Annotated in this window: 71 protein-coding genes and 1 pseudogene (1 of these 72 only partly in view); 26 read left to right on the top strand and 46 right to left on the bottom strand. The window is 72.1% G+C overall.

Features of this window, described 5'->3' with window-relative positions:
• Nucleotides 1–381: 381 nt before the first annotated feature.
• Together JW592_RS20710 and ptsP are read left to right on the top strand one after the other, a co-directional pair.
• Nucleotides 382–831, top strand: a complete 450-nt coding sequence (locus tag JW592_RS20710) for a PTS sugar transporter subunit IIA (RefSeq protein ID WP_099878389.1) — start codon at nucleotides 382–384, stop codon at nucleotides 829–831.
• A 127-nt stretch (nucleotides 832–958) separates the two neighbouring features.
• Nucleotides 959–2,629 (top strand): phosphoenolpyruvate--protein phosphotransferase, encoded by a 1,671-nt coding sequence (ptsP, locus tag JW592_RS20705; protein WP_209266668.1) that lies wholly within the window; start codon nucleotides 959–961, stop codon nucleotides 2,627–2,629.
• A gap of 96 nt (nucleotides 2,630–2,725) precedes the next feature.
• Here ptsP and JW592_RS20700 read toward each other — a convergent pair whose 3' ends face one another.
• Nucleotides 2,726–4,756, bottom strand: coding sequence for an acetoacetate--CoA ligase (locus JW592_RS20700; RefSeq protein WP_209266667.1), 2,031 nt, complete (start codon nucleotides 4,754–4,756; stop codon nucleotides 2,726–2,728).
• A gap of 201 nt (nucleotides 4,757–4,957) precedes the next feature.
• Here JW592_RS20700 and JW592_RS20695 point away from each other — a divergent pair, with 201 nt between their 5' ends.
• A complete protein-coding gene (locus JW592_RS20695; RefSeq protein WP_209266666.1) occupies nucleotides 4,958–7,312 on the top strand; it encodes a glycoside hydrolase family 31 protein in 2,355 nt (784 codons plus the stop codon).
• Between the two features lie 58 nt (nucleotides 7,313–7,370).
• Here the strand turns inward: JW592_RS20695 and JW592_RS20690 are convergent, their stop codons facing one another.
• A complete protein-coding gene (locus JW592_RS20690) occupies nucleotides 7,371–8,186 on the bottom strand; it encodes an SAM-dependent methyltransferase (protein ID WP_209266665.1) in 816 nt (271 codons plus the stop codon).
• Between the two features lie 151 nt (nucleotides 8,187–8,337).
• Complete coding sequence (locus tag JW592_RS20685) at nucleotides 8,338–9,177, bottom strand: M15 family metallopeptidase (RefSeq protein ID WP_209266664.1); 840 nt, start codon at nucleotides 9,175–9,177, stop codon at nucleotides 8,338–8,340.
• A gap of 472 nt (nucleotides 9,178–9,649) precedes the next feature.
• On the opposite strand from JW592_RS20685, the gene glpK reads away from it, so the two are divergent.
• Nucleotides 9,650–11,155: a glycerol kinase GlpK gene (gene glpK, locus JW592_RS20680; RefSeq protein WP_209266663.1), complete on the top strand. Its 1,506-nt coding sequence runs from the start codon at nucleotides 9,650–9,652 to the stop codon at nucleotides 11,153–11,155.
• A 27-nt stretch (nucleotides 11,156–11,182) separates the two neighbouring features.
• Here the strand turns inward: glpK and JW592_RS20675 are convergent, their stop codons facing one another.
• The 10 genes from JW592_RS20675 to JW592_RS20630 form a co-directional block, all read right to left on the bottom strand.
• A complete protein-coding gene (locus JW592_RS20675) occupies nucleotides 11,183–11,788 on the bottom strand; it encodes a GTP-binding protein (protein WP_209266662.1) in 606 nt (201 codons plus the stop codon).
• Nucleotides 11,769–12,200 (bottom strand): DUF742 domain-containing protein, encoded by a 432-nt coding sequence (locus tag JW592_RS20670; RefSeq protein ID WP_209266661.1) that lies wholly within the window; start codon nucleotides 12,198–12,200, stop codon nucleotides 11,769–11,771. Before JW592_RS20670 ends, JW592_RS20675 begins: the two co-directional genes overlap by 20 nt.
• A gap of 59 nt (nucleotides 12,201–12,259) precedes the next feature.
• Complete coding sequence (locus tag JW592_RS20665) at nucleotides 12,260–12,694, bottom strand: roadblock/LC7 domain-containing protein (RefSeq protein WP_209266660.1); 435 nt, start codon at nucleotides 12,692–12,694, stop codon at nucleotides 12,260–12,262.
• Nucleotides 12,691–15,432, bottom strand: coding sequence for a nitrate- and nitrite sensing domain-containing protein (locus JW592_RS20660; RefSeq protein ID WP_209266659.1), 2,742 nt, complete (start codon nucleotides 15,430–15,432; stop codon nucleotides 12,691–12,693). The genes JW592_RS20665 and JW592_RS20660 overlap by 4 nt, the downstream gene beginning before the upstream one ends.
• A gap of 577 nt (nucleotides 15,433–16,009) precedes the next feature.
• Entirely contained in the window at nucleotides 16,010–21,100 is a 5,091-nt protein-coding gene (locus JW592_RS20655) for a coiled-coil domain-containing protein (RefSeq protein ID WP_209266658.1), read from the bottom strand.
• An 82-nt stretch (nucleotides 21,101–21,182) separates the two neighbouring features.
• Nucleotides 21,183–22,067, bottom strand: a complete 885-nt coding sequence (locus tag JW592_RS20650) for a hypothetical protein (protein WP_209266657.1) — start codon at nucleotides 22,065–22,067, stop codon at nucleotides 21,183–21,185.
• 52 nt (nucleotides 22,068–22,119) lie between these two features.
• Nucleotides 22,120–23,607: a hypothetical protein gene (locus JW592_RS20645; RefSeq protein ID WP_209266656.1), complete on the bottom strand. Its 1,488-nt coding sequence runs from the start codon at nucleotides 23,605–23,607 to the stop codon at nucleotides 22,120–22,122.
• 173 nt (nucleotides 23,608–23,780) lie between these two features.
• Nucleotides 23,781–24,479 carry a GntR family transcriptional regulator gene (locus JW592_RS20640; RefSeq protein ID WP_209266655.1) on the bottom strand — a complete coding sequence of 233 codons (699 nt, stop codon included), beginning with the start codon at nucleotides 24,477–24,479 and terminating at the stop codon, nucleotides 23,781–23,783.
• A 23-nt stretch (nucleotides 24,480–24,502) separates the two neighbouring features.
• Entirely contained in the window at nucleotides 24,503–28,162 is a 3,660-nt protein-coding gene (locus tag JW592_RS20635; RefSeq protein WP_209266654.1) for a hydantoinase B/oxoprolinase family protein, read from the bottom strand.
• A gap of 122 nt (nucleotides 28,163–28,284) precedes the next feature.
• Nucleotides 28,285–29,763 carry a HEAT repeat domain-containing protein gene (locus JW592_RS20630; RefSeq protein ID WP_209266677.1) on the bottom strand — a complete coding sequence of 493 codons (1,479 nt, stop codon included), beginning with the start codon at nucleotides 29,761–29,763 and terminating at the stop codon, nucleotides 28,285–28,287.
• A 303-nt stretch (nucleotides 29,764–30,066) separates the two neighbouring features.
• Between JW592_RS20630 and JW592_RS20625 the strand changes: the two genes are divergently transcribed.
• Nucleotides 30,067–31,644, top strand: a complete 1,578-nt coding sequence (locus JW592_RS20625) for a PP2C family protein-serine/threonine phosphatase (RefSeq protein ID WP_209266653.1) — start codon at nucleotides 30,067–30,069, stop codon at nucleotides 31,642–31,644.
• A gap of 113 nt (nucleotides 31,645–31,757) precedes the next feature.
• Here the strand turns inward: JW592_RS20625 and JW592_RS20620 are convergent, their stop codons facing one another.
• Nucleotides 31,758–33,323 carry a DNA-binding protein NsdB gene (locus JW592_RS20620; RefSeq protein ID WP_209266652.1) on the bottom strand — a complete coding sequence of 522 codons (1,566 nt, stop codon included), beginning with the start codon at nucleotides 33,321–33,323 and terminating at the stop codon, nucleotides 31,758–31,760.
• Between the two features lie 249 nt (nucleotides 33,324–33,572).
• On the opposite strand from JW592_RS20620, the gene JW592_RS20615 reads away from it, so the two are divergent.
• Nucleotides 33,573–34,775 carry an aminoglycoside phosphotransferase family protein gene (locus JW592_RS20615; RefSeq protein ID WP_209266651.1) on the top strand — a complete coding sequence of 401 codons (1,203 nt, stop codon included), beginning with the start codon at nucleotides 33,573–33,575 and terminating at the stop codon, nucleotides 34,773–34,775.
• A gap of 231 nt (nucleotides 34,776–35,006) precedes the next feature.
• Nucleotides 35,007–37,073 carry an N-acetylmuramoyl-L-alanine amidase gene (locus tag JW592_RS20610; protein WP_209266650.1) on the top strand — a complete coding sequence of 689 codons (2,067 nt, stop codon included), beginning with the start codon at nucleotides 35,007–35,009 and terminating at the stop codon, nucleotides 37,071–37,073.
• 113 nt (nucleotides 37,074–37,186) lie between these two features.
• Here the strand turns inward: JW592_RS20610 and JW592_RS20605 are convergent, their stop codons facing one another.
• The 7 genes from JW592_RS20605 to JW592_RS20575 all read right to left on the bottom strand — a co-directional run bounded on the left by JW592_RS20605 (nucleotide 37,187) and on the right by JW592_RS20575 (nucleotide 44,602).
• Nucleotides 37,187–37,684 (bottom strand): hypothetical protein, encoded by a 498-nt coding sequence (locus JW592_RS20605; RefSeq protein ID WP_209266649.1) that lies wholly within the window; start codon nucleotides 37,682–37,684, stop codon nucleotides 37,187–37,189.
• Nucleotides 37,685–37,732: 48 nt separating this feature from the next.
• Nucleotides 37,733–39,793, bottom strand: coding sequence for an ATP-binding protein (locus JW592_RS20600; RefSeq protein ID WP_209266648.1), 2,061 nt, complete (start codon nucleotides 39,791–39,793; stop codon nucleotides 37,733–37,735).
• Nucleotides 39,794–39,963: 170 nt separating this feature from the next.
• Entirely contained in the window at nucleotides 39,964–40,212 is a 249-nt protein-coding gene (locus JW592_RS20595; protein ID WP_209266647.1) for a DUF397 domain-containing protein, read from the bottom strand.
• A gap of 145 nt (nucleotides 40,213–40,357) precedes the next feature.
• On the bottom strand, nucleotides 40,358–41,548 hold the full coding sequence (locus tag JW592_RS20590) for a thiolase family protein (protein ID WP_209266646.1): 1,191 nt from the start codon (nucleotides 41,546–41,548) through the stop codon (nucleotides 40,358–40,360).
• Nucleotides 41,545–42,759 (bottom strand): thiolase family protein, encoded by a 1,215-nt coding sequence (locus JW592_RS20585; protein WP_307805484.1) that lies wholly within the window; start codon nucleotides 42,757–42,759, stop codon nucleotides 41,545–41,547. The genes JW592_RS20590 and JW592_RS20585 overlap by 4 nt, the downstream gene beginning before the upstream one ends.
• Nucleotides 42,756–43,742, bottom strand: coding sequence for a Zn-ribbon domain-containing OB-fold protein (locus JW592_RS20580; RefSeq protein ID WP_209266644.1), 987 nt, complete (start codon nucleotides 43,740–43,742; stop codon nucleotides 42,756–42,758). The genes JW592_RS20585 and JW592_RS20580 overlap by 4 nt, the downstream gene beginning before the upstream one ends.
• A 59-nt stretch (nucleotides 43,743–43,801) precedes the next feature.
• Nucleotides 43,802–44,602, bottom strand: coding sequence for a crotonase/enoyl-CoA hydratase family protein (locus JW592_RS20575; RefSeq protein WP_209266643.1), 801 nt, complete (start codon nucleotides 44,600–44,602; stop codon nucleotides 43,802–43,804).
• A gap of 220 nt (nucleotides 44,603–44,822) precedes the next feature.
• Here JW592_RS20575 and JW592_RS20570 point away from each other — a divergent pair, with 220 nt between their 5' ends.
• A complete protein-coding gene (locus JW592_RS20570) occupies nucleotides 44,823–46,475 on the top strand; it encodes an acyl-CoA synthetase (RefSeq protein WP_209266642.1) in 1,653 nt (550 codons plus the stop codon).
• Nucleotides 46,476–46,498: 23 nt separating this feature from the next.
• On the opposite strand, the gene JW592_RS20565 is transcribed toward JW592_RS20570, so the two are convergent.
• The 7 genes from JW592_RS20565 to JW592_RS20535 all read right to left on the bottom strand — a co-directional run bounded on the left by JW592_RS20565 (nucleotide 46,499) and on the right by JW592_RS20535 (nucleotide 56,038).
• The gene (locus tag JW592_RS20565; RefSeq protein WP_209266641.1) at nucleotides 46,499–47,203 is read right to left on the bottom strand and encodes an alpha/beta fold hydrolase; all 705 of its coding nucleotides are present in this window, start codon (nucleotides 47,201–47,203) and stop codon (nucleotides 46,499–46,501) included.
• Nucleotides 47,204–47,248: 45 nt separating this feature from the next.
• Nucleotides 47,249–48,676, bottom strand: a complete 1,428-nt coding sequence (locus tag JW592_RS20560; protein WP_209266640.1) for an amino acid permease — start codon at nucleotides 48,674–48,676, stop codon at nucleotides 47,249–47,251.
• A gap of 163 nt (nucleotides 48,677–48,839) precedes the next feature.
• Entirely contained in the window at nucleotides 48,840–50,393 is a 1,554-nt protein-coding gene (locus JW592_RS20555; RefSeq protein ID WP_209266639.1) for an acyl-CoA synthetase, read from the bottom strand.
• Between the two features lie 43 nt (nucleotides 50,394–50,436).
• Nucleotides 50,437–51,543 carry a nitronate monooxygenase gene (locus JW592_RS20550; RefSeq protein WP_209266638.1) on the bottom strand — a complete coding sequence of 369 codons (1,107 nt, stop codon included), beginning with the start codon at nucleotides 51,541–51,543 and terminating at the stop codon, nucleotides 50,437–50,439.
• 71 nt (nucleotides 51,544–51,614) lie between these two features.
• Complete coding sequence (locus tag JW592_RS20545) at nucleotides 51,615–53,240, bottom strand: serine/threonine-protein kinase (protein WP_209266637.1); 1,626 nt, start codon at nucleotides 53,238–53,240, stop codon at nucleotides 51,615–51,617.
• Between the two features lie 195 nt (nucleotides 53,241–53,435).
• Entirely contained in the window at nucleotides 53,436–54,635 is a 1,200-nt protein-coding gene (locus JW592_RS20540; protein WP_209266636.1) for an acyl-CoA dehydrogenase family protein, read from the bottom strand.
• A gap of 104 nt (nucleotides 54,636–54,739) precedes the next feature.
• Complete coding sequence (locus JW592_RS20535) at nucleotides 54,740–56,038, bottom strand: M20 family metallopeptidase (protein WP_209266635.1); 1,299 nt, start codon at nucleotides 56,036–56,038, stop codon at nucleotides 54,740–54,742.
• Between the two features lie 202 nt (nucleotides 56,039–56,240).
• On the opposite strand from JW592_RS20535, the gene JW592_RS20530 reads away from it, so the two are divergent.
• Both JW592_RS20530 and JW592_RS20525 read left to right on the top strand, forming a co-directional pair.
• On the top strand, nucleotides 56,241–56,435 hold the full coding sequence (locus JW592_RS20530) for a hypothetical protein (protein ID WP_173868609.1): 195 nt from the start codon (nucleotides 56,241–56,243) through the stop codon (nucleotides 56,433–56,435).
• A gap of 187 nt (nucleotides 56,436–56,622) precedes the next feature.
• Nucleotides 56,623–58,188 carry a hypothetical protein gene (locus JW592_RS20525; RefSeq protein WP_443742761.1) on the top strand — a complete coding sequence of 522 codons (1,566 nt, stop codon included), beginning with the start codon at nucleotides 56,623–56,625 and terminating at the stop codon, nucleotides 58,186–58,188.
• A gap of 39 nt (nucleotides 58,189–58,227) precedes the next feature.
• Here JW592_RS20525 and yczR read toward each other — a convergent pair whose 3' ends face one another.
• Entirely contained in the window at nucleotides 58,228–59,853 is a 1,626-nt protein-coding gene (yczR, locus tag JW592_RS20520) for a MocR-like transcription factor YczR (RefSeq protein WP_209266634.1), read from the bottom strand.
• A 47-nt stretch (nucleotides 59,854–59,900) separates the two neighbouring features.
• Between yczR and yczE the strand changes: the two genes are divergently transcribed.
• The 4 genes from yczE to JW592_RS20500 all read left to right on the top strand — a co-directional run bounded on the left by yczE (nucleotide 59,901) and on the right by JW592_RS20500 (nucleotide 63,752).
• Nucleotides 59,901–60,629: a membrane protein YczE gene (gene yczE, locus JW592_RS20515; protein WP_229376478.1), complete on the top strand. Its 729-nt coding sequence runs from the start codon at nucleotides 59,901–59,903 to the stop codon at nucleotides 60,627–60,629.
• Between the two features lie 22 nt (nucleotides 60,630–60,651).
• Nucleotides 60,652–61,464, top strand: coding sequence for a glycerophosphodiester phosphodiesterase family protein (locus JW592_RS20510; RefSeq protein ID WP_307805483.1), 813 nt, complete (start codon nucleotides 60,652–60,654; stop codon nucleotides 61,462–61,464).
• A gap of 176 nt (nucleotides 61,465–61,640) precedes the next feature.
• A complete protein-coding gene (locus JW592_RS20505; protein ID WP_229376477.1) occupies nucleotides 61,641–63,050 on the top strand; it encodes an MFS transporter in 1,410 nt (469 codons plus the stop codon).
• A gap of 312 nt (nucleotides 63,051–63,362) precedes the next feature.
• A complete protein-coding gene (locus tag JW592_RS20500; protein ID WP_209266631.1) occupies nucleotides 63,363–63,752 on the top strand; it encodes an RNA polymerase-binding protein RbpA in 390 nt (129 codons plus the stop codon).
• Nucleotides 63,753–63,928: 176 nt separating this feature from the next.
• On the opposite strand, the gene fxsA is transcribed toward JW592_RS20500, so the two are convergent.
• From fxsA to JW592_RS20475, 5 genes are all read right to left on the bottom strand, one after another.
• Nucleotides 63,929–64,597 (bottom strand): FxsA family membrane protein, encoded by a 669-nt coding sequence (gene fxsA / locus JW592_RS20495; protein ID WP_209266630.1) that lies wholly within the window; start codon nucleotides 64,595–64,597, stop codon nucleotides 63,929–63,931.
• 72 nt (nucleotides 64,598–64,669) lie between these two features.
• A complete protein-coding gene (locus JW592_RS20490; RefSeq protein ID WP_209266629.1) occupies nucleotides 64,670–65,461 on the bottom strand; it encodes a polyprenol monophosphomannose synthase in 792 nt (263 codons plus the stop codon).
• Nucleotides 65,458–67,269, bottom strand: coding sequence for an apolipoprotein N-acyltransferase (gene lnt / locus JW592_RS20485; RefSeq protein ID WP_209266628.1), 1,812 nt, complete (start codon nucleotides 67,267–67,269; stop codon nucleotides 65,458–65,460). The genes JW592_RS20490 and lnt overlap by 4 nt, the downstream gene beginning before the upstream one ends.
• A gap of 675 nt (nucleotides 67,270–67,944) precedes the next feature.
• Complete coding sequence (locus JW592_RS20480) at nucleotides 67,945–69,585, bottom strand: amidohydrolase (RefSeq protein ID WP_209266627.1); 1,641 nt, start codon at nucleotides 69,583–69,585, stop codon at nucleotides 67,945–67,947.
• 95 nt (nucleotides 69,586–69,680) lie between these two features.
• Nucleotides 69,681–70,121: an Lrp/AsnC family transcriptional regulator gene (locus JW592_RS20475; RefSeq protein ID WP_209266626.1), complete on the bottom strand. Its 441-nt coding sequence runs from the start codon at nucleotides 70,119–70,121 to the stop codon at nucleotides 69,681–69,683.
• 238 nt (nucleotides 70,122–70,359) lie between these two features.
• Between JW592_RS20475 and JW592_RS20470 the strand changes: the two genes are divergently transcribed.
• Together JW592_RS20470 and JW592_RS20465 are read left to right on the top strand one after the other, a co-directional pair.
• Nucleotides 70,360–70,782 carry a hypothetical protein gene (locus JW592_RS20470; protein WP_229376476.1) on the top strand — a complete coding sequence of 141 codons (423 nt, stop codon included), beginning with the start codon at nucleotides 70,360–70,362 and terminating at the stop codon, nucleotides 70,780–70,782.
• 341 nt (nucleotides 70,783–71,123) lie between these two features.
• The gene (locus JW592_RS20465) at nucleotides 71,124–71,828 is read left to right on the top strand and encodes a hypothetical protein (protein ID WP_229376475.1); all 705 of its coding nucleotides are present in this window, start codon (nucleotides 71,124–71,126) and stop codon (nucleotides 71,826–71,828) included.
• Between the two features lie 35 nt (nucleotides 71,829–71,863).
• On the opposite strand, the gene JW592_RS20460 is transcribed toward JW592_RS20465, so the two are convergent.
• Nucleotides 71,864–72,817: an endonuclease/exonuclease/phosphatase family protein gene (locus JW592_RS20460; protein WP_209266624.1), complete on the bottom strand. Its 954-nt coding sequence runs from the start codon at nucleotides 72,815–72,817 to the stop codon at nucleotides 71,864–71,866.
• 135 nt (nucleotides 72,818–72,952) lie between these two features.
• On the bottom strand, nucleotides 72,953–74,128 hold the full coding sequence (locus JW592_RS20455; protein ID WP_209266623.1) for an acyl-CoA dehydrogenase: 1,176 nt from the start codon (nucleotides 74,126–74,128) through the stop codon (nucleotides 72,953–72,955).
• Nucleotides 74,129–74,489: 361 nt separating this feature from the next.
• Here JW592_RS20455 and JW592_RS20450 point away from each other — a divergent pair, with 361 nt between their 5' ends.
• Nucleotides 74,490–75,803 carry a glycoside hydrolase family 18 protein gene (locus JW592_RS20450; RefSeq protein WP_209266622.1) on the top strand — a complete coding sequence of 438 codons (1,314 nt, stop codon included), beginning with the start codon at nucleotides 74,490–74,492 and terminating at the stop codon, nucleotides 75,801–75,803.
• Between the two features lie 91 nt (nucleotides 75,804–75,894).
• On the opposite strand, the gene JW592_RS20445 is transcribed toward JW592_RS20450, so the two are convergent.
• Together JW592_RS20445 and JW592_RS20440 are read right to left on the bottom strand one after the other, a co-directional pair.
• Nucleotides 75,895–76,170, bottom strand: a complete 276-nt coding sequence (locus tag JW592_RS20445; protein WP_209266621.1) for a GlsB/YeaQ/YmgE family stress response membrane protein — start codon at nucleotides 76,168–76,170, stop codon at nucleotides 75,895–75,897.
• A gap of 74 nt (nucleotides 76,171–76,244) precedes the next feature.
• Nucleotides 76,245–76,916 carry a TetR/AcrR family transcriptional regulator gene (locus JW592_RS20440; protein WP_209266620.1) on the bottom strand — a complete coding sequence of 224 codons (672 nt, stop codon included), beginning with the start codon at nucleotides 76,914–76,916 and terminating at the stop codon, nucleotides 76,245–76,247.
• 229 nt (nucleotides 76,917–77,145) lie between these two features.
• Between JW592_RS20440 and JW592_RS20435 the strand changes: the two genes are divergently transcribed.
• From JW592_RS20435 to JW592_RS20425, 3 genes are all read left to right on the top strand, one after another.
• The gene (locus JW592_RS20435; RefSeq protein WP_209266619.1) at nucleotides 77,146–78,951 is read left to right on the top strand and encodes a bifunctional 3'-5' exonuclease/DNA polymerase; all 1,806 of its coding nucleotides are present in this window, start codon (nucleotides 77,146–77,148) and stop codon (nucleotides 78,949–78,951) included.
• 107 nt (nucleotides 78,952–79,058) lie between these two features.
• Nucleotides 79,059–80,507, top strand: a complete 1,449-nt coding sequence (gene gnd / locus JW592_RS20430) for an NADP-dependent phosphogluconate dehydrogenase (RefSeq protein WP_209266618.1) — start codon at nucleotides 79,059–79,061, stop codon at nucleotides 80,505–80,507.
• A 447-nt stretch (nucleotides 80,508–80,954) separates the two neighbouring features.
• Nucleotides 80,955–83,030, top strand: coding sequence for a M4 family metallopeptidase (locus tag JW592_RS20425; RefSeq protein ID WP_209266617.1), 2,076 nt, complete (start codon nucleotides 80,955–80,957; stop codon nucleotides 83,028–83,030).
• Nucleotides 83,031–83,713: 683 nt separating this feature from the next.
• Here the strand turns inward: JW592_RS20425 and JW592_RS20420 are convergent.
• Nucleotides 83,714–84,256 (bottom strand): MarR family winged helix-turn-helix transcriptional regulator, encoded by a 543-nt coding sequence (locus JW592_RS20420; RefSeq protein WP_209266616.1) that lies wholly within the window; start codon nucleotides 84,254–84,256, stop codon nucleotides 83,714–83,716.
• 8 nt (nucleotides 84,257–84,264) lie between these two features.
• Nucleotides 84,265–84,834, bottom strand: a complete 570-nt coding sequence (locus JW592_RS33620; protein ID WP_209266615.1) for an FAD-dependent monooxygenase — start codon at nucleotides 84,832–84,834, stop codon at nucleotides 84,265–84,267.
• Between the two features lie 161 nt (nucleotides 84,835–84,995).
• Between JW592_RS33620 and JW592_RS20410 the strand changes: the two genes are divergently transcribed.
• The 4 genes and pseudogenes from JW592_RS20410 to JW592_RS20395 all read left to right on the top strand — a co-directional run bounded on the left by JW592_RS20410 (nucleotide 84,996) and on the right by JW592_RS20395 (nucleotide 89,820).
• Nucleotides 84,996–86,654, top strand: coding sequence for a DHA2 family efflux MFS transporter permease subunit (locus JW592_RS20410; RefSeq protein WP_209266614.1), 1,659 nt, complete (start codon nucleotides 84,996–84,998; stop codon nucleotides 86,652–86,654).
• A 62-nt stretch (nucleotides 86,655–86,716) separates the two neighbouring features.
• Nucleotides 86,717–87,109, top strand: a pseudogene (locus tag JW592_RS32875) (sugar phosphate nucleotidyltransferase); the annotation flags it as partial.
• Nucleotides 87,110–87,468: 359 nt separating this feature from the next.
• Nucleotides 87,469–88,434 (top strand): glycosyltransferase family 2 protein, encoded by a 966-nt coding sequence (locus JW592_RS20400; protein ID WP_209266613.1) that lies wholly within the window; start codon nucleotides 87,469–87,471, stop codon nucleotides 88,432–88,434.
• A 3-nt stretch (nucleotides 88,435–88,437) separates the two neighbouring features.
• Entirely contained in the window at nucleotides 88,438–89,820 is a 1,383-nt protein-coding gene (locus tag JW592_RS20395; protein ID WP_209266612.1) for a polysialyltransferase family glycosyltransferase, read from the top strand.
• Nucleotides 89,821–89,901: 81 nt separating this feature from the next.
• On the opposite strand, the gene JW592_RS20390 is transcribed toward JW592_RS20395, so the two are convergent.
• Nucleotides 89,902–91,017, bottom strand: a complete 1,116-nt coding sequence (locus tag JW592_RS20390) for an acyltransferase (RefSeq protein WP_209266611.1) — start codon at nucleotides 91,015–91,017, stop codon at nucleotides 89,902–89,904.
• A 223-nt stretch (nucleotides 91,018–91,240) separates the two neighbouring features.
• On the opposite strand from JW592_RS20390, the gene JW592_RS20385 reads away from it, so the two are divergent.
• Nucleotides 91,241–91,594, top strand: coding sequence for a VOC family protein (locus tag JW592_RS20385; RefSeq protein ID WP_209266610.1), 354 nt, complete (start codon nucleotides 91,241–91,243; stop codon nucleotides 91,592–91,594).
• A 52-nt stretch (nucleotides 91,595–91,646) separates the two neighbouring features.
• Here JW592_RS20385 and JW592_RS20380 read toward each other — a convergent pair whose 3' ends face one another.
• Genes JW592_RS20380 through JW592_RS20360 form a run of 5 tightly spaced genes read right to left on the bottom strand, consistent with a single transcriptional unit; the run spans nucleotide 91,647 to nucleotide 96,264 of the window.
• Nucleotides 91,647–92,999, bottom strand: a complete 1,353-nt coding sequence (locus JW592_RS20380; protein ID WP_209266609.1) for a Ni/Fe hydrogenase subunit alpha — start codon at nucleotides 92,997–92,999, stop codon at nucleotides 91,647–91,649.
• On the bottom strand, nucleotides 92,996–93,793 hold the full coding sequence (locus JW592_RS20375) for an NADH-quinone oxidoreductase subunit B family protein (RefSeq protein ID WP_209266608.1): 798 nt from the start codon (nucleotides 93,791–93,793) through the stop codon (nucleotides 92,996–92,998). The genes JW592_RS20380 and JW592_RS20375 overlap by 4 nt, the downstream gene beginning before the upstream one ends.
• Before the next feature lies 1 nt (nucleotide 93,794).
• Entirely contained in the window at nucleotides 93,795–94,631 is an 837-nt protein-coding gene (locus JW592_RS20370) for an FAD/NAD(P)-binding protein (RefSeq protein ID WP_209266607.1), read from the bottom strand.
• Nucleotides 94,628–95,110 (bottom strand): cyclic nucleotide-binding domain-containing protein, encoded by a 483-nt coding sequence (locus JW592_RS20365; protein ID WP_307805481.1) that lies wholly within the window; start codon nucleotides 95,108–95,110, stop codon nucleotides 94,628–94,630. The genes JW592_RS20370 and JW592_RS20365 overlap by 4 nt, the downstream gene beginning before the upstream one ends.
• Complete coding sequence (locus JW592_RS20360) at nucleotides 95,107–96,264, bottom strand: 4Fe-4S dicluster domain-containing protein (protein WP_209266606.1); 1,158 nt, start codon at nucleotides 96,262–96,264, stop codon at nucleotides 95,107–95,109. Before JW592_RS20360 ends, JW592_RS20365 begins: the two co-directional genes overlap by 4 nt.
• Before the next feature lie 170 nt (nucleotides 96,265–96,434).
• On the opposite strand from JW592_RS20360, the gene JW592_RS20355 reads away from it, so the two are divergent.
• On the top strand, nucleotides 96,435–96,563 hold the 5' end (the start) of the coding sequence (locus tag JW592_RS20355; protein WP_307805480.1) for a hydrogenase maturation protease. The gene runs 663 nt beyond the window's last position; 129 of the gene's 792 nt are visible here — the first part of the coding sequence; the start codon lies at nucleotides 96,435–96,437; its stop codon lies beyond the right edge, outside the window.

The following is a 96,563-nucleotide window of genomic DNA, read 5'->3' as shown; positions in this document are numbered from 1 at the left end:
CCCCTTTTGCTTCTTCCCAAGCCTACCACCGTGATTTCGATGCTCGGAAACCGCTCCGCGCCGAAGCGCGATGATCGGCGGACCGAAATCAGTTGGTAGTGAGAGGTGCTGCCGACACTCTCTGTGCCCGGCAGGCATACGACAGTACAGCGGGCCTCACGGCAGAGGCAAATCGGTTCTGTGGCTCCGACGCCACCGGCACGCCCCACCGCCGTCCGGACACTGCCGCAACAGCGCGCCGACGAGGCACGACGGTGGGTAGTGGCCCGGCCGCGCCTCTTGCGGAAGGGGAAGTTCCTATGACTTACGCTTCTGCACGGTGCGCCGTCCTGAACAGGTAGCGACGGCGGCTGATCGAGACTCCGCCTTTGGGAGGTCCCCATGACCACCGTGTCGTCCCCGCTGACCGGACGCGCCATCGGCTTGGCCGCTGTGCCTGATCCGGTGTTCTCCGGGGCGATGGTGGGCCCCGGTACCGCCGTCGACCCCGTGCGGGAGCGCACGGAGGCCGTGGCGCCTGTCGACGGAATCGTCGTCTCACTGCACCCGCACGCGTTCGTGGTGGTGGACTCCGAGGGGCACGGTGTGCTCACGCACCTGGGCATCGACACCGTTCAGTTGAACGGGGAGGGTTTCGAGCTCCTGGCCGCGAAGGGAGACACCGTCACCCGAGGACAGCCGGTGGTGCGCTGGGACCCGGCGGCCGTGGAGGAGAAGGGGAAGTCCCCCATCTCCCCGGTCATCGCGCTGGAGGCCACTGCCGAAGCGCTCGGTGATGTGCTGGAGGACGGGGACGTCGAGCGCGGACAGGCGCTCTTCGGCTGGAGCTGACGTACGGGCCCGGCCCGCTCCCTTTTGTCATCCCCCACGCGCCATCGGGAGCCCCCGCTGCGCGTGCCCGGGCCGGGCGGAAACGACTGCGGTGGTCACTGGCCGCCGCCGAGCGGAGACGGGTGAGATGGACACAACGCTTCGAGGCGTGGGCGTGAGCCACGGGGTGGCGATCGGCGAGGCGCGGCACATGGGCACGGCCGTGCTCGAGCCCCCGGCAAAGCAGATCGCCGCCGATGAGGCGCCCCGCGAGCAGCAGCGTGCGCGGCAGGCGGTGGAGGCCGTCGCCGCGGACCTGGTCGCCCGCGGAAATCTCGCCGGCGGTGAGGCGCAGGCCGTGCTGGAGGCACAGGCCATGATGGCGCAGGATCCCGAACTGATGGCCGATGTGGAGCGTCGGATCGCCGTGGGCAGCACGGCCGAGCGTGCGGTCTACGACGCTTTCGCCGCGTATCGCGCGCTGCTGGCCCAGGCCGGTGACTACCTGGCCGGGCGAGTGGCGGACCTGGACGACGTGCGCAACCGTATCGTCGCCCGGCTGCTGGGCGTCCCGATGCCGGGGGTGCCGGACAGCGACCGCCCGTATGTACTGATCGCGCGCGATCTGGCGCCGGCCGACACGGCGCTGCTGGACCCCTCTCTGGTGCTGGGCTTTGTGACCGAGGAGGGCGGGCCCACCAGTCACAGCGCGATTCTCGCGCGGGCGCTGGGCGTGCCCGCCGTGGTGGCGCTGCCCGGCGCGGGCGAGCTCGCGGAGGGCACGGTCATCGCGGTGGACGGCAGCACCGGTGAGGTCATGGTGAACCCGACCGACGCCGAGCGTGATGAGCTGGCGCGGGCGGCCGACGAGCGCAAGGCCGCCGTGGAGGCGGCCAAGGGTCCGGGCGCGACCTCGGACGGTCACAAGGTGCCGCTGCTGGCGAACGTGGGTGGTCCGGCCGATGTGCCGGCTGCCGTGGAGGCCGGTGCCGAGGGCGTGGGGCTGTTCCGTACGGAGTTCCTGTTCCTGGACGACAGTGAGCGGGCGCCGTCGGAGGAGAAGCAGGTCGAGGCGTACCGGCAGGTGCTGGAGGCGTTCCCGGAGGGGCGTGTCGTGGTGCGCGTGCTGGACGCGGGCGCCGACAAACCGCTGAGTTTCCTGACGCCGGCCGACGAGCCGAACCCCGCCCTCGGGGTGCGCGGGCTGCGGACGCTGCTGGACCATCCGGAGGTGCTGCAGGGGCAGCTTCGGGCGCTGGCGAAGGCGGCCGAGGGGCTGCCGGTCTATCTCGAGGTCATGGCGCCGATGGTGGCGGACAGGACCGATGCGCGGGCGTTCGCCGACGCTTGCCGGGAGGCGGGGCTGAGCGCGAAGTTCGGCGCGATGGTGGAGGTGCCGTCGGCTGCGCTGCGGGCGCGTTCGGTCCTGCAGGAGGTGGAGTTCCTGTCGCTGGGGACCAACGACCTGGCGCAGTACACCTTCGCGGCCGACCGGCAGGTCGGTGCCGTCTCGCGGCTGCAGGACCCGTGGCAGCCGGCGCTGCTGGACCTGGTGGCTCTCTCGGCGGAGGCCGCCAAGGCGGAGGGCAAGAGCTGCGGCGTGTGCGGTGAGGCCGCTTCCGATCCGCTGCTGGCGTGTGTGCTGGCGGGCCTCGGGGTGACCAGCCTGTCGATGGGGGCTTCGGCGATTCCGTTCGTACGGGCCCAGCTGGCCAAGCACACCATGGCGCAGTGCGAGCGGGCGGCGGCTGCCGCGCGTGCCGCGGACAGCGGTCCGGACGCGCGTGCTGCCGCGCAGGCGGTGCTGTCCGGGGAGTGATCCGGTCGTACGACTGACGCGGTGAGGGCCGCTCCGCTGTTGCGGGGCGGCCCTCAGTGCTCGGCCGATTGCCGGTCAGCCGTACTCGATTGCCGGTCAGCCGCGCTCGCGGGCGAGTTGTTCGTAGAAGCGGAGCAGTTCCGCGTTGTCCACGGAGCCGGGGTTGACGGCCTTCTCCATGGCGGCGCCCTGGAGGAGCCGTTTGACGGGCACTTCCAGGCGCTTGCCGGTGAGGGTGTGCGGGACTGCGGGGATCTCGATGATCTCGTCGGGCACGTGGCGGGGCGACAGGCTCTGCCGGATGGTCTGCTTGACGCGGTCGCGGAGTGCGTCGTCCAGAACGGCGCCTTCGGCGAGGTGGACGAAGAGCGGCATCCAGTAGCCGCCGTCGGACTGTTCGACACCGATGACGAGGGATTCGCGGATCTCGGGGAGGCGTTCGACGGCCTCGTAGATGTCCGCGGATCCCATCCGGACGCCCTGCCGGTTGAGGGTGGAGTCGGAGCGACCGTGGATGATGACGGTGTTGCGGCTGGTGAGGGTGATCCAGTCGCCGTGCCGCCAGACGCCGGGATACGTGTCGAAGTAGCTGTCGTGGTAGCGGGTGCCGTCGGGGTCGTTCCAGAAGCGGACCGGCATGGAGGGCATCGGCTGGGTGACGACCAGCTCGCCGACCTCGTCCACCAGTGGCTTGCCGTGCGGGTCCCAGGAGGCCAGGTCGGTGGCGAGGGAGGGTGCCTGGAGTTCCCCGGTGTGGACGGGGAGCGTGGGGACGGCCCCGGCGAAGCAGCTGCACACGTCGGTGCCGCCGCTGACGGAGGCGATCCACATGTCGGGCGAGACCTCGTCGTGGATCCAGCGGAACCCGTCGGGTGGCAGCGGGGAGCCGGTGGTGGCCACGCACTTGACGCGGGAGAGGTCGAAGTCGCGCGCGGGGTGCACGTCGGCCTTGCGGCAAGCCATGATGTAGGCGGCGGAGGTGCCGTAGATGGTGGTGCCGGTGCGTTCGGCGACGCGCCACTGCGCTGCTGTGTCTGGGTAGCCGGGGCTGCCGTCGTAGGTGACGACCGTGGCGCCGGTCAGCAGCCCGGAGATCAGCAGGTTCCACATCATCCAGCCGGTTGAGGTGAACCAGAAGAACCGGTCGCCGGGCCCCATGTCGTTGTGCAGGGTGAGCTGCTTGAGGTGTTCGACCAGGATGCCGCCCTGGGACTGGACGATCGCCTTGGGCAGTCCTGTGGTGCCGGAGGAGTAGAGGACCCACAGCGGGTGGTCGAAGGACACCTGCTCGTAGTGGGGTTCTGCGTCCTGTGCGGTCAGGGCGGCCCACTCCAGTGCGCCCTCGGGCGCCGGGGTGCCCAGCAGCGGTACGTGGACGACGGCGCGGAGGGTGGGCAGCGCGGAGCGGAGTTCGGCCACGGTCTCGCGGCGGTCGTGTTCCTTGCCGCCGTAGCGGTAGCCGTCGACGGTGAACAGTACGACCGGTTCGACCTGCTGGAAGCGGTCCAGGACGCTGCGGGCGCCGAAGTCGGGGGCGCAGGAGGTCCATACGCCGCCGACCGCTGCGGTGGCCAGCAGCGCGACGGCCGCCTGGGGGATGTTGGGCAGGTAGCCGCTGATCCGGTCGCCGGGGCGGACGCCGAGGCGGCGCAGCTCCTGGGCGAGGGAGGCGACCTGGGCGCGCAGTTCGGTCCAGCTGACCGGGGTGGGCTCGTGGGTCTCGTCGACGTGCAGGAGCGCCGGTTCGGTGGCACGTGCAGGGTCTTCGGCCGGGCGCAGTGCGTGTTCGGCGTAGTTGAGGGTCGCACCGGGGAACCACTGGGCGCCGGGCATCCGCTTGTCGGCGAGGACGGTCTCGTACGGGGTGGTGAAGCGGATGCCGGACCACTCGGCGAACGCGCCCCAGAAGGTGGCCAGGTGCTCGGTGGACCAGCGGTGCAGGGCCGCGTACGAGGCGATGGGATCGGCCGGGTCGGGGGCCGGCGCTCCGTGGTGGCGGGCTGCCCAGTCCTGGAACCGGGTGAGGCGGGCCGAGGGGAAGTCGCCGGGGTCGGGCCGCCAGAGTGGCGCAGGCTGCGCAGACGTGGAGGACTGCGGGGTCTGAGCGGTTCTGTCGGCTGCAGTCATGGCGGCTCCCTGACGTCCTGTACGCGTCGTCGCGTCCCTTCGCGCGGGACGATGCCATGTGATCACCGGTTGTGCCAGGGCAGGAGTCACACAGCGCGGCGGTGTGGAGTGTGCGCGGCGCCCAGGGACCGGGGTGACCACCAGGTGAACGGCCATTGAACAGCCCTGACGCGGCCGGTCGCCGATGGCAGGCTGAGCAGCATGGACGGGCGGGGCCTGGTGCGGTCGATGACGGTGGTCGGTAGGGGGCAGAGGGTGCTGGCTCTGCGGGCTGCCTGGCGCAGACGGCGGGCCGACGCGGCGGAGCTGCCGCAGCAGCGTACGGAGCGGGCGCGGGCACCGGGTGAGGCGACGGGCGCGGAGCCGGGGCCCGGCGGCGGGCGGGTGGATTTCGCCCGGTCGGTGCTCGAGGTGCGGGTGACGGCGGGCGGTGCGGTGTTCCTCGGGTGGGACGGCGCGGAGCCCGAGCCGTCGTACGCGCTGGCGGGTGGAGGTCCTGAGCCCGACCCGCGAGCGCGGCTGGAGCCGGACAAGGACGGCGGCTGGCGGGTGGTCTCCGAGCGGATGCTGGTGATCGTCTCCCGGCGGGGTGCCGTGGAGATGCGTACGCCGGGCGGCGCTCTGCTGCGCCGCGATCAGCCGCCCCGGTGGTGGGAGTGCGCGGACGAGCCGGAGGGCGGAGCCGGGACCGGGGGCGGCCCGCGGTGGATGCAGCGCTCGCAACTGCCGCCGGACGTACGGTTTTTCGGGCTGGGCGGCCGGGCGATGGGGCCCCGGCTGCGGGCGGGCACCTATCGGCTGTGGAACACCGAAGCGGGTCCGTGCGGTCCGGGTACCGATCCGTTGTCGGTCACCATGCCGGTGCTGGTGAGCGTGGCGGACGCGGGCACGCTGCTCGTCTTCCACGACAACTCCTGGGACGGTTCGGTGACCGTGCGGGAGGGGGCCGAGGGGCGGGGCTCCGGCCATGACAGGCCCGCGCGGTGCGAGGTGCGGATGAGTGGCGGGCCGACGCGGTACTGGGTGGTGGCCGGGGCGCCGTCGCGGGTGCTGCACGGCTGGGCGGCGCTGACCGGGGCTCCGGCCGTACCGCCCCGCTGGGCGCTGGGGCACCAGCACGCGCACCGGGGAGCCGCCGGGGAGCCGGAAGCACGGCGGATCGCGGAGGGCCACCGTGAGCGGGGGCTGCCGCTGCGCGCGCTGCAGCTGGACGCCACGCACGATCGGAGCGGCCGCGGCTTCACGGGGGAGGCATCCGCGGGGGCCCGGCCGTGGGCGGCCGGGGTGCGGTTGGTCTCGGTGGTGGCACCTGGTGTGCGGGCCGAGCCGGGCAGCCCGGTGTTCGACAGCGGCAGCGCGGCCGGTCTGTTCGTACGGGACGCACGGGAGCGCGCGGTGCTGGGCGGGGCGCCCTGGGGTGATGTGGTCTTCCCCGACTTCACCGACCGGCGGGTTCGCAAGTGGTGGGGTGCGCTGTACGCGGAGCCACTGGAGCAGGGTTTCGCCGGGGTGTGGCACTCGGGTGACGAGCCGGCGTCGCTGTGCGCCTTCGGCGACCGGACGCTGCCACGCTCGGCGCGGCACGCGATGGAGGGCCGGGGCGGCGACCACCGCGAGGGGCACAACGTCTACGCGCTGGCCATGGCGAAGGCCGGCTACGCCGGGCTGCGGGAGCTGCGTCCCCAGGAGCGTCCGTTCGTACTGGGCCGCGCGGGGTGGGCAGGCATCCAGCGGTACGGCGGGAGTGGCGCCGCCGAGCTGGAGACCGGCTGGGCCGGTCTGCGGGCCACGCTGTCGCTGGTGCTGGGTCTGGGGCTGTGCGGAGTGCCGTACGCGGGGCCGGACGTCGGCGGTCACACCGGGCGGCCCTCTGGCGAGCTGTTCGTGCGCTGGTTCCAACTGGCCGCGTATCTGCCGCTCTTCCGTACGCACACAACGGGGCGGGCGGGCGGTGCTGCGTGGGAGTTCGGCGAGGAGGTGCTGGAGCACGCGCGTGCCGCCTCGGCGGAGCGGGAGCGGCTGCTGCCGTATCTGATGACGCTGGCCCAGCTCGCGCACCGCACCGGCGCGCCGTATGTGCGGCCGGTGTGGTGGCAGCATCCGCGGGACCGGGCGCTGCGGGACTGTGAGGACGCGTTCCTGCTGGGCGACGCCCTGCTGGTCGCGCCGGTGCTGGAGCCGGGCGCCCGGTCGCGTACGGTGCGGCTGCCCGCGGGCCGCTGGTACGACACCGGGTCCGGGCGCGGCTTCACCGGTCCGGCGACCGTGCGGGTGGCGGCGCCGTTGGGGCGGGTTCCGGTGCTGGCCCGCGCTGGCTGTGCCGTGCCGGTGCGGGGCGCGGGCGGGCGCACGCAGCTGGAGGTGTGGCCGCCCGCACCGGGCCGTACAGGTCATGGGCTGCTGATTCCCGATCCGGGCGACGGATGGGACAGGCCGGCCGCCGAGCGGTTCACGGTGCGGCAGGGGCGGGACGGCGTCGTGGTGGAGCGGGACGGCGGCGGAGCCGTCGAGCACCCGGTACGCGTGCGCCGGCCCGCCGGTCACCCCGCGTGGTAGCCCGGCCGGTCCGCGCGGGCGGTGGCCCGGCCGGGGCGCCGCGCTGTGGCCGCCGCTGTCAGCTCTTGCGGCCGACTCCACCGTAGGCGGCGACCTTGGGCGGTTCGCCGAACGGCAGCGCCTCGGGGCGCCAGTGCGGGACGGAGACGATGCCGGGCTCCAGCAGCTCCAGTCCCTCGAAGAAACCGGCCATCTGTTCCGGGGTGCGCGGGGTGTAGGGCACGGCGCCGCTGCGCTGGTTGAAGCGGCGGATGGCCTCCACATAGGCGGGGTCGGTCGTGCTGCCGTCGTTGTAGCCGAGGTAGCTGCCGGGCGGCAGTGCGTCCAGCAGCTCGCGGGTCACGGCACACGCCTGGTCGTAGTCACCGACCAGGCCGAGGACTCCCATCAGCATCAGCCCGACGGGCTGGTCGAAGTCGAGGGTGTCGGCGGCGGCTGCGAGGATGCCGGCCGGGTCGCGTACGTCGGCGTGCAGGTAGCTGGTGGCGCCCTCGGGGGTGCTGGTGAGCAGGGCCTGCGCGTGTGCGAGGACGAGGGGGTCGTTGTCGACGTAGACGATGCGGCACTCGGGAGCCACCCGTTGGGCGATCTCGTGCGTGTTGTCGACGGTGGGCAGGCCGGTGCCGATGTCGAGGAACTGCCTGATGCCCTCCTCGGCCGCCAGGTGGCGAACGACGCGGCCGATGAAGGCCCGCGAGTGGCGGGTGATGTCGACCATCCCGGGGAAGACCTCGCAGACCTTGTCGCCTGCCTCGCGGTCGACGGCGTAGTGGTCCTTGCCGCCCAGGAGGTAGTTCCAGATCCGCGCGGAGTGCGGGACCGTGGTGTCGATCTGCGTCGCGAGCTGCTGTGCTCGTTCCATGCGGTCCGTCATGGCTGGCTCCCCTGGTCGGTCGGTGACTGTGCCGGGCTTCCCGGTGGGTGGCTGTCCGGAGGTTGGTTCCGCCTCAACCTAGCGCCAATGGTCCGGCCACCGGAGCCCCGTTCGCGCTTTGGCCCGAGGCGGCTCCGGTGGCCAGGTGGCCTCAGCGGTGGGAAGTCAGCGAGTGCCGGGAGACGGGGAAGTCGAAGTAGGTGTCGGGGAAGGTCTCCGGCTTGTGGGTGAAGTGCCACCACTCCTCGGGCAGGTTGCTGAAGCCCTCGCGCTCCAAGGTGGTCTTCAGCAGTTGCCGGTTGGCGCGCTGTTTCCCGGTGATGCGGGGGTCGTCGGTGTGCGAGAGGGTGTCGAAGCAGTCGAAGCCGGTGCCGGTGTCCACGGAGTTGTCGGGGAACCGCTCCTCCCTGGGCGCGTAGCACGGCACCAGCGGTTCACCGGGGTGGTAGGGACGGGTGGGCCGTGCGGGCAGCTCGGCGACGGTGATGTCGACGGTGCTGCCGCGGCTGTGCCCGGACTTCTCCGCGATGTAGCCGTCCTCGAAGAGCCGGTTCTTGTCGACCCGCGGGTAGAACTCGGTCTTCATCTTCTGGTCGTCCAGGTCCTTGGCCCAGCGGACGAAGTGGTCGACGGCGCGCTGCGGCCGGTAGCAGTCGTACACCTTGAGGGTGTAGCCGCGGGCGAGCAGCGAGCGCTGGGCCCTGGCGAGCGCCTTGGCGGTGTCCTTGGTGACGATGCACATCGGCTGCCGGTAGCCGTCGATGGGCTCGCCGACGAAGTTGTGCGCGGTGAAGTAGCGGATGTCCTGGCGGATGGTCGGCGCCACGTCGTGGAGGGCGACGAACTCCCGGGGCGCCTTGGGTTCGTGACCCTGTCCCTGCCCCTGCCCCTGTTCCGACGCCGCCTGTGCGGGGGCGGGGGCGGCTGCGAGGGCGAGGAGGACGGCGGCAGCGGCGAGCGGGGCGTGGGGTGCGGTGCGGATACGTCTCATGCCCCTCTCCTCTATCAGGGGCCCCCGGGCCTCCACCAGAGACCGGGCCTCCTGCTTCGACGGAGAGGACGGCGGCAGAGCGGGAGGAGAAGCAGGAGAACGGCGGCTCGGGATCACCCCCGTCGGTCCCGTGCCGCCGTTCTGTTCAGTGTGGACGCCCGCCTCCCGGGGACGGTTCGCGTGTTCGGCGGGACGTACGGGGACGTGAGGATCTGGTGACACCTCGGTGACAGTCGCGACAGGAGCGTCGCACAGGGGGGCACGACAGTCCGGTTGTGCGCCCGGCCTTGACTGCCTCTCAGCTGGGCTGAACACTGCCGTCACGCTCGTCGCGGGCACCGCCGTCATGCCGGGTGGAGCCGCCGATCGGCGGGGCCTGAAGGCTCTGCCCGGCGGGGCTTCGGCGTGCTGCTCCGCAAGGCCGCATTCTGATCGTGACGTCCGAACGCACCTATCGAGGGGTCGTCAAACCATGACGGACAAGTACGTCGCTGCCATCGACCAGGGCACCACCTCCAGCCGCTGCATCGTCTTCGACCAGCAGGGCGGGATCGTCGCCGTCGACCAGCAGGAGCACCGCCAGATCTTCCCCAAGCCGGGCTGGGTGGAGCACGACGCGAGCGAGATCTGGACGAAGGTCCAGGCCGTGGTCGGCGGTGCTCTGGAGCGGGCTGGGCTGCGCGCCGACCAGCTGACCGCCATCGGCATCACCAACCAGCGTGAGACGACGGTGCTGTGGGACCGGGCGACGGGCGAGCCGGTGCACAACGCCATCGTCTGGCAGGACACCCGCACCGCGGCGCTCTGCACCGAGCTGGGCGGCGAGGTGGGCCAGGACCGCTTCCGTGACCGTACGGGCCTTCCGCTGGCCAGCTACTTCGCCGGGCCGAAGGTCGCCTGGCTGCTGGACAACGTGCCGGGGCTGCGGCAGCGCGCCGAGAGGGGCGAGATCGCGTTCGGCACCATGGACTCCTGGCTGATCTGGAACCTGACGGGGGGAACCGACGGCGGACGGCACGTCACCGATGTCACCAACGCCTCCCGCACCATGCTGATGAACCTGGAGTCCCAGGAGTGGGACCAGTCGGTGCTGGACGCGATGAACGTGCCCGCCGCCGTGCTGCCGGAGATCAGGTCCTCCTCGGAGGTTTACGGCACGGGTGTGGGACAGCTGGCCGGGGTGCCGGTGGCCTCCGCGCTGGGTGACCAGCAGGCTGCCGTCTTCGGACAGACGTGCTATGGAGTCGGCGAGGCCAAGAACACCTACGGCACCGGCTCCTTCCTGCTGCTGAACACCGGGAACCGACCGGTGCCCAGCAAGCACGGGCTGGTGACCACGATGGGCTACCGGCTGGGCGACGAGCCTCCCGTCTACTGCCTGGAGGGGTCGATCGCCATCACCGGAGCCCTGGTGCAGTGGTTCCGCGACCAGTTGGGCATCATCAACGACGCCTCGGAGATCGAGCCGCTGGCGGCCAGCGTCGAGGACAACGGCGGGGCCTATATCGTGCCGGCGTTCTCCGGCCTCTTCGCTCCGTACTGGCGTTCGGACGCCCGGGGCGTCATCGCCGGGCTGACCCGGTATGTGACCAAGGCGCACCTGGCGCGGGCCGTGCTGGAGGCGACGAGCTGGCAGACCCGGGAGGTCGTCGACGCGATGTACCAGGACAGCGGGGTGGAGATCACCACGCTGAAGGTGGACGGCGGTATGACGGCCAACAGCCTGCTGATGCAGCACCAGGCCGATGTGCTCGGCGTGCCGGTGATCCGCCCGGTGGTCGCCGAGACGACCTGCCTGGGCGCCGCCTACGCCGCCGGGCTGGCCACCGGCGTCTGGTCCGATCTGGACGAGCTGCGTGCCCACTGGAAGCGGGACGCAGAGTGGACGCCGTCGATGAGCGAGGAGGAGCGCGACCGCGAGTACGCCAACTGGCACAAGGCCGTCGAGCGCAGCTTCGGCTGGGAGAAGTCCGACTGAGAGCCGGAGCACGCGCCCCGTCGACCCCTACATATCGGCGGGCGCCCGCGCAGCGTTCCGCATGGCGTGCTCGACCACCGAGATGAGTACGTCCCGCGCGGACTCGCGCACCCGCGCGTCGCACAGCATCACGGGTATCGCCCCGTCGAGGTCGAGGGCTTCACGGATGGTCTCGGCGGGGTACCGCTCGGCGTCGTCGAAACAGTTGACCGCCACCGTGAAGGGGATGCCGCGCCGCTCGAAGTAGTCGATGGCGGCGAAGCTGTTCTCCAGCCGTCTGGTGTCGGCGAGCACCACGGCGCCGAGCGCACCGGTCGCCAGTTCGTCCCACAGAAACCAGAACCGGTCCTGGCCCGGGGTGCCGAACAGGTACAGGACGAGCCCGTCGTTGATGGTGATACGGCCGAAGTCCATGGCGACGGTCGTCGTGGACTTCGCCTCCACTCCCTTGAGGCTGTCCACGGGGAGACTGGCCTCGGTCAGCAGCTCCTCGGTGCGCAGTGGCTTGATCTCACTGACCGACCCCACCAGCGTCGTCTTGCCGACACCGAAGCCCCCGGCCACCAGGATCTTCAGTGTGACCGGTTCGGCCGGGGCCGTGGTGCCGCCCCGCTTAGAGCGCCCGAAGACCATTGATCACCTCTCTGAGGATGCTCTCGTCCGGCAGCTCCGCCGGAGGGACGGGGCGGGTGACGCGCACCAGTTCGGCTTCCACCAGGTCGCCGATCAGGACGCGTACCACCCCCACGGGAAGGTCGAGCTCGGCCGCCACCTCCGCCACCGAGAGCGGCGCGCTGCGGCAGAGGGCGACGATATCGAGGTGCTCGGGCACCAGCGAATGGTCGGCGAGGAGCTTGTCCTCCTCCTCGGGCAGGAGCCCGCTGCCGGTCGCGCCGTCCGGCTCGGGCTCGCCCGCTTTCTCGGCGATGACGAGGGCGATGAGGTCGAGCTGCGCGTCCTTGGCGCCGCTGCGGGTGCGGCCGCGCGTCATCGCGTACGGCCGCACCACGGGTCCTGCCGCCTCGTCGAACCAGCGGTCCGTCATGGCCAGCCCCGTCCCCTCACTCCTTCGTCACGTCGCCCTGTCCGCCCCGTCGTCGCCCTTCAGCCGGCGCCGCCGGGCGGTGTGCTGCGCGTCGGGGTGCCCAGATGCGCCCCGACCCGCTTGACCAGGAGCGTCATCTCGTAGGCGACCTGGCCGACATCGGCCTCCGCATCCGCCAGCACGGCCAGGCAACTGCCGTCACCGGCGGCGGTCACGAAGAGGAACGCCTCCTCCAGTTCGACCACGGTCTGCCGTACGCCGCCGGCGCCGAAGTGGCGGCCGACGCCCTTGGCGAGGCTGTGGAACCCGGAGGCGACGGCCGCGAGGTGCTCGCTGTCCTCCCTGGTGAGTCCCTCCGAGGCACCTCTGGCGAGGCCGTCCCCGGAGAGCACGAGTGCCTTGCGGATGCTTCCGACGCGCTGGACCAGCTCGTCGAGGAGCCAGTTGAGCTCACCGCCTCCAGCGTTGTGCGATGCGGCGTCTGGTGCGGTCATCGACCGTCCCCTCCTGGTGTTGTTCCTGGTGCTGTCTCCCCCGCGTCGTGTTGCGGTTCGCTCTCGCGTCTGCCGCGTTCCCAGCCGCGCTGGAGGGAGGCCATCTTGCTGCGCACTTCGTCGGCGTCGCGGTCGGCGACGTCCGGCGTGCTGGATCCTTGGGTGTCCGTCCGCTCCTGCGGCATGCGGGTGTCGACGGTCGGCGTGTCCGCCCTGAGCTGCGGCGCGAGGCTGGCCTGCCGGACCCGGCGCGGCAGCCCGCCCGCGCCGGACGGTGCCGCGCCGGACGAGCCCGGTGCGCCGGGTGAGTCGGGCGAGCCCGAGGAGTTCGGGGAGCCCGAGGAGCTCGGTGACCCGGGTGAGTCCGACGAGTCCGGTGAGGTGCCTGTGCCGGGCTTCCTGCGGCGGGGCAGCGGTGCGGGGCCGTCGCCCCTCGTGCGCTCGGCCGGAGCCTGACGGTCAGGACCGACCGTGCGCCCGTTGTCGGAGACCAGCACCGGAGCGCCGGGCCGCCGCCGCGGCAGCGGCTTGGGCCCGCCGGTACCGGGATCGCTGTCGCCGCCCGGCTGGGCGCCGGTGCTGGAGTTCGCGTCGGCGTCGGCGTCGGCGCGTGCCGTGGGAGGGGCCTCGTCCCGCGCCTGCTGGTGCTGCTCGCCCGCTGGCGCCACCGAGGCCGACGCCGGTTCCCGCTCGCCCCTGCGGCGCCCGCCGAGACGCTTCGGCGAGGCGCCGGGGTCGTCCTCCAGCGGAGCCTCCAGCTCCACGGGCCCGTCGAGCGGCCTGCCGGGCTTGGCGGCCTCCACGGCGGGGCGGCCCGGCCGGCCCTGGTCGTCGTCCCGACCGGGGGTCTCGGTCAGTACGCTGCCGGGGATCAGGACGACGGCGGTGGTGCCGCCGTAGGGCGAGGGCTGCAGGGAGACGCGTACGCCCTGGCGCTGGGCGAGCCGGGAGACGACGAACAGGCCGAGCCGGTCGGTGTCCGACAGCTCGAACTCGGGGGTCTCGGCCAACCGCAGATTGGCGTCCAGCATCGCGTCCGCCGTCATACCCAGACCGCGGTCGTGGATCTCCAGGGTGAAGCCGTTGGCGACCCGCTCTCCCAGTACTTGGACGGCGGTGTGCGGCGGGGAGAAGACCGTGGCGTTCTCCAGCAGTTCGGCGATCAGGTGCGTCAGGTCGGCCACCGCGCTGCCGTCGACGGCGAGGCGGGGCAGCCTGCGCACCTCGATCCGCTCGTAGTCCTCGACCTCGGCGACGGCCGCCCGTACGACGTCCATCAGCTGTACGGGCTTGCGCCACTGCCGGGAGGGGGCCGCGCCCGAGAGGATGACCAGACCTTCGGCGTGGCGCCGCATGCGGGTGGTGAGGTGGTCGAGTTTGAAGAGGTCGGCGAGTTCGTCCGCGTCCTCGGTGCGGCGTTCCATCACGTCGAGGAGGGTGAGCTGCCGGTGCAGCAGCACCTGGTTGCGGCGGGCAAGGTTGACGAAGACCTCGGAGACGCCGCGGCGCATGTCGGCCTGTTTGACGGCGGCTTCGACGGCGGCCCGCTGGAGGGTGTTGACGGCGTGGCCGACCTGGCCCATCTCGTCGGCGGGGTACTCCAGCCGGGGAGCCTCGGTCTCGACGTCCACCTTCTCACCGGCGGCCAGCCTGCGCATCACGCTGGGCAGCCGCACGTCCGCCGCCTCGTTGGCCTCCTTGCGCAGTGTGTTGAGGTCGCGGACGAGGCTGCGGGCGACGCGGATGGAGATGACCAGGGAGGCCAGTACGGCGAGGAAGCCGAGCACACCCGCGGCCACGGCCTGGACGATCACGCGGGTGGCGACGGGGTCGATCCGCTCGTGGAACCGCTGGTGCGCTTGCTCACCCATCTCGTGGAGGTCGTGCAGGGCCGTGTCGATGGCGGAGCGCCAGCGCTCCTCGCCGACCGGTCCCTCGTCGGTACGCGGTCCGGCGGCGATGACGGCGTCCTCGTAGCTGCGCAGGGTGCGGCCGGCGGTGCCGTTCCAGTAGTTCTCGAACAGCTGCCGGTCCTCTGCCGGCAGCGTGGGGAGGTTGGTCTCGTAGCTCATGTTGCGCTCGGCGACACGGTCGGAGAGCGCACGCTGGTCTCCGCGGGTGAACTGGCCGGCGGCGTACGCTGCGGCCATCAGCGCGTCCTCCCGGGAGAGGTACTCGCCGGCGCGGTTGACGCCGACGAGGGCGCGGCCCTCCTTCTCCAGGTCCACGTCGTCGACGGCGCTGAGCGAGTTGACCAGCGCGTAGGCGTGGTCGATGAGTTCGTTGTACGCCTGGAAGGCGCCGCCCCGGGTGATGGTGTTGTGCTCGACGCGGGACCGCAGTCCCTTGAGTCCGTCCAGTGCTTCCAGGAAGTCCTGCAGCCGGGCCCTGGAGTCCGCGCCGAGTTGAGCGCTCTCGCCGCCGTCCGAGGCGTTGCGGCGTACCGCTGCGGCCTTGCGGTCCGTGGCCCGCTGGAGGTCGTGCAGTTTCGACAGGCTCGCCCCACCGCGCGGGTCGGCGATGTGGATCATGATCTGGCGGCGCTCGTGCTGGATGGCCCGGACCGTGTCCTCGGCCGGTTCGCCGATCTTGTGGGACACCTCGTCGAGTCTCAGCAGACTGTTCGCCTCGGTAGCGGTGATGTAGGTCGCGAAGCCCCAGATGGACAGCAGGGAGACCAGCGGCACCAACAGCAGCACCACGATCTTCCGGCGGATGGACTTCCCGCGAAAGCGCATGGCCTCCCCTACGTCCTCCCCAGCTCGCGGGGGTGTGTACCGACAGCAAACGGCGTGAGCTTACTACTGACGCGCCGGCAACTCGTAGGCATGTATGAGCGTCCGAACAGGCAGTCCAGGGTGCCTCATCCTGAGTTGTCCGTCGATGCCCCACCGGACGTACGAAGTCTGTGGCACAGCACACGTTCAGGGAACCGTGCGAGGATCAGGTGCAGTGAAGGGGGAGTGAAAGAGATGTATGCGAAACCCCGCCTGCCGGACCCGGTACGGGCGGCGGCGGTGCGGGCGGTGATCATCGCGGCTCTCACGCTGGTGCAGCTCATGGTCGCGTTCTTCTGCTCGCTGGCCGCCGTCTGGCTGGCCTTCCCGATGGTGCTGTCCACGATCGCCAGCACCATCGTGGCGACTTGGGCCGTGCTCGACGTATGGATCACCCGGCAGGTCTGGGTGCAGCGGCACGGCGTCGTCTCGGAGCCCAGCAGCGCGGCCAGACGGCGCGCGCTGGCCGACCGCCGTCAGGCGCCGGGCGACGGGCACGCCGGGGGCGGCGCCCATACGCCGGGCTCGGCGCGCGACGTCAGGGGCGGGGCGAGTGTGCCGCGTCCGGCACGTCACCCGGCGGATGAGGGGCAGGGACGTCCGGCCGGGCATCCGGCTCCGGCTGCTGCGCACGCGGCTCGTCCCGGGCGTCGGACGGGTCACCGGGGCGGCGGAACATCCGTGTCGCGGTGATCTCGCCGTGCACGGCGGGTTCGTCCTCCTCGGCCTCCGGCCGGGGCAGGCCGGGCCGCAGATGCTCCTCCACGCTGATGTACTTGAGCCCGGCGCGCAGGTCGGCGTCGTTGCGCAGCCGGATCACCAACGGGAACTCGGCCAGTGCCGTGGTGTCGAACAGGCCCGTGGTGTAGAGGAGCTGGACGCCCAACGCGTCGGCCACCGCCCGCTGGAGCTCCAGCAGATAGGTGGCGTTGGCCCGCCCGATGGGGTTGTCCAGGAACAGCGTGCCTGCGTGCCGGTGCTTGTCGCGGCCCCGGTCGTTGCTGCGCAGTGCCGCCATCGTGCAGTAGAGGGCGATGGCCGCGGTCAGCAACTGGCCGCCCGAGAAGACGTCTCCCATCTGTCCGACCGGCACCCGCTCGGCGCGCAGCACGGCGTCCGGTTTGAGGATCTCGACCGAGACACCGCGCGGTTGCAGTGCCGCGTGCACTCCGCGCAGCAGCAGCGTCATTCCGTCGCGGCGCATATCGGAGTTCTTGCGGACGGCCGCGCGGGTGGCCTCGTCGATGACCTCGCCCAGCCGCTCGGTGAGCGTGGCCTGGTCCGGGTCCTCGAAGCGGATACGCAGGAACTCCTGGCCCGACCACTCCCCCAGCCCCTCGGGCAGCCGGGAGAGCCGCTGCGCCGAGCGCAGGGTCGTCAGCGACGACTCCACCAGGCCGCGCAGCCGGTCCACGATGCTGTCGCGGTTGCGCTCCAGCTGCGCCAGCTCGTCCGTCAGCACGCGGAGCCGGGGCGCGAACGCCGTGGCCCAGGCAGCGGCGTGGTCCGGCAGCGCGGAGGCCGGCAGCTCGCGCACCTGCTGCCGCGCCGGTGTGCGGACCTGCTCGTAACGGCTGGAGTTGGCGTGCCGTACAAGCGCGTCGCACGCCTCGCGTACGGCCTGCTCGGCGGCGGTGAGATCGGCGGCGCAGCCGCGCAGCGACCGCCGTGCCTCGGCAGCCGCCTGCCGGGCCTCGGCGGGACTTCCCGCGTACGGCTCGGGCGGCTCCTCTCCGTCCTGCTCCCCTGACGCCGGGGCCGCGGGATCGCGCAGCAGGTCGCGGAGGGTCGCCGCGGTCTCGTCGAAGCCGCCGGCTGCGTCCTCGGCGGCTGCGTGTGCACGCTCGAGCGCGGTGTGCGCCGCGCGAGCGGCGTCCAGTTCATCGCCGCGGGCCGCCAGTTCGGCGTTGGCCGTCCGCAGCAGGACCTGGGCCTGCGCGGCGTCGGCCGGCTCCAGCTCCTCGGCAAGCTCGGTGTGGCAGTCGCCCTCGGCGGGAGCGAGACGCTCGGCCTCACCGCGGAGCCTGCCCAGCTGTTCGCTGGCGTCGGAGTTGCGTGCCTCCAGCCGCTGGACGAGCGCTTCGGCGCGGGCCGCTGCGGCCTGCCGGGAAGGGCCGTCCGCGCCGTCGGGGCCCTCCAGCAACTGGGCCGCGCGGGTGCGCACCTTGTTGCTGAGCCGGTCGAGCGCGGCCTTGGCCGCGGACTCGTCACCCTCGGCGCGGGCCTGTTCGGCGCGCAGGTCGGCGCCGACGCCCACCTTCTCGTACAGCTGCGAGGCCGAACGGTATGCCTCGCGCAGGTCCGGCAGTGACGCGGTGCGCTCAGGCGCGGGCGCGGGCGCGGGCGCGGGCCGGTCGGCGGCGTCGTCGGCATCCGTGCCCTCGGTCAGCCCCGGCTCCTGGGGGGTGTCGGGCACACCCGCGATCTCGGCGCGCTCGGCGCGCAGGGTGCGGGCCGTACGGCGTGCGTCATCGGCCGCGCGCTGGGCGGCGCGCCGTTCGTCGTCCACCGAACGGGCCCGCTCCAGGCACTGTTCGGCGCGCTCCTGCGCGGTGGCGACGTCGTCGGCCAGTTCGCGCAGCCGGCTCTGCCACTTGGCGCGTTCCCGCAGCCGGAAGGCGAGTCCTGAAAGTGCGTCCGCGCTGCGGCGGGCGCGCTGGGCGGCTTCCTGGCGCTCGTCGCGGACACGCCCTGTCTCGGCGGCCTGCTCGTCGGCCTCCGCGCGGGCCTCGCGTACCTCAGCGAGGTGCCGTTGGGCCGCCTCGGCGGCCTCCCGGGCCTGCGCCGCGGCCTCGGCCAGCTCGTCGAGGCGGCCTTCGGGGCAGCCGCTGCGCCAGGAGGCGAGGCGCGCCGCCAGCGACCGGTCGGCGGACAGCCGGGCCGCCAGCCTGCGGATCTCCTCGTCCCGTGCCGCGGCGCGCTCCCGCAGTTGGCGCCGCTCGTCGTCGGCCGCGTGCTCGTCGTGCATGGCCGGGTTGGGCGGGACGAGAAACACGCCGGACACGCCGGAGTCCGGCGCACCGCCGCTGTCCGGCGCGGGCGCAGGCGCCAGCAGCGCCGCCGAGGTGCCGACGGCGACGGCGGAACGGGGCAGCAGCGCCGCGCCCGCCAGCACCTCGCGGGCGCGCGCGTGGCTGTCCGGGTCGGTGATGACGACGCCATCGACCAGTTCGGGCCGGGCCGCGAGCACCGCGGCGTGGTCGGCGGGGTCGACGGCCTGCGCGAGGTACCGCCAGCCGGGCAGCGCGGGGACGCCGTGCTCGCCCAGGTACGCGACGGTGGCCGTCACATCGGGACCCGGTGGAAGCAGCCCGCCCTCGCCGAGCGCTCCCAGCATGCGCGCGTCATCCGCCGCCGCGGTACGCAGTTCGAACAGCTGGCGCTCGGCGGCTGCCACGCCCTCCTCCAGCAGCTCTTGAAGGGCTTCCGCGTTGCGGTCGAGCTGTTCGGCGGTGAGCGGCCCCTGGTTCGCTGCGGCGCTGCCGTCGGCGCCGGCCCGGGCGGCTGCCGGGCCCGACCCTGGCCGGGCTGTCCTGGCGCCGCCTTGGCCGGGCACGGTGCCGTTGCCCCGGACTGCCTCGGTGCCCCCGCCCGCCTCGGTGCCTTCGGGGTCGGCGGGTGCCCGCCGCTCGGCTGCGCCGTCCGCGCCGGGGCCGCGCGCCTCGGATGAGCTGCCCGCGACCCGTTGTCCGGGGAGGGCGGCCCTGGCGGTTCCGTGCGCTTCTGCCCCCGCTGCCTCGACTCCCCCGGCTCCACCGGCCGTTTCCGGCGCGCCCGGGTGCGGGCCGGGCAGGCCGAGCAGTTCGGCGAGGCGCTCCTCGGCGCCGAGCGTCTCGGCGGTGGCGCGCTCGGCCGTGTACGCGCTCTCCGCGGCTTCGGCGGCGTCCGCGGCGCGGGCCGCGGCGAGTTCGGCGCTCGCGTGCCTGCTCGCCAGCTCCCGGGCGCGCTCGGTGCCGCGGGCCGCCGCCTCGCGAGCCGACTCGAAAGCGGCAACCGCGCTCTTCTCGGCATCGCTGGCGGCCAGCGCGGCGCGTGCCGGGTCGGCGTCCGGGTCGCTGTCGTCGAGCCAGCCGGCGCGCACCGCCTGGTCCATCTCCTGCTCCACCTCGGCGAGACGCTGACGCAGGTGCTCGGTCTCGCTGCGGGCGCGCTGCGCCTCGGTCGCGGCGGACGTGGCGTCCTGGTGGGCGCTCTCGCTCTCGGTCTGCAGCGCGGCGGAGCGCTCTTCCTGCTCGCTCGCGATGCGTTCGCTGTCCTCGGCCGCCGTGTTGAGGGCGCGCACGAGCGCGGTGGCGGCCTGGGCACGGGCTGCCAGCGCGGGCGCCGCGTCGCGCTCGGCCTCGCGGATGGCGGCGGCGACCCTGGCCGAGCGGTCCGCGGCCGTGCGGTGCGCGAGCACCGTCTCGGCGGCTTGCCAGGCGGAGTGCAGCGTCCTGGCCTCGCTCAGCTCCCGCTTCTGTGCCGCGGCGGACTTCTCGGCGGCAGCCAGCGCCAGCGAGGCGTGCCGGTAGGCCAGCTCGGCGGCGATACGGGAGGCACGGCCGCGCGCGTCCTCGGCTTCGCCGACCGACTCACGGGCCTGCTCCAGCTGTTCGGCCAGCTCCGCGGCGCGGCCGCGCTCCTGGGTGCCGCGGGCCGTCAGCCGGTGCGCGAGGTGGCGGGTGCGGCGTTCGGCTCCGGTGTGGATCTCCCGGGCTCGGGCGCGTGCCCCCGCGGCCTCGGTGATGCGGTGCAGATGGTCGAGGGAGCCCGCGGTGAAGTCACGCTCGGCGGTCAGCTCCGCTCGGCGGCCGAGTTTGTGTGCGAAGCCGTGCACGAGGTCAGCCAGGCCGTCGGTGTCCCGGGTGTCGGTGACGGCGCGCAGCAGCAGGTCGGTGAAGTCCGAGTCGTTCTTGACCGCGAACAGCCCGGCCGCCTCGCCCTCGTCGGCATTCATCTCACGCTGGTAGCGGAAGAGTTCGGGGTCGAGGCCGAGCGTGGTCAGATGCTCGTTCCAGCGCTCGTGCACCTCTTCCCACACCACGTCCAGGTTGGGATATGCCTTGCCGGTTTCGGTCAGTATGTCGCGGAAGCCCTTCATGGTGCGGCGCCTGCCGCGCGCCGAGGAGGTGCCCTCCGCCCTGGGCCGCAGCGCCGCCGACTCGGCCACGGGGAGGGAGTCCAGGGACAGCCCCGGGCCCGGCCGGAACGAATACCACGCCTCGGCGAACTTGCGCGGGTCGCCCGAGACCTGACGGCCCCGCCACTCGCTGACCTTGCCGACGACGATCGTCTCGCCGGTCCTGGTGTGCTGCCACTCCAGGGCCACATGACCGCAGTCGTCCGCCAGCAGGAACTTGCGCAGCACACCCGAGCTGGCACCGCCCAGGGTGTTGCGGTGCCCCGGCAGCATGACCGAGAAGATCAGTTTGAGCAGCACGGACTTGCCGCCGCCGTTCTCCAGGAAGAGCACGCCCGCCGGCGCGGGGCGCCGGGGCGGGCCCTGCGGCTCCTCCTCGAAGAAGTCCGCCTGCGTCGGCGCCGGGCTGGGCACGGGCTCGCCCACTCCGCGCAGGTCCAGCACGGTGTCGGCGTAGCGCGCACCGGCGGGCCCGATGGAGTAGAGGCGGATCCGGGACAGCTCGTACATGGCGGCGGACTCTCGTCGGTGGTGCGGTGGCGGGTCTGACAGGTCGGGTGGCAGGTCGTACGGGTCGGCGGGTGGCGGCAGTTCAGGAGTGGAAGGGCAGTCCGGCGTCCGGCGCCAGCTCCAGGCCGTCCTCCTCGGGCGGCGGCAACAGGCTGGCCGTACCGTCCGAGACCGGGACGACGCCCAGCTCCAGCAGTTCGGCCATCGCGGCGCTGCCCGCCATGTCGCGGACCTGCAGCTGGTAGCGCGCCGTGGTGCGGTAGGTGCCGCCCGCGTCGTCCCCGGTGCGCTGGAGGAAGCCGGAGTCGGCGAGGAAGGCGACGGCCTTGGCGATGATGCCCGTGGTGGAACCGGACAGCCTGCGGGCGTCCTTGGTGGCGCCGGTGGCGCTGCGCCGTGCGTAGGCCCGCCAGGCCGCCTCCAGCCCCGGCGCGCCGGTGGCCGGGTCGGTGTTCTCGCCCTCGGCCTCGGCCCGCTCCTCCAGCCTGCGGCACGCCTGGCGGACGAAGGAGTCCACGCCGTTGACGGTGATGCGGCCGATGTAGCCGTCGTCGGCCAGGTCCTCGGGGCGGGGGAAGGCCATCGCCGCGCAGGCCAGATGGGCGAGGCCGTGCAGGAAGCGGTCCGTGGAATCGGCGCCGGCCCGCCGCGCGTAGTCGCCCATGCGCACCGCGAAGACCGAGTCCTCGGCGGCGGCCAGCGCCATGCCCGCACGGGTGGAGACCTCCAGGACGACGAGACCGAGGCCGGTGGCGACGGCGTCGGCCAGCCGCGCGAACGCGGGCTCCTCCAGATAGCGCCGCAGCAGCTCCGTGTACTCGGCGTCCCTGGCGGGGGCCAGCTTGGGGTGCAGGCCGAACGAGACGAGGCGCGCCGCGTCGGCGGCGTCGGCGGGGGTCACCTGGTGCGCGGAGCTCTTGCTGCCGAGCCCCTCGTCCGGGTCGGGCTCCGGTACGAAGTCAGTCATGGTTGCTCATTCAGCTCGTGCGGGGGGCCGGTCATGTGATGCGGGGTGCCCGTCATGCCGCCTCCGTCCTGTCCGCGGCCATGCCTGCCGCGTCCAGCAGTGCCGTACCGACGATCAGATCGGCTCCGCCGAACTCCGGGTCGTCCAGCGGGGTGCCGTCGTCCACGGCGAACAACAGCCGCTCCTCGCCCTGCCGGTAGGCGGTGCCCACAGGCGGGCTGGCGGCGTGCACGGCGAGCAGGGCGATGAGATACGGCAGATCGGGGTCGCGGCGGCGTGCGTCGGCCAACAGGCCGGAGAGCCGCCGCGGCGCGTCCGGCGGCAGCTCCAGCAGCTCCATGGCCGCCGCCAGCTGCTCCTCGCTGAATCGGCTGTCGTCGGGCGTGGCGACCAGGTCGGGCTCCGGCATCTCGGCGCCGAGGTGCTCCCGGGGCGCGGGCGGGGTCAGCAGCATGTCGGTGAGGTCGCCCAGGCGTACGGCGCCGGGGGTGCGCAGCCCGGTGCCTCGGGCGAAGAACGCGTCGGTCACGCGGGTGGCCGCCTCCAGCGGCAGCGGCAGCACGGGAGCGAGGAGCTGGCCGTACAGATCGAGCCCGGCGCGGGCCGCGGGCGGCGCGAAGGCTTGCCGGTCCTGTTCGGCGCGGAAGAGCGGGCCCGCCTCCAGCAGCCGGGACTGGAGCTGGGTGTGGCGGCGGATGCAGTCCTTGACGATGTCGACCAGTTCGGCGGCACGGCGCTTGTGGTCGGGGCCGCGTTCGGAGGCGGCCTCGTCGCGTGCCTTGCGGATGTTGGTGAGGATGGCGTTCTCGTGGCGGTAACGGTCGGCGACGTGGTCGAGGGCTTCGCTGATCATGTCGGGGACGGCGCTGAGCCAGTCGACGGCGCGTACGTCGCGCCGGGTGGCCTCCAGGGTGCGGCGCAGCGCCTCGGCGTACTGGACCGTGCGGTAGCGGGCCTGTTCGGCGGCCAGCTGGGCGTCGGCGAGGCGGCCTCGGCTGATGAGGACCTCCAGCTTGACCTCGGCGGCGATCTGGGCGCTGGTGACGTCCGTGTCGAGCGCGCCGACCAGTACGTTGACGGCCTCGTCGGTGGTGCGCAGATAGACGCTGCCGCCGGGTCCTGGCACCTCCTCGATCAGCTTGAAGTCGTAGTCCCGCCGCACATAGGTGCCGTCGGGGTCGAAGGTGCCGTAGACGGCGCGGAAGCCGCGGTCCACGCTGCCGACGTTGATCATGTTCTCCAGGACCCAGCGGGCCACCCGTTGGTGCTCGGCGGGATCGCGGGTGGGGGCCTGGGCCGCGACGCGGGGCAGCAGCTTGGCTACGACCTGCTCGTGGTCGGCGCCGGTGTCGAAGTCCATCTGGAGCGTGACCAGGTCGATGGCGGCCAGTGCCAGCTCGGCCATCTCGTAGGTGCTGTACTCGCCGGCGAGGTTGGCCTTGCGGGTGTCCAGGTCGTGCAGCGGCGCCGTGCAGGCGAGCGCGCGCAGCCGGCGGGCCAGGCCCTCGTCGGCCGCGGGGCCCGGGGCCGGCGAGGGCATGGACACACCTGTCCTCGCCGGGGTGCTCGTCCTGGTGGCGCTCTCAGTCACGACGGACAGATTAAGCGGTCGCACTGACAAGATCCGAAACGGCACGGTTGTCACGGCCTGGGACGGCCTGGGGCGGTTGTCCCGCCCGTCCGTGGCCCTGGGTGCCGCTCGCGGCCGACCGGTCAGCCTAGCCGGTGGGCGTAGCCCTCGGCGAGCCGACGCCGGGAGTCGTCGAGATAGACGGCGAGCTGCCGCTCGGCGCTGGGGGCTTCGCCGCGCTGCAGCGTACGCAGAATCTGCTCGTTGCGCGGCAGATAGGGTTCGTGCAACTGGCGCGGGTCTTCCATCATGTGGAACACCAGCCGCAGTTCGGCCAGCACTCCGCGCATGATCTCGTCGGCGCGCGGGCTCCCGGCGAGCGCGACCAGCGCCTGATGGAAGTGCATATTGGCGGTTCCCAGGTCGCGCCACCGCTGTTCGGCAGCGGCGTGCCGCCCCGCCGCCACGGCCGCCTCCATGGCCCGCATGGCCTCCGGCGGGTAGGGCGGCGGGGCCAGTTGCCGCAGCGTGGCGCACTCGACGAGGCGGCGGACACGGTAGAGGTCCTCCAGGTCCTCCACGGTGAGCGTGCGCACGAACATGCCCCGGCTGAGCTCGTGCACCAGCAGCCGCTCGTGGGTGAGCAGCCGGAACGCCTCGCGGAGGGTGTTGCGCGAGATGCCCAGGGCGCTGCCGATCTCCTCCTCGGCCAGCCGCGTACCGGGCCGGAAGCGACCTTCGGTGATCCGGGTCCGCAGGATGCCCGCGACGCGCTCCGCCGTGCTGGTCCTGCCCAACTGCTCCCGCGCGCTGCTGAGTTCGTCCAGCACCTGGTTGCTCATGTCTGAAGTCAACCGCAGTTTCGTCAACGGGACAACGAATGACCCGGCCCAGCCGGCCTGCCGTAGCCGCCGCCTCCCGGGGTGTGCAGCACCAGTGCGTCTCCGGCGCCGAGTTCGGCCACATCGCGCCCGCCCAGTGCGGTGCGGGTGCCGTCCGCGCGCTCCACGGTGTTGGCACCCAGCGCACCCGGGCTTCCGCCCGCCATCCCGTAGGGTGCCACGCGCCGGTGGCCGGTCAGCAGTGCGACCGTCACCGGCTCCAGGAAGCGCAGGCGCCGCACCACGCCGTCGCCGCCGCACCAGCAGCCTGCGCCCCCGCTGCCGCGGCGCACATGGAAGTCCTCGACCCGCACCGGGTAGCGGAACTCCAGCACTTCGGGGTCGGTCAGCCGCGAGTTGGTCATATGCGTCTGCACCGCGTCCGCACCGTCGAAGCCGTCCCCGGCCCCGGAGCCGCTGGCGACCGTCTCGTAGTACTGGACGCGCTCGTTGCCGAACGTGACGTTGTTCATCGTGCCCGAGCCCTCGGCCTGGACGCCGAGCGCGGCGTAGAGGGCACCGGTGACGGCCTGGGACGTCTCGACGTTGCCCGCCACCGTGGCGGCCGGGTAGCGGGGCGCCAGCATGGAGCCCTCCGGGATGCGCACCTCGAGCGGGGCGAGGCAGCCGCTGTTGAGCGGGATGTCGTCGGCCACCAGCGTCCGGAAGACGTACAGCACCGCCGCAGTCACCACCGAACTCGGCGCGTTGAGATTGTCGTCGCGCTGCGGCGAGGTGCCGGTGAAGTCGAGCAGGGCCGTACGGTTCGTGCGGTCCACGGTGACCGACAGCCGGATGACCGCTCCGCTGTCGGTCTCGTACGCGCAGCTGCCGTCGCGCAGCCGGGGGATGATGCGACGTACGGACTCCTCCGCGTTGTCGCGTACGTGCCGCATGTAGGCCAGTACGACGTCGAGGCCGAACTGCTCGGTCATCTTGCGCAGCTCCGCGATGCCTTTCTCGTTGGCGGCGATCTGGGCGCGCAGGTCGGCAAGGTTGGTGTCCGGGTCGCGGGAGGGGTGGCGGGCTTGGGTGAGCAGCGCACGGGTCTCCTCCTCCCGCAGCCGCCCGTCGCGCACCAGCAGCCAGGCGTCGAACAGCACGCCCTCCTCCTCCACGGTGCGACTGAACGCGGGCATCGACCCCGGGGTCAGTCCTCCGATCTCGGCGTGGTGGCCACGGGAGGCGACCAGGAAGAGCAGCCGTGGCTCCTTCGCGCCTTCCTTGTCCGCCCCCTTCGTACCCTTTTCGTCCCGCTCCTGGTCGAAGACAGGTGTCACCACGGTGATGTCCGGGAGATGAGTACCCCCGTGGTACGGATCGTTGACCGCGTAGACATCACCGGGGCGCATCTCGCCCTCTCTGCGCCGCAGCACCTCCTGGATGGACTCACCCATCGAACCCAGGTGCACCGGGATGTGCGGGGCGTTGGCGACGAGGTTGCCCTCCGGGTCGAAGAGGGCGCAGGAGAAGTCGAGCCGTTCCTTGATGTTGACAGAGTGTGCCGTTTTCTCCAGCCGGACACCCATCTGTTCGGCGATCGCCATGAAGAGGTTGTTGAAGACCTCAAGCCGCACGGGGTCGGCCTCGGTGCCCGCCGCGGGTGCCGCCTGCGGCGCCCGTACCCGGGTCAGCAGCAGATGCCCGCGCGGGTCGGCCGCGGCCTGCCAGCCGGGGTCGACCACGGTGGTCGCGTCGGCCTCCACGACAACGGCAGGGCCGGTCACGCGCTGTCCTGGGCGCATCTCCCCGCGCCGGTACAGCGGGGTCTCCCGCCAACGCCCGGCGGTGAACATCCGCACCACGTCGAGCGGTTCCGGACTGCCCTCGCCGGGTTCCGGCATGGCCGGGCGGGCGCTGACGGGGCCCGCTGTGCCGGTCGCCTCGGCCACCGCGGTGGCGACCACCAGCGGCTTGTCCATGGTGAATCCGTAGCGTGCCCGGTGCTCGGCTGCGAAGTTCTCCGCCATCCTCTCCGCACCGTCCAGCGATACGGTCAACGTGGCGTCCGTTCCGGCGTACCGCAGATGCAGTCGGGCAGTCGTGGTGATCGCCTCGTCGGGCAGCCCGTCGGCGCGCAGTTCGTCTCTGGTCTGCCGCCGCAGCCGGGCGCACAGCTCGCGCACACCGGCCAGCCGTTGCTCGGTCAGCTCGCTCTCGACGGACTGTTCGCGCAGTGCGGTGGCGTCCGCCACGCCGATCCCGTACGCGGACAGCACGCCCGCCAGCGGCGGTACCACCACCGTGCTGATGCCCAGTGCGTCAGCGACCGCGCAGGCGTGCTGCCCGCCCGCGCCGCCGAAGCTCGCCAGCGCGTAGCGGGTGACGTCGTGGCCACGCTGTACGGAGATCTTCTTGACGGCGTTGGCCATGCTGAGCACCGCGATCTGCAGGAAACCGGCCGCGACCTGCTCGGCCGTGCGCCCTCCGCCGGTCTGCTCGGCGATCCGCCGGAAGCCCGCACGGACGGCCTCGGTGTCCAGCGGCTGGTCGCCCTCGGGGCCGAAGACGGCGGGGAAGTGCGCGGGCTGGATGCGGCCCAGCATCACATTGGCGTCGGTGACCGTCAGCGGGCCGCCGCGGCGGTAGCAGGCGGGGCCAGGGACCGCGCCTGCCGAGTCCGGGCCGACGCGGTAGCGGGCGCCGTCGAAGTGCAGCACCGAGCCGCCGCCGGCCGCCACCGTGTGGATGTCCATCATGGGCGCGCGCATCCGCACTCCCGCGACCTGGGTGCCGTACACCCGCTCCAGCTCTCCCGCGTAGTGCGAGACGTCGGTGGACGTACCGCCCATGTCGAAGCCGATGACCCGCTCGTGCCCCACCTCGGCGCAGCTGCGGGCCATCCCGACGACGCCCCCGGCCGGTCCGGACAGCACGGCGTCCTTGCCACGGAAGTGCCCGGCCTCGCGCAGACCGCCGTTCGACTGCATGAACATCAGCCGCACCCCGTGCAACTCGCGCGCCACCTCGTCGACGTAGCGGCGCAGTACGGGCGAGAGGTAGGCGTCCACGACGGTGGTGTCCCCGCGCGGGACCAGCTTGATGAGCGGACCGACCTCGTGGGAACAGCTCACCTGGGTGAACCCGGCCTCTCGCGCCAGGCGGGCGACCTCACGCTCGTGCGCCGGGTGCCGGTAGGCATGCAGCAGGACCACGGCAGCGCTGCTGAAGCCCGCGCGGCGCGCCTGGCGCAGGGCGTGCGCCGCGGCGTCGAGGTCGAGCGGCTGTACGACGGTTCCGTCGACGCCCATCCGCTCCGGCAGTTCCACGACACGGTCGTAGAGCGCCTCGGGCAGCACGATGTGGCGGTCGAAGATGCGCGGCCGGTTCTGGTACGCGATCGTCAGGGCGTCCCGGAACCCCCGGGTGGTGAGCAGGACCGTCGGCTCGCCCTTGCGCTCCAGGAGGGCGTTGGTCGCCACGGTGGTGCCCATCTTGACGGCGTCGATCCGGTGCGCCGGAACGGGCGCCCCGGGCGGCACCTCGAGCAGCCTCCTGATGCCCGCCACTGCGGCGTCCTGACCGGGACGCGACGGATCGTGGGAGAGGACCTTCTCACTGACGAGCGTCCCATCGGGCCGTCGCCCGATCACGTCCGTGAACGTTCCGCCCCGATCGACCCAGAACTCCCACCGTCCGCTCACCCACCCATGGTGCCCCGGTCGGGCCGGGCCCGCCGCGTCCTGCGTACCCGGACAGCACAGCGGGAGGGACGCGTACCCCGTCAGAGGCATCGCCTCACCGGGACAGGCTCCGCGGGGGCGGCCTACGCGGGCGGGGTGAGGCGGCCGCGGATGATGGTCTGGACTCCGTCCTCCTCGGCCGGGTCGGCGGCGAGCCGCCGCAGCCGCTCCACCACCCGCGCGTCCCCGGTGGCGGCGCACTCGGCGGCGACCTGGCGGGTGGACTCCTCGCAGTCCCACAGGCACTCGATGGCGAACCCGGCGGGGAAGGACGGGTCGGTGGCGGCGAGCGAGCGGGCGGTCCGCCCGCGCAGCTGGGAGGAGGCGGTCTCGCGGTAGATGTGCCGCAGCACGGGGGCCGCGCAGCCGATGGACAGGCGTCCGGCACCGTCCACGAGCGGCCACAGGGCCGGGCTGTCGGGGCCCTCCAGACGGATGGTGCGGCGCAGTGCGGCGAGGACGGAGTCGGCGTCCTGCTCGCCGCCCCGGCAGGCGAGCATTTCGGCCGCGGCGGTTGCCAGCCCGGGCGGCAGGGTGCCCTCGGCTGCCGCGGTCCACCGCCTGGCCCGCTCCAGCGCTGCCAGGGACCGCATACGGGCGAAGGAGGAGACCGCGGCTTGTGCGACGGTCTCACACGGGTCGGCGGCGGCCCTCTCGATCAGGTCGAGCACCTCCGGATCGTTCCGGTCGGCGAGGTGGCGCAGGGCTGCGGCCCGTGCGGCCTCCTGGGGGCCGCGTGCGGCGTCCAGCAGCAGCGGCCTGTCCTCGGGTCCTGCGACGGCGGACAGACAGCGTGCCGCCGGAGCCTCACGGTGCTGGCGTGGGTGCTGTTCGTAGCCGTCCTGGGCCCATTGGAGGATCTCGCGCACGCTCCAGCCCGGACGGGGTCCGGGAGTGCGGAGCTGGCGCTGCCAGCGGTCGAAGGAGCGGCATTCCCGGGCGCGCCGCAGCCGGTCGGCCTGCTCGGGGTGTGCGGAGTCCTCGGCCCACAGCCGCCAGGGCCGGGGCTCGAAGGCGTCACGAGCGGCCGCGGCGAGTTCGGCGTCGCCCTCGGGGGTCTGCGGGAAGCGGGCCAGGATGGCCGGTCCCAGGGGGCGCAGCCCGGCGTCGTCGTCGCGAACGGCGAGTTCATCGAGGGCCCACTGCCAGTTCGTGCCGGTGGTGGCATAGCGGCGCAGCAGCCGCAGGGGGGCGTTCTCCTGCCAGCTCTCGCCCTGGGCGGCCGCGTAGGAGGCGAGGTGGCCGAGGACGGAGAGCGCGAGGCCGGTGCGGACCTCGGCCTCTTCGGGGGTGCACAGCAGGTCGGCGGGGTCGAACAGGTGTGCGGCGAGGTCGTCGAGCCCGGCGTCCAGCTCCCTGTGCAGACGGGCGTAGTACAGGGAGCGGTGTTCGATCTGCCAGTCGCGCCTGGGGTCGTGCAGGACGCAGTGCCGCAGCGCGCTGAGCGCCTCGGCGCGCGGCGCCGCGAGGGCGTGCAGCGTCCCGTCGCCGCGGCCCCTCTGGAGGAGGCCGAGCAGCGTGCCGCTGGGCGCTATGTCTGAATCGACGGAATCGACGAACATAAGAGTCAGCATCCGGTGCGGGGTATTCGACTGGCAACGGGATTTCCGTTGCCGGGCATTCTTGCCGGTGACCGCGGTTCTACTCCTGCGTTTTACCTTTGGGAGCGGGCGCCCCGGTCAAGAGCTGGAGCCTACCCGGAAGCAAAGATTCCGCCGACCCCGCGGCCCTCCAGGGACATATGCCGGCGACTCACCGGGACATATGACAGCAGCACCACCGCATCGAGTGTGGCCGAATCCCTTACGGGCAGTCGCGGGCTGTGTCACAGTCGTAACCGACTCTCCCCCGTATCGGAGTTCTCTATGGCCTCCCATCTCCATGCGGACCGCTCAGCACCGCAGCCACCGGACCCCGGCACGCTGGATGCCCTGATCAGCCAGGCGCGCACCCTGCGCGGCCGCCTCGACGCGGTGCGGCGGGGCGCTGGAGGGAGCGCGGGCCGAGGGACCGAGCCGGACCCCGGGGTGGCCGGTGCGGACCCGCGCACGCGGTGGCAGCGCGCGCTGTGCGAACTGGCCGTGCACCAACTCGACGACCTGGGCAGCCAGCTCGACCAATTACGCGCGGGCATGCCCCCCGAGGCCCCCAGGGCGTGGCCATCCGCCGATCAGCCGCCCGGCCCGACATCCGAGCGGACGCCCGGCGCCGCCTACGGCACGCATCCGTCGCCGGACCGGGAGCGGCCCTCCGAGCTGGTGGGCCGGGTCGGCAGCGCCGAGTGGAACCTGCTGACCGACGGGGTGGCCTGGTCCCCCGAGCTCTTCCGGATCTTCGGCAGGACCGAGGAGGACGGCCCCCTCACCCTGGACGAGCTGCCCTCCTGGGTCGTCCCGGAGGACCAGACCGCGCTCGCCACCGCGTTCACCGACTGCCTGGTGGACGGCAGGGCGATCGACCGCGAGTTCCGTCTGGTGCGGCCCGACGGCTCCGTGCGGACGGTCCACATGGTCGGCGAGCCCGTGCTCGACGACGACGGGGGCACCGCCTCGATGTGGGCGGTGGTGCGGGACGTCAGCGAACTGCGGCGCAGTGAGCACGCGGTGCACGAGAGCCGGGACCACCTCCAGCGCGAGCGGCACATCGCGCAGACCGAACGCAGGCTCGCCGTCGAGCTGCAGGAAGCCGTGCTGCCGCCCTGGCGCGGCTCCCTCCGGTTCCCGCACGGCGACGAGCGTGTCACCGGAGCGCTCGACCTGGCGGCGCACTATCTGCCGTCCGCCTCCAGCGCGCTGATCGGCGGCGACTGGTACGACGCGATGGAGCTGCCGGACGGTGCCACGCTGCTGACGGCCGGCGATCTGACGGGGCACGGTGTCACCGCGACCTCCGGCATGGCCATGCTGCTGGGTGCCGTGCGCGGGATGGCGCTGGCGGGTGTGCGGCCCGACGCGCTGATAGAGCATCTCAACCAGTTGCTCGACTCCTCGGCTCAGCCGTCCCTGGGCAGCGCCCTGTGCTGCCGCTACGAGCCGCGCTCGTGCACGCTCACCTGGGCGCAGGCGGGCCACCCGGCGCCGCTGCTGTTCCGGGACGGCGCGGGAAGAGTGCTGCGGCGCCCCGAGGGCGTGCTGCTGGGCGTCACTTCAGGAGCGACGTACGAACAGCGCACCGAACGGCTGCGGCCCGGCGATCTGCTGGTGCTGCACACCGACGGGCTGGCGCCCGACGACGCGCAGGAAGCGCCTACGGGCGCGGAGCCGGGGGACGGTGTGCCCCGTAAGCCGGGACTCCACGCGGGCAGTGCCCGCATGCTGGGCCTGGCAGCGCGGTTCGCCACGGCCGGCTCCGCGCAGGAGTGCGTCCGGGTGGTCGCGGAGGAGTTCGCCGACCGGGAGCGCGAGGACGACGCCTGCGTCCTGGTCGCCCGCGTGACGCCGTGAACCGCAGCGCGGCTGTCCCGGTGGGCGCGCGTGGTGCGGTGAGCCGCGTGGTGCGGTGAGCCGGTGAGTCGGCCCGGCCCGCCGAGGCCCTCCGACTCACGCCCGCTGCCGCCTCACACGGACCTGACTCCTCTGGAGCCACGTGCGCTGCGGATGTCCCGGATGTCGCCGGGTGCCCGCTTCAGCTCGTCGGCGTCCTTGAGACCTCTGCCGCTCCGCGAGGGTTTCGGCGCCCGGGGCAGCGCCTCCTGGATCTCCGCGCGCAACTCCTCGATCTTCCCGTAACCGGCGTACTGGCCGGTGAGCCGGTACATCTCGCGCAGCCGGTCCCAGGTGCGGTGCGAGGAGTTCTCGTTGATGGACAGCAGCGCCAGGCGGGCGTAGCGGTCCGCCTGCTCCGGGTCGTCGGAGATGAAGCAGGCCGAGGCCATCGAGATGTAGTCGAAGATCTGGGAGCGCTGCCGTCCGTCCGCACGGAGCGCCAGGGCCCGTTTGGCGTGCTGTTCAGCCGTCCGGGCCGCGACGGGCTCGTGGTCGGCGAGCGTACGGAAGGCCAGCGCCTCCATACCGTACAGGTCGGCCTCGTCGAACATCTGCATCCAACTGGGCGGCGACACATCGCCTTTGTCCGAGGCGAACAGCTCCTCGGCCTGGCCGAGGGTGCGCCGCATCTCCTGGCCACGGCCCATGGACGCCTGCGCCCACGCCTCGATGGTGCGGAACATGGCGCGGGTGCGGGGCAGCGCCTCGTCACCGGAGCCGGACTGGGCGAGCTGCACCAGGTCGAGCGCGTCGTCGGGACGGCCCAGGTGCACCATCTGCCGGGCGGCGCGCGAGAGGGCCTCGCCGGCGCGCGGCCGGTCACCGCCCTCCCGCGCCGCGTGCGCGGCGATCACGAAATACTTCTGCGCGGTGGGCTCCAGGCCGACGTCGTGCGACATCCAGCCCGCGAGCACCGCGAGATTGGCCGCGACGCCCCACAGACGGCGCCGCAGCGGCTCGGGGTGGTGGTAGGAGAGCATCCCGCCCACCTCGTTGAGCTGGCCCACCACGGCCTTGCGCTGGAGGCCGCCGCCACGCGCGGCGTCCCAGGCGCGGAAGACCTCGACGGAGTGCTCCAGCGCCTCGATCTCCTGTAGCCCCACCGGGGCTGCCTCGTAGCGGTCGTAGGACGAGTGTCCGGCCGCTACGGCCTGGGGCCCTCCTGCGGCACCCCGCGCAGCGGCCCTCGCCGGGTCCGTGCTGAGCCAGTTGTGCATGGCACTGCTGAGTGCCGATCCTGCGGCGAGCGCGGCGCCCGCACCCACCAAGCCGCGTCGGTTGAGCATGAGGTCCATTCCCGTGAATTCGGTGAGGACCGCGGCGATCTGTCCGGACGGCAGGGGCAGCCCTTCGACGGGCTCCGACTGAGCTGCCTGTCCCGGCCTGGTGAACCCGAGGTCCTCGATGGTCACGACACGGCCGAGTCGCTCGGTGAACAGGGACGCCAGCACCTTGGGCACCGGATCGCGCGGGGTCTCCCCCGTGTCGATCCAACGCCGCACCCGTGAGGTGTCCGTCGCCAGCTGCGCGTATCCCATCGCCGCGGCCTGCCGGTTGACCAGCCGGGCGAGCTCGCCCTTCGACCAGCCGGCCAGGGCGAAGAGGTCCGCGAGACGTGCGTTGGGTCCCTTTGTCACATCAAGCCCCCAGGTTCTCGGCTGTGTTGACAGTAGCTTCCGTACGGGTCGGTACGGCGGCCCCGAGCGCATTCGCCAGGGTTCGCCAGGGTCCGCCAGATGGTGTGCCACCCGCGCCGGGGTGTCCTGTAGGAACGCGCCACCCCGGTCGCTGCCGTCCGGCCGGCATTCCCCAGGGTGCACAGGCTCTGGACGGATCGCCGGGGAGGCGCGGAAACCCGTCGGCACACGAAGGGATCTCGCGCGCCCATGTATTCAGCCTCATCCCCCGTGTCCGTGCAGCGCCGACCGAGTGCGGCCCCCGCGCCGCAGCCGTACGGAAGGGGACCGGCAGTGCTGGCTCCCGATCCGTCGCGCGATCCCTCGCGCGGGCCGGGCAGGCCCGGCCCGCGCGCCGGCGCACGTATGGGCCTTCGCGCGCCCGGTACCGTGTCCCAATCCGTCAGCGGGAGGCTGGACTTGTCCGGCCAGCAAGGCGCGCAGCTCCGTGCCGCCATCGCCTCGATCCACCGGATCTGCCCGGACTTCACGCCGGTCCAACTGCTGCGGAAGCGAGGGCGCTCGGTACTGCTGGCCGGAACAGCGGGCCGCAACACCGTCATCGCCAAGTGTCTGCTGGACCACTCCCCCGCCTGGGCCGAGCGCTTCCAGCACGAAATAGCGGCCTATCGCGCGTTCGTGCGGCACCGGCCGCCTGTACGGACCCCGCGGCTGATCGCCGCCGACCCGGACACCTGCACATTGGTGATCGAAAGGGTGCCCGGCAGGGTGGCGGCAGCGCAGCGGCACCCGTTCGAGGCTCCGCCGAACGCGGACCTGCGAGCGGTGATCGGCGCTTTCCGCCGGGTCAACCAGTGGGAGCCGCCGCCCTCGCTGTTCGAACGGCCCCTGGACTACCCGGCGCGGCTGTCCCGCTTCCACGAGCAGGGGCTGCTGACCGACCGGGACCTGGACGACCTGCAGAAGCTGCTGCACGGACTGGCGCAGTCCCGCTGCCCCGGCGGTCGGCGGGGAGTGCCCTGGCAGTTCTGCCACGGGGACGCCCTGCTGACCAACGTGATGCTCGGTCCGACGGGGCCCTCGCTCGTCGACTGGGAACACGCCGGCTGGTACCTGCCCGGCTACGACCTGGCGTCGCTGTGGGCGGTGCTCGGGGACGCGCCACTGGCGCGCCGCCAGCTCAGCCAGCTCGCCCAGGCGGCCGGCCCCGCGGCACGGGACGCGTTCCTGGTGAACCTCATGCTGATCCTCACCAGGGAGATCCGCACCTACGAGATGGCGGTGCAGCGCACCATGCGGGAGCCCTCGGCGCAGGTCGCGGCCGAGGCAGCGGCGGCGGTCAGGGCTGGTGGGATTCCGACGGGCGAGGAGCAGCGGCTGCTGCTGCGCAGGCTGCACGACGACTGTGCGACCGCGCGGCGGGCCGTCCGTGCCGCGGTCGGCACCCGCTGAACCGGATGAGGTCACCCGATCGGGTGGGGCGCAGCGGCGTCACCGGTCTGCACCGGTGACGCCCCGGGTACCCGTCACACCCGGTCACCCGGTCGACGTGCGACGTTTCCCGCCGGTCTGTCGGCCGAATGTGTGCGTCGTGCGGAATGATTGACGGATCGTCGGCAAATGGGTACGTCTGAGGACTGCTCGCGCACGTGATCCCACGGCGCCCAGTCCGAGGAGGCGGCATTGCCACGATCCGTCCGTGCCCCTGACAGCACCACCGCCGACGACGGCCGCAGCGACACAAGCGGCGGCAAGCCAACCGGCAGACGCAGCGACAGACGCAGCGACAGACACCTCAGTCGGCGCGGTGCCCGCGGCGCGGTCGTCGGCGCGGCGGCAACCGCCCTCGTCGTGCCGTTGCTGGCGGCCGGCACCAGCGCGAGTGCCGAGCAGCCCCGCCAGGACACGCTCCAGCAGCAGTTCGCCGCTGCCGCCGACCGCTACCACGTGCCCGAGAAGGTGCTGCTCGGCGTCTCGTACCTCCAGTCGCGCTGGGACACGCACCAGGGCGCGCCCAGCGTCTCGGGCGGTTACGGCCCGATGCACCTCACCGACGCGCGTACCGCGCTGGCCTCCTCCCGGCAGCACGGCCACACCGGTTCCGAGGACGCCCGGGGCGACAGCGCGCGCCCCGCCAAGGTCGCCGAGGAGTCGGCCACGCCGAAGCGGCCGGGGAAGCTGCCCGCACGGCTGCGCACACTGGAGCGCGCGGCCGAGCTCACGGGGGTCTCCCCCGGCCGGCTGCGCACCTCGACGGCGGCGAATGTGCGGGGCGGTGCCGCGCTGCTGGCGGACGCCCAGCGGCGGCTGGGCCACCCGCTGAGCGCCGAGCCCGCCGACTGGTACGAGGCCGTGGCCGCGTACCCGGGTGGCGGACGGGGCGGCCCGGGCGCCACGGCCTTCGCCGACGATGTATTCGATGTGCTGCGGGAGGGTGAGCGCCGCACCACCGACACCGGCGAGTCGGTCACCCTCCGGGCCACGCCGAAGCTGCGCGTCCCGGCCGCCGCCGACCGGGCACGCCACGCGGACAGCCGGGCCGAGTGCCCGCGCAGCGTGGACTGCGAGTGGTACCCGGCGCCGTACGAGAAGTGGACGGACAGCAACGGCGAGGAGGACTACGGCAACCACGACAAGGCGCGGCGGCCCCGGTCGCAGAAGATCGACTACATCGTCGTGCACGACACCGAGGGCAGCTACGAGACGACGCTCGATCTGGTGACCAATCCCAAGTACGTCTCGTGGAACTACACGCTCCGGTCGTCCGACGGCCATGTGGCGCAGCATGTGCGCAACAAGGACGCCGCCTGGCACGCCGGTAACTGGTACGTCAACTCCAAGTCGGTCGGGCTGGAGCACGAGGGCTTCCTGACCGACCCGGACGCCTGGTACACGGAGGCGATGTACCGCAGTTCGGCGCGACTGGTGAAGTACCTCGCCAAGCGGTACGACATCCCGCTGGACCGCCAGCACATCCTCGGCCACGACAATGTGCCGGGCCCGACGGCGTCCAGCATCAGGGGCATGCACACCGACCCTGGTCCGTACTGGGACTGGCAGCACTACTTCACGCTGATGGGCAAGCCCTTCACGCCCAAGGCCGGCCCGCGGTCCGGCGTGGTGACGATCCGGCCCACCTACGACGAGCACAAGCCGCTGTACACGGGATGTGAGTCAGCGGGCAAGCCCTGCCCGGAGCACGGCTCGGCCGCCGTTCGGCTGCATGAGGCGCCGGACGCCTCGGCGCCGCTGGTCAAGGACGTCGGGCTGCGGCCGGACGGCTCGCCCTCGACCACGGGGGTCAACGACACCGGGGCCCGGGCCACCACCGGCCAGCAGTACGCCGTGGCGGACCGGAAGGGCGACTGGACGGCGATCTGGTACCTCGGCCAGAAGGCGTGGTTCCACAACCCCGCCGACCAGCCGACCGCTGTTCCGGGACGGGGCGCCGTGATCACCCCCCGTGCCGGGCGGGACGAGATCCCGGTGTACGGGCGCGCCTACCCGGAGGCATCCGCCTTCCCCGAGGGCGTACCCGTGCAGGCGCTCTCGCCGCTGCCGTACAAGGTGGCGGCCGGGCAGCGCTATGTCGCGGGCCTGAAGACGTCGGGCGAGTACCTGTACGCGGTCACCTACGACCCGGACGCGAAGAACTTCCAGGTGGTACGGGGCAAGCAGCGGTACTACCAGATCCAGCTCGGTCACCGGGTGGCCTTCGTCAAGGCCGAGGACGTCCGCGTCCTGCGCTGAGCGGGGCGTCCGCCGGGTGTCGGTGACAGCCGGGCGGGCGTTCGAGCCGGTACGGGCCCGAGGGCGGTCGGCACACCGCGTGCCGGCCGCCCTCGCGGCGTACGGCTACCGGATCACTGCTGGAACATCTCCGCGGGCAGCGGCTTGAGCAGCGCGTACAGGTCGTTGGTGATGGGCCGGTCCCAGCTCGCGATGGTGACCAGCACGCCGTCGCTGCGGTCGAACTGGACGCAGGAGATCCGGTCTTCGGACAACTTGATACGGCGCACGATCAGCAGGTTGTCCTCGTGCATCACCGGGTCGTCCTCCGTGCCGACGACCTCGACGTGCTCGTCGTTCTCCAGCGCGGACAGGAGCTGCGCCACCTCGAACGGGATCTCGCCCTCGGCAACCTCCCGGGCCGGGGAGCCCTCGGGCAGATTCCCGATGATCATCGCCGGGCCGCGGCCGCCGAACAGGTCGTAGCGCAGGAAGACGCCCTGGCAGGTGCCGTCCGGTGCGGGCAGCAGACCGGCCCCGAGATTCCCCGGCCAGTCGGACGGGTCCATGGCCAGGACATCGAAGTCCGGGCCTGCGGGCACGGCGGCGCTGCGGCGGCGGAGGAACGACATGCCGCAATAGTACGTGGCCGCTCGTGATCGCCCCCAGTCAGTGCCCCGTTACCGCGGGGCGACGCGTTCTGCCAGAAGGGTGCGGGCCAGAGCGAGGTGTTCGCCGTGCAGTCCGGCGCGCTCGCAGGCGGCGATGCCCTCCCGTAGAAGCTGCTCGGCGCGGTCGGGTCTGCCGCAGTGCAGGAAGGTGAGAGCGACGAGAGCAGGGGTCTCGCAGCCCCAGGGGTCGTCGGTCCAGGACAGACCCGCCGCGACGGCTTCCTCCGCGTGACGGAGCACCGTGGCGGCCGACTCCCCGCGCCGCAGGGCCTGCCAGGCGCGCAGAGCCGGGTGGGACCGTGCTCCCTCGGTGTCGTCAGCGCCGTGGGTGGCTTCGGTGTCCTCGGTGGCGCCAGTTGCGGGCGCGCGGGCCCCGGCGCATGGGCGGGCTCCGGCGCGGGCGCCGGCCTCGGCCTGGGCGACGGCGTGGGCAGGGGCGTCGGCGTGGGTACGGGCGTCAGTCCCGGCGTTCAGCGCGCGCCACAGGGTCAGCTCGGCGCGCAGCGCCTCCCGCTGGGCGGGTGCGCTCGCGCGGCGGGCCTCCGCTTCCAGCGCCCCCAGCGCCTCCCGTCTGCGCCCCGCGCGGGAGAGCGCCCGCGCCAGGAGGCGGACGGCCGCCAGGCGCAGCTCGGCATCGCAGGCGGGCTCTTCGAGCGCGGCACGCAGCGGGTGCACGGCGGCAGCCGGGGCGCCGGAGCGGAAGGCGGCGGCGGCCAGCTCGTACAGGACGGTGGGCCGGTCGCGCGAGGCGGGCGGCTCCCGCAGGGCACGCCCCAGGCACCGGTAGGCGGCGTCGGGCGCGCCCGCCACCGTGTACTCGTGCGCCGCCCGCCGCAACTGCTCGACGAGGACCAGGTCACCGTCGGGGTGCACCTCCAGCAGGTGGCGCACGGACGAGCCGTACGGGATGCCGGGGTCGGCTGCGAGCGCGGCTGCTGTCTGGCCGTGCAGGGCCGTACGGATGCTCGCGGGTACGGCGCGGTAGATCTCTGCGGCGACGGAGGGATGGACGAAGGAGAGCGGTTCGCCGTCCGCACCACCGTCGGGCACCTCCAGGACCCGCGCCGCGCGGAGCCGGGCCACGGCGCCCCGTGCCGTCTCGCCACGGAGCCCGGCGACGCGCGCCGCGAACAGAAGCGTGGCGTCGGCGCCGAGCACGGCGACGGCCCAGCAGAGCCGTACGCAGTCGGGGCCGAGGTTCTGCAGCCGGTGCTGGAGCTCAGCTTCGGGCGCCGGTGGCGCGAGTCCGGCCAGCCGCGGCACGCTGTGGTAGCGCGGCTCCAGGCCCGCATCCCGTACCTGGTGCAGCAGCTCTGTCACCGCGCGGGGGTTGCCGCCGGTGAGTTTCCGGCACTCTTCGGCGAAGGCGGTGTCGGCGGCCTCGGCGGTGGTGTCCCGGGCGAGCCGGGCGACGGCGTCGGTACTCAGCTCGGTCAGGCCGTACGGCGGCTCCGGCGCCCCGTCCACGGCCGCCCGGAAGGGTGCCGCCTCGGGGCGCAGCTCCTGGGGGTCGTAGCCGAGCGCGCACAGCAGCCCCACTCCGGGAGCGCGCGGCGCGAACCCGGTGAGCCAGGCCAGCGATGCGGGGTCGGCCCAGTGCGCGTCGTCGACGAGGACGGCGAGCGGCCCGTGGCGTACGGCGAGGTGGCCGAAGAGCCGGTCGAGGGCCAGGCGCACTCCGTGCGGGTGCGGCACCACGGTGCTGCCGGGGGCCGGAAGTCCGGCGGCGGGTGCGGCCAGGTCGTACCAACTGCCCAGCTCGGCGCGGAGCTCCCGTTCGTCGAGTGCGGGGCGCAGCGGTGCGAGCAGCCGGCGGACGACGTGGAAGCCGACCTCCTGTTCCTGCTCGCCTCCGCTCGCGTACAGCACGGTGCCGCCGCGTGCGGTGACGTGGGCCGCGGTCTCGCGCAGCAGCGCGGTCTTGCCGAGTCCGGCCGCTCCCGTGAAGGCGAGGAGACCGCCCCTGGACGCCGCCCCGTTGTCTGGTGCTGCGGGGATGCCGGTGCCGCACAGCAGGGTGACGGCGCGCTCGACAGCGGCGAGTTCGGCCTCCCGCTCCAGCAGCGCCACCGTCGCGTCCTCGCCGTCCTCGCCGTTTCGCCGTCCGCCGTCTTTCCGTTGTTCTCGCCGTTCCGGTTCCCGGGCGGATCTCCTCCGGGATGGGCAGAGCTTACGCCCGCGGCCGGTGCCCGTGCGGGCGAAGGACAGAATGCCGTGACGCCGGACGTTGCGTCAGGGCCTCAGGTCAGATCGAACTCGCCCTCGCGCGCCCCGCGCACGAAGGCGCGCCACTCCCCCGGGTCGAAGATGAGCGCGGGCCTGTCGGGCTGGCGACCGTGCCGCATCGCCACGAACCCCTCCACGAAGGCGATCTCGACGTCGCCGGTGCCCCGGCTGCTCGACTGCCACTGTGCCCGGCTCAGATCGAGTTCGGGCTGCCCGATGGTGCTGTCGGCCACGCTGGTGCTCCTCCCGGTCTTCCCGGTCATCGTCCGTCCCGGCGCCACCCTAACCACGGCCCGGGCTGCTGGGACAGGGCGCGGAACGGGGGAAAACGAGGGGATACGCCCCCTCCCGCACCCGCTGTGGCACCGCGGACACGGCACGGGTTCGCAGCACTGTGGCCCGGTGGCGTCAGGTCCCGGGCGGCTCGGTTCCGACCAGCCACATGGCGAAGAACTGCGAGCCGCCCCCGTAGGCGTGTCCGAGCGCCCTGCGCGCCCCCGCGACTTGATGCGCGCCCGCCGCACCGCGCACCTGGAGGGCCGCCTCGGCGAACCGGATCATCCCCGAGGCGCCGATGGGGTTGGTGGACAGCACGCCGCCCGAGGGGTTGACGGGCAGGTCGCCGTCGAGTTCGGTCGCGCCGGACTCGGTCAGCTTCCATCCCTCGCCCTCTTCGGCGAAGCCGAGGTTCTCCAGCCACATCGGCTCGTACCAGGAGAACGGCACATACATCTCCACGGCGTCGATCTCGCGGCGCGGCTCGGTGATGCCCGCCTGCCGGTAGACGTCGGCCGCGCAGTCGCTGCCCGCGCGGGGCGAGACCGCGTCCTTGCCCGCGAAGAGAGTGGGTTCGCTGCGCATGGCACCGCCGTGCACCCAGGCAGGCGGCCGCGGGGCGCGCGCGGCGCCCGCGCGGTCGGTCAGCACCATGGCGCAGGCCCCGTCGGAGGAGGGGCAGGTCTCCGAATAGCGGATGGGGTCCCACAGCATCGGTGAGGAGCGCACCTTCTCCAGGGTGATGTCCTCCTCGTGGAGATGGGCGTACGGGTTCCTCAGCGCGTTGCGGCGGTCCTTGTACGCGACCAGTGCGCCGATGTGGTCGGGTGCCGAAGTGCGGTGCATATAGGCCCGCACGTGCGGAGCGAAGAACCCGCCGGCTCCCGCCAGCAGGGGCTGCTGGAACGGGACGGGCAGCGAGAGGCCCCACATGGCGTTGGACTCGGACTGCTTCTCGAACGCCAGGGTCAGCACGGTGCGGTGCACGCGAGCGGCGACCAGACCGGCGGCCACCAGCGCTGTGCTGCCGCCGACAGAGCCTGCCGTGTGCACCCGCAGCATGGGTTTGCCGACCGCGCCGAGAGCGTCCGCCAGGTACAGCTCGGGCATCATGACGCCCTCGAAGAAGTCGGGGGCCTTTCCGATCACCACGGCGTCGATGTCGGCCCAGCCCAGCTCCGCGTCCTGGAGTGCCCGTGCCGCCGCCTCCCGCACCAGCCCCGCTATGGAGACGTCCCGGCGGGCCGAGACGTGTTTGGTCTGGCCGATGCCGACGACACCGACGGGCTCCTTGCCGCTGCCGGGCCGGGTCTGGCCGCTCATGTGTGGCCCCCTTCGCCTTGGCCTGTACCTGGGCCTTCGCCTGTACCTGGGCCTTCGCCTGTGCCTGTGCCTTGGCCTTGGCCTACACCTTTGCCCCCGCCCCCGCCCTCACTCCCGTCGGATTCCAGGACCGCGACGAGGTTCTGCTGGAGGCAGGGCCCGGAAGTGGCGTGCGCGACAGCACGGCGGGCCTCGCCGCGGGAGACGCGCGCCGCGGCCTCGCCGATCCGCACGAGCCCGGCCGCCATGACAGGGTTGGCCGCCAGCGGGCCGCCCGAGGGGTTGACGACGGTGTCCGCACCGAGCCGCAGCGCCTTGCGCAGGACGACCTCCTGGGAGGTGAAAGGTGCGTGCAGTTCAGCGAGGCCCGGCGGCGGCGCACCGGGGTCGAAGAGTCCGGCGCGCTCGGCGGCCAGCCGCGTGGAGGGCGAGTCGGTGAGGTCGCGTACGCCCAGGCTGTGCGCATCGATCCGGTGGTCCATTCCGCGGATCCAGGCGGGGCGCCGGGCCAGGCGGCGCGCTGTGTCCCCGGCGGCGAGCACGACGGCCGCGGCACCGTCGGTGACGGGCGGTACGTCGTGCAGGCGCAGCGGCATGGCCAGGTAGGCGCTCTCCAGCAGCGCGTCGGCGCCCGGTGAGCCGCCCAGTTGGGCCCAGGGGTTGTCCTCGGCCGCGTTCCTGCTGCGTGCGGCGATCCCGGCCAGTTCCCGCTCGTCGGTCTCGCCGGCGTCCAGCAGGGCGCGGGCCTGGAGGGCGGCGAGCGAGAGGGAGTCGGGCCACAGCGGGGCGACGTAGTAGGGATCGAGCTGCCGGGTGAGGACCTCGGGCAGGTCACCGGCGGAGGACTTGCCGTAGGAGTACACCAGTGCGGTCTCGGCCTCACCGGTGAGGATCTTCACCCATGCCTCGTAGAGCGCCCAGGCGCCGTCCATCTCCACATGTGACTCGGAGATCGGCGGCCAGGCGCCCACCCCGTCAAGCGCCATGGTGAAGGAGAAGGGGCGCCCCGCCAGGTAGTCGCAGGAGCCGGAGCAGGTGAAGTCGATCCCCCCGGCGGACAGTCCCGTCCGGTCGAGCACCTCGCGCAACACCGGCATCAGCATCTCGACCTCGGACAGGTTGTCAGCAGCGCGTACGTGCACCGTCTGCGCGAAGGCGACAACGGCTACGTCGCGGGCGCCCGTTGAACCGTTCACCGCTCCGCCTGTCACAGCAGCTCCTTGTACGTCTCGTAGTCGGCGTCGGGCTCGCCGGTGGGTCGGTAGTGGTCCGGGTAGCGCCCGCTCTCGGCCCATACGGGCTCCACGCGCAGCCCCATGCGCACCTGGTCGTAGGGGATGCCGGCGATCCGGCCGTGCAGCGCGAGCCCGGCGCCGTCCAGTGCGATGTGCGCGTAGACGTACGGCACGTCGATGTCCACGCCCCTGGCCTTGATGTTGACGACGCAGAAGGTGGTGACGGTCCCGCGCGGGCCGACCTCGACCTGTTCGCCCGTGGGCACCCCGCAGGTGGGGCAGGCGCCGCGCGGCGGTACGTACACCTTGTGGCACCGGGGACAACGCTCGCCCAGGGTGCGGTGGGTGGCCAGCGCGTCGAGGTAGCGGCTCTGTGCCCGGCCGGGCGTGTAGGTGTAGTCGAGGCGGGCCGGTGCGACGATCCCGGTGACGGGGTCGGCGAACTCGCCGGTGTGCGGCTCGGGCAGGGTGGCCGGTTCGCGCTCGCCTGCGGGCTCGAAGCTGTCGCCTGCGGGCTCGAAGCAGGCGATGTCCGTGATGGTGCCCGCGCGGTCCGCCGCCCAGCGGATACGGACGCGCATCCCGGTGCTGACCGAGTCGGGTCCTTCCGGCGCGTCCAGTGCGTGCAGAAGGGCGGTGTCGGCCCCGTCCAACCGGACCAGCACCCAGGCGAAGGGGTGCCGCAGGGGCTGGCCTCTGCGCGGGCTGCCGTTCCACGACCAGGTGGTGACGGTGCCTTCCTGTCCGACCTCCACCAGGTCGCGGATCTCCTCGCTGGTGACGGGGTCGTACTCGGTGGGCGGTACGACGACGCGGCCGTCCGACGCCTGGACGCCGAGGACCGTTCGGTCGCGGAGGCCGCTGAGGAAGGCGCTCTGAACGGGGCCGAGGGAGCGGGTGAAAGGGAACTCGACGACGAGGGGTGCGCTGAGGACTCTGGGCGAGGGGACCGCGTTCAAGGGTGGGTGCCTTCCCGTGAGGTGGCTGAGGCTCTGGGGCTGCCGCCGTTGCCCGGCCTTCACTCGCGCCTGAACCGCGGCGTGCGTTTCTGGGCGAAGGCCCGTGCGCCCTCCTTGGCGTCCGCCGTGTCGAAGATGGGCCGGCCCCGTTTCAGCTCGGCGGCCAGGCCCTCCTCTTCGGTCATGGCTGCCGTCTCGTAGACGGATGCCTTCACCGCCTCGACGGCCAGCGGCCCGCAGGCGTTGATCCGTTCCGCCGTCTCCAGGGCCGCGTCCAGCGCTGTGCCGTCCGCCACCACGCGTCCGATCAGCCCGATGCGTGCTGCTTCCTCCGCGCTGTACGGGCGCCCCGTCAGCAGCATCTCCAGCGCGTGCGTCCGGGGGATCTGGCGCGCGAGCCGGACCGTCGAGCCGCCGATGGGGAACAGGCCGCGACGTACCTCGTAGAGACCGAATACGGCGCTCTGCCCGGCCACGCGGATGTCCGTGCCCTGCAGGATCTCCGTTCCGCCCGCCACGCAGTGGCCCTCGACGGCGGCGATCACCGGTTTGCGCGGCCTGTGGTGGCGCAGCATCGCCTTCCAGTGCAGGTCGGGGTCCGCGCGCAGCCGCTCGCGGTAGGTACCGGCTGCCAGGCCGTCGCCGGCGAGGGCCTTGAGGTCCATGCCGGAGCAGAAGGTGCCGCCCGCGCCGGTGAGGACGACGGAGCGGACCGTGTCGTCCGCGTCGGCCTCCAGCCAGCTGTCGTACAGGCCGACGAGCAGCGGCAGCGAGAGGGCGTTCTTCGCCTCGGGACGGTTGAGGGTGAGCACCAGGGTGGCGCCCTCGCGTTCCACGGTCAGATGCTCGGTGCCGCTCATCGCGGTTTCTCCCGTCTGCCGGCCGCCTCGGGACCTGGAACAGGTTGCAGTAAGAGCGCGCGGACTTCAATAGTCTTCTGACGCAGCGTCATATTTTCTCTGCGGTAGCCCTTCCCGTCAGCACCCGCCGGTGCTCTGATGACGCCGGGCGACACGAGCACGTACGGGGGCGCACGCGAGACGAGTACGTACGCCGGGCCGGGGTATGGAGGAGCGCGCCGTGGAGTACAACCTTGCCGATCTGTTCGAGTCGATCGTCGACACCGTCCCCCACCGTGAGGCACTGGTGCACCTGGACCACCCCGGCACCGGCGCCGAGCGCAGGCTCACCTACGTGGAGCTGGACCGGGCGGCCAACCGGCTCGCACACCACCTGACGTACGCAGGCGTCGGGCCCGGCGCGCACGTCGGGCTGCATCTGTACAACGGTGTCGAGTACGTGCAGACGCTGCTGGCCTGTCTGAAGATCCGCGCCGTCCCCGTCAATGTCAACTACCGCTATGTCGCGGACGAACTGGCCTACCTCTACCGGGACGCCGACCTGACCGCGCTCGTCTTCGACGGCGAGTTCACCGACCGGGTGGCCGCCGCAGCGCCGGGCGCCCGGAAACTGCGCCACCTCGTACGCGTGGGCGGCCGACCGCGTGCCCGGCAGCCGGGGCCGGACATCGCGCTCACCGTCGCCCCGATCGGCGTCGCCGAGTTCGCCGAAGCGGAGGCGGCCGGGTCACCGGAGCGGGACTTCGGCCCGCGCTCGCCCGATGACCTGTTCCTCATCTACACCGGTGGCACCACGGGGATGCCCAAAGGAGTGATGTGGCGGGCCGAGGACCTGTTCTTCGCCGGGCTCGGCGGTGGCGCGCCCACCGGCCGGCCGGTCTCCCGCCCCGAGGAACTGGCCGAGCGCGTCGCAACCGGCGGCGAAGGGCTGGTCTTCTTCCCCACTCCCCCGCTGATGCACGGCACCTCGACCCTGACCCTCTTCATCGGGCTCAACTACGGCCAGAAAGTGGTGCTGCACCGCAAGTTCGTCCCCGGGGAGGTGCTGCGCACCATCGAACGCGAGAGGGTCACGGCGGTCTCGCTGGTGGGCGACGCGATGCTGCGCCCCCTGGTGGACGCGCTGGCCGGACCGCTGCGCGGCACCGACTGCTCGTCCCTGCTGGCGGTCTCCAGCTCCGGGGCGATCCTCTCCGAGACGGTGCGGGAGCAGTTCACCGCGCTGCTGCCGCACACCGCGCTCATCAACAACTTCGGTTCCTCCGAGTCCGGGTTCAACGGCACCGCCACAGCCGACTCCGGCCCGGCGAAGGGCTTCCGGATCACCGTCAACGACCGCACGGCCGTCGTGGACCCCGCCACTCGCAGGCCGGTGCGGCCCGGCGAGGCCGGCCGTATCGCGCTGCGCGGGCACGTGCCGCTCGGCTACTACAACGACCCGGACAAGAGCGCGGAGACGTTCTTCCAGGCGGACGGCGCCCGATGGGTGCTGCTCGGCGACATGGCGACCGTCGACGAGGAGGGGGTCGTCACGGTGCTGGGGCGGGGCTCGCAGTGCATCAACACCGGGGGCGAGAAGGTCTACCCGGAGGAGGTCGAGGAAGCCCTCAAGTCGCACCCCGACATCTACGACGCGCTGGTGGCGGGAATCCCCGACGAGCGGTGGGGCCACCGCGTCGCGGCCGTGGTCCAGCCCCGGGCCGCCACTTCCGCGCTGACCGCCGAGGGGGTGCGGGAGCATGCCCGCACCCGGCTCGCCGGTTACAAGGTGCCGCGCACCATCGTCATCACGGAGCAGATTCAGCGCTCTCCCAGTGGCAAGGCCGACTACCGGTGGGCCCGGCGCACGCTGGAGAACCCACGCCCCTCATGACGCCCCGAAGCTCGCGGGGGGGATCAGGACTCTTTCAGGAAGTCCAGGACCGCCCTGGTGAACTCCATCGGCCGGGCCTCATGGACCAGGTGCCCCGCGCCGTCGATGGTGAGGACCCGTGCGTCGGGCATCCGCTCGGCCATCAGCCGCAGGTCCTCCTGCGGAAGATGGCTGCCGTCGCCGCCGCCCACCAGCAGCGTGGGCGCCGTGACGGCCTCGAGCCGCTCCCACCAGCGCGGGTCGGGGTCGTTGCGCTGCCGGGTCCACTGCACCTTGACCTCCCAGTCGAAGGCAGGGGTGCCAGGCGGCGGTTCGGGGACCTCCTGCGGGGGCCGTACGGGCCGCATGGCCCCGGTCTCCTCCAGCACCAGGCGGTCCACCCGCCCGGGGTGCTGCTGGGCGAACAGGTAGGCGACGAAGGACCCGAAGGAGTGGCCGACCAGGATCGCCCTGCCGATGCCGAGCTCGTCCAGGAAGCCGCGCAGGTCGCCGACGAAGTCGTCCATGGCGTAGCTGCCGGGCCAGTCGCTCTCCCCGTGGCCGCGCAGGTCGAGCGCGTGGACGGGGTGCTCCCCCGCGAGCGCCGAGATGAGGGGGCCGCGCCAGTCCTCACCGTCCTCACCGAGACAGTGCAGCAGGACGACGGGGACACCGTCGCCCTCGCCCCAGGAGCGGTAGCTGAGCCGGATGCCGCCCGTGTTGACCGTCTGCGTTCCGTTTTCGCTCATACGGGGGACCGTACCCGCTGTCACCTACCGCTTCCCGGAGGAGGGCTAAAGGGTGTCGTAGGGCCGCCTGGCCAGTTCGGACCTGCGGTAGGAGTAGCCGAAGTACACCACCAGGCCGATGACGAACCACACGGCGAAGCGCAGCCAGGTCTCCGAGGTGAGGTAGGTGGTCAGCCAGAGGGAGAAGACGACGCCGAGCGCGGGGGTGACGGGCATGCCGGGGACCTTGAAGGTGCGCGGCAGGTCGGGGCGGCGGTAGCGCAGGACGATGACCGCGACACAGACCACGACGAAGGCCAGCAGGATGCCGATGTTGGTCAGTTCGGCGGCCTCCTGGATGGGCAGCAGGCCCGCGATGACGGCGGAGACGCCACCCACGATCCAGGTGACGCGCACGGGCACATGCCGGACGGGGTCGGTCTTGGCGAACCACTTGGGCAGCAGCCCGTCGCGGCTCATGGAGAACCACACCCGGGTGACGCCGAGCATGAAGGTGAACATCACGGTGAGGATGCCGATGATCGCGCCGACGGCGATGATGTCGGCGATGCCGCCCAGCCCCACGGACTTGAAGGCGGTGGAGAAGCCGCTGTCGGGGTCGATGTCCTTGTAGTTCTGCATACCGGTCAGCACCAGACAGACAGCGACGTACAGCACCATGGAGATGGCCAGCGAGTAGATGATCGCCTTGGGCATGTGCTTCTGGGCGTCGGTGGACTCCTCGGCCGCCGTGCTCATGGCGTCGTAGCCGAAGACGGCGAAGAAGACGGTGGCGGCGCCGGTGAAGGCGCCCGAGATGCCGAACGGGAAGAACGGGTGCCAGTTGCCGGTCCTGACGTGGAAGACGCCGACGACGATCACCAGCAGGACCACCGCCACCTTGAGGCCCACGACGATCAGCTCGAAGCGGGCCGCGTTCTTGATGCCCCGGGTGAGCAGATAGGCGATCAGCAGGCACAGCACAGCGGCGAACAGATCGACGCGGTGCCCGGCACCGGTCCCCGGCGCGCCCAGCATCCAGGCGGGCAGATCGATGCCGGTCTCGCCGAGCAGGAAGGAGAAGTAGCCGGAGATGCCGATCGCGACCACGGCGACGATGGCCGTGTACTCCAGCAGCAGGTCCCAGCCGATGAACCAGCCGCCGAGTTCACCCAGCACGGCGTAGCCGTAGGTGTAGGCGGAGCCGGCCTTCGGGATGAGCCCGGCGAACTCGGCGTAGGAGAGCGCGGCACAGGCACTGGCCAGTCCGGCGACGAGGAAGGAGATCAGCACGGCGGGGCCCGCCTTGCCGTTGGCGACCGTGCCCGCGAGGCTGAAGACGCCGGCTCCGATGATGCCGCCGACGCCGATCGCGGTCAGGTGACGCAGGCCGAGGGTGCGGGAGAGCCGGGGTCCTGCTCGACCCTCGGTCTCCTCGATGTGCTCGATGGGTTTGCGGCGCAGTACGCCCTCGCCGCTCCAGAGCCCGGCCATGGGGTCCTCCTGACGTCGGCACGTATGACGGCGTCGCCGTGGACGGCACCCACGACGCCCCGTGATCATCATGGCCGCGCCAGGAGGGGGTGAAAAGCGGCCACGAGGTCTGTTCGGGCAACGCTCCAAGACGTACCCGTCTGGTCTCACGCGAGGACGCCGGTCACAGCGGCCGCTCCCGTTCCTTCCAGTACGGTTCCCGCAGTCTGCGCTTGTAGAGCTTGCCGTTGGGGTCGCGGGGCATCTCGTCGGTGAAATCCACCGTTCTGGGGCACTTGTACCCTGCGAGCCGACCGGCGCAGTGCTCCAGGATCTCCGCCGCGAGCCGCGGCCCCGGTATCTGGCCCGGCGCCGGTTCGACCACGGCTTTGACCTCCTCGCCCCAGTCGTCGTGCGGCACCCCGAAGGCGGCGGCGTCCGCCACCGCCGGATGGGTCAGCAGCGCTGCCTCGATCTCGGCCGGGTAGATGTTCACCCCGCCGGAGATGATCATGTCGATCTTGCGGTCGCGCAGGAAGAGATAGCCGTCCTCGTCCAGATACCCCAGGTCACCGACGGTGAAGAAGTCCCCGATCCGGTTCTTGCGGGTCTTCCCCTCGTCCTTGTGGTACGAGAATCCCCCGGTGCTCATCTTCATATGAACGGTGCCCAGCTCGCCGGGGCCGAGCCGGTTGCCGTCGTCGTCGAAGACGGCCAGCTCGCTGATCGGCCAGGCCCTGCCGACCGTGCCGGGCTTCTTCAGCCAGTCCTGCGCGGTGGCGAAAGCGCCACCACCCTCGCTCGCCGCGTAGTACTCCTCCACACAGCCGCCCCACCACTCGATCATGGCCCGCTTCACATGGTCGGGGCAGGGCGCGGCACCGTGGATGGCGTGCCGCATCGAGGAGACGTCGTAGGCGGCGCGCGTCTGTTCAGGCAGCGCGAGGAGCCGGTGGAACTGTGTCGGCACCATATGCGTGTGCGTACAGCGGTGACGGTCGATCAGCCGCAGCATCTCCTCGGGGTCCCACTTGTCCATCACCACGAGCCGGTGCCCGATGTGCAGCGCGGCGGCTGCGAACTGGAGCACGGCGGTGTGGTAGAGGGGCGAGCACACCAGATGGACGTTGTCGTCGAACGGCTTGATGCCGAAGATGCCGAGGAAGCCGCCGAGGTGCGTCTCCTCCGGCCGCTTTCCGGTGAGCGGCCGCCGGATACCGCGTGGGCGGCCGGTGGTGCCCGAGGTGTAGTTCATCACCCAGCCGCTGGTGCGGTCCCGCTCGGCCGGCGGCTCGTCCGGCTGGCCGCCGAGCAGCTCGGCGTACGGGCGGAAGCCGTCGGCCTCCCCCACGCAGTAGCGCCGCGCGTACGGCACCTCCGCCTCGTCGGCAGCAGCCCGCACCGGTTCCGCGAAGCGCGCGTGCGCCAGCAGCACCTTGGCGCCGGAGTCGGAGAGTATCCACGCGATCTCGGGGCCCACCAAGTGGTGGTTGACCGGGACCATGTACAGCCCTGACTGGGCGGCGGCCAGATAGGCGGCGATGAACTGAGGACCGTTGGGCAGTACGGTCGCGAACGCGTCGCCCGCCGCCAGGCCCGCCGCCCGGAGGGCGTGCGTGAGCCGGTTGCACTCCGCGTGCAGCCGGGCGGCCGACCACTGGTCACCGTCCGGCGCGACGAGCACCGTGCGCCTGGGATCACGCCGGGCCTGCGCCCAGAATCCGTTGGGTGCGTCCACCGTGGCTCTCTCCTTTCGGGGGCGTTCGGGCGGGCGAAGCTGCTCACTGCCGGTCCGCGAGGGCGTTGAGACGGGCCAGGGTGCGTTCGAAGCCGCGCGTGAGGTCGTCCACGACCGCCTGCACCGACCGGCGGCTGTTCATGGAGCCGACGATCTGTCCCACGGGGGTGCCCAGCAGCGGCTCCACCTCGTACCGCTGGATGCGCGAGTTGGCCTCGGCGACCAGCAGCCCCTGGAGGGGCATGGGCAGGGTGCCGGGCCGGCCCTCGCCCTGCTCCCAGGCGTCTGTCCAGGCGGTCCGCAGCTGCCGCGCGGGCTTCCCGGTCAGCGCGCGGGACCGTACGGTGTCGCCGGACCCGGCGGCCAGCAGTTTGCGGGTCAGCGCGCGGGAGCCCAGGTCGGCCTCGGTGGTGGTCAGCCACACGGAGCCGAGCCAGGCGCCCTGCGCTCCCAACGCCAGTGCGGCCGCGAGCTGTTCGCCGCTGCCGATACCGCCGGCGCACAGCACGGGCAGCGGGTCGACGGCGCGCACCACCTCGGGCGTGAGCACCATGGAGGCGATCTCCCCGGTGTGGCCGCCCGCCTCGTACCCCTGGGCAACCACGATGTCGATGCCCGCCTCCTTGTGCCGCTGCGCGTGCCGGGGGCTTCCGGCGAGCGCCGCCACCGGGATACCGCTCTTGTGAGCGCGCTCGATGACGTCGGGCGGGGGTGAACCCAGCGCGCCGGCCAGGAGTCCGATCGGGTAGTCGAAGGCCACGTCGAGCTGGCCGCGGGCCACGTTCTCCAGCCAGCCGGTAATGCGCCAGCCGCCGCTCTGGCCCTCGGGGAGCTCGGGGACGTCGTACGCGGCCAGGACGTCGCGCACATACCGCCGGTGCTCCTCGGGGATCATCGCCTCGATCTCGTCCTCGCTCACGCCTTCGACCTTCTTGGCGGGCATGACCACATCCAGGCCGTACGGCAGTCCGTCGGTGTGCGCGTCCAGCCAGTCGAGGTCGCGTCGGAGGTCCTCGGCTGCGCCGTAGCGCACGGCGCCGAGCACCCCGAAGCCGCCCGCGCGGGTGAGCGCCGCCGCGACGGCGGGGAAGGGTGTGAAGCCGAAGATGGCGTGCCGGGCTCCCAGCTTTCTGCTCAGCTCCGTCTGCATGGGCGGCAGGATGCCGCAGCCGCGCCGAGGAGGGAAGACGTTTTCTGATGCTGCGTCAGGTAGCTGCTGGTTCAGACCCCGTCAGGCGACTCCCGTGGGCACGTCCGCCGTCGGACCGTCGCCGCCTCCCCCGGGCGACCCAGCCGCTGAAGACAGTGCGCCTCGTCGTTCCTGCTGGCCACGGTGGCCGGATCGGCGGGACCCAGCGCGCGCTCGCGGACGGCGGTCACCTGCCGGTGCACCTCCAGCGCCTCCGCCCAGCGTCCGAGGCGCCCCAGCGCGTGCCCGAGGTCGTGGCGAACCGCCAGTGTGTCGGGGTGGTCGGGGCCCAGCACCGAGGCACGGCCGGCCGCGGTACGGACGTACTCCTCCAGTGCCTCGCTGTGGCGTCCGAGCCGGGCGAGGGCCGAGCCGGTCTCGTAGCGACTGGCGAGGGTTTCGGGGTGGTACGGGCCGAGCAGCCGTTCGCGTTCGGCGGCGACCGCGCGGTGCACCTCGTACGCCTCCTCCCAGCGGCCGAGCCTGCCCAGCCGCAGCCCGGCGTTGTGCCTGCCCGCCAGCACCGTGAGCCGCTCCCGGGGCAGGGGGGCGCGCACGGCGGCGCGGGGGGCCTGCCGCGGTATCCGGGGCGGCATGCGCGGCGCCGCCACAGGGGCGGCGTCCGCGGCCTCGCGCGCGAGCTCATCGGGCCCGGCGCCCTCGGTCCACCGTCCCGTGAGCCCGCTCAGCCCGGGTGCCCACGTCGCGGCCCGCGGCCGGGTCGCCAGGGCACCACCGGCCGCGAGGCCGCCGTCCATACCGTGCGTCCACGGCGGCACGCCCCTCGCGCCCGTTCCGGCACCCTGGAGGTGGGTCCGGGCGGCGGCCAGCTCACCCGCCAACTGCTGTGCACCGTACGGGCGTTCGTCCGGCGCTTTGGCCAGCAGCCGCAGGATGGCCACCTCCAGCGGCGGCGGCAGTTCCGGCCGGTGGGCACGCGGCGGCACCGGCGGTGTGTCGCGGTGCCCGACCAGTACGGCCCAGGGGTCGCCGCCCTCGAACGGTGGCGCCCCGGTGGCGATCTCGTAGAGAACGCACCCGAACGAGTACAGGTCGCTGCGGTGGTCGACGGCGGAGCCCGCGATCTGCTCCGGCGACATGTAGTGCGGGGTGCCCATCGCGACGCCGGGGCCCGAGAGCTTGGCGGTGAAGCCGATGTCGTGGGCGAGGCGGGCGATGCCGAAGTCGCAGATCTTGACGGCACCGTCCTCGGTGCGCATGACGTTGGCCGGCTTCAGATCGCGGTGCACCACCCCCTGGGCGTGGGTGTAGGCCAGTGCGCCCGCGACCTGTTCGGCCACATCCACGACCTCGGCGACAGGGAGCGGCCGCCGCTCGTTGTCCGCCAGGAGCTGACTGAGGTTGCGTCCCTCCAGCAGCTCCATGACCAGGTAGAGCAGCCCGTCGTCCCCGAAGTCGTGCACCACCGTCACGCCCCGGTGCTGGAGTGCGGCGGCGACGCGCGCCTCGCGCCGGAAGCGTTCACGCAGCATGCTCACGAACGCCTCGTCGTCGCGCCGGGCCAGTGGTTTGAGGCACTTGACCGCCACCCGCCTGCCCAGTGACTCGTCACGCGCCCGCCACACTTCGCCCATGCCGCCGCGCCCCACACGATCGAGCAGCCGGTACCGGCCATGGATCAGGGTGCTGTGCGCCATCCCTGTTTCTCGCCCCCGTAGTTGCCGCTTTCCGTCCCTCCCCTGTCTGCCCAGTATGGCTGCCTCGTTCCTGCGCGTGTATGCCAACCGAGGACGAGGTGTACGCGTTTGACTGGTTCGCTGTGGTACAGCCGTATACGAACGTGTTCGTTGGCGTGGATGGTGCGGAAGTTTCCACCCCTGGCGGGGAGCGGGTCAGCGCCGTACGCGTGGCATGCCCAGACCGATCCAGGAGATGATCTCGCGCTGGATCTCGTTGTTGCCGCCGCCGAAGGTGAAGATGACGGCGCTGCGGTAGCCGCGCTCCAGTTCGCCGCCCAGCACCGCGCCCGCCGAACCGTCCTTGAGAGGGCCGGCCGCGCCGGCCACCTCCATCAGCCAGGCATAGACCTCCCGGCGGGCCTCGCTGCCGTAGACCTTGACGGCGGAGGCGTCGTGCGGGGTCAGCGTCCCCTTGTCGAGGGCGTCGACCATCTGCCAGTTGAGCAGCTTCATCGCCTCCAGCCGGGCGTGTGCGCGGGCCAGCCGGGTGCGGACCCAGCCCAGGTCGAGGACGCGGCGCCCGTCGGAGAGCTTGGTCTCGCGCGCCCAGCGGCGGGTGTCCTCCAGGGCGCGGATGGCCATGGTGCCGTGCGCGGCGAGCGTGACCCGCTCGTGGTTGAGCTGCGTGGTGATCAGCTTCCAGCCGCCGTTCTCCTCCCCCACCCGGCGGCTCGCCGGCACCCGCACGTTCTCGTAGTAGCTCGCGGTGGTGTCGTGCGAGGCCAGGGTGGTGATCAGGGTGCACGAGTAGCCGGGGTCGCTGGTCGGCACGAGCAGCATGGTGATGCCCTTGTGCGGCTTGGCCTCCGGGTCGGTGCGCACCGCGAGCCAGACCCAGTCGGCGGTGTCCCCGTTGGTGGTCCAGATCTTCTGGCCGTTGACGATGTAGTGCCCGCTGCCGGTGTCGCCCTCGCGTACCGCGCGGGTGGTGAGGGAGGCCAGATCGGTGCCCGCGTCCGGCTCGCTGTAGCCGATGGCGAAATCCAGCTCTCCGGAGAGTATCCGGGGCAGGAAGAACTCCTTCTGCTCCTCGGTGCCGAAGCGCATCAGGGTGGGCCCGACGGTGTTGAGCGCCATCAGCGGCAGCGGGACGCCCGCCTGCGCCGCCTCGTCGAAGAAGATGAACTGCTCGACGGCGCTCATCCCGCGGCCGCCGTACTCGCGCGGCCACCCCACGCCCAGCCATCCGTCCCGGCCGAGCCGCCGTATCGTCTCGCGGTAGAACCGCTTCCGGGCCGCCGGCTCCTGGTACCCGGTGTGCGCGTCCTCCGGCACGAGCCCGTCCGGGCCGGTGAAGTAGTCCCGCAACCGGGCCCGCAGCTCCTGCTGTTCGGTGGTGTATTCGAGGTACACGGTCCCCTCCGCTCCACGACGGCGTGCCGATGGCGGCGCACACAGTAGAACGTGTTCCACCACAAGGGAATGCCCGCCGCACTCTGGGACCGCGGACCGCGGACTCAGCCCTCGGTCGTCCGCGGGCGCGGGGCCAGCCAGGCGAGCGACGCGGTGACCAGCGCCCGTACCCCCGTGTCCAGAGTGGGCTGGAGCACCGGTGCGAAGCGCGGGCTGTGGTTGCCGGGGATGTCCTGGTGGACGGTTCCGGCGCGCTCGGCCTTCCAGTAGGCGTCCGGATCGGTGCCGCCCAGCCCCCAGTAGGTGCTGGGGCAGCCGAGCCCGGCCGGCAGCTCGCCGAAGTCCTCGCTGGCCGGAACGGGCCCCGTGGTCAGCGCCCGGTCCTCGCCGAAGTAGGCCGCGAAGGCCGCCGCCACCCGGCCGGTGGCCTCCTCGTCGTTCTCGGTCACGGAGAACTCGCTGAGCGTCTCGAACTCCGGTTCGCGGTCCGCACCGGCGGTGGCGCACTCCCCTACGACGATCCGGCGCACCGCGGCCAGCACCCGGGAGCGGGTCTCCTGCTCGAAGGTACGGATGTTGAGCTGGATCTCGGCGCTGTCGGGGATGATGTTCGGCCCGCTGCCCGCGTGGATCGCACCGACGGTCACCACGGCCGGGGTGGCCGCGGAGATCTCCCGGGAGACGACGGTCTGCAGCCGCAGTACGGTCGCCGCGGCCAGCACAACGGGGTCCAGGGTCCGCTCCGGCATCGAGCCGTGTCCGCCGCGCCCGTGGAAGGTGACCCGGAGGCTGTCCGAGGCCGCCATCATGACACCCGCCCGGGTCAGCAGGGTGCCCGCGGGCACGGGCAGCACATGCTGGCCGAGCGCCACGTCCGGCCGGGGGATGCGCCGGGCGAGCCCGTCGTCGACCATGGCGCGGGCGCCCGAGCCGTTCTCCTCGTTCGGCTGGAAGAGCACGACGAGGGTGCCCCGCCACGCGTCCGTCCCGGCCGCCATCAGGCGCGCCGTGCCCAGCAGACAGGTGACGTGGACGTCGTGGCCGCAGGCGTGCATCACGGGGTGTTCGACACCGTCCGCGTCCGTGCCGGTGTCGGTCGAGGCGTAGGACAGCTCGGTCTGTTCGCGTACGGGCAGCGCGTCCATGTCGGCACGCAGCAGGACGGTGGGGCCTTCGCCGTTGTGCAGTACGCCCACGACCCCCGTACCGGCGATGCCCTCGGTGACCTCGTAGCCCCACTCGTTCAGCGCCTGCGCGACATGCCCTGCCGTCCGCCGCTCCTGGAAGCCGAGTTCGGGGTGCTGGTGGAGGTCCTTGTAGAAGGACTCCAGGCTGTCGCGGATGTCGGACAGGCCGGCCAGCACCGCGTCCGCGGCGACGGTTGTGGGGTCTTTGTCGTTCACGGAGGGCCCTTCCACGGGGGAGTTGTGTACCACGGGGCGGATGTGTCCCACGGGGTGGAGCTTCCACCGGAAGCGCGGCAGCGACACGACCCGTTCAGGGGCGTTAGTCAAGGAATCACCCAGTTGCCAGCTTCATACGATCCGTCCGATCTGTGAAGCTGGTGAAACTCATGGTGACCGTCCCCTACATCAGGAGTGACTGGTGATTCTCTCGATTTCGGGTGTCGTACTGCTGGGCCTGATCGTCTTCCTCTTCTTCCGCAAGGACAACCTCAAGGTCTCCCACGCGCTGGTGTGCGCCCTCTTCGGCTTCTACCTGGCGGGCACCGCCATGGCACCCAGCATCAAGGCGGGGGGCGAGAGCCTGGCAAGCCTGCTCGGCGGGCTCAAACTCTAGCCGCGAGGCGGAGAAGGCCGACGCGGCAGAGAAGTCCGACGAGGCCGACAGGGCCGACAGGGCCGACAGGGCCGACAGGGCCGACAGGGCCGACAGGGCCGACAGAGCCGACGATCAGTCAGCGGGCCGGGAGGAGCTGGGCGTGGGGCGGTGGGCGATGCCGTCGCGGCGGGACGCACGGAAACTCGTGCGTGCCACCACGGACGGCGTGCTCGACGTACTGCACCCAGTACTCGTCCTCGGCAGGGGAGCGCGCTGTCTGGCGGCGCACGGCCGGGCCTGGTGGGCGCGGACACCCAGGGAACGGCGGGGTCCCACGCTGTTCGCCGTCGCCGCCTGCGGGGTCCTGCTGTGGCTGCTGCCGTATGGCCCGGTGCTGGCGGTGCTGGGTGCGCTGGCCACCACCGCCTGGTACGGCAGGCAGGGCCCGGCCGGCCCGGGCGCCTTCCGTGCGGGCCCCACCACCGGGGAGCGCGCTCGGCTGCAGACGGTGTACGAGGCGCTGGTGCCGTACTTCGCGCTGGACGGCGACCCGCACCCCGAACCGCTGTACGCGTACGACGGCCGATGGGAGCGCGCGTTCGAGGAGTTCGCCTTCCGGGACGGCCGGATCTGCGAACTGCTGCTGCGCTACCCGGCCTCCTTCCGCGACGGCGAGCTCGCCGAACGGCTGCGGGTCGAACAGCTGCTGGCCGCCAAGACGGGCCGCGGCCGCGAGTACCGCTTCTGCTGGGACGGGGAGTGCAACCTGCTGGAGATGACCGCGCTGGAGCCGCTGCCCACCGGCATCCACGCCCAGCCGTTCGTGACCGCGCCCGGCGAGACGGTGCTCGGCTTCACGGACGGCTGCGAGATCACAAGGACGGTGCCGGTGTGCTTCCTGGACGAGGACGCGCCCCGGGACGTACCGCCGGTGATGTGGCGAACCGGACCGCGCTCGACGGAAGCGCACCTGCTGGCGGTCGGCACTCCCGGGTCGGGTACCAGTTCGCTGCTGAGGTCGCTCGCCCTCCAGGCACTGGGCCGCGGCGAGGTGCTGATCGTGGACGGTGAGGGGGGCGGCGAGTTCGCGGCGTTCGCGGCTCGGCGCGGCGTGCTGGGTGTGGAGTCCACGCTGCCGGGCGCGCTGGCCGCCCTGGAGTGGGCGGCGCGCGAGACGGAGCGCAGGCTGCTGGAGACGAGCCGGTGCCGGCAGCGCGGCGAGCCCGTCCCTCAGGACACCACCCGGCCCCTGTGGGTGCTGGTGGACCGGCCGGCCGCGCTCACCTACCTCGCACGGGCCCAGGGACAGACCGATCCGCAGGAGCTGCTGCGGATCCCGCTGCGGCACGGCCGCGCGGCGGGGGTGACCGTGGCGGTGGCCGAACAGTTCGACGGCACGGAGGAGTTGGGGGACGCCGTGCTGACGTACACCAGGGCGCGGGTGGTGCTGGGTGCCGTCTCGCCCGAGCAGGTGGGCGGTGTGCTGGGCGAGGCGCCGCAGACGGGACCGGCGCCGGACGTACCGCCCGGCCGTGGCTTCGTACGACTCGGCCACGGCCCCGTGCTGCGGCTCCAGGTCCCGGCCACCCCGGACCCGCAGGACGAGACGGCGCGCGAGGCGGCGCGGAGCGCGGTCCAGGAGCTGCTGCCCGAGCCGGTCCGCGCCCCCACCCGGAGCCCGAGCCCGGCGCCCGCCACCCCCGCCGATGAGTGGCACGGACAGGCGACGGACGCACCGGTTCCCGCACCACCGGCCGGCCGGGCCGGCTGAACGGGACCCTGGCCGGCCGCGCAGCGGACGGGGCGGCGCTCAGGCCACGTAGGAGCGCGGGACGTCGGAGGGGGTGGGTGCCCCGGACCGCACCAGGTCCGCGGCGGCCGCCAGTCGGGATGCGGCCTCCCGGGCGAGCGGCTCACCGATGGTGAACGGCAGCCGAACGAACCCCTCGAAGGCGCCGTCCACCCCGAACCGCGGCCCGGAGGGCACCCGGACGCCGAGCCGTTCACCGGCCTCCGCGATCCGGGAGCCGGAGAGGCCGCCGGTGCGCACCCACAGAGTGAGGCCGCCGAGCGGCACGTCGAACTCCCAGTCGGGCAGGTGGTCGCGGAGCGCCGCCGTCAGGGCCTCCCGGTTCTCCCTCGCCCGAGCCCGGCGCTCGGTGACGGCCGCCTCCCATCCGTTGCCGTTGAGCAGTTCGGCGACGGCCAGCTGTTCGAGCACAGGGCTGCCCAGGTCGACGTAGGCGCGGGCCGCCGTGAGGCTGCGGATGATCTCGGGCGCTGCCCGTACCCAGCCGATCCGCATCCCCGCCCAGATCGACTTGCTGACCGAGCCGACCGTGATGACGGCCGAGCCGCCCGGGTCGAAGGAGGCCATCGGCCGCGGCATCTCCAGCCCCGGCGCACCGGTGCTCGGCGTTCCGGTGGCGCCGGGCGGGCCCAGCGGCAGGTCGGCCATGGTCTCGTCGGCGATCAGCACCGTCCCCGCGGCACGCGCCGCCGCCACCAGTTCGCGGCGCTGTTCGGTGCCGGCCAGCGCTCCGGTGGGGTTGTGGAAGTCCGCGACGACGTAGGCGAGGCGTGGCGCCGCCTCCCGCAGGGTGCGGTGCCAGGCGGGCAGGTCCCAGCCGGCCAGACGGTCCGCCATCGGAACGGGCACGAGCCGGCCGCCCGTCTCGCGCAGCAGCTGCAGCACGTTCGCGTAGGAGGGGTGCTCGACGGCGATGCGCTCCCCGCGCGGGACCAGCATCCGCGCCAGGGCCCCCACTCCGCCCAGCGCCCCGGTGGTGACCATGATCTGCTGCGGCATCGTGGGCACGCCGAGCGCGGTGTAGCGCTCGGCCAGCGCCTCGCGGAGCACCGGCAGGCCCGCCGGATAGTCGCCGTGGGTGTGCGCGTAGGGCGGGAGCGCCGTCAGCGCGCGCTGGAGCGCCTCGCTCAGGGCCGGCTGTGCGGGGAGCGCGGCACAGCCCAGGTCGATGACGGTGCCCTCGTTCTCGGGCGGGAGGGGGTGGAGGCCGCGGCTGGGCAGCGGCTTGCCCGCCGGCACGGTCGTCCAGCTTCCCGAGCCGCGGCGGGATTCGAGGAACCCGTCGGAGCGCAGCGCCTCGAAGGCCGCGGCCACCGTGGTGCGGCTCACCGACAGCGCCGCGGCCAGCTCCCGCTCGGCGGGCAGCCGGGTCGCCACCGGAATCCGGCCCTCCAGGACGAGGAGCCGCAGGCCCTCGGCGAGCGAGCGGTAGGCGGGCACCTTCCGGGTGGCCTGGGCCGTGCGCGTTGCGACCACCCCGGTGGCCGGCGCCTCGGCGGGGCCTGCCATTCCTGCAGCGGCGGTGCTCTCCCGCACCGCTTCGGGGTTCTCGCGCCGTGTGGCGTGCTGCGACCCGAGCAGCCGCGCGAGCTGCGCGGCTCCCACAGCGGAGTTCCAGTGCGCCATTGTTCGGTCCACCTCTCCCGGATTGGCCGTTGAAATGGCCTGCTTCCATGCCACAGGGTGCCACGAGACAGTCCACTTGCACGAGAAGGGGTAGTTCTTTGTCCATATCGCGGGGTTCTGGCAGACATCTGGTTCGTCGGTTCACGCAGCTGTACGTGGGGCTGCTGCTGTACGGCGCGAGCGCGGCGCTGATGGTGCGCGCCGGACTGGGGCTGGACCCCTGGGACGTATTCCATCAGGGCATCGCCGAGCGCACCGGACTGTCCATCGGCACGGTCGCGATCATCGTGGGCGCCGCGGTGCTGCTGCTGTGGTGGCCGATGCGCGAGCGCCCCGGCCTGGGCACGGTCTCCAACGTGTTCCTGGTGGGCCTCTCGATGGACGCGACACTGTGGCTGCTCCCCCAGGTGGAGGCACTGGCTCACCGCGTTCCGCTGCTGCTGGGCGGGGTGGTGCTGAACGGCGCCGCGACAGGGCTCTACATCTCGGCACGGTTCGGACCCGGTCCCCGCGACGGGCTGATGACCGGGCTGCACAAGATCACCGGCCGCTCGATCCGGCTGGTGCGGACGGGGATCGAGATCGTGGTCCTGGTGACGGGAATCCTGCTGGGCGGCTCGGCCGGGGTGGGCACGGTGGTGTACGCGCTGGCGATCGGGCCCCTCGCCCAGTTCTTCCTGCGCTTGTTCGCGCTGCCGGACAGCACCGAGCCCGGCGATGCCTCCCGCGTGGTGGCCCGCGGCGGCAAGCAGGCGCGCGCGGTACCGCGCCGGTGACGGCTGCGGCGATACTGCCGCGGTGACGAACACACGAACGACCAAGGGCCGCCGCCCTTCCCCCGGCCGTGGCCACGGCCACCCGTTTCTGGCCTCCGCCGTACCGCTGGCCTTCGCACACCGGGGCGGTGCCGCCTCGGGGCTGGAGAACACCCACGCGGCCTTCGCCCGGGCCGTCGGGCTCGGCTACCGGTACCTGGAGACCGACGTGCACACCACGGCGGACGGTGCGCTGGTGGCCTTCCACGACGCGACCTTGGACCGCGCCACCGACCGCGGCGGCGCGCTGGCCGAGCTGAGCTGGGCCGAGGTGAGCCGGGCCCGCGTGGCGGGCTTCGAACCCGTGCCGCTCTTCGCCGACCTGCTGCGCGCGTTTCCCGGGGTGCGCTGGAACATCGATGTGAAGACCGACAGCGCCCTGGTTCCGTTGCTGGAACTGTTGGGGAGGGAGTCCGCCTGGGACAGGGTGTGTGTGGGCTCGTTCACCGAGGCACGGGTGGCCAGGGCGCGTGCGCTGGCGGGTCCCCGGCTGCTGACCTCGCTGGGCACGAGCGGAGTGCTGGCACTGCGGATGCGCTCCTACCGGCTGCCGTTCCGGCTGCCTACGGGCGCCGGCTGCGCGCAGGTGCCCGAGCGCCACGGCAGGCTCCGCGTGGTGGACCGCGCCTTCGTACGTACCGCGCACGCGCGGGGGCTGCGCGTGCACGTGTGGACGGTGAACGATCCGGCCCGCGCCGCCGCCCTGCTGGACCTCGGCGTGGACGGCATCATGACCGACGAGTTGGAGATGCTGCGCGAGGTGTTCGCCGCACGCGGCGCCTGGCCCCGAACATGACGGGTCGGTCCGGCGTCAACTCAAGGCTTGAAGCGCGACGTTGACGGCGGCGACTTCCCCGGGGGGAGGAAGACGGGCTGTAGTCTCCCCGGACCGGTTGCGAAGATCGTTCGCATCCTGCGCGGGTCGAGCGCCGACGGCAGCCCGCACACAACCGGAGACGGGGAGGAACGGGGATGGGAACGGTCGCACCTGATGCGCCGGATGCGCCGCAGTCGCCGGATCGGAGCGCATCTCCAGGGGAGTTGGCGGCACCGGGCCGTGAGCGCCGCCGCGAACAGCGCGGGTGGTATTTCTACGACTGGGCCAACTCCGTCTTCTCCACCAGTGTGCTCACCGTCTTCCTCGGCCCGTATCTGACCGAGGTCACCAAGTCCGCCGCCGACGCCGACGGCTATGTGCACCCCATGGGCATTCCGGTGCGGGCGGGCTCCTTCTTCCCGTACGCGGTCTCGGCCTCCGTACTGCTCTCGGTGCTGGTGATGCCGCTGGCCGCGGCCTTCGCCGACCGTACGGGGCGCAAGAAGCCGCTGCTCGGCGCCGCCGCCTATCTGGGCGCGGGGGCGACCACAGGGATGTACTTCCTGGACGGCGACCGCTATCTGCTGGGCGGGGTACTGCTGGTGGTGGCGAACGTCAGCTTCGCCGTCTCCATCGTGCTCTACCACGCCTTTCTGCCCCAGATCGCCGCACCCGAGGAGCGCGACAGGGTCTCCGCACACGGCTGGGCCTTCGGATACGCCTCGGGCGCACTGGTGCTGGTGGCCAACCTCGGGCTGTTCCTGGGGCACGAGGCGCTGGGAGTCGCCGAGTCGACGGCCGTGCGCATCTGCCTGGCCTCCGCCGGGCTGTGGTGGGGCATCTTCACCGTCGTCCCGCTGCTGCGGCTGCGGGAGCGGCCGGCGGTGGCGCACAGCGCGGACGGCGCCGCGCGTGCGGGGCTCGGGCAGGGGTTCCGCCAGCTGGCCGGGACGTTGCGCCAGTTGCGCCGCTATCCGCTCACCCTGATGTTCCTCCTGGCGTACCTGCTCTACAACGACGGCATCCAGACGGTGATCACCCAGGCGTCGGTCTACGGCTCGGAGGGACTCGGGCTGGACCAGACGACGCTGATCGGGGCGATCCTGCTGGTGCAGATCCTCGCCGTGGCAGGCGCACTGCTGCTGGGCAGGCTGGCGGCGCGCTACGGGGCCAAGCGCACCATTCTGGGCTCGCTGGTGGCCTGGACGGCGACGGTGGGCGCCGGGTACTTCCTGCCCCGCGAGGACCCGGTCTGGTTCTACGCACTGGCGGTGGGGATCGGCCTGGTGCTGGGCGGCAGTCAGGCGCTGTCCCGCTCGCTGTTCTCGCATCTGGTCCCGGCCGGCAAGGAGGCGGAGTACTTCGCCCTGTACGAGATCAGCGACCGGGGCACCAGCTGGCTGGGCCCACTGGTGTTCGGACTGACGTACCAGCTGACGGGCGAGTACCGGAGCGCGATCCTGTCCCTGGTGGTCTTCTTCGCGCTCGGTTTCGCGCTGCTGCTGCGGGTACCCGTCAGACGTGCGGCAGCGGCCGTGGGCAACGTCGCACCGGGCCGGATTTAGACCTGCGGGTGCTGGGCCGGTAGTGTACGCCTTTGGCCCACCGGGATGGACCGTTACTGCACGCCGAAGAGATGCGAACAGTGGGTGACATCTTCTGTCAGTTGTGACAAACCGGTCACCGGGGGGTACCGCAGATCAACGAAGCGGCGGCACGAAGGAGCAGCGGCGCGCAGCCATCCGTCACGGTTGGAGGTGCGTGACGGGTGGGCGATCTCCCGATAGCGGGAATCTTCACCGGCGGCCGGACGTTGACCGGATGACGACGACAGCGACACCTGTCCTGTGGGCGACCAGCCCGGGAGGCACGAATTCATGAGTGAGCGAGCTCTTCGCGGCACGCGACTCGTGGTGACCAGCTACGAGACCGACCGCGGCATCGACCTGGCCCCGCGCCAGGCCGTGGAGTACGCATGCCAGAACGGCCATCGTTTCGAGATGCCGTTCTCGGTAGAGGCCGAGATTCCATCCGAGTGGGAGTGCAAGGTGTGCGGCGCACAGGCACTCCTGGTGGACGGCGAGGGTCCGGAGGAGAAGAAGGGCAAGCCCGCGCGTACGCACTGGGACATGCTGATGGAGCGGCGGACCCGTGAGGAGCTCGAGGAGGTTCTCGCCGAGCGGCTCGCCGTACTCCGCTCCGGCACCATGAACCTCGCGGTGCACCCCCGCGACGACAGCAGCGGAAACAAGCGCAAGTCCGCCTGATATCGGTGCGGCGCGCCGGCTGAGGAGCGGCGCACCGAGAACAGCACGAGAGGGCCCGAGGCACGCCGAGCGCGTGCCTCGGGCCCTCTTGTGCCGCCTTCATTGCTGGCAGACCACTCGTGGAAGGCCGGGGTCACTCCCGGAAGCCCGCCAGGGCGACCCCCGTAGGACCGGGGTCACTCCCCGCGCTGCTCGTCGTCGCGGACGACCTCGCCCTGGACGACCTTGCCGTCCGGACGGTGCATCCGCACCTGCTGCTCGGCCGTACGCGCCTGCTGGTAGGCGTCGCCGAGGGTGCCGCGCGGAAAGCCGCTGCGGCGGTCCAGGGAGCGCTGCACGGTGCCGCGCAGCAGCTTGGCCGTGGGCGGGAAGAGGCACAGCAGCCCTGCCGCGTCGGAGACCAGCCCGGGGATCATCAGCAGCAGCCCGCCGAGCATCGCCGTCCCGTTGCCGCCACGGCCCTCGGCGGCGGTTTCGTCGCCCGGGGCACCGGCCTCGCCGCCCCCGCGGGCCTGGTCCTGGGCGCGCTGGACGGTCTCCGCCAAGTTGCGCCAGGCGCGGCGGCCGGCCCGCTTGATCGCGGCGGCGCCCAGCACGAAGCCGCCGGCCAGCACGAGGAAGACGGTCAGACCTCCCGCGGCCTGGCCGAGCAGGGTCAGCAGCCAGATCTCCAGTACGGCCCACGCCGCGATGGCGAGCGGCAGCAGGGTGCGGCCCTTCGACCGAGGCGGCCGGGGCGGATGCTTCCCGCCGGAGCGGGCCCCGGCTCCCTGCCCCGGGCCGCCGTCTGCACCGCCCGAGTCCTGTCCCTGGGGCTCGTACGGGAAGGGTGCGCGCGTCGTCATTCTTCCAGTGTGCCTGGTGTCGCGTAGGCCCGGGATCAGCACCGCGGTCAGCGCTCCGGCCGGTGCCTCGGATCAGCGCTCCGGGCGGTTGCCCGAACGGTTCTCCCCCCGGCCCAGCACCTTCTTGACCCGGCCCTCGACGCCCCAGGCCGCGATCCGCCACAGCGCCTCGGCCATGATGTCCCGGCTCATCTTGGAGTCGCCGCGCTCCCGCTCGACGAAGGTGATCGGCACCTCCACCACGTGGTACCCGGCGTGCACGGTGCGGCGCGTGAGGTCCACCTGGAAGCAGTAGCCCTGGGAGGCGATGGAGTCCAGGCCGATGCCCTCCAGGGTCTCCTTGCGGAAGGCCCGGAAGCCGGCCGTCACATCGCGCACGTCGACGTCCAGGAGCAGCCTGGAGTAGGTGCTGGCGCCGCGCGAGAGGAACTCGCGGGACTTGGGCCAGTTGACGATCCGGCCGCCCGGCACCCAGCGCGACCCGATCACCAGGTCGGCGCCGCCCAGCGCGGTCAGCAGCCGGGGCAGCTCCTCGGGCGGGTGGGAGCCGTCGGCGTCCATCTCGATCAGTACGCCGTAGCCGTTGTCGATCCCCCACCGGAAGCCGGCCAGATAGGCGGCGCCCAGGCCCTCCTTGCCTTTGCGGTGCAGGACGTGGACGTGGTCGTCCTCGGCGGCGAGCTCGTCGGCGATCTTGCCGGTGCCGTCGGGGCTGTTGTCGTCCGCGACCAGGATGTGCGCCTCGGGCACCGCCTCGCGTACCCGGGCGACGACGGGCTGGATGTTGTCGGCCTCGTCATAGGTCGGGATGATGACCAGGGCCGTCCCTAGCGGGCCGTATCGCCGCTGTCCGCCGTCCGTCACTGGTGCTGCCCCTCCGCTTGAGCCTGTCGGTCGTGCTCGTCGTTGCCGTCCCCGTGGCCGGCGGCGTCCGGTGCCGCCTGCTGTGTGCGGGCACCGCGCCTCCTGCGGCCCAGGAGCACGGCTCCGGCGCAGGCGAGCACGCCCACGATAGCGATCACCCATTCGGGAGCGGCACCGACGCGGTCGGCAAGGGTGATCTCGTCGCGCAGCGGAAGGTTCCCGGTGAGCACGTCCTGGGTGAACTCCTCCGTGCGCTGCTGGACCGTGCCGTCGGGCGAGACGATGGCGCTGATGCCGCTCGTCGCCGCCGTCACCACGGCGCGGCCGTGCTCGACGGCGCGCAGCTTGGACATCGCGAGCTGCTGCTCGGGCTGGCCGGTCCGCCCGTAGGTGGCGTTGTTGGTCTGGACGACCAGCGCCCGGGCGCCGTCCTTGACGGTGTCCCTGGGGATCTCGTCGTAGGCGACCTCGAAGCAGATCACGTCGCCGAGGCGTGCCGGGCCGGTCTGCAGGACGCCGGTGTGGTCGCCCGGGTAGAAGTCGCGGGGCACCTGCTGGAGACGGGTGATGACCTTGCTGAGCTGGTCGCGGAAGGGGACGTACTCGCCGAAGGGAACCGGGTGCTGCTTGGTGTAGGAGGCGCCGGGGCCCTTCTCGGGGTCCCAGACGATGCCCTGGTTCTCGACGTAGCCGGGCTTGGTGGGGTGGTCCACCAGGGCGCCGACCAGCACGGGGACGCCGACTGCCTTGACGGCCTTGTCGATGCGGTTGCCCGCCTCGGGGTATTTGTGCGGGTCGAGGTCGGAGGAATTCTCCGGCCAGATCACCAGGTCGGGTCTGGGCTCCTTGCCCTTCTTGATCCGATCGGCCAGATCGAGGGTGGCCTCGACGTGGTTGTTGAGGATCTGCATGGGCCGGCCGAGGAAGTGCATACCCGGCTGCTGGACGTTGCCCTGCACCACGGCGATCCGCACGGTGTCGGCCGCCTTGGTCGGCACCGGCACCGCGAACCCGGCGGCGGTGACCGCCCCGGCGAGCGCGAGGGCGCCGGCTCCGGTGGCGTACGCGCGGGTGGTGCGCGCCGGCGCGGAGCGCAGCCGCCAGCAGGTCAGCGCGACGGCGGCCAGCAGGGTGCCCGTCAGGGCCACCGCGAAGGACACCAGCGGTGCGCCGCCGAGCGCGGCCAGCGGGGTGTAGGGCGCATCGGTGTTGGCGAAGGCGAGGCGGCCCCAGGAGAAGCCACCGAACGGCAGCCTGTCGCGCAGGAATTCCTCGGTCAGCCACAGGCACGCGCCCCACAGCGGCCAGAGCGGCAGCCGTGAGGTGACGGCGAGTCCGGCGCCGAGCCCCAGCACGAACAGGCCCTGCAGGAAGGCGAGTCCGATGGTCGCATCCCAGCCGACGACGTGCAGCCACTTGAGCAGGACGACGAAGAAGGGCCAGCCGAAGGCGAGTCCGAGCCAGGCGCCCTGGCGCCCGGTGCGCTCGCGGGTCAGAAGGCTCAGCGCGGCGACGGCCACGAACGACAGGGGCCAGATCCCGTACGGCGGGAAGGCGAACGCGAGGGTGACGCCGCTGAGCGCGGCCAGCGCGGTGCTGCGCGCCTCCCGCCGTGCGAGCGCCGCCAGCCTGCGCATCCGCCCGGGGCGCCCGGCCTCTTCCGACACCGGCTGCCCGGCGTCCGCGGAGACGTTACTGCTCACATGCGGTGACTCGCCCGGCGCGCTGCGCCGCGCGGCAGGTGCCGTCGTCCGCTCCCGGGAGTCGTCCGGGGCAGAAGCGGAGGTGGTGTCGGGGCCCGATGCCAAGGTCGCGGCCTTCCTAGCAGGTCGTGCGGTGGTGTGAGCCGACGGTACAACGCTCGGGGGCCGGTGCGGGGCACGGGACCGTAAAGCGACGGTTTGGAGGCCGGGACGTGTTCGCCGGGTCGCAGCATGTGATCTCTCACCGCGTGGGCGTGTTCGCACGGGGCTACGGGTGTGCCCCTCCCGCCCGCGATGGGGCTCGGGCGCGAAACCCCCGGAAATGCGCGAAACCCCCGGAAATGTCCGCCGCAACCACCACATCCGGCCGATCGCGTCCCGGCCAGGGACCCGGCGCCCTTCGGGCCGACCTGGGACCCGCTGGCTGCGGATCGTCCGAAAGCCGTTGTCTACTGAGCGTCCGGGCCCCGTCCCGGGTCACACCCGCCGACCGGCGGAAACCATCTGTCCCCGTGCCGCGGGCGCTGGACCTGGCTCGCAGTGGTGGTGCGCCGGTGCGGTACACCACCCCGTGGCCCAGCGGCGTTCGACGACAGCGCGGAAGCTCCCCGGTCGGACGTCCTGTGGTGGACGCGGCCGAACCTACCGGGCTTCGGGCAATCATTGTCAACAGCCCGGTCACCTGGGGTGTTTCGGTGAAATACCAGGTCAGTGCGGAGAAGGCGGCGTCAGGGCGGCGAGCGGAGGGGGTCTCGTTCGGCCGTATCACCCTCTGCCAGATCACTCGTCCGGCCGTGCGTGGACCGTGCGTCCGCCGACCACCGTCCGCAGGCAGACCGGGACTTGACCGCCCGGCGTCAGGTCGGGCAGCCCCGGGGTCCCCGAACGGGGGTCGGTCGACCAGTTGGCGACCCGGGTGTCGGGGGCCTGGACGATCAGCTGTCCGGTGCGCCACAGCGCGTAGTCGGCGGGAGCGCCGGGCACCAGCACTCCGGCGTCGTCGCGGCCGAGGGCGCGCCAGCCGCCACGGGTGTGCGCGGTGAACGCGCCACGGACGGAGATCCGGTGCTCGTGGGTGTGGTGGAAGGCGGCGGCGCGGATCGCCTCCCAGGGGCCGAGCGGGGTGACGGGGCTGTCGGAGCCGAACGCGAGGGGCACTCCGGCCCGCAGCAGCGCCGCGTACGGGTTGAGCGTGGCGGCGCGTTCGGCGCCCAGGCGGCGCGCGTACATGCCGTGCGCGCCGCCCCAGGCCGCGTCGAACCCCGGCTGTACGGAGGCGGTGAGGGCGAGGTCGGCGAAGTCGGCGATGGTCTGCTCGGTGAGCATCTCGGCGTGCTCGACCCGGTGCCTGGCCGCACGGATTCGGGCGAGGCCGACCCTCTCGGCGGCGCCGCGCACCCCGGCTGTCACCGCCTGGAGCGCGGCGTCGCCGATGGCGTGGAACCCGGCCTGGATGCCCGCCTCGGTGCAGGCGGCGACATGGGCCGCGATGGCCTCGGGGTCCAGCAGCGCGCTCCCGCTGGTGTGCGGCGCGTCCGCGTAGGGGGCGCACAGGTGCGCGGTGTGCGAGCCGAGGGAGCCGTCTGCGAAGAGGTCGCCGGCGGCGCCGACCGCACCGAGCTCCCGGACCCGGGCGGCCTCCTTGGCCGAAGTGAGGTGTTCCGCCCAGTAGCCGTGGACGCGGGGACCCGGCTCTTCGGCGGCGAGCGCCAGCAGCCCGCGCAGATCGTCCTCGCCCGAGATGTCGGGGCCCGCACACTCGTGCAGCGCGCCGATGCCCAGCGAGGCGGCATGGGCCAGCGCCGCGCGCTGTGCCTCGGTGCGCTGGCGCTGGGTGAGCGTGGCGTAGGCGGCCTGCCGTACGGCGTGGTGCGCGTCGCCCGTCAACGGTGCGTCGGGCCGGTACCCCGCACGGGTTGTGATGTCGGGGACGAGGTCGAGCATCGCCGTGCTGGCGAGCGCGGAGTGGACGTCGATCCGGGTGAGATACAGCGGCCGCCCGCCGCTCGCCTCGTCGAGTTCCGCGCGGCCGGGGTGGCGCTGCTCGGGCCAGGCGTGGGCGTCCCAGCCGGTGCCCAACAGCACCCTGTCGTCCGGCCGGGCCTTTGCGTATGCGCGCACTCGGGCGAGCGCGTCGGCGAGCGTGGGAGCGCCCGACAGATCGAGCCCTGTCAGCGCGAGCCCGGTCGCCGTTGTGTGCACATGGGCGTCCGTGAAGGCCGGGGTGACCAGTGCGCCGTCGAGCTGCACCACCTCGTCGACGCCATCGGCGAAGGAGTCGGCAGCGCCCTCGGAGCCGATCCAGGCAATGCTGTCGCCCTCCACGACCATCGCGGTCGCGAACGGATCGGCGGGGCTGTGCACCTCGCCACCGCGCAGCAGCAGGGTACGGGGCCGGGAGGGGGTCGTACTGTCGCTCATGGCAACAGTCTCCCGCCTGCGGCCGGGCACTCCTGCTCGGGGTCGGACGCGCGGCGTCGGACCGCGCGGTCCGGCTGCGGCGCCCGACCGCGGGGTCAGATGCGCGGTGGGCGCGCCTCGTACGGGGTGGACAGCACGACGGTGGTGCGGGTGGAGACCCCGGCGAGGCTGCGGATCCTGGCCAGCAGGTGCTCCAGTTCGATGGGCGTGGCCACCCGCACCTTGAGGATGTAGTTCTCGTCCCCCGCCACGCTGTGGCACGCCTCGATCTCAGGGACGTCCGCCAGGCGGTCGGAGATGTCGTCCGGCGCGCTGGGGTCGAACGGTTTGACGGAGATGAACGCCGTCATCGGCAGCCCGACGGCCTCGGGGTCCACCAGCGCGGCATAGCCGCGGATGACGCCCCGCTGTTCGAGGCGGCGTACGCGCTGGTGCACGGCCGAGGTGGACAGGCCGGTGGCCTTGCCCAGGTCGGTGTAGCTCATCCGCCCGTCCTTGACGAGCAGTTCCACGATCTGACGGTCGAGTTCCTCCACAGCGGATCACGGTACCCGCGCTCGTGCGCCCGGCGCACCGGGAACGCTCCGGAACGAGTGGACGGCGCGCCGCGCCGCGAGAGCGCCGGGGGCAAACGCACGACCCGGGGGTATGTGACGAAGGACACACTTATGCACCCGCGTCCTCCCGTGCGAGGTGATTATGCGCGTGGCACGGCGGGAAGTGCTTGCTGTGGCCGGAGCCCAGTCGCCCGGCCGTTCCATCGAGGGGGATTACATGCGCACGACGAAGTCCGCCCACTCCGCTCGCCGGTACGACGAGACGCAGCAGCACGACACGGCCGCTCCCCCGGACGGCCCTGACGTCGCCCCAGAGTTGACAGGACCGGTCGCCGAGGACGAGATGTACGAAGGTCTCCGCGTCAAGTGCCCCGAATGCCGCCAGGCCATCGCGGTCTTCACCCACGAGGAGAAGCTGCCGCGCCACGGGCTGTGCGCCTCGCCCTGGGACCCGTTCGGGCTGACGGTGTGCCAGGGCTCTGGCATCCCGGTGCGGGAAGCCACGCCCTGGGACAGCGAGACCCGTGAGCGCGCGGTGAGCGAACTGCTCACGCTGCCCGAGGGACTTGACTGGCGCACCCAGCCGTTCTCCCACGCGGGCCGCCCCGACCACCGGCCGGTGCGCGCCGCAGCGGAGTGAGGTGACTTGGCTCAACGCGTCCACGCAGGGCGGTCGTTGAGAACGGAGCCGTGGCGCGCGACGTGCCTCCCGCGCGCCGGAGCCCGCCCGTAGCCCGTACCGGGCGAGTACGGAGTCGGCAGGTGGTCGGACGGTCGCCTTCCGTTCCCTTCCACTCCCTATCCGTTCCCTTCCGTTCCCTTCCGCCCGATACGGAGCGTTGCCGACACTCGGTGACGAAGCAGTGCCACGGCGCTGTGCGCGTTTTCGGCAGGGCCCCACTGAGGAACCCGTGACCGGGTAGCTCCGTGCGGGCCCGGCGTGGGTCCCGCACGGCTGGGACCCGGTGCCGAGGAGGCGTCATGGCAGCGAACACGAGCACGAAGAGCAGGACGGGCAAGTCGGCAGGCACCAAGCAGGGCGGCAAGCAGGAACAGCAGCAGCGCGCCCTGGTGCGGGAGCTGCTGAAGCGGCACGGAAAGACCTACGCGGAAGAAGCGGGCATCACGCTGCGTGACACCCCACAGCCGCTCTACCAGCTTCTGGTGCTCTCCCTGCTGCTGAGCGCCCGCATCCGCTCGGACATCGCGCTCGCCAGCTCGCGAGCGCTCACGCGAGCCGGGATGAAGGACCCGAAGCGGATGGCGGAGGCCACCTGGCAGCAGCGGGTCGACGCACTCGGCGAGGGCGGCTACCGCCGCTATGACGAGCGCACCGCAACCCAGCTCGGCCAGGGAGCCGAACTGCTGCTGGACCGCTGGGGCGGGGACGTGCGCAGGATGCGCAAGAGCGACGATCCGGAGCGGGCGCTGCGCGAGGTCCCGGGCATCGGCCCGATGGGCGTCGCGATCTTCCTGCGGGAGGCCCAGGCGGTGTGGCCCGAGTACCAGCCGTATCTGGACGACAAGGCGCTTCAGGGCGCCGAGCGGCTGGGGCTGCCGAAGTCCCCGGAGAAGCTGGCCGGGATGGTCAGGAAGGACGAGCTGGCACCGCTCGCGGCCGGACTGGTGCGGGTGGCGCTCAGCAAGGACGTCGCCGAGGAGGTGTGGGACGCCGCCCGCGGGTGACCGGGTCTCGCCCGCAGGCGGTGCCCCGCCGGGGCCTAGAGCTCGATCAGTGCCTGGACCGGCAGGTGGTCGCTGGGGTACTGCCCGCCCCGCTCGAAGGTGTTGATCGAGGCCCGGCGCACCCGGACGCCGGGAGAGGCCAGTATCCAGTCGATGCGGTCTCCGTCGGGTACCAGGGGCCGGTAGCCGTGAAAGGTCCCGTACAGCTTGCTGCGGCTCTCGGCCACCTCCCAGGTGTCGACGAGCCTCCCGTCGGCCAGCAGCGTGTCGTAGACGGGGTTGCCGTGCGCCGGGACGTTGAAGTCGCCGGTCACCAGGCGCGGAAGAGCCGGGTCGAGCCCGCCGAGCCGCTCGTTGATCAGCGCGGCCGACCGCTCACGCGAGGGCTGGCTCCGGTGGTCGAGGTGGGTGTTGAGGTGGTAGAGCTCGTGCCCGGTGGCCAGATCGCGGAACCGGACCCAGGTGACCATCCTGATGACGGTGTTGCCCCAGGTGGCCGAGCCGATGAGAGCGGGCCGGCCGGAGAGCCAGAAGTGGTCGTACTCCAGCGGCCGCAGCCGCCGGACGTCGTAGAAGATCGCCATGAACTCGTCCCGGCTGCCGCCCGCGCGGCCGATACCGAGCCAGTCGTAGCGCGCCCGCCCCAGATCGGCGGCGATGTCCTTGAGCTGCGCGTACAGCCCCTCCTGGGTGCCGAGCAGATGCGGCCGCTCCCGCCGCAGCAGCGCCCGGGTGACCGGCCTGCGCTCGGGCCAGCTGTTGGGCGGGGTCTCGGAGGCGTAGCGCAGATTGAAGCTCATCGTGCGGAGCGCGGCGCCGCCGGCTCTTCGCTGCTCCTGGGTGGGCCCGGTGGCGGGGTGTGCTGCCGGGGGGTGCGCTGTCTGGGCGTGCGCGGTCGCGGCACGCGCGGTCAAGGGCAGGGCGAGGGCCGCCGCCGCGGCCGTACGGATGCTGCGGCGGCGGGTGAACTGTGGTGCGGATGCGGACATATGGCGCCTCCGGCTGTGGGCGGTACCCGACTTCCGGGAGATTCTCAGACCCTCGGATGAGGGGGAAGTGGCCCGTACGGGTACGGGGCGCGAACGGCACCCCCCGGTTCCGCCGCGCCCGCTCAGCCTGCCCGCTCAGCCCTTGCTCTCCGGCCCGGCCAAGTGCCGGGCGACCACCATCCGCTGGATCTGGTTGGTGCCCTCGACGATCTGCAGGACCTTGGCCTCGCGCATGTACCGCTCGACGGGGAAGTCCGTCGTGTAGCCGTATCCGCCCAGGAGTTGCACGGCGTCCGTGGTGACGCGCATGGCGGTGTCGGTGCAGAACAGCTTGGCCATCGCCGCCTGCTTGGCGAAGGGCTGCCCCGCGTCGCGCCGCCGGGCGGCGGCCAGGTAGAGGGAGCGCCCGGCCTCGATGTGGGTGGCCATGTCGGCGAGCGTGAAGCGCAGCCCCTGGAAGTCGGCGAGGGGGCGGCCGAACTGTTCGCGTTCCGCCGTGTAGGCCAGCGACTCGTCCAGCGCCGCCTGTGCGACGCCGATGGCGCAGGCGGCGATACCCAGACGGCCGGAGTCGAGTGAGGAGAGCGCGACGCTGAAGCCCTGGCCCTCGTCCCCGAGTCTGCGGGCGTCGGGGACCCGCACGCCGTCGAAGTGGAGCTGCGCGGTGGGCGATCCGTTCAGCCCCATCTTGTGCTCGGGCGTGGCGGCGCTCAGCCCCTCGGCGTCGGCGGGGACGAGAAACGCGGTGATGCCGCAGGGCCCCTCCTCGCCGGTGCGGGCCAGGACGGTGTAGAAGTCGGCCACGCCGCCGTGGGTGATCCACGCCTTGGTGCCGTCGAGCACCCAGTCAGCGCCGTCCCGGACGGCCCGGGTGCGCAGTGAGGCGGCGTCGGAGCCGGAGGAGGGCTCGGAGAGGCAGTAGGCACCGAGCAGGCCGCCGCCGAGCATGTCGGGCAGCCACTCGGTGCGCTGTTCCTTGCTGCCGAAGTGGGCCAGCCCGTGACATGAGAGGGAGTGCACGCTGGTGCCGAGCCCCACGGTGAGGCGTGCCGCGGCCAGCTCCTCGAGGACCTGGAGGTAGACCTGGTAGGGCTGGCCCCCACCGCCGTACTCCTCGGGATAGGGCAGGCCGAGGAGGCCCGCCTCGGACAGCAGCCGGAAGGTCTCGCGGGGAAAGGTGCCCGCGGCCTCCTGTTCGGCCGCCACGGGCCTGATCTCCCGCTGCACCAGATCACGGACGAGGCCCAGCAGGTCCCGTGCCTCGTCGGTGGGCAGTTCACGTTCCACCGGCTGCGGACCGTCCTTGGGCATGGCGCGCTCTCCTTCGGGTCAGGAACTACGGCGACGACGCCGGGGTGAGGCGGGTCGCCGAGGGACACCGGCCCGCTGGCGGACCGGGGGTGCCGCTGCCCCTGCCGTGATACTGCACCGTCGGATCGCGAGGGTGGCTGACCAGCGGCTGCGGCGAGTTGGAGTATGCCCGATCGAGGGCGGCACGTCACCGGCGTACGGCGACGCACCGCGCGCGGGCCGGGGGCGGCCAGGGTCCGGGGCGGCCACGGAGACGGTCTCCGAAATTGGTCCGAACCATTGACGCACTGGTCTAGTCCTTCTACATTCCTCGAACGTACGACCGGCACCACACCCCCCGCACCCCACACGCGAGGTGACCATGCTCGGATCGGACAGCCAACACTCCCTCGACACCAGACGCCCCCGGCGCCTCTCCCGTCGCCCCCGCCCTCGCGGACTGATCGCCTTCCTGGGTGCACTGTGCGCGGCGCTCCTGGCGACGACACTGCTCTCGGCCACCGCCTCCGCCGGAACCCGGCAGGCACCGGCGGAGCAGCGGAAGGCACCGGCCGCGGCCGCGAAAACCACGGCAGCGGGCGGCAAGACAGTCGGGTACTTCACCAACTGGGGCGTCTACCAGCGCAATTACCACGTCAAGAACATCGAGACCTCGGGCTCTGCCGACAAACTCACCCACATCAACTACGCCTTCGGTAACGTCCAGGGCGGCAAGTGCACCGTCGGCGACAGCTACGCCGACTACGAGAAGACCTACACCGCAGCGCAGAGCGTCGACGGCAAGGCCGACACCTGGGACCAGCCGCTGCGCGGCAACTTCAACCAGCTGCTCAAGCTCAAGCAGAAGCACCCGGACCTGAAGGTGCTCTGGTCGTTCGGCGGCTGGACCTGGTCCGGCGGCTTCGGCGAGGCGGCCAGGAACCCGGCGGCCTTCGCCGAGTCCTGCTACAACCTGCTCAACGACCCCCGCTGGAAGGGGCTCTTCGACGGCATCGACATCGACTGGGAGTACCCGAACGCCTGCGGCCTCAGCTGCGACACCAGCGGCCGGAACGCCTTCGCCAACCTGATGAAGGCCCTGCGCGCCAAGTTCGGCAGCAAGCTGGTGACAGCCGCGATCACCGCCGACGCCTCCCCCGGCGGCAAGCTGGAGACCACCGACTACAAGACGGCCGCACAGTACGTCGACTGGTATCTGCCGATGACGTACGACTACTTCGGCGCCTGGAACGCGCAGGGTCCCACGGCCCCGCACTCCCCGCTCAGCTCGTACCAGGGCATACCCAAGGAGGGCTTCAACACCCAGGCGACCATCGCCAAGCTCAAGGCCATGGGCGTCCCCAGTAGCAAACTGCTCTACGGGCTGGGCTTCTACGGCCGCGGCTGGAGCGGGGTGACGCAGTCAGCACCCGGCGGCACGGCGACCGGTCCGGCACCGGGCACCTATGAGCAGGGCATCGAGGACTACAAGGTCCTCAAGACCCGGTGCCCGGCGACCGGCAAGGTCGGCGGCACCGCCTACGCACACTGCGGCAACCAGTGGTGGAGCTACGACACCCCGGAGACCATCGGCGCCAAGGGCGACTGGGCAGCACAGCAGGGCCTGGCCGGCGCCTTCTTCTGGGAGCTGAGCGGTGACACCGCCAACGGAGAGCTGATCAAGGCGATCCGGTAGGCGAGCGCTCGGCGGCACACCCAGGCCCCGCGGCAGTCGGCCGCGGGGCCTGACCCATGCCGCTGCGGCACCGTGCGCCGCAGCCCGGCGGCTAGCGGTGCACCCGTCCGCCCGCGCGGGCACCCTCCAGCGCGGCGACGCCGACCGCCGCCAGGGCGACCTGGATGATCAGCTCGATCCAGTCGAATCCCCTGGTGTCGGCCACACCGACGGCGCCCGCTATGCCGGTGCCGACGAGTGCGGCGATGATGCCCACCACGACCGTCCACACCAGGCCGACCCGCTGCCTGCCCGGCAGCACCAGCCGGCCGAGCGCGCCGATGATGACACCGACGATGAGCGCGCTGATGAGACCCGATATGTCCATGGTTTCCCTCTCAGCCGGATGGACACTCTCGATGGGACGGGTGTCCCGAAAGGGCGGAGATATGCCGGTGCCGCTCAGGGAGCCGTCCGCGTGGGCGGAGGCAGGGCGGGATCGAACTCTCCGACGACCTCCAGCGTGCTGTCCAAGGTGCGGGTGAGCAGCGCGCAGAGCTGCTCACGGGAGAGCTTCTGCGGGTGGGCGAGCCAGTCGAGGGTGACGCCCTCCACCGAGGACAGCCAGCCCACCAGGGCCTTCCGGGCGAGCGGCGGGGCGTCGGGGTGGCCCCAGGCGCCCTCGGCGATGGCGCCCAGCAACTGTTCGCGCGCCCGGTCGCGGATGGCGAGGACCTGCTCGTCGTGGCCCACTCCCCCGGTGACGATGGCGCGATAGGCCGCGTGGTTGTGCTGTGCATAGGCCAGATAGCCGTCGATGGTGCGGTGGATACGCTCGGTGCGGGGCAGCTCGCCACCGCTCGTCGCCCGGACGATCAGTTCGGTGACGGCCTGCTCGATGATCGCCAGGTAGTAGCCGCGCTTGTTGGTGAAGTAGTAGTAGATCAGCCCCTTCGCCACCCCGGCGCTGCGGGCGATGTCGTCCATGGACAGAGCGTCGTAGGAGGTGTCGGCGAACAGCCGGCGCCCGGTCGCCAGCAGCTCGGCGCGTCGCTCCTGAGATCGCTCGGTGCCTCCCTCGGTCCCACGGGATGCGGCAGGAGTGCGTGAGCCACGCTGTTGGGTCTTGTTCACATCGGTCCCTGGTCTCGGCCCTGATCTCGCGGCCTGGTCTCAGCCCTGGTCTCGGCCTGGTCTCGGCCTGGTCTCGGCCCTGGTCTCCAAGTGGGGCGGTGGCAGGAAGTATGGCACCGCCCCACCCGCGCCCGGCCCGGATTCGATCAGCTGGCGCACTCAGGCGGCCCGCGGGTGTACCCGGCGGCGGCTCGGGGCCGTTGTCAGAGGTGGCTGGGAGACTCCCGGTATGGAGGAGACGGGGGCTCGGCCGGCGACGCGGACGGCGCCTGCCGCGGGTGGCGGCCAGGCGCCTGCCACCGGAAGCGGTGGGTCGCCTGTCGCGGGCCGGTGGGCGCTGGTGCCGGCGGCCGGTGGCCGGGTGCGGGTGTGCCCGCTCGACTCCCGGGGCCGCCCCGCCGGTCCGGTGTACACGGAGGAGTCGGCGGCGGCTGCCGTACGGGCCCGGCCCAGGACGGTGCGCTGGGTGTGGCGCGCCACACCGGAGGTGCAGCACGCGCTGGCGGCCGCCGGGGTGCGGGTCGAGCGGTGCTATGAGGTGGAGACGGCGGAGGCTCTGCTGCTGGGCCACGAGGGCCGGGCGGGCGAACCGCGCTCGCTGCCCGCCGCCTGGGCACGGTTGCACGGCCGGCCGGTGCCACCGGACCGGCAGCCGTCCCCGCGCGAGACGGACCCCCAGCCCTCGCTGTTCGAGACGGGTCCGGTCCCGCTGCCCGACGGGGCCGACCCGCTGGAGGCCCTGCTGGAGGTGTACGCGGCACAGCTGGACCGCACCGCGCGGGCCGAGCATCCGGACCGGATGCGGCTGCTGCTGGCCGGAGAGTCCGCCGGAACCCTGGTGGCCGGGGAGATGACGGCCGCCGGGGTGCCCTGGAGCGCGGAGATCCACCGGGCGCTGCTGGACGAACTGCTGGGGGAGCGCTACGCGGGCAGTGGGCTGCCGAGACGGCTGGTGGAGCTGGAGGAGGAGGTGTCGCGGGCCTTCGGGCCGGGCGAACGGGTGCGGCCGGATCTGCCCGGGGACGTACTGCAGGCGTTCGCCCGCGCAGGGATCAGGCTGGGTTCCACCCGGGCCTGGGAGCTGCGCAAGGTGGACCACCCCGCGGTCGAGCCGCTGCTGCGCTACAAGAAGCTCTACCGGCTCTACACCGCGCACGGCTGGAGCTGGCTGCGTTCCTGGGTGCGGGACGGGCGTTTCCGCGCCGAATACGTGCCCGGCGGCGCGGCTTCCGGCCGTTGGACGACCAACGGGGGCGGTGCGCTGCAGATCCCCAAGGTGGTGCGCCGGGCGGTGGTCGCCGAGCCGGGATGGCGGCTGGTGGTGGCGGACGCCGACCAGATGGAGCCGCGGGTGCTGGCCGCCGTCTCCCGGGACCCGGGCCTGATGGCGGTGGCCGGTGGCGAACGGGACCTGTACACGGCCCTCTCCGAGCGGGCGTTCTCCGGCGACCGCGACCAGGCCAAACTGGCCCTGCTGGGCGCGATCTACGGCCAGACCAGCGGTGAGGGGCTGCGGAACCTGGCCGCGCTGCGAAGACGGTTCCCCGCCGCCGTGTCGTACGTCGACGAGGCGGCGCGCGCGGGCGAGGAAGGGCGGCTGGTCCGCACCCATCTGGGCCGCACCTGTCCGCCCGTGAGCCAGGGCGGCGATGGCGGCCAGGACGGGGAGGAGACGGGTCCTGAGGCGGGTGAGGGGCTGGGCGGGCGGGACGAGGCGGAGTGGCCCTCGGACAGCGGCCCGGCCGCCCGCGCGCGGGGCCGGTTCGCCCGGAACTTCGTGGTGCAGGGCAGCGCGGCCGACTGGGCGGTGCTGATGCTGGCCGCACTGCGGCAGCGGCTCGCCCACCTGGCCGCCGAACTGGTGTTCTTCCAGCACGACGAGGTCATCGTGCACTGCCCCGCCGAGGAGGCCGAGGAGGTACGGGAGGCGATCACGGCGGCGGGCGAGCAGGCGGCCGTCGCCGCGTTCGGACCGACCCCCGTGCGGTTCACCTTCACCACGGCCGTCGTGGAGTGCTACGCCGACGCCAAGTGACCCGGACGCGCCGCGGGGCACCAGGAAGCGAGCGGTCCCGGGCGTGTCAGGAGACGATCGGTGGGCAGTCGTGCAGGCCCGGTACCCGAGAGCCGAGAGGGATGGACATGACAGCTTCGGCGCAGATCGGCGTCACGGGACTGGCCGTCATGGGGCGCAACCTGGCGCGGAACTTCGCCCGCGGCGGCTGCACCGTCGCGCTGCACAACCGCACCGAGGCGCGGACCCGGGAGCTGGTCGAGGAGTTCGGCGACGAGGGCGACTTCGTACCCACCACCTCGGCCCGGGAGTTCGTGGCGGCCCTGCGCAGGCCCCGCTGCCTGGTGGTCATGGTGAAGGCGGGCGGACCGACGGACGCGGTGCTCGAGGAGTTCGCCGGACTGCTGGAGCCCGGTGACGTCATCGTCGACGGGGGCAACGCGCACTTCGCCGACACCCGCCGCCGGGAGGCGGCGCTGCGCGAGCGCGGAATCCACTTCGCCGGCACGGGTATCTCAGGCGGCGAGGAGGGCGCGCTGCTGGGCCCGAGCATCATGCCGGGCGGCTCAGCGGAGGCGTACGAGGTGCTGGGCCCGCTGCTGGAGCGGATCGCGGCCCGCGCCCCGGACGGCGCGCCGTGCGCCGCGCACATCGGCCCCGACGGCGCCGGCCACTTCGTGAAGATGGTGCACAACGGCATCGAGTACGCGGACATGCAGCTCATCGCGGAGGCGTACGACCTGCTGCGGAAGGTCGCCGGGCGCAGGCCCGCCGAGATCGCGGAGATCTTCCGCGGCTGGAACCGGGGCCGGCTGGACTCCTACCTCATCGAGATCACCGCTCAGGTCCTCACCCACACCGACGCGGACACCGGCCTGCCGTTCGTCGACGTGGTGGCGGACCGCGCGGAGCAGAAGGGCACCGGGCGCTGGACGGTGCAGACGGCACTGGATCTCGGAGTGCCGGTGCCGGGCATCGCACAGGCGGTCTTCGCCCGCTCGCAGTCCGGCCACACCGGGCTGCGCCAAGCCGCGGCGGCGCTTCCGGGACCGGGCGCGGAGCCGCTGCCGGAGGCGGAGGCGGACCGCTTCGCCGAGCAGGTCGAGCAGGCGCTGTACGCCTCCAAGGTCATCTCCTACGCCCAGGGCTGGGACATGATCCGGGCCGGCAGCGAGGAGTTCGGCTGGGGGATCGACCTGTCCCGCGTCGCCGCGATCTGGCGTGCGGGCTGCATCATCCGGGCGGCGTTCCTGGACCGTATCCGCGCGTCGTTCGCCGAGCGTCCCGGGCTCCCCACGCTGCTGGCCGATCCGGAGTTCGCGCGGGAGCTGGGCGGGGCGCAGGGGGCGTGGCGCCGGATCGCCGCCGCTTCCGCGCGGCACGGGGTGCCGACGCCAGGTATCTCGGGGGCACTTGCCTACTACGACGGGCTGCGCGCCGAGCATCTGCCCGCCGCTCTCACCCAGGCGCAGCGCGACTACTTCGGCGCGCACACGTATCGGCGCCGCGACCGGGAGGGCACGTTCCACACCCGGTGGGGCGGCGACCGCGCGGAGGTCCGTACGGACCAGGGCTGATCCGGCGGCACTTGGCGCACCTCCCGCCTGTTCCGGTAAGGGGCTGCCCCTGACCGTCGCCTGCGGGCTGCGGGAGCGTTCGGGGGCGGGAGCGCGCCGATCCCCGCGGCCCTTCGGGGCGCGGTCTTCGCTCCGGATAGCGGACGCGCACTGGCGGACAACGGACTGTTTCCGGCCAAACCCTTGATGCGCTCCTGACAGGCGCGCGTCCGGGTGGCACTCTGCGACTGGCCGCCGCGCAACCGCGCGAACGTCGAGCGGCCGTTCCCCCACGTGGTGTTCGGGGCAGCTCCGATCGCCACATCAGTTCCACCGGTTGCACTGGCCCCACCGGTGCGGCCTTGCTCTGCCTTGCTCCGCCTTGTTCTGCCGAGATCTGCCCGGACGGTCATCCGCCGCCCGGTCTCCCAGGCCGCACATCCCTGCGGCCCGCAGAAGGAGTCAGCATTGCGAAGATCAACCTCCCACAGAAAGTCCGCCACCTCCCACAGACGTCCGCACCCCAAGGCGTCGGCCGGCATCGCGCTCGGCGCGGTCGCGGCCCTGCTCTCGGTGGCCGTACAGACCGGCCCGGCGACGGCCGACGACCAGAGCCGCGCCGGCGCCGGATCGGCGGCGGCCAAGGGAGCCGACCGGGGTGCCCTGCCCGCCGATCTCTCGCCGGACCAGCGCGCCGCGCTGCTGCGGAAGGCCGACAGCAAGAAGGCCGCCACCGCGAAGAAGCTGGGCCTCGGCGCCAAGGAGAAACTGGTCGTCCGCGACGTGCTCAAGGACCGCGACGGCACCCTCCACACCCGCTACGAGCGCACCTACGACGACCTGCCCGTCCTCGGCGGTGACCTGGTGGTCGAGACCACCGGGAAGGGCCGCACCGAGGAGGTCCTCCGCGCCTCGAAGCACAAGCTGAAGAACGTGCCCTCCAAAGCCCGGGTGCGCCCGGCCACGGCGGAGCGGCAGGCCGTCAAGGCCGCCGACGCCGCGGGCTCGGAGAAGACCGACGCCGACCGCGCGCCCCGCAAGGTGGTATGGCTGGCCAAGGGCAAGCCAACCCTCGCCTACGAGACCGTGGTCGGCGGCCTCCAGGACGACGGCACGCCCAACGAGCTGCACGTCGTCACGGACGCCCGCTCCGGCAAGAAGCTCTACCAATGGCAGGCCATCGAGACCGGCATCGGCAACACCCAGTACAGCGGCCAGGTCGACCTCAGCACAGCCAGGTCGGGCTCGAACTACACGCTGACCGACAACGACCGCGGCGGCCACAAGACCTACAACCTCAACCACGGGACGTCGGGCACCGGTTCGCTGTTCACCCAGACCTCCGACACCTGGGGCAACGGCAGCCCGTCCAACGCCGCGACCGCCGGCGCCGACGCGCACTACGGCGCCGCGGAGACCTGGGACTACTACAAGAACGTCTACGGCCGCTCCGGCATCAGGGGCGACGGCCGCGGCGCCTACTCCCGGGTCCACTACGGCAACAACTACGTCAACGCCTTCTGGAGCGACAGCTGCTTCTGTATGACGTACGGCGACGGTTCCGGCAACAGCAAGCCGCTGACCTCGCTGGACGTCGCGGGCCACGAGATGACGCACGGCATCACCTCGGCCACGGCGGGCCTCATCTACAGCGGTGAGTCGGGCGGCCTGAACGAGGCGACCTCGGACATCTTCGCCACCGCGGTGGAGTTCCACTCCAACAACTCGGCCGACCCGGGCGACTACCTCATCGGCGAGAAGATAGACATCCGCGGCAACGGCACCCCGCTGCGCTACCAGGACAAGCCCAGCCGCGACGGCAACTCGAAGGACAACTGGTACGCGGGCATCGGCAACATCGACGTGCACTACTCGTCCGGTCCCGCCAACCACTGGTTCTATCTGCTGAGCGAGGGCAGCGGCGCCAAGGTCATCAATGGCGTCAGCTACAACTCGCCCACCGCCGACGGGCTCCCGGTCACCGGGATCGGCCGCGAGAAGGCAGCGCTCATCTGGTACAAGGCGCTGACCACCAAGTTCACCTCCACCACCAACTACGCCTCGGCACGCACCGGGACGCTGGCCGTGGCCGGTGAGCTGTACGGCACCAGCAGCGCCGAGTACAAGGCGGTGGCGGACGCCTGGGCAGGTGTGGCCGTCGGTGCCCGTCCCGGCGACGGCGACCCGGGTGACGGCAAGACGTTCACGAACGACACCGACGTCACGATCCCGGACTATCCCGGCCCTGCGGTGACCTCCCAGATCACCACGAGCGGGCTGACCGGGCGGGCCCCCGCCAGCCTCAAGGTCGGCGTGAACATCGTCCACACCTACAGCGGTGACCTCCAGGTCGATCTGATCGGCCCGAGCGGCAGGTCGTACCGGCTGCACAGTGTGGCGGCCGACCCGACGCCGAACATCGACACCACCTACACGGTCGACGCCTCGGCGGAGAACGCCAACGGCACCTGGCAGCTGAGAGTCCGGGACAGGGGCCCGGCCGACACGGGCTACATCAACAGCTTCAAGCTCACCTTCCCGTAACCCTCGTACAGCGCCCTCCGACCGCGCCCTCCGACCGGCGTGTGCCGGGCGGAGGGCATCGGGCGCACACCATGGCCGCGCGCCGTGCCGGGAGCCCTTCTCCCGGCACGGCGCGCACTCTTGTGCCCTGAGCGCCTGTGTCCCTGAGTCAGGCCGCCGGACGGTCGGTCTTCACACCGGCGTCCACATCCCTGGCACAGCAATAAACCTTTCCTGCCACTTTGCGGCGGCGCCAGTTGAACTGGCTGGCGAGTCGGTAGACGGAGCGCTCTTGATCTCCGCGAGGGCCTCGACCTCCGCCCCCGTGTACCACAACCGCCGTGGCTGCCACGGGATGTGGGCGGCTTCCGACACCAGCCGTGCCCATTCGTCGGCAAGCCAGGCGTGTTCCGGGTCCGCGCTGCACCGTTACGGGGCTGGGCTGCTCCGGCAAAGACCGTCGCTGCGCGATCATGCGCAGCCGACCTGACGGTCTTCGACCCCCGGAGGAATGACCAACAGCCGGGTTTCCGTTGACCGGGTGACCCGCCCCTGCTCCCGACAGCTGTGCGGCTGAGCGCAGTGGGCCGCCGAGCTCGCCGCTTTCTCTCCGTTTCGTCACCGGCAACGCGGCGGACCAGGCCGGGAGTCCGGCCCGGTCCCGCCTCCCGCCGCCCGTTCGTCTGCTGCCGCCCACGCTCCCCTCATGAGGTCGGCGTTTCCCCGCCGTTCTCCTGGGCGCCGGGCCGCTGGCCGGGCTGCAGCGCGTGGTACTCGTGCGCCAGCAGGGAGTCCATCGTGTCGCTCAGATGGGTGATGAACTCCTGGAACTGCCGCAGCTGCGCCGAGGTGTACCGGGAGATCTCGGCCCCCAGGCGTTCGGTGTAGGGGCCGAAGAACTTCATCGCCTGCGGTCTCACCTCAGGGCTGCTGCGCAGAGTGACGATCCGGCGATCGGTGTGCTCCCGCTTGCGTACGACGTGGCCCGCCTTCTCCAGCCGGTTCAGCAGCGCCGTGGTGGCCCCGGAGGACAGACCGATCCGCTCGCTCAGCCGGGCCGGCGAGAGCGGGACGCCCTTGTCCTCCGCGTAGAGGATCTCGGCCAACGCCGCGGCGTCCGTGGAGTGGAGACCAAGCCAGGCGGCGAACCGCCGGGTGAACTCGGTGTAGTTCGCGCCAAAGGTCCGCAAGTCGTCCAGCAGGCGCTCGGGCCGGGTGTCAACGCTTGCCACCGCGTGCTCTTCCATCCTCAACTTCACATCCTGTCGGTCCAGCTCGAGGCCCCGCCGCTGAAGCGGCCGGCCTCTTCGTCGGCCCCCTCGCCTCCCCCATTTCCTTCATCATAAAGATTCCTCACTGTGGAGTCACCAGGGGTGCGAACTCTTGCCACGGGAGCTCGCCCGGCCGCCTCGGGGAGGCGGTGGCGCGGGCGCCGGACCTCCGTCCCGTGACGCCCGGCGCCGGCAGCGTGATCGCTGTCACTATAAGGTCGCCGCCGTTCAGCTCGTGCCCCCTGCGCAGCTCGACACCCAGGGATCGGCCCCACTCGGACAGCACGGCCTCGGTGCGGTACTGCGGCACCTTCCAGTTCTCCGCGTAGCAGCTCTCGGCGGCGGCCGCGTCGAAGGGCAGCCCGCCGAAGCACCCCCGCGGCTCGCGCGCGAGCCAGGCGAAGGACTCGGCCGGACCGCGCCGGGTCCAGCAGTTCCATGGTCCGGACCGTCAGCTGGGAGGCCCGCGACTCGGTCATGGGACTCGCCAGCCGGTCGGCCAGCACGACCCGCGCCCCGTACCGGCTCCGGCCCCCGGCGAGGAGCAGCCCCACCGGCTCCGCCGCCTTACCAAGGGGTCTCGTTCAACTGGCCGCGGAACGGGTCGATTCGGAGCCGCACCAGGTGCCGCGCACGGGGCGCGAGCGGCGAGGCTCGCGGACTCTCGCACGTTCCTCGCGCGTTGACAGAAATACCGCGGTGAAATAACTTCACCATGGAGATACACCAGAGTGGAGGAACCGTGAGCGGCACCCCAGAAGCATCTCCCACCACGCGCCAGTGGCTCGGTCTGATCGCCGTGTCCCTGGGTGTGGCCCTGATCGTGGTGGACATCACGATCGTCAATGTGATCCTGGCCCCGATCATCGACGACCTGAAGATCGACTCCGTCGAGGCCCAGTGGATCCAGGAGTCCTACGCGATCTCCTTCGCCGCGCTCCTCCTGCTGACCGGTCGCCTCTCGGATGTGTTCGGCGCACGCAAGGTCTTCCTCGTCGGCCTGGTGGCATTCGGGCTGACCAGCCTGCTGGCGGCCGCCGCACCCAGTGGCGGCATGCTGATCCTCGCCCGCTTCCTCCAGGGCCTCGGTGCCGCCGCGATCCTTCCCACCTCGCTCGCGCTGGTGAACGCCACCTTCACCGGCCGCGCCCGCGGGCAGGCCTTCGCCGTCTGGGGTTCCACCATCGGCGCGGCCGCCGCCGTCGGACCGCTGCTCGGCGGCTGGCTGGCCGACTTCTCCTGGCGCTGGGCCTTCGGTATCAACATCCCGCTGGTGGTGCTGATCATCGCCGGCACGCTCGTCCATCTCGACGCCTCGCCGCGGCTGCGGGCCCGCATCGACGCGGTGGGCAGCGTGCTGTCGGTCGTCGGCCTCGGCCTGCTCGCCTTCGCCCTGATCGAGGGGCGCACCTACGGCTGGATGGAGACCATCGAGCCGCTGGACCTGGGTGCCTTCACCTGGAGCGCCGGCCCGTCGCCGGTCTTTGTGGCCTTCGTCGTCTCCGCCGTTGCCCTGGTGCTGTTCTGGCTCAGGCAGGCCGCGCTCGGGAAGGCCGAGAACGAGCCGCTGATGGACGTACGGCTGTTCTCCATCCGCTCGTTCCGCAACGGGAACTTCGTCACCCTGGTGGTGGGTGTCGGCGAGTTCGGGATCATCGCCGTGCTGCCGCTGTGGCTGCAGTTCGCCCTCGGCTACAGCGCCTTCCAGGCTGGTCTGGCCCTCGTCGCGCTCGCCGGGGGCAGCTTCTTCGCCAGCGGCGCCAGCTTCTCGATGGCCGCCTCTGTCCCCGCGCTCCAGCAGGTGCGGATCGGCCTGGTACTGGAGGCCGCAGGGCTGGTGATGCTGGGCCTCATCGCCGCCACGGACAGCGCCTGGTGGCTCATCGCCATCTCACTGTTCATCTACGGCATCGGTGTCGGCTTCGCGACCGCCCAGGTCACCAATATCGTCCTGGTCGACGTGCCGGTACGCAGCGCCGGGCAGGGGTCCGGGATTCAGAGCGCGGCCCGGGAACTGGGCTCGGCGCTGGGTATCGCCGTTCTCACCACGCTGTTCTTCACCACTCTGGCGTCCGACCTCAAGCACCGGCTCGGCGATGCCGGTCTGACCGGCCCGCAGGCCGACCAGCTGAGCGACGTCGTCGCCAAGAGCGCAGGCTCGGTCATCCCCTCCCTCTCCGACAACCCGCGCACAGCGGACGCCGCCGAGGCGGCGCGCGAGGCCATGGCGCACGGCCTGGAGCTGGCCAGCTACGTCTGCGCGGCATTGCTCGTACTGGCCCTCGCCGCAACGCTGTTCGTCGCGTCGAAGAAGCCGGCGGCAGCGGCGGCGGCCGAACCCGCGCTGCAGAACCAGGAGACCAGCGCGAGCTGACACCCGGCGGGGCCGCCGCCGCGACCGGCGGCAGGCCCCCACCCGAGCCGGCGTCCGGCACCACGAGGTACCGGACGCCGCGGGCGCCTCGGCCGACTCCCCCGACGGCCGGTTCGCTCATTTTCGTGTGCCGTGGGCAGGGGGCCGACGCGGGTGTCACCGAGGTGGGAATCGTCGTCGGAGACACCGCCGACGAGATCAAGGAGGCAGTGGGCGACGGTTCCGCTTTCGGTATCGATGTGACCTACATGCGCCGGGAGGCGCCGCTCGGCCTCGCTCACGCGGTGATGATTTCCCAGGAGTTCCTCGGGGACGACGACTTCGTGGGGTATCCGGGCGACAACTTCATCGTGGGCGGTATCACGGAGCCGGTGAGGAACTTCCATGAACACCGCCCCGCGGCCCATGTGCTGCTGACCCGGGTGGCCGATCCGTCCGCGTTCGGAATCGCGGAGCGGGCTCCGCTTCTCCGGCTGTCCGGCGCCTGGGGCCGAGTGGGGCGGCATTTCCGGGACTTCTCGCGCACTGTGACGTGCGTCACCAAAAGTTCACTGAAAAGCCGGGCAACTGCCCGGCGGCGCACTTTATGCCCGGCGGCCGTCACGGTGCATTTCTCCGGAGTGCGGAAATCACCGGTCAGTGCGGCGTGTTCAGCGCTTAGGATGCAAGTAAGGGCGCATCACCCGATGGCGCTCCGTACTTGACCGTCCGCGCATCAGCATTTATCCGAAGAAATGCACGAGCCTTTACCGGCAGTTCACCGTGCGTTTGTCGAACCGCATTCTTCTCTCCCCCCTTACCGCCTGGAACGCACATGCCCGAGCTCTCCGTCATCGTCCCATGTCACAACGTGCAGGAATTCGCCGAGGACACCCTGCGGAGCCTCGCCGCCAACGCGGGGCCCGCAACGGAGTTCATCCTGGTCGACGACTGCTCCACTGACGCCACCCCCGAGATCCTGGACGCGTGGCAGCGGCGCATCCCCCGCACCACGGTCATCCGGCACGGGGAGAACAAGGGCATCGCCCAGAGCCGCAACAGCGGCATCGACGCCGCCCGCGGCGCCTATCTCACCTTCCTCGACGGGGACGACTGGTACGGCCCCGGCTACCTGGACGCGCTCGTGCGCACCATCGAGGAGCTGGGCTGCGACTTCGTAAGGACCGACCACGTCCAGAGCACCGAGACCACACGTGTGGTGCGCCGCGCTCCGGCGCCGGTGCGCGACACGGTGCTCGACCCCCGGGACGTGATCGCCCCGCCGCAGGCGGAGACGATGGTCGACTATCCGTTCGTCTGGGCGGGCGTCTACCGGCGCAGCCTGTTCGACAACGGCGCGTTGCGGTTCGCGGTCGACCTGCGTACCGCCGAGGACCGGCTGTGGACGTGGCGTCTGCACCTGGCGGCAAGGTCGTTCGCGGCGACCGGGCTGCTGGGCGTCTTCTACCGGCGCGGGGTGAGCACCTCGCTCACCCAGATCCGGGACGCCCGGCAACTGGACTTCATTCCGGCCCATGACGCGCTGCTCGCGGACCTCGCCGCCGACCCCGAGGGCGAGCGCTTCCTGCCCAAGGCGGTACGGACATACTGCGCGCTTCTCGCCTTCCACCTCGCCAACATCAGGCGCTACCACCGCCCCGTCGCCAGGCGGCTGAGGAAGATGGTCACGACCGCGCTGGACGGCATGCCGCAGGACGTGCTGGAGACGACGCTGGCGGGCATGGACCACGAACGCGCCGACAAACTGCGGCGCTTCCGCACGACGGGGAAGGCGGCCTGACCGATGCCCGTACACACCCCGCAGCCGGTCCAGATATTCGAGGTCTCCACCCTCTACGGGGTGGCGACACTGGCGGCGTCCCTGGACGCCGGTCAGTTCGGGTCGCCCGACGCCGCCCGCAGGATTCTCCTGGTGTCCAACAACGCCGCCACTCCCGAGGCGGCGACCCGGCTCGTCACCATGAACGGCTTCGACGCGCTCGCACGGCGCTTCGACGAGATCGTCGACTGGAACGAGACCATCCGCCCCCACCATCCCAGCACCTGGGCTCCGCCGCGTGACGAGTCGCCGCTGTGGGAGCGGATGCTGCGCGAGACCTGGCGGCTGGGCGACGCACCGGTCGAGCTGGTGGTGGAGTCGGTGCACGTCAGCCCCGCCAAGGCGCTGGCCACGGTCTTCGGCGGCAGCGCCGTACACGTCTACGCCGACGGCCTGATGAGCTACGGGCCCACACGGGAGCGGCTGCCCCAGTGGCTGGGCTGCCGGATCCAGCGGCTGCTGCACCTCGATCTGGTGCCGGGGCTGCGCCCGTTGCTGCTGGACGAGCACTCCGTACGGCCGGAGATCGTGCCCGGCGACGCCTTCGCCAAAGTGCTCGGCGAGCTGGGCGAGGCCGCCGCGGGGGAACCCGAGCTGGCCCGGGTGGCGGCCGACGGCCCGACCGCCGTACTGCTGGGGCAGTACCTCGCGGCGCTGAACATTCTCACCCCCGAGGAGGAGGAAGAGCTCCACGCGCGGATGCTGCGCGGAGCAGTGGCGGCGGGTCACGAGTGCGTGGTGTTCAAACCGCACCCCACCGCTCCGGCGCGCTACTCGCAGGTGCTGGAGAAGGCAGCGGCGCAGGCCGGTGTGCGGCTGCACGTCCTCCAGGGCCCGGTGCTGGCCGAGGCCGTCTACGACCGGTGCCGTCCGACGCTGGTGGTGGGCTGCTTCTCCACGGCGCTGCTGACCGCCGCCGCCTACTACGGCATCCCGATCGCCAAGGTGGGCACGGAGGCGCTGCTGGACCGGCTGACGCCCTATCAGAACAGCAACCGGGTGCCGGTGACCATCGTCGACTTCGGCGTCCCCGACCTGGAGGGCGCGGTCGAGTACGCCCCCATGACGGCTCGGAAGGTGGAACAACTCGGCGCGCTGGTGAGGACGGTGGGGTACTGCATGCAGGCGAAGCTCCACCCGCAGCTGCGCGAGGACGCCGTCACCTGGCTCGGCGCACACCTCGACGAGGTGACCGTCCGCTACTTCAAGCGCCGCCGGCTGACCGCGCTTGCGCTCCCCGGAGGCGGTACGTCGGTCCGCGCCCGGCTGCTGCGCACCAGCCCGTCCGCACGGTGGGCGGCACGCCGGGTCCGCTCGGCACAGCGAAGACTGCGCCGGGCCGGGTGAGAGACGGGCGGTGGCCGGTGCCGGAACGGGGCTCCGGCACCGGCCACCACGCGTCGGGCCCGGCCTCTCAAACCACCCCGGCTACCCCAGGTAGCGCCGCAGCCGGAGCCGTCCCCACAGCATGCTCACGGCGAAGGACGACACCACCGTGGCAGCCCCCAGCGCGGCCGCGGCCGCTGCGGCGCCCAGCCATCCGCGGTCGGCGGAGACGAACGAGGGCGCGAGGGTCTTCAGTACCAGGATGTGGAACATGAAGGCGCCCAGCCCGGCGTCCGTCAGTCCGGTGAGCACCGGACGCACCCGCTCCGGGATACGCACCCCGTTGGCGGCCAGCAGTACGCAGACGCTGAGGGCGGCCACGAAGACGCTGGCGTTGGGGATCACGAAGTGGATGCGGTCCTGCGACCACAGCACAGCGGCCAGCGAGACCACCGCGCCCGCGAGCCACCACCAGCGGTGAGCGCGCCTGGTGGCCGGCAGGCTGAGCAGCAGCGCACCGACGACCGCGTAGATCAGCGAATAGCTGCCCACCTGCCAGCCGAAGCGGGGCACGTCCCATCCGGTGAGCTCCGCCAGGTCGCTGAAGGCCGTGGGGCCCGCTGAGATCACCACGAGCGCCGCGACGACGCCCCAGGGGCGTTTGCCGGCCTTCAGCAGCATCACGAAGCCGAGAATCAGGATCAGCGGTACGTGGGCGTAGAAGTACCACAGGTGGAAGGCGGGCTGGACGGTGCCGAAGGCGGCGTCCAGGGCCAGCTTCGGCGTCGGCGCTCCGTTCGTGTCCCGCCAGCGGCCCCAGGCCAGATAGACCGCCGACCAGACGCCCACCGGGATGATCATGCGCAGTGACCGCTTGCGCAGCGTTCCCCCGTCCCGCGGCGGCGCTCCCACCAGCACGGCCCACCCGGCGATCGCGAAATACATGGGGACGGCCCAACTGGTCACCGAATCGAGGAACAGGCCTGTCCAGTAGACCGCCCGTCCGTTCTCAGCACTCTTGCCGACGGCCTGCATGCACTCGCCACCGACGTGCCCGAGAATGACGGAACAGGCGCAGATGACGCGCAGCAGGTCGATGTCGTACCGGTGTTCCCTGCGGGCCGTTTTCTTCTGCTCGGACGGTATGTGCTCGGAATGCGAGCGAGGCGTGGGAACAGCGGCCGTCGCCGGTGGCGCGGAAACTTCTTCAGTTGACATGGCCAGCCCTGGAGTACGTGGAATTCTGCGCGACGTCGACTGTCGGCGCGGCTTCGCCGGTCACCGGCGAGCGGACCTGTGAAATCGTGCCAGCCGTCCCCGCGCTGAACCTGTACGGAAAGGGAACAACAGCCGAACTCCTCCGCGGGGCCGCGGGACGTAGCCACCGCGATCCGCTCGACGGAGTGCTGGGTGGTCCGTCTGCCATGTATAAGCTCTGCGGATGACCTTGGAATGGGAACAGGTAATCGTTCACTCGGCGGACCCGGCAGCCCTGGGGCAGTGGTGGGCCGAGGCCCTCGGGTGGGTCGTGGTCCACTCCTCGGACGACGAGTTCGAGATCCGCCCGGCGCCCGACCGCATGCCGGGGCTGGACTTCGTCCGGCTCGACGAAGCCAAGCAGAGCAAGAGCAGACTCCATCTCGACTTCAGGCCCGACGACCAGGAGGCCGAGGTGGCGCGCCTGGTGGCTCATGGCGCCCGGCGTGTCGACATCGGCCAAGGTGATCAGTCCTGGGTCGTACTGGCAGACCCCGAGGGCAACGAGTTCTGCATTCTCGGCGAGCGGCGTTCGTAAGGCCCGCAGCTCATCATCCGCCTTGTGATCGCGTGTTCTGCGGGCTGCCCGGTCACTCCTCGCGCGTCACCGAGAGGCGCAGGAAATGGGCGGAGCAGGAGATGCAGGGGTCGTGATTGCGGACGGCGCGCTCGCTCAGCGCTGCGAGCTCTTCGTCGGAGGAGTGACCGGTCGCGAGACGCCTCTCCAGTACGCGTCGTACGTCCTCCTCGATGGCGCCCTGGTTCTGGGAGGTCGGCGGGACGAGCACGGCGTCGGTGACGGTGCCGGCGGTGTCGAGGGTGTAGCGGTGGTAGAGCAGGCCGCGGGGGGCCTCCGTAGCACCGTGGCCGGTGCCCGCACGGGCCGGGACGTCGACGTGGGCGACCGGCGGCGGCTCGTACGCGTCGATGATGCGCAGCGCCTCCTGCACGGCGTAGAGCACTTCGAGGGCGCGTACGACGATGCTGCGGAACGGGTTGCGGCACACCGCTCCCGCCGCCGGATCGCCGAGCCCCGTTTCCCGTGCCAGTCCACGGATCTCCGGTGGCAGCCACCGGCCGCTGATGGCGAAGCGGGCGAGGGAGCCCGCCAGGTGGCGACGCCCGTCGAGCCGGGCCTGCAGGGCTGTGGAGTAGGGGACCTGGTGTTCGACCACGTGCTCGCCGAAAGCGCTCAGCGGGAACGTACGTGGGGGCTCCGGCTCGGCGGCGGGGCCGGGAGCGGGCAGCACGGTCGGGGTGCCGGAATCGATGGCGTAGGTACCGGGCTCGGCGAGGGCGAAGAAGTCATGGTCACTGGCGGCATCGGGGAAGTCGAAGCCGGCCACCCAGCGCACCGTCGCCTCCGCGTCGTCCCGGGCGCGGCGCAGGCGCTCCTCCAGAGGGCGGAGCTCGGTGCGGGCGGGGACGCGGTGGAAGCCACCGAGGCGGACGTTGATCGGGTGGATGGAGCGTCCGCCGAGCTGCTCGACGATGGCGTTGCCCGCCTGCTTGAGGCGAAGGCCGCGCTCGACGTCGGCCGTGCTGATACCGGCGAGTTCGACGACGTCGGAGCAGCCGAGGAAGTCCGGTGCGTGCAGCAGGTAGATGTGCAGGGTCTGGCTTTCGATCCATTCCCCGCAGTACAGCAGTCGGCGCAGGGCGGCCAGTTGGCCGCCGACGGTGACGCCGCAGGCGTCCTCCAGCGCGCGGCAGGCGCTCGTCTGGTAGGCGACCGGACAGATCCCGCAGACGCGGGAAGTGATGTCCGGTGGTTCCGTGTAGGAGCGTCCGCGCAGGAACGCTTCGAAGAAGCGCGGCGGCTCGAAGATGGCCAGCCGGCTGTCCACGATCTGGTCGCCTCGCAGCCGCAAGCGCAAGGTGCCCTGGCCCTCGACCCTGGTGAGGGGGCCGAGAGGCAGTTCTCTTTCGACCTCCGCACTCATCCGAGCTCCTCCTTCCTGGAAGCGGCGTCGAACTCCGGCGCGGCGGTGTTGAAGGTGCGCAACGCCCGTACGACGTCCAGGGTGTTCATGCCGTCACGGCGCAGTAGAGGGATGAAGGCGGGGAACTTGGTGGAGTTCGACGGGCCGAAGCATCCGTAGCAGCCGCGTCCGTAGGCGGGGCACAGGGCCCCGCATCCCGCGTGGGTGACCGGGCCAAGACAGGGAATGCCGCGGGCGACGACGATGCAGGGGGTGCCGCGTCGTTTGCATTCGAAGCACACGCTGTGCGCGGGTGTGTCCGGGGTGCGGCCAGCGAGGTAGGCGGTGATGACTTCCAGCAGCTGTCCGCGGTCGATCGGGCAGCCGCGCAGTTCGAAGTCGACCGGCACGTGGGCGCTGATCGGGGTCGAGGTGGCGAGAGTGTCGATGTACGCGTCACTGGCGTAGACGGCTGCGCGGAACTCGGCCACGTCGGCGTAGTTGCGCAGCGCCTGGATGCCGCCGGCGGTCGCGCACGCGCCGAGGGTCACCAGGCGGCGGGAGACCGCACGTACGTGCTGTACTCGCTCGGCGTCGGCAGGGGTGGTGATGGAGCCGTCGACCAACGACAGGTCGTACATGCCCTCGTCCGGCGCGGTGACCGCCTCGTGGAAGAAGGCCACTTCCACCTTCCCGGACAGGGCGAGCAGTTCGTCCTCGCAGTCGAGCAGGGTCAGTTGGCAGCCGTCACAGGAGGCGAACTTCCAGACCGCCAGCCGGGGCCGCCGACCGTTCTCCCGCTCCTCGTCTCCCATCTCACAACTCCCTGACAGCGAGCAGCGGTTCGGCGTGGTCCCAGCGCACCACAGGACCGTCCCGGCACAGCAGCAGCGGTCCGAGCTGGCAGTGGCCGCAGTGCCCGGTGCCGCAGTGCATGGTGCGCTCCAAAGAGACCTGCGTCCGGTCGGCAGCGATGCCCCGGCGCGCGAGATCGCGGGCGGTGGCCCGCATCATCACTTCGGGGCCGCACAGGAAGGCCGCGGTTGCGCCGGGGTCGAACTCTGCACGGTTGAGCAGCCCGGTCACCACCCCCACGTCACCACGCCACGTGTCGTCGGGCCGGTCGACGGTGACCAGGACACGGGCGTCGGCGGCACGCCACCGCTCGGCCTCGTCCGCGTAGAGGAGGTCACCGGGGCTCCGGGCTCCGATCAGGACGTTCACCCGCCCGTACCGCTCCGGTGCCGTGAGGGCCGCGGTGATCAGCGGGCGCAGCGGGGCCAGACCGAGGCCCCCCGCGACGATCAGGAGGTCCCGTCCCATCGCGGCCGTCAGGTCCCAGCCGGTGCCGAAGGGGCCGCGGACTCCGACCGAGGCGCCGCCCTCCAGGCTCGCCAGCCTGGAGGAGACCGCTCCGACGGAGCGGATGGTGTGGGTAAGCCGGTCACCCTCGATACGGGAGACCGACAGGGGGATGTCGCCCACTCCGAAGCCGTACACCATGGCGAACTGGCCGGGCGAGAAGGGTGCGAGTCCCGAGCGCACCGGCTCCAGTTCGATCGTCGCCGTGTCGGAGGTCTCAAGGCGCCGGCCCACCACCCGGTAGGGCGATGGTGGCAGCGCGGGAGCGGCCCCGGGCGCCAATACGGTCATCCGACCGCACCCCGGACGCCGGATTCGCGGCTCCTGTCGTTCCCGTACAGGTCCAGCAGCCGCGTACGCGCGGAGCGCAGCCGCTCTCCGATCACCTGGTCGGCGATGGTGCGGAAGAGCGCCAGCCCGGCGGCCGGCGAGTCCTCCATCGCCGCGCGTACCCGGGCGGCGTCGAACTCCCAGGCTTCCACCGCGCTGCGAGTGCGGGCTCCCAGGTGCCAGCGGTAGGGCTCGAAGAGCCAGGACCAGCCGAGAAGTTCTCCGTCCGCGACGGTCTCCACGACGACGGGGCCGCGTCCTGGGATGTGCACGTCCAGCGCGACCAGTCCGCTGCGCACGACCCAGAACCGGTCGGCGACGTCGTCCTCACCGAAGATCCGGGTCTCCGCAGGGAGGGTGACCTCGTGCGCGAAGCCGAGCAGCCAGCCGCGGTGCACCGGAGGCAGCGATTGGAGGAAGTCGCGCCGCCCGGCCGTCACCGCTCCACCTCGCCGTCGCCCGAGGCGGCGGCCCGCTCGGCGTCGAGCGCGTGGGCCTCCTCGGTGATGTCGATACCGACCGGGCACCACACGATGCACCGGCCACAGCCCACACACCCCGTGCTGTCGAACTGGTCGTGCCAGGTGCCGACCTTATGGGTGAGCCACTGCCGGTAGCGGCTGAGCGGTGACGCCCGTACCGGACCGGAGGACAGGTGGGTGAAGTCCACGTCGAAACAGGACTCCCACCGCCGCCACCGCTCGGCGTGCTCACCGGTCAGATCGGTGACGTCCTCCACGGTGGTACAGAAGCACGTGGGGCAGGCCATGGTGCAGTTTCCGCAGGTCAGACAGCGTGCGGTGACGTCGTTCCAACGTTCGGCGTCCAGCGTCTCCCGCATCAGCTCCCGCAGGTCGACCTCGGGCATCGTGCGACCCATCCGCGCGGCCGCTTCCTCCACCAGTCTGCGGGCCGTCCCGGCGGTCTCCTCGTCCGCCGGGACGTGCGGCAGCCGGGCCAGTACCGCCTCGCCTTCCGGGCTGCCGACCCGGGCCAGAAAGCGATGACCGCGGCCGTCGACCACCTCGGTGAGCGCCAGGTCGTAGCCGGGCCCGACGGCCGGCCCCGTCCCCATGGACACGCAGAAGCAGGTGGCGCCGGGCTCGGTGCACTCCACTGCCACCACGAACGCCTGCCGACGGCGGGCCGCGTACCGCGTGTCCGCGTGGGGGCCGCCGCCGAGCACCCGGTCCTGAATGGCGATCGCCCGCAGATCGCAGGGCCGCACCCCGATGAACGCGTACGACGGCGGTGGGCTTGTCTCTTCCCTGACCTCCATGTCGCCGTCTGCCGTGAGGTCGGCGGTCCACTGGCGCTCGCGCTGCGGATGCAGGTACGTCTTCCACGACTGTGGCCCCGCGCTGTGTGCGAAGGCAGCACCGTCGGCGCGGGACCGCAGCCGGTAGTGGCCTGCCTCCAACTCGACGCCCCACCCGTACGGCAGGTCGGCGCCGCTCCCGATCTCGGCCAGCACGATGGCCTGGTCACGCACGGTCGGCCCGATCACTGTGCGCCCGTCTTCGGCCAGCAGCGTGATGAGCGCGTCCAGCCCGTCCCGGTCGAGCACCGTGCTCACCGCTGTGCCGACAGTCATCGCTCATCTCCCGGTACGGAGGCTGGGACGCGGCCAGTATCAAGTGCGCTCCCGTCTGCCGGACCGACCCGCGGCGGCCATGGAGCCAGACGGACGCCCCTCGTCCCTCCATACGGTGGCCTCGCACGGGCGTCACCGTTCGGGACCCGGGGTGCGGTAGGAAGCAGGGAGTGAGCCCACACATCTCCGCGCGTATCACCGTCGTCGGCGTCGGCAATGTCCACCGCCGCGACGACGGTGTCGGCCCCGCCGTGATCGCCCGGCTCGCGCGCCACGCCGAGGAGGGCACCCTGCCCGCC

Origin of the sequence: Streptomyces spirodelae, assembly GCF_017676385.1 — a bacterium.
In the GTDB taxonomy this organism is placed as follows: Bacteria; Actinomycetota; Actinomycetes; order Streptomycetales; family Streptomycetaceae; genus Streptomyces; species Streptomyces spirodelae.
The sequence above is the reverse complement of the archived record's forward strand: the minus strand, read 5'-3'. Positions and strand labels throughout refer to the sequence as shown.

What these genes read in the sequence shown, in the direction of transcription:
- JW592_RS20710 (WP_099878389.1), top strand. Translation starts at nt 382, where the DNA reads ATGACCACCGTGTCGTCCCCGCTGACCGGACGCGCCATCGGCTTGGCC.
- ptsP (WP_209266668.1), top strand. Translation starts at nt 959, where the DNA reads ATGGACACAACGCTTCGAGGCGTGGGCGTGAGCCACGGGGTGGCGATC.
- JW592_RS20700 (WP_209266667.1), bottom strand. Translation starts at nt 4,756, where the DNA reads ATGACTGCAGCCGACAGAACCGCTCAGACCCCGCAGTCCTCCACGTCT.
- JW592_RS20695 (WP_209266666.1), top strand. Translation starts at nt 4,958, where the DNA reads ATGGACGGGCGGGGCCTGGTGCGGTCGATGACGGTGGTCGGTAGGGGG.
- JW592_RS20690 (WP_209266665.1), bottom strand. Translation starts at nt 8,186, where the DNA reads ATGACGGACCGCATGGAACGAGCACAGCAGCTCGCGACGCAGATCGAC.
- JW592_RS20685 (WP_209266664.1), bottom strand. Translation starts at nt 9,177, where the DNA reads ATGAGACGTATCCGCACCGCACCCCACGCCCCGCTCGCCGCTGCCGCC.
- glpK (WP_209266663.1), top strand. Translation starts at nt 9,650, where the DNA reads ATGACGGACAAGTACGTCGCTGCCATCGACCAGGGCACCACCTCCAGC.
- JW592_RS20675 (WP_209266662.1), bottom strand. Translation starts at nt 11,788, where the DNA reads ATGGTCTTCGGGCGCTCTAAGCGGGGCGGCACCACGGCCCCGGCCGAA.
- JW592_RS20670 (WP_209266661.1), bottom strand. Translation starts at nt 12,200, where the DNA reads ATGACGGACCGCTGGTTCGACGAGGCGGCAGGACCCGTGGTGCGGCCG.
- JW592_RS20665 (WP_209266660.1), bottom strand. Translation starts at nt 12,694, where the DNA reads ATGACCGCACCAGACGCCGCATCGCACAACGCTGGAGGCGGTGAGCTC.
- JW592_RS20660 (WP_209266659.1), bottom strand. Translation starts at nt 15,432, where the DNA reads ATGCGCTTTCGCGGGAAGTCCATCCGCCGGAAGATCGTGGTGCTGCTG.
- JW592_RS20655 (WP_209266658.1), bottom strand. Translation starts at nt 21,100, where the DNA reads ATGTACGAGCTGTCCCGGATCCGCCTCTACTCCATCGGGCCCGCCGGT.
- JW592_RS20650 (WP_209266657.1), bottom strand. Translation starts at nt 22,067, where the DNA reads ATGACTGACTTCGTACCGGAGCCCGACCCGGACGAGGGGCTCGGCAGC.
- JW592_RS20645 (WP_209266656.1), bottom strand. Translation starts at nt 23,607, where the DNA reads ATGCCCTCGCCGGCCCCGGGCCCCGCGGCCGACGAGGGCCTGGCCCGC.
- JW592_RS20640 (WP_209266655.1), bottom strand. Translation starts at nt 24,479, where the DNA reads ATGAGCAACCAGGTGCTGGACGAACTCAGCAGCGCGCGGGAGCAGTTG.
- JW592_RS20630 (WP_209266677.1), bottom strand. Translation starts at nt 29,763, where the DNA reads ATGTTCGTCGATTCCGTCGATTCAGACATAGCGCCCAGCGGCACGCTG.
- JW592_RS20625 (WP_209266653.1), top strand. Translation starts at nt 30,067, where the DNA reads ATGGCCTCCCATCTCCATGCGGACCGCTCAGCACCGCAGCCACCGGAC.
- JW592_RS20615 (WP_209266651.1), top strand. Translation starts at nt 33,573, where the DNA reads ATGTATTCAGCCTCATCCCCCGTGTCCGTGCAGCGCCGACCGAGTGCG.
- JW592_RS20605 (WP_209266649.1), bottom strand. Translation starts at nt 37,684, where the DNA reads ATGTCGTTCCTCCGCCGCCGCAGCGCCGCCGTGCCCGCAGGCCCGGAC.
- JW592_RS20595 (WP_209266647.1), bottom strand. Translation starts at nt 40,212, where the DNA reads ATGACCGGGAAGACCGGGAGGAGCACCAGCGTGGCCGACAGCACCATC.
- JW592_RS20590 (WP_209266646.1), bottom strand. Translation starts at nt 41,548, where the DNA reads ATGAGCGGCCAGACCCGGCCCGGCAGCGGCAAGGAGCCCGTCGGTGTC.
- JW592_RS20575 (WP_209266643.1), bottom strand. Translation starts at nt 44,602, where the DNA reads ATGAGCGGCACCGAGCATCTGACCGTGGAACGCGAGGGCGCCACCCTG.
- JW592_RS20565 (WP_209266641.1), bottom strand. Translation starts at nt 47,203, where the DNA reads ATGAGCGAAAACGGAACGCAGACGGTCAACACGGGCGGCATCCGGCTC.
- JW592_RS20560 (WP_209266640.1), bottom strand. Translation starts at nt 48,676, where the DNA reads ATGGCCGGGCTCTGGAGCGGCGAGGGCGTACTGCGCCGCAAACCCATC.
- JW592_RS20550 (WP_209266638.1), bottom strand. Translation starts at nt 51,543, where the DNA reads ATGCAGACGGAGCTGAGCAGAAAGCTGGGAGCCCGGCACGCCATCTTC.
- JW592_RS20545 (WP_209266637.1), bottom strand. Translation starts at nt 53,240, where the DNA reads ATGGCGCACAGCACCCTGATCCATGGCCGGTACCGGCTGCTCGATCGT.
- yczR (WP_209266634.1), bottom strand. Translation starts at nt 59,853, where the DNA reads ATGGCGCACTGGAACTCCGCTGTGGGAGCCGCGCAGCTCGCGCGGCTG.
- yczE (WP_229376478.1), top strand. Translation starts at nt 59,901, where the DNA reads ATGCCACAGGGTGCCACGAGACAGTCCACTTGCACGAGAAGGGGTAGT.
- JW592_RS20505 (WP_229376477.1), top strand. Translation starts at nt 61,641, where the DNA reads ATGGGAACGGTCGCACCTGATGCGCCGGATGCGCCGCAGTCGCCGGAT.
- JW592_RS20500 (WP_209266631.1), top strand. Translation starts at nt 63,363, where the DNA reads ATGAGTGAGCGAGCTCTTCGCGGCACGCGACTCGTGGTGACCAGCTAC.
- fxsA (WP_209266630.1), bottom strand. Translation starts at nt 64,597, where the DNA reads ATGACGACGCGCGCACCCTTCCCGTACGAGCCCCAGGGACAGGACTCG.
- JW592_RS20480 (WP_209266627.1), bottom strand. Translation starts at nt 69,585, where the DNA reads ATGAGCGACAGTACGACCCCCTCCCGGCCCCGTACCCTGCTGCTGCGC.
- JW592_RS20470 (WP_229376476.1), top strand. Translation starts at nt 70,360, where the DNA reads ATGCGCACGACGAAGTCCGCCCACTCCGCTCGCCGGTACGACGAGACG.
- JW592_RS20465 (WP_229376475.1), top strand. Translation starts at nt 71,124, where the DNA reads ATGGCAGCGAACACGAGCACGAAGAGCAGGACGGGCAAGTCGGCAGGC.
- JW592_RS20460 (WP_209266624.1), bottom strand. Translation starts at nt 72,817, where the DNA reads ATGTCCGCATCCGCACCACAGTTCACCCGCCGCCGCAGCATCCGTACG.
- JW592_RS20455 (WP_209266623.1), bottom strand. Translation starts at nt 74,128, where the DNA reads ATGCCCAAGGACGGTCCGCAGCCGGTGGAACGTGAACTGCCCACCGAC.
- JW592_RS20450 (WP_209266622.1), top strand. Translation starts at nt 74,490, where the DNA reads ATGCTCGGATCGGACAGCCAACACTCCCTCGACACCAGACGCCCCCGG.
- JW592_RS20445 (WP_209266621.1), bottom strand. Translation starts at nt 76,170, where the DNA reads ATGGACATATCGGGTCTCATCAGCGCGCTCATCGTCGGTGTCATCATC.
- JW592_RS20435 (WP_209266619.1), top strand. Translation starts at nt 77,146, where the DNA reads ATGGAGGAGACGGGGGCTCGGCCGGCGACGCGGACGGCGCCTGCCGCG.
- gnd (WP_209266618.1), top strand. Translation starts at nt 79,059, where the DNA reads ATGACAGCTTCGGCGCAGATCGGCGTCACGGGACTGGCCGTCATGGGG.
- JW592_RS20420 (WP_209266616.1), bottom strand. Translation starts at nt 84,256, where the DNA reads ATGGAAGAGCACGCGGTGGCAAGCGTTGACACCCGGCCCGAGCGCCTG.
- JW592_RS20410 (WP_209266614.1), top strand. Translation starts at nt 84,996, where the DNA reads ATGGAGATACACCAGAGTGGAGGAACCGTGAGCGGCACCCCAGAAGCA.
- JW592_RS20400 (WP_209266613.1), top strand. Translation starts at nt 87,469, where the DNA reads ATGCCCGAGCTCTCCGTCATCGTCCCATGTCACAACGTGCAGGAATTC.
- JW592_RS20395 (WP_209266612.1), top strand. Translation starts at nt 88,438, where the DNA reads ATGCCCGTACACACCCCGCAGCCGGTCCAGATATTCGAGGTCTCCACC.
- JW592_RS20390 (WP_209266611.1), bottom strand. Translation starts at nt 91,017, where the DNA reads ATGTCAACTGAAGAAGTTTCCGCGCCACCGGCGACGGCCGCTGTTCCC.
- JW592_RS20385 (WP_209266610.1), top strand. Translation starts at nt 91,241, where the DNA reads ATGACCTTGGAATGGGAACAGGTAATCGTTCACTCGGCGGACCCGGCA.
- JW592_RS20380 (WP_209266609.1), bottom strand. Translation starts at nt 92,999, where the DNA reads ATGAGTGCGGAGGTCGAAAGAGAACTGCCTCTCGGCCCCCTCACCAGG.
- JW592_RS20375 (WP_209266608.1), bottom strand. Translation starts at nt 93,793, where the DNA reads ATGGGAGACGAGGAGCGGGAGAACGGTCGGCGGCCCCGGCTGGCGGTC.
- JW592_RS20370 (WP_209266607.1), bottom strand. Translation starts at nt 94,631, where the DNA reads ATGACCGTATTGGCGCCCGGGGCCGCTCCCGCGCTGCCACCATCGCCC.
- JW592_RS20360 (WP_209266606.1), bottom strand. Translation starts at nt 96,264, where the DNA reads ATGACTGTCGGCACAGCGGTGAGCACGGTGCTCGACCGGGACGGGCTG.